Origin of the sequence: uncultured Methanospirillum sp., assembly GCF_963668415.2 — an archaeon.
In the GTDB taxonomy this organism is placed as follows: Archaea; Halobacteriota; Methanomicrobia; order Methanomicrobiales; family Methanospirillaceae; genus Methanospirillum.
This window is the reverse complement of sequence record NZ_CAXXDL010000001.1, coordinates 3,343,415-3,458,757: the sequence shown is the minus strand read 5'-3', so window position 1 is coordinate 3,458,757 and position 115,343 is coordinate 3,343,415. Positions and strand designations below refer to the sequence as shown.

The following is a 115,343-nucleotide window of genomic DNA, read 5'->3' as shown; positions in this document are numbered from 1 at the left end:
CGAACAAGAGTTCCCACCAGTTTCTGAAAATCAGATTCAGTTGCCTTGCGTTTGGTAATATTTTCACTCACACCGTAATAACCAGAGATTCTTCCTCTTTTATCGTATGCGGGTGTACTACTGATGTTGAGAACAACAGTGTTTCCATTTTTGTGCTTGAACAGATAGACATGGTCCTTTATAGGACCAAAATTTGAAAACGCGATTATTGAATCGTTACAAGGATCATCCCGGGATGCGGGATCGAGGAGATTATAGAAATGAACTTTTCCCACGAGTTCATCAGGCTTGTACCCCAGTATTTGTTCGACAACAGAGTTTGAATACCGGTATATTCCTTCAGAATCAATCTCCCAGATCCATGAACCAGCATTCTCACAAACCGCTTGAAACCGCATCTCATTTGTCTTGAGAGCTTCATCAGAAAGAAGGCGATCTGTAATATCGCGTACGGTAATGAGCAATGCAGATGTGCTATTATACGTATGAATTCTCCCCATACTCTCAATGAAGGCCTCTTTTCCGGTACGGGTAATTATTTTATGATGGGAATACAGGGGTTTACTTTTCTTTCCTACCTGTACATACCGTAATCGAACTTCTTCACGAGACTCTTCGGAAATAAACTCAAGAACATTCCTTCCAATGACTTCAGAACTATCTTCAAATTCAACCATTCTGACAGTCGCCTTATTCGCAAACAGAATCACACCCTGAAGGTCTGTGAGGAGAATACCTTCATGGCAACAATCGACAAGAAATTTAAATTTCTGTTCACTTGCCAGCACACCCTCATCTCTCATCCGCATTTCAACGGTATCTTCCGTGATTCCTTCTTCTGCAGAAGTCGGTTGCTCATCTGTTGAGTGAATACGATCGGTATGCTGGATAACTTCACTCACATTCTGATTCTGTTGAGTAATTTCTACGAAGGTGGTCAAAAGAAAGGGGGAATGATTGCTGGTAATCGGAGTTGTGGTAATAAGAACCTCAATCTGATCACCCCTCTTCCCAGTCAGGGTTGCCGGTATATCAGTAATACATGACTTCTCCTGACAAATTTCTTTAAACCAATGGATTTGATAATCAGAAAAGAATCCTAGTTCACCAAAGGTTTTCCCGATGACTTCATCCTCGGTGCAACCAGTCATAGAGAGAAATGAAGAGTTGACGGTTTGAATGCGAGCGTTAATGCAGGATATTGTTGTAATCGGAACCGGACTTGATTCGAAGATGGTCCGAAACATCTCTTCACGTTCCATGAGGGCCTGTTCGGCATGAAGGCGATCATATTCGGCCTGTTTCTTTTGTATTGCTTTTACTAATTGATTCGCCAACTCCGCAAATTGTACGGTTGGATCACCCCCTTTTTGTAGATAAAAATCAGCTCCTGCATTGAGGGCTTCAATAACAACCTCTTCACGTCCTCTTCCTGTTAACAAAATAAATGGGAGATCCTGGTATTGGAATCGAATTTCCTGTAACAATTCGATACCATCCATTTCAGGCATTTGAAAATCTGATACGATCGCATCATAAGGATCTAATCTCAAATGTACAAGTGCTTCTTTTGCAGATTGGACAGTAGTAACGGTAAACCCCCATCTTCTCTCCAGGTATAGTTTCCCGATCTCAAGGAGAGATGGCTCATCATCTACATAGAGAATGTGATACGGATTCTCGTTATGATTTATTCGGATTGACATACCTTCAACGTATTATTAGGAGAGGTCAGGCAGAGGAACCAAATCGGCTAATTTCTTACAATTATTCAATCTCATTAAATGCATACTCGATTCACTACAATACCGATACTATCAATGCATGATTCTGATTAAATGCCAATCTTAAAATTCTGATGGGCATATATATTCTAGAAAATTCTGAATACCACCATTATGAATATTCTAACAACCCTGTCACAGGTTATAGATTTTTTAATCTATGGCGGATAAACTGGTGGTTACTGGCGCCGATAACTTTTTCATATCAAATATCCAGATTGTGATCATTTCAGAAGCAATCTTCCTGCAATTATTATATATCAAATAATTTCACAATGAATACCCGATTTCGAAAGATGACGTATTCAGGATCTGAAGTTATCATAAAAGAGTCTGAATACCAAAATTTATCCAAATATGTGGGAAAACATTATCGGGTTATGACATATTTATTGGCGCCAATAAAGTCATCTTCATATTTTCCCGGCTTCATATGTAAGCTAACAGTTTATCTATCTCAAAAAGGTAGAAAATGGGTATGCCACAATTATTCGTGTATCTACTAAGATGAACTGTATTATAGTTTTAATATGATGACAGATGTAAGAATACTCTGGTAGATAAAACTCCCACCCGTAATTCAGGTGACCAACAATATGGATCAAAGAGACAAATTTACATTTACATGGGATCTCATTGGAGATCCAACAGAAGGAAGGCCGAATTTAGGTCCTCTTGTTCCTCTAGAAGTATACAGGCTCATGCAATACTGTTTGCGTGAGGTCATAGAGGATAAACTGGGTGTTAAGCAGGGTGAATCTGTTATTTATGAAGCTGGGAAAAAGGCAGGAGTTAGTTTTTACCATCATGTCCTGCCACCCACTACAGATCATCAGGAGTTCATCCGGGCCCTCCAGGATACATTAAAAGAATTAAAAGTTGGAATATTCCGGATTGAACAAGGTGATCTGGATGGGAATTTAATTACTGCTTCAGTATCTGAAGATCTCGACTGTTCAGGATTGCCTGAACTCGGGTATGGAGTCTGTACGTATGACGAAGGATTTCTTGCAGGTATCTTTGAACAATATACAGGAAAAAAATGTCAGGTGCGGGAGATCGACTGCTGGTGTACAGGCGAGAGAACGTGTCGGTTCAGCATTGAATTACATTCATAGTTAGCAAAAGAATGATAGTACCTAAAAAAAATAATGTCTCAACTATTGCTGAAGACGGGGCATCTGAATCAGATCTAACACAGGCTCTTACACTCATCACGTCATTCATTCAGACAAAAGGAAAAATACCTGATCTCCTCCCGGGAACACAGGAGGAACAGGAATTACTCATATCAATCCTCGTCACATTAAAAAGTTCACAACATCATTTACTCGAAATATCAGAAGGGAAACTTGATTCCAATATTGAATTACGAGGCACTTTTGGTGGAGCATTAAAACATCTCCAATCAAATTTACGACATCTGACCTGGAAAACTCAGGCAATAGCGAAGGGAGACTTTAGTCAGAAAGTCGATTTTCTTCATGATTTCTCGATCGCATTTAACTCTATGGTCAAGGACTTAGAAGATGCAAAGAAGGCACTTCTACAAAAAACTGATGAGATCCAGGCGGTAAATAGGTCGTTATCTATAAGCACAGAACAATACAAATCCCTGATACTTACCTCACCAATCTCAATATGTATTGTTCATAATGGAGTTGTAATCCTTGCAAATCATGCATTTAGTAAAATGCTCCATATTTCCTCTCTTAAAATGATTGAACCCAACACATTTATTCGATATATTCATCCAGATCAAAGAGATCATTTTTCTGAGCAAATATCCCTGTCCTCTGAACCGGGAGTGAACTGGAATCAATTTGAAGAGGAGATGGTCTGTGAAGATGGAACTACAATCAATACAGAATTTGTTGCAACAGATATTATTTTTGAGAATAACCCCTCAACACTCTTTTTTATTTATGATATTACGACAAGAAAAAAGCATGAATTACAGATCCTGAGTTCACTTCAGGAAAAAGAGATTCTGCTCAAAGAGGTGTATCACAGGGTAAAAAATAATCTGCAGATAATATGGTCTCTCCTCTCAATACAATCACGACAGGTAAAAGACGAAACAGTTAAAGAGTATTTTATTGAATGCCAGAATCGCATAAAATCTCTTGCATTGCTCCATGAAACCCTGTATCGGACCGATAATCTCCGGGATATAAATTATGGGGAGTATCTCACTCATATCACAACCAATTTAATAAAAACGTACAATATCAACTCTGAAGAGATCTCATTAGAAATAGAAGCCTTTGAAACGACAATTCCACTCTCTCTTGCTGTTCCCTGCAGTCTCATAGTCAATGAGATGGTAACAAACTCATTAAAGTATGCTTTTAATCAAACAGGAAAAGGAACAATCAAGATACTATTCACATACAACCTAGCAACCAAAACATATCATCTTGATTACCGTGATTCAGGCCCGGGATTTCCTGATGAGATAAACCCACAACAGACAAAATCACTCGGAATGCAGTTAATCTATGGGCTGACCAAACAACTTAAAGGAACTATTTTTCAGCAGAACGATAATGGTGTCCATTTTACTATCGAATTTCCTTTAGGTTCAGATCAGGATGAAATATGAACGATGAACGAAAGAAGATCCTTATTGTAGAGGATGAATTTATCACCGCTATGGATTTGGCTGAAAATCTTGAATTTATGGGATTTTCAGTAGCTGCTACTACCGATACAGCAGAAGAAGTCTTATCTCTGGCTCTGGAACATAGCCCAGACCTCATTCTCATGGATATCAATCTAAAGGGAGAGATGACTGGAATTGAGGCATCAAATCTTATAAAAAATAACCTGGATATTCCAATAATTTTTTTAACAGGACAATCGGATGATGTCACCATCTCAAAGGCCATAGAATCCGAACCTTTTGGATATCTTATAAAACCTTTTGATGATCGAAGTCTTAAAACCTCAATTGCGATGGCCTTGTACAAACATTCGGTTGAACAAAAAATTAAATCGAGTGAATTGAGATATCGCACTATTGCTGAATCTTCAGACAATCTTATTGCCATTCTGGATGCAGATTTTAAGTTTGAATATATCAATAATGCAGGTTTGTCATTGTTACAGACAATACCAGACAGGGTTATCGGATCATCGATATCAGATTACATATCATCTCCTTTTGCGGATGAGATTGTTCAGGAGATACATACTGTCATTCAATTGAATGAAAAAAGACACGTACAAGGACAATTAGTAATCAAAGATCAGGAGATGTGGATAGATTCTACCCTCATACCTCTGAATCCAGATTGTAGTGATCACAGTCAGATTCTCTGGATAGCAAATGATATCACAGATTCCATTCGCCTTCAAAATAAGCTAAACGAAGAGGGCATAATCCAAATCGAAAAAAATATGGAGCAATTCCAGATCTTAAACGATGAAATCAGGAACCCACTGTCCATTATTGCTACCTGTGTCTCACTTGATGAACCTCCATCAGGACCGCAAATACTCAAAGCTGTGAAGAGAATTGATGATATTGTAACACAACTGGACAAAGGATGGATCATCTCAAATAAGGTCAGAACATTTCTACTTCGTCATTATCAACATGGAAAGTTGTTGTAATAACGATTATCCTTCAAATTATATTTTTTACTAAAAAAAGTTTACAATCTGAAAGGGAAAACAAGAGAGAAATTCAGATCAGGGAAAGGCAAAAAGATCTATTCTATTCGTGAGATATAAACCGGACAACTAATTCATGAATTATTCGATAGTATTTACCGGACTTTCCCTATTTACTGGAATGCTCATACTGAGCCTTCTCGTTGGTACACTCAGAGGATCAAGAGACAATTATACAGCGATCTCACTATTTTCATCTTTGGCATTGTATTGTTTCGGATATGCTCTTGAACTGCAATGTTTTTTCCTTCCTGTTACTCTTCAGATCATCGGAATAGAATACATAGGTATCGTCCTTGCCCCTGTTTCTGTATTTATCCTTGTAGTAAAATATATTGGAACATCTACCCGGACAATCAGAAGAATGCTCCCATCTCTTCTCATGATTCCGGTAATTACCCTGGCAATCATCTGGAGCCCATTCATAATCCCCTGGTTTTATGAACAGGCATGGATGAACACCACATCGATTCTTCCAGGTTTTGAGATGAAACCAGGTATCTGGTGGTTTGTAATCTCCTTTTGGAATGTTTCATTACTTACTGCCAGTCTGGGTATCCTGATTAAAAAAATTATTACAAATCAGGATACTAATCAAAAGTTATCGATTCTGATCTGTATTGGAGTAATAGCTCCATTGTTGAGCATTTTTTTAAATTTTTATCTTCGAAATAGTATACCAATAGATACCACTCCCTTTTCTCTTCTAATTACGGGAATCACAATTTATCCAGCCATAAATAAATATAATTTTTTGAATCTTGTTCCGGTAGCATATGCAACAGTATTTAATACTCTCGGTTCAGGGCTTATCGTTCTAGATAGTCAGGGAAGAATTCGTGAGATTAACAGAGAAGCAGAAAAAATCTTTTCTGTTTCCAAAGCAGGAGTGATGGGAACAAAAATACAGACTAGTCTTCCAATGGGCGATTTTCTGTATAAAATGATAGATCATTCATCTGAAAAGAAAGAGGAGATAGCACTATCAATATCAGGAAAAATTGAATTTTATCTCGTCGATGTAATTCCTTTTGATCAAGGCAATGTTAAACAAAGTGGAAGCATTCTTATGGTATCCTGTATTTCGGAATGGAAAGCCAAGGAAGATAAGTTGATTGAATATACAGGGATTATCGAGATCCGAAATTCAGAACTCAATGATGCATATAAAGAACTTAAAATAAAACAGAATGCTCTGAAGGAGAGCGAAAAATCTCTTAAAAAAGCTCATGAAATTGCAGGACTTGGAATATATGAATGGAATATCGCTACAAACCAGATATTTGTTTCAGATGAACTATTACACATATTTGGACTCAATCAAAACAATAGAACGCCATCATTGTCTGATCTCCTCAAATTAGTAAAAGACTCAAATTTTGACCTGGTATCAGCATCTTTTGATTCATTACTCAAATCTGGGACTCCTTTTACCATCGAATTCTGGATAACCCGGATAGATGGAACCCAATGTGCACTTTTAGGGAAAGGAGAAATTAACCATGATGATGTGATCGGAGAGAGAGCCATCACGTTCATTTTTCAGGATATTACTGAAAGAAAACTGATGGAAGAAAAGATTCATGAGGCGTACCTTGAAAAGGAGATCTTACTTACAGAGATTCATCACCGGGTGAAGAATAACATGCAGATCATCTCTTCACTCCTCTCTATGCAGTCACGAACCATTAAAGATCCAGAAATCCAGATGATATTTAAAGAGACCCAGGCCCGAGTTCGATCCCTGGCTCTCGTACATGAGCAACTGTATCAGTCCACAAATCTCAATAAAATTAATTATCGCGAATATATTCAAAAAATATCGAAATATTTTATGCAATCTCATGAAATTACGAAAGGATCAGTTACATGTAATCTTGTTTGCCCGGATGTAGATCTTACGATAGAGAAAGCAGTACCTTGTAGTTTAATACTTTCTGAATTATTTACAAATTCATTTAAACATGCATTTTGCGACGGCCAAAAAGGAGAGATTACGATCCAGTTTTTATTTAATCCTCTATCTAATCGATATACACTTGATTACCGGGATAATGGTAAAGGATTTACTGATATAACCCAATACAATGAAGGATTCGGATCTATTCTGATTAATGGTCTTGTCAGACAGCTATCTGGACGTGTTTCAGTCGATAGTCTGAATCCCGGAGTTCATTACTCTATCACCTTCCCAGGTATTAATCCGAATACCAGACAAAATCCAGTGAGCATGGAGAGAATACAGAATTAATTTTTTCCCCAGGAATAGATCAATGGATAATGAATATGTAAGCCATAAAAAACCTCTTGTGAGATATAAATATGAAAAAATTACTCGTTTATTTGGCACTTGAAATATCTCATACAAAACTTGAATTTCTAAATTACATCGATACGATCTGATAAGGGCTGATGAATTATTAATCACAGGTGATCTGAAATGCCATCCCAAAGTGATAATCAAAAATCAAAAATACTTGAGATTTTATCTGCGGAAAACAGTTCCATGTCGATCTCAATGATAGCACAGAAATCTGGGATAAACCGGCATACTGTTGCTCGTCACCTGGATATCCTTGAGATGTTTGGAAAAGTTAAAAAGGTCGAGAAGGGTGTCGCAAAAAAGTATATGATCATCGAAGATTTTCCAATATCAGGCCTTATTGATCTGAGTGAAGATCTTATCATTATACTTGATTCAAATTTATATATACAATATCTGAATAATGCCGCTCTCAAATTTTTTAAGTCGACATTAAGTGGTTCAGTAGGAAAAAAAATATCAGACTTATCGCTCCCCTATTTTACAAGAAATTCAATATTAGATGAATTAACGAAGTTCACATTCAAAAAGCCGATTATTCTTGAGATCAAAAATGACGATCAAAGATGGTTTCAGATAACAATTCTTGGATATTCTCTTTTACATGCACCAAACCAAATCGCAATTATCTTTACAGACATTACATTAAAGAAAAAGATTGAGAACGATCTTAAAATTGCTCAGGAAAAGTATTCGATTGCTTTTCAGTCATCGCCTGATGCTATTATTATTAGTGATTTCAAAACAGGGGAGCTTATTGAAGCAAATGAGGCAACCTGCACGATAACGGGTTATACACGTGAAGATCTGATAGGACATACCACCCATGAACTTGGAATCTTTAAAGATCCATCCATTAGAGACAGGATAATACAGAATCATAAAACCTCTGGTTTAAATAGTCGATTCGAAACAGAAATAGTTAAAAAAAGCGGTGAAACAGCATATATCTCGATAGTAGTCAACAAAATTAATATCGGAGAGCAGATGTGCCTCCTTTCCTCAGCTCGTGATATAACCGAAAAGAAAGAAGCCGAATTAAAGATTCAGAAAAGCGAAGAACTGTATCGGCTCCTTGCTGATAATACCCAGGATGTAATCTGGATTCTGGATATAACGACACAACGCTTTACCTATGTCAGTCCATCAGTGTACCGGTTGCGGGGGTATACACCTGAAGAGGTACTAACACAGCCCATGCAGGAGGTTATGACAAAGGAATCATATGAAAAAATTACTAATAAAGTCCCTCAAATTATTCAGGATTTAAAAAACGGGATAATTAGTCCATATAATACTTCCAGAGTTGATCAGATACGAAAAGATGGAACGATAGTTCCAACTGAAGTAGTAACCAGTTTTCTTCGTGATTCTACTGGAAAATATTCTCACGTATTAGGAGTATCACGGGACATATCGGTTCGATTAACAATAGAAGAAAAATTAAAACAGAGCGAGAGCCAGTACAAATTTTTAGCTGAATCAATAAAAGATGTGGTCTGGATTGTAGACCCTGTTAGTCTGATATTAAAATATGTGAGTCCATCAGTTTTAGGATTACTTGGATATTCACCAGAAGAACTCATATCAGGTGGGTTTGAAATAATCATTCCATCAGTTATTCTTGATAATGTAACCCAGACAATCAGGGAAAGATATCATCATTTTGTTCATCAAACTCAAGAAAGATCATTTTTTACTGAAGAAATTCAGACACTGACCAAATCAGGAGATAAAATATGGGTGGAAATTTCATCTCAATTTTCTCTCAATCCAACTTCAAGTGAAGTTCAGTTAGTCGGAATTATCAGAGATATTTCTGAGAAAAAGATGTTTCATGAGGAACTTCTTGAGAGCGAAGCAAAATACCGGCTTGTATCTGAAAATGTACATGATCTCATCTGGATGATTTCTGCAGAGACACAAAAAATTTTGTTTGTCAGTCCTTCAATTCAGAATTTCTATGGATTTCTTCCGAATGAAGTCATTGGAAAACCTTTTTCCACAATAATTCCGAAGCCACAATTTGATGCGATAATGAAACGGTTCCACAGAAAAATAACTCTTTTAGAATCTGGCGATGAATCCAAACGATATTCACGATTTGAAATAGAGCATCCTCATCGTGATGGTCATCGGATGATCATTGAGATATCGGCTACACTTATTACGGATTCAACCCGAAAGGTAATTAACATTCTTGGATTGTCTCGTGATATTACTGAAGAAAAAAATAATAAACATGCTCTTCAGAAAAGCGAGGCAATGTTCAAGAGTATTTTTAATGAATCACCAATAAGTCATATTCTCTGTGATCATTATGGGAAGATTATTCAAATTAACCAGGTATTAATGGATGAATTTGGTATACAGGACAATTCAGCACTGGTTGGACAGTGTATTTGGAATATTATTCCATTAACAAATGAAGAACATATTGCGATTCTTTCTGGAAATAAAATCAGTCATGAAATTACTATTTCCTTTGACTATTTGTGGGAAAATGGTTTGATACCCACAAATAAAAGTAGATCTGTAATTTTTGATATGAAAATAACTCCACTTCTGACAATGACTCCTGATGAAGTTGGATATTTAATCCATCTATTAAATATCACAGAAAAGAGAAAGATGGAATTAGAACTTAAAAATACGTATCTTTCACTTCAAAATGCAAATGACACGCATTTGAAAGAAAAACCAGAATAACTCCACTGAATATAATTTCTGAATGGAATCTTTTGCATGAAAAAGTCCTTTTCACCGGTCCTACCTGGGGCCCCCAACGGGGAACCGTTGGGGTTTTTATGGTATTTCTGGAACGGGTACCAATGGAAGAGTAAGGGTAAATGTTGTTCCCTTCTCTTTTCCTTCACTTGAAGCGATGATATATCCCCGGTGTAAGGCCACTATTCTCTTAACCATAGAAAGGCCAAGACCCTTGTGAACAGGATCACTTCTTGAAGGATCACCGATGGCGAACTCTTCCCAAATATGGTTAATCATATTCGCAGGAATTCCAGACCCTGTATCAATTATCTGAAAAGAACACCACTCCCCTTTTACAACTCCGGTAACTGTAATGGATCCGGAAATCGAGTTAAACTGGATTGCATTGAGTATAAGATTATTAAACAGAGCAGGAGCTTGAGAACGTGATAGTCTGAGTTCAAGATCCCGGGGAATCTGATTTTTCACCTGAATTTGTTTCGCTTCCAATAAGGATGTATGCTGTATAAAAATATCCTCAATAAACTCAAACAAATTACATTTCATATAATCATCAATGTACACCTGACTATTCAGATGTGCATATGAAATTATATCTTCAACCATCTCCCGAAGATATCCTATTCGTATCTCAAAGAGCCGGATTATTTCAAGAAGATGTGCATCTGTAATATACTCTTTTAATAGAGGAATTAATGCAATAACGGGGGTTAATGGTGTACGGAGATCATGGGCCAGATTATTAATAAACAAGTCTTTCTGTTTAAGTAACTGTTCTACCATTCGATTCCGATCCATCACTTCATCATATAATGATCTGACCTCCTGTTTCTGTTTAATCAGATTCCATTCAAGGGTTGTGGTAAAATGAGCCATGTCGTCCCGTGAACTTGTAAGTAATTCATTCGATTCTTCAAGTTTTTTCGCATATCCTTCAAGATCGGTGTGCTTATGTATCAGGTCACTTACATCATGAGCAATACAAACAGTGCCTTTCTTGTGTCCAATTTTCTCATGAAAGGGGATCGTGATTATCTTAAAATATTCCTCAATTTCATCAGATCTCCTATATACAAGTATTGGGTCATGCATATGTGGTTTCTCAATAGAGGTATGTAAATATCCAGATAGTCCTGGAATAATACTATCAACATCCTTTCCTTTGGACTTGTGAAAGGAGACAGAAAATTTCTTTTCCATAGTTTTATTGATATCAATGATGTTGCTTTTGCTATCTACAACTGCAATAAGTTCTGGAACAGAATCAAAAATAGTGCGATACAAATCAACCTGATACATGCAGGATTCAATCGATTTATCCAGTTCGTCAATTTTCCTGATGAAACCGGTTATCTCATATATCCCTGATGAATTTTTACTAACCTGGCCTAACTCATTGACCCATAGATATTTTCCATTAGCATGTCGAAGCCTGTAATCTACATTATATATTTGAAGATTTGACAAGGCAGTTTCAATACTTTTTTTTCTTCGATAGTAATCAGAACGGTGTATCAGAGTATCAAACAGGATCTGATTTTGTGTAAACAACTCAGGAGTATACCCAAGATTATCATGAATTTTGTGATTGATATGTGTAATTATGGTAGATTCAAGATATTGACCCTGGAAACAGATTCCAGGAAGAGAATTAAATAATTTTTCATATTCTGCCCGGTAATTAAGATTTGATGAACAATTGAATTCATTATTCGTATCCAAAATTTGGTTATTGGATAAAGTATTCCCGGAATTTGAATATGAGCACTCAGAAGGTTTCATCAATCATACCATTACTGTAATGTTGATAGAGGACACAACACCAGGGTCTCACTACGGTTCAAAGGTAAGGCGATGGTAAAAGTTGCTCCCGTACCAATTCCATTACTTGTTGCAGTAATCGTTCCCCCATGCATGACCACGATCTGTCTGACTATTGAGAGACCAAGTCCTTTAGAATGGGGATTTTTTCTGGCTGTATCTCCAATTACGAACTCATCCCACATCGTCTCAAGTAAATGATGAGGAATCCCGATTCCGGAATCCGAAATTAAAATTCTGATCACTCCCTTATGAATTTCTCCCTGAATTACAATTGAACCTCGAAAAATGTTATAGGAAACGGCATTTGATACAAGATTTCTAAATATCATAGGTGCCAGGTTTTTCGAAAGAGAAACCGATACTTCAGGAGGGAGAGAGATATCAATATTCAGTTCTTTCTCCTTTATCAGGAAGGAGTTAATTTTTAGGGCATCATCAATTAGGTAATCCACATTAAATAATGAATAATCTTCAATACTGTTTACCTGATTCAGGGTTGCATATTGAATAATTGTATTAACCATATTCTGAAGATTTTCAATACAATTATAGAATAATTGCAGTAATTCTTTTGAATCAGGATCCTGTATACTATCTATAATCAGAGGTAGCATTGCAATAATCGGAGTTAATGGAGTCCTCAGATCATGTGCCAGTTGTGTGATGAATAACTCCTTCTGATTTACCAGTTGTTCAACGAGAAGGTTTTTGTCTTCTATTATTTTTGATAACCGGGTGACATCTTCAACCTGTTTCAATGTTTCCTGTTCAAGAAGGGAATTTGATTCTTCCAGATTCTTTAAAACTCTACCTAATTCATGTAATTTCTGTGTTACCTTCTCAATCGTTTGCAAAAGAGATTCTTCACGGTATTTTTCTATTGATACATCCCGGGATATCAGAATGTATCCTACATGACCTTTATCTGATTGAATAGATGACCTTGATATTGAATAGACCTTCTTTGCAAAATCATCGTAAACCTCTTCCATCTGCCCTGATTTTTGTGTTTTATTGTTATACCCAGGTGAACTACTGAATTTTGCGATATAATGATCAGGTGATTGGTTAATCCTGCCTGTCAGTGACTTATTAACGAATAATATCTGGCTATCAGGAGATACTATTGAGACATAGTCGTCGATCGAATCCAATGCCTGTTTTAATAGGTCTCGTTCTTTTACGACCTCGTGATATGATTTTTCCTGTTCGGTGATATCAATAAGCATGACATCCAGCCACATATCACAAGCATTAGTACACACATTTCCACGTTCAAAAAATGTGTGTACGGTCCCATCCGCATGAAAAAATCCGTATTCAAGTGAGTATGTCTTTTTTGTCCATATAGCATGACGTATTGCCAACTCTCGTTTGGAGAGATCATTTTTTACAATATATTGTTCAAATCCTCCGATCTTTTCTAAATCTTCAGGAGAATGTCCGGAAATGTCTGAAACCTCTGATGAAGATAAAAGAATTCGTGAGGGGAATGTAGTCATAAACCTACAGGATGCTACCGAAAAATAACTCATAGATAACATCTCCACATCAAAATGGACAGGAAGGAAGACGGATTATGTAATGATAGATTAAAAACCCCAACGGTGCCCCGTTGGGGGCCCCAGGTAGGACCGGTGAAAAGGCCTTTTTCATGCAAAATAATATCCGGAGTCATATGTAAACCGTTCAGCAGATCACTCATATTGTTTTTGGAAAATCATTCAGAGAGATTAAAGTTGGTATTAGATAGATAATCATATCAGAATCAGATCCAGATATTTGGCAGAATCATTCCAGGTAACTGATAACTTTGAATGGTAATTATTCATGAATATAGAAATGAATCAAGGGAGATAAAAAATGATTTTAACTGGCGCCTATAGAATTACACAGATTATGAAATCATGATAGATAATAGAGAAAAATGAAGAAACAATCCTGATTTTCAGGAAAGATGGTATCAGATATTTATTAATAATAAGATGAATTATATGGTTGTTACATTATCAAGAAGAGCTTTAATATCAAGCCAGATCACTAACTCCCGTCTTGAATCATTGGTATTATCCAAAGATTTTTTTATAATTCCTAAAATATGTGCATCTTCATCATCCGTATGAGACTGATCAATATCTTTCATTGAAACGGTCATAACCGAAGATACATCATCAACAAGAATACCGGTTTTTATCGCTGTTAAACTGCTATCAAGGACTATCAGCCTAGAATCGGTTTGACTTTCGGTACTGGATTTTTGAATATTTAACAGAGTTTTCAGATCGATTACCGTGGTGATCTCTCCCCTGAGATCAATGATCCCTCTGATATGGGAAGGGGTATGAGGAAGAGGAGTGATTCGCATCGACTCAACGATCTCCCTGACATCGAAAAGGTTAATTGCAAACTTGTTATCTCCAAGTATGAACTCAACAACCTGAATCTCATCATCAGTCGAGTTTTTATCTGGATTTGCCTTTTCAATGGTGTTCATCCGATCTCACACCGTAAACCTTGAAATCTCTGTAGATACTGCCTCAACACTCTGTGACACATCCTGTATTGCCTGTACAATCTGGGCAAGGGCAGCAGATGCTTCTTCAGTCGCTGCAGAAGAATCAACAGCCTGCTGGACGGTATTGCTCAGCAGAGTGGCAACTTCAGTCACGCTGGCAGTAATCTCCTCAACCGATGCTGCCTGTTCTTCGGTAACCGATGCCATATTAGTTACCTTTTGTGAAATATCCTCTATGGATTGTGCAATACTTGTAAACGCGGTGATGGTTTCAGTCAGGGATGCATTTCCTTCCTGAACATTTGTAACAGAACTCTTCACTGCCTCTGCTGCTTTCTGTGATTTTGTCTGAAGATTACTGATCATTTCGGTAATACTTTCAGCAGACTGACGTGACTCCTGTGCCAGTGATTTGACTTCAGCTGCGACAACGGCAAATCCCCGCCCAGCCTCTCCGGCGCGGGCAGCCTCAATCGCAGCATTTAGTGCAAGAAGATTAGTCTGGTTTGCGATATCAGAGATCAGTTTGACAATCTTTCCGATCTGATCCATCTGATTTCTGATATCATTCACGATAGTATCAACCTCTTCTGAGGTCTTGGTGATACCGTCCATAGCCTGTTCAGTATTTTTAGCGAGTTGAATACCAAGTTTGCTTCTATCATCGGCTACACTAGCAAGTTTTGCAACCGATTCGCTATCAATCGCCATATTAGAGACCGTTGTGGACAGATCTTCCATCGCACGAAGGATCTGTCTGACACCTTCTTCACCATGTTCTGTGGTCTCACTCAGTGAATTCGAGGATTGAGCAAGCAAATTAGTTCCGGCAGACACTTCCTCAACACTGGCATTGACCTCTTCAGCACCGGACGCAATATCTACGATCTTTTCCTGGAAAACCCTGAACGGGGTGGTAATAATTGCTAATATCTGATTAATCCCTTTGGATATCTCTAAGAAATCTCCGGAGTACCGTTTCTCATCTGTTCGGGCTGTCAGATCGCCACCCTGTGCCATCTGAATCACCTGTAATATATCGGTTATTGCCTGTTTCTGATCAGTGAGGTCATAATACACTGATAACACATGGGTGACTTTGCCTGTTGTGTCAGTGAGAGGAATATTGTGACGTTCTAATGTCTTGATACCGGTTGAGAACTGAAAAACCGCTTCGCCCTGACTTGGTTTGCCAGTTTTAAATGTATCCGCAACACTTGTGCCGGTCTCTTTCAGATATTTAAAATCTCTGATAGAAATGCGGCCGATATCTTGAGCATTGAATCCCATGAGGTTCTGTGCCACAGCGTTCATTATTGTGACCTTGAGATCAGGATCCCAGACCACCATTGGATATGGATTTTCATCCACAATCGTGTTAGACCTGTTTTTCAGGATCTCGATCTCGTTAAGTTCGGTTTTCAGTTCAGTTACATCATTGTATACTGAAATAATTACCTTGACATCCCCTTTTTCATCGAGAACAGGAATTGTATATCGTATCCAGGTATAAACACCGCTAGGAAACTGAAATGTGGCCTCACCTGTTTTTATTGTCCGATCTCGAATTGTTTCCTGGATTCCATCACCCTTACGGTCGAGATACACGAAGTCAGATATTCTGAGTGAAAGAGTCTTTTCTTTTGAATAGCCAGTAGATTTTATAAATGCATCATTAACGTCGATAACCTTGAGATCAGTATTCCAGATAAGGATGGGATTGGGATTATATCGAAGTATTGATTCATATTTGTTTTTCTCTCTTTTCAGGTCAGTTATCTCATTATTGAGTGATTCCATTTTCTCCTTGAGAACCGCAATATCAGAATTTGAATCAAAGGCCTCGGGTATCTGTGGAGAGTCAGAATTCATATCTACTATAACGGCATGAGTATATAAAAAAGGATTTCTATTGGCGCCAGTGAGAAGCCGCTCATAGGGTCAACTTTAAACTTGTAATATTACAGATTGTCATATATTAGAAGTTGACACATACCTGTAAAAGGATAATTATCGATTCATAATTCTACGTAATAGAACAAGCTAAAAAAAGACATAACGTATTCCATTGAACCAGAAACAAGACCAGTTCTATCAATTAAAACGAGTCAAACATTTGCTTCCCTGTATAACCGGAGAAAACACTGATAATATAATTATTGAGAAGAGTTGGAAGTCAGTATACATTCATTCTTCATGTACCACATAGAAAATGAGAATTATGAATCAAATATGATTCACAATGGTTTTTTCATTATCAGATATGTGTTCCCAAACTCATCAGGGTATTTCTCAAAGATTTTGGTCTGCCTTTTGAGCCCCCCTATTATCATCAGAGCGGTCTCATCATCTGCAAATTCTTCTTCGAGTTCTTTAAACTTCCCCCTCAATGTTCCGTAGAAACTTTCTTCCCATACAGAGGAAGGGAGCCTGAAGGATCCAACCTTCTCAAGCCCGGCTTTTTGGATGATCTCAAATCCTTTCTCCTCGGTCATCATTGTCGGATGGAACTCGGCAAAGAATTTCCGTACCTCATCAGACGGGCTCTCAGTAAACCAGAAAATATCCGAGATCATTATGTATCCGCCCTGTTTCAGGAATTTTTTCCAGTATAAGACGGCTTTTTCAATACCTATGATAGATGAGCACCCTTCAGCCCATATAATATCGAAAGACTCCTCTCCAAAAGGAAGATCGTCCATTGATGCACAGACGGTTTTGATTCTCCCGGAAAAACCTCCGGCTACAATTTTTTCATCTACCGCATCAAGGAAAGGCTGGTAAATATCTGTCGCAACTATTCTGCAGGACGGGCACAAGCGGGCAAGAGCCATCGTCTGTACACCCTTCCCGCACCCGACATCAAGGATCTCACCACCTCCTTTCCGTTGTTCTGCGATAAGAGAGAATGCCTTTCCCGTGTGCTCATCATCCCCTGCCCCCTGTCTGGGAACTGAATCAAAAATCTTAAAAATTGGATGGGTTTCCATAAGTCATTTGATTGTAATGGCCTTATTAAGTTCTCGTCTATTTCGGCTCATCAACACCTGTTCACCCAGGATCGTCTGGTTGTGTTATCAGGAAGTAATTGAGTACTTCTGAAAAAAGGAGAGTCGTATTGGTATAGAAACACCAAGGGCATCGGTGTGGTTTTTATTTTCGAACAAGGCCAGTGAGATAGTACAACAGACCGGATACAAATTCATTTCCGGCAGGGAAGAGTTGAATCCGGGACAGGGTATCATCATGTACCGAACAAAGACCGTCGTTCACCATTTTTTCTCTTGACTGGCTAAGAAACGCTCTGATTGTCGTGCTATCCATCTCGGGGTGAAATTGAAGACCAATCACCCGGGAATCATAGATAAATGCCTGGTTCTGGCATGTATCAGTGGCATACAGATGCACTGCACCAGGTGGGATACTGAACGTATCGTTGTGCCATTGAAAGACAGTAACCTCATCAGGAAAAATATCCAGGCCTGACACTGTAATTTCTTCAGGCAACTGGGTTACATGTTCACGAAGCCGTCTGATAGTATGCCACCCGTATTCGGGAAGATCCGCCCGTGTAACTACTCCACCAAGGACTGATGAGATGAGTTGACCTCCAAGACATACACCGAGAACCGATACTCCGGAATCAATCACAGCCCGGATGAAGATCTTTTCTCGAATAAGCCACGGGTACATTGATTCCTCGTAAATATTCATTGCACCGCCCATGATGATGAGCAGGTCTACCTGATCCGGATCCGGAAGTGGCTCCCCATTATAGAGTCGAATCCGAGTGAGAGGTAAATCATGCTCTGCAAGCCATCTGGCAATGAATACCGGTTCATCGTCATGATCATGTTCGAGTGAATAGATGTGCATGGCACCAAATCCCCAATTTCAGGGTATCAATTTTTTATGAATTTCTGATCATTCATCGTGGTAGACAGAATCAGAACAGGTTCATATGATACCTGTCCAGGAATATAATTCAGAGGAAACGGGAGAGCGTTCCTCTCCCGAAAATATGTGGTGTGGTATGGTATATCCTTGAGTAATCGAGTGGTATAGAACTTTTTTCAGCTACACCCGCAGCTGTCAGCGGGGTTCCTTGTTAATACTAATTTCACCTCACTAGGTCCAAGACGCTCACTCTGCAGTGTAAACCCACAACATGTAGACTCCAGTGGAATCCAGGGGGGTACATGATCGCAGATCACTTCTAATGACTCATACGATCCAGCCCTGATAAACTTCTGAAGCACTTGTTTGCTGCTTACATCAGGTCTCTGCCCTTGGATATCCTTGATGGAAAGGTAATACTTTCCCGGAGAGATCTCCACTGGCACCGGAATATCGGTTGATGCGACTTCCTGTACAGAATCCTGATCCTCTTCTTCCCTCCATACCTGGTTGAGAAACTCATCAGGTCTCTCATGAATCTCCCAGACTCCGCACCGGGCCTTTTCCAGCTCAAAGAAGATGGCTCCGGTTGCTGCTCTCGCAACAAATATCCTGCAGTCGCCAAGAAACGTTACCAGTTCAGCCATCTTTGTTCTGAGCTGGGCAAGTCCCTGGCTGGTATCGAGGGAAAAAGGCATTCGCCTGACCGGTTCCCAGGAGGATAACACTTTTGAGTATACGACAACCTCACCGGGTCCTGTCAGGGTAGTTGTACACCCCTCCTGATCCAGCATTGCTGCAATCTCGGGGATCATAATGTCTCCTCAGATAACCAGTCGCTCCACGACTGTACCGCCCTCGATGTGTGACTCCATGATCTCTTCCACATCATCAGGACCTACCGAGCCATACCAGACATTGTCGGGATAGACAACGACTATCGGACCTTTCTCGCATATCCCGAAACATCCGGTATTGGTGATGAAGACATCACCGCCCAGGTCGCGTTCTTCGATCTCTTCCATGAACTTTGCCATAACATCGACGCCTTCCTTTGTATGACAAAATCCTTTCTGCTGGCCGGTTGGTCGTGAACTGGTGCAGATAAAAATATGGTGTGATGGTTTTTGCATAATAATCTCCTGTGTTTTTTACGAATTCCTGCGGTTTCAGATATGATTGAACATCTCTTCTTTGGTCTTCTCCCGGTATGAGCCGTACTTCTGCTCAAGCAGGGTATTTGTGAACCGGTCCAGAAATGCAAGAGTTCCTGCATATCCGGCAGAGAAGATCCTCTGCCCGCCGATCCGGTCGTGAATCGGATATCCGATCCTGGTCACCGGGATCCCATGTCGTTCGGTCAGGAATTTTCCTCCAGTATGCCCAACTCCGATCGTTGCTCCTGCTGAAACAGCAGCATGCTCAATAGAAGCGAAGTCAGCCTCTTCAATGATCACCGGCTGTTCAAGCAGTTCGGTAAGCATCGGACCGATGAGATTCCCGAGTTTGCTGTGTGGCGATCCGCTTGCAATCACCACCGGCTCGGCACCATTCTCAATGCATGTGCAGGTCAGGGCATAGACCATTTCAGGTTCGCCGTAGATGACCGGTCTGCCCTCAGCATTATATTTGTGTGAATCAGCCATTCCATCCAGGAGCCAGCCACGCTCTAGCGCAAGCTGCCCGGGAACCGGAAGACCGGTATGCGATGATAATGCTGCAATGAACTGGTCCACATTATCGAGCCCAATCGGAATCGGGAGGTTGACAAGTCTGACACTGAACTGCTGCTCCAGGAATAACCCTGGTGATAGTGCATCCGGACAGGTCATACCGAACTGGATCGTAAGCGGAGCTCCGGGCATCCTTGAGATATCAGCAGGACTCGTCCCGCCGGTTGGGATCTTCTGGTAGCTGCCACCGTATGGCCGGTCCAGTGTCATCGAGAAGTCCGGAATCAGGGTATACTCCAGGTTGAAGAATCCAAGGATCCGTTTTATCTCCCTGATATCAGCAGGACTGATGTTGGGAATTATCACGTTTATCCGGCTATGGGATTCGCAGGGACGGGCATAATGGGCTATGACAGCCCGGGTTGCAGCCCAGAATCCTTCCGAATGGGTACCGCCATAACTTGGTGTTGCAACCGACACGATCTCAACATTGAGATCTGGCCGTTCCTGTCTATAGGAACGGATGATCCGGTCCATATCCTCACCCATCGTCTCGGCAAGACAGGTCGTCAGGATCCCGAGCATCGTCGGCTGGTAGACCCGGAGCACGTTGTCCAGTGCCTTCTTCAGATTTTTCTCTCCACCGAGAATGGTCTGTTTCTCGTTCAGTGACGAGGATGCGATATCAACCGGCTCGTGAAAGTGCTCGACATTTGCAAGCCGCATGTACGTGCTGCAACCCTGGGATCCATGCACGAGCACCATTGCTCCCTCGATACCCTTGAAGGCGATGACACCTCCAAGTGGCATACACATGTGGCACTGGTTCTCGTTGACCTCTTTTACCCGGTGGGTACTGACAGTCTGCATGATTATCCCTCCTGTATGCTCTCTTTCAGATGTTTCCAGACAGGTGAACAGGTTGTGATGTACACTTCCTTGGCAAAGGTCACTGCCCCGTCAAACCCGGCAAGACATTTCTTTCGGTCATGATTATGATCCACGAATCCGATGCCGAGTTTGTATGCAAGCACCCGCTCCTTTACGCCACCGGCCATCACATCAACCTTCATATCGAGAAGGAACCTCTCGATCTCTGCCGGGTTGGCATCGTCGACCACGATTGTTCCTTCGCTGAGCAGGCCGCTGATGGTATCATACTCTTCCTGTTTCCCGGTCTGTGTCCCGGTAACGACGACCTCCATCCCGAGATCTTTCATCTGCCTGATCAGGGCGACGGCCTTAAAGGCTCCGCCAACGTATATGGCGGCTCGCTTTCCTGTCAGCTTCGTACGGTACTTCGCAATGAGTGGTTCGATCCTGGCATTTTCCCGTGCAATCAGTGCTTCAGCTTTTCTGCTGATCTCCGGATCACCATAGAATTCTGCAATTCTCCGCAGACTGTCAGCTGTATTCTCTGCCCCGAAGAAGTTCACATCAAGGTAGGGAATTCCGTACTCCTGTTGTAGCCGTTGGGCAACCCAGTGCATCGACCCTGTACACTGAACGATGTTCAGGCATGACCCGGGTGCTTTCTTGAGTGCTGCAACGGTTGAATCGCCGGTGAATGCTACGTTGACTTCGATGCCGATCTCTTTGAGATATTTCTCAATCAGCCACTTCTCTCCTCCCAGGTTATATTCACCCAGGAAGTTGAGTTTACGTGTCTTTTCTACGACCTCACCGAGTTTTGGCCTGATGAGTCGCATGATCGCTTCTGCAGCTGCCCGGTACCCGACGATCTTGTTTCCTGACAGGAATCCGGATGATTCTACAGGAATGATATCGATTCCATACCGCTCGGAAGCATCCTTGCAGACAGCAATGATATCATCGCCGATCATCCCGACCACACAGGTTGAATACACAAACACTGCAGGAGGATGATATTTTGTCACCACTTCATCGATACAGGCAGCCAGTTTTGGTTCGCCACCAAAAACCACGTCCTTTTCTTTCAGGTCTGTGGAAAAACTATGCCTGTACATCTCTGAACTGCTGGAGAGACTTCCCCTGATGTCCCAGGTGTACGTGGCACAGCCGATTGGACCGTGGACCAGGTGAACTGCATCCGTAATCGGATTCAGAACAACCCGTGCTCCGCAGAATACGCAGGCTCTCTGGCTGACCGCTCCGGCCAGGCTGTCGTCTGCGCAATGAATGCGGCTTTTGTTCTTCCCTGTGGTTATGATGGAGTTCTGGCGTTCGCTAATACATCCGGCTCCTGTGGCCGGCAGCGAACAAACATGCTCCATAATATTTCACCGTTTTTAATTGTGGCACTGGAAAGGGATGATCCCTTTCGACCCTGTAGTCTACAGTACCAGTTCGTAATCTTCGTCCAGACAATCACGGTCACGCCGGTCGAGGAGGGCATTACTGATCATCTCTATGAGCCGCAGACATCCTTTGTACCCGGTTATGGGCATCAGCGGATGAACAGCCCGGTCAAGAATCGGGAATCCAACTCTGACGAGTGGAATATCCTCGGCTCTTGCGATATATTTCCCGTATGTGTTTCCGATCAGGAGATCGACCGACTCTTCCTTGATCCACTGGTGCAGTTCGAAGAGATCTCCTTCAGCCTTGACGATGTAGTCTTCGATACCGACTGCTTCAATCATGGCTCCAATCTGTTCTTCAAATGCTTTTCCAGGGGTACCGATTATGACATATTTCGGAATCATTCCCATAGTCAGCACGAACTCAACCATAGGAACCACGATGTCAGGATCCCCGTAGATTGCAACCTTCTTGCCCTGATAGTGGAAGTGAGTATCGATGAGGGTGTCAACAACCTGACCACGTTCAAGAGTCAGGTCATCGGGAACCACTGCATCGAACTTCTCCTTGAGGGTCATGATCAGGTCATCGGTGGCCTTGAGTCCGATCGGAACCTTGAGCGGAACACATGGCACTCCGCATTTCTCCTGAAGTGCAGCTCCTGCTGCATTGGATGACCATGCTCCTATCGCCAGGGTCAGGCGTGAGTTTCCACTGTCCCTGATCTGCTCGATGGTTGCTCCACCTTCCGGGTACATGTCAAATTTCGCGGTGAGCGGGGAGTCGAGCACATTGGTGGTATCAGGGAACATGGTCATATCGACACCGAGACTTGCGGTGATCCGCTTGATCTCCCTCATATCAGAGGGGTTAATAAATCCCGGAATGATATTCACACGTTTCTTTCGGATGGTCTCCTCATCCCGCTCGGCCAGGTAGGTGACCATGGCCTTGACCATATTAGAGAACCCGGTGATATGGGAACCCACGTATGATGGTGTGTTGGCGTGGATTACGACCTTTCCTTCGGGAACTTCTGACTGCTTGATGATCGTCGGAATGTCATCACCGATGGTCTCACTGAGACAGGTGGTATGCACTGCGATAATATCAGGCTTATAGATCTCAAACACGTTCTTTATTGCAGTCTTCAGATTCGCTGCTCCGCCGAACACCGAGGCTCCTTCGGTAAAGGAACTTGTGGATGCAAGTACCGGGTCACGGAAGTGACGTGAGAGATGCATCCGGTGGTAGGCACAGCAGCCCTGGGATCCATGACTGTGGGGAAGGCACCGGTGAATTCCGAGTGCCGCATACATTGCGCCGATAGGCTGGCAGGTTTTGACCGGGTTTATCTTCCCGATCGTATGAGCTACCTCGCCCTCAGGCATACATTCGAGCATTTATATCACTCCTTTATTGGGTCTGTTTCTCCCAGGGGGCAGTAACCAGTTTCCATGCCGGAGTAGTCATGGCGTTGGTAATGTCGCGTGCAAAGTTCATTGCACCATTGAATCCGGCATATGGTCCACTGTAGTCGTATGAGTGCATCTGTTTTGCAGGCACTCCGAGTTTTTGTACGAAATACTTGTCCCTGACACCTGCAAAGACGAGGTCCGGACGAAGGGTACGAACCATCTTCTCAAGTTCATGATGATTGCAGTCATCTATCATGACCTCGCCGTCTTTCATGTCTGGTTGCATGCCTTCATAGAAACTGAGGGGAACTTTTTTGTTCAACTCATCAAATTTCTCTTTTGACATGTTCAGGTGAATGTGAGCTTCCTGGAATTTTTCTTCGTCAGGGCTTAAATGCAGTTCAGGAATATTCTTTGAGTCTGCATCCGTTTTGATTGACGGAATAACCTGGCGTCCTTCGTAATCATCCCGGTGGGCAAACTCATACCCTGCTACAACCACTTCCATACCAAGATCCCTGAGGAGATGCATGTAGTGGTGACTTCGTGAGCCTCCGACAAAGGCGAACGCAGTCTTGCCCTGGCATATCTTACGGTAGTGTTCGATGACCGGCATGATTCTTGCTTCCTCACGGGCGATTACCTCTTCAGTCTTTTTGATCAGTACTTCATCGCCAAAGCAGAGGGCCATCTCACGAAGGCTCTTTTTGGTTGCTTCAACTCCTATAAAGTTCACTTTGAGCCATGGAGTTCCGTACTTGGTCTCCATCATTTCAGCGATGTAGTTGATCGACCGGTGACACTGGACAAGGTTCAGATGAGCCTGATGAAGATTCTTGATCTCAAGAATACTGGTGTCTCCTGTAAGGACACAGTTGACTTTGTACCCAATATCTCCAAGGATCCTCTCTATCTCCCATCCGTCTCCACCAATATTGTACTCACCAAGGATGTTGATCACGTACTTGTCACTTGGATCCCGATCCGGACCGGTACCGATAACATGCTCCATCAGGTTATTGTTGGCAATATGGTGACCTGCAGACTGGCTGACACCCTTGTAGCCTTCACAATTGAAGGACAGCACCTGAATGCCATGCCGTTCCTGGGCAGCTTTTGCCACTGCACCAATATCATCACCGATAAGACCGACCGGGCAGGTTGCACAGATCGAGACTGCACGTGGATGAAATGCCTCAACAACCTCGTCGATCATCTTGGCCAGTTTTTTCTCACCACCAAAGACGATATCGCTCTCCTGCATGTCAGTTGTGAAACACAGGGTCGAGAAGATCTGATCTGCCGGTGTATTGTCATCGGCACGGGCCTTGTTTCGACGTGTTCCCCATGCGTAATAGGAGCAGCCGACCGGACCGTGCACGATATGAACCATATCCTTGATTGGTCCGACAACCACACCTTTGCATCCGGCATAGGCACAACCACGCTGGGAGATGATACCCGGAATAGTCCGGGTATTAGCCTCAATCTGCTGACAGGCCTGATTTGTATCGACGATGGTGATATGCTTCTTCCGGTTTTTGAGAACCTTCTCCGGATATTTTTCCAGCATATCCCCCATCATATCTTCGCTCATTGACATCTACATCAAATCCTGTATTACCAGATTGCTGCTTCTCCGGCTTCTCCGGTTCTCACACGTACTGCATCGGCAATAGGCATCACGAAGATTGCTCCGTCACCAACCGCGTTATCGGTCTTATTCGCCTTCGTGATGGCCTCGATGATACGGGGAACGTCATCATCGTGAGCAAGGATGGTAAAGAGCCTTCGGGGGAATAACCTGGATCCGTCAAGGAAACTGGTTACCTGCCGCTCGGCTTCTTCTACATCGATACTCTCGTGCACTGCCATCTCAAGTAACTTGTTCTTCCGCTCCTGGATGATCGCCAGATCTTCTACAGGTTTTCCCCTGCCAAGAACCTTAATCGCAGTAAATCCTGCGACTCCGGCTTCAATTAATGCCGTTTTTGTAGCATTCGTCTTATTCATCCTGACGACTGCCATGATCTCTTTCATGAGATGCCTCGCCTTCAGAGACCTCGGCCGCCCCGGGAGATCGTGTAAACCTCTTCGAGTGGCGTGATGAAGATCTTACCATCACCAAATGTTCCGTCTTCGCCGGTCCGGGCCGTCTTGAGGATCACATCGATGATATTTTCCCGTTCTTCATCGTGTATTGCAACCATGATGAGGATTTTTGGAATCTCATCGTAGAGCATTCCACCCATTTTGATACCTTTCTGTTTTCCTCTTCCGACTACATCTACTACCGTTGCTGCTGGAAATCCAGCTTTTGACAGGGATGCAAGTACTTCGTCTTTCTTTTCAGGTCTGACTATAGCTCTGATAAGTAACATGGTTGTCTCCTCCTGCCACCTTACAGTAATGCATCCAGGAATCCATGCTGCATCATCAATTCTTCCAGTCTGTCCTGGGTCATTGGTTTTGGTTTGACGAACATCTTGTTCGAGTCAATGGCCTGGGCGAGATTCTTATACTCCTGTGCCTGACCTGATTCTGGATCGAAATCTATGACCGTTTTCTTGTTAATTTCTGCCCGTTGAACAAGGTTATCACGGGGGACAAAGTAGATCAACTGGGATCCAAGTTCTTCTGCAAATGCCTTGAGCAGAGGTAACTCGTTGTCGACCTTTCTGCTGTTACAGATGATGCCCCCTAGCCGGACTTTTCCGTTTTCTGCGTATTTCTGAATACCTTTGGCAATGTTGTTAGCTGCATACAGAGCCATCAGTTCTCCGGATGCGACGATGTAAATCTCCTCTGCCTTTCCTTCACGGATAGGCATTGCGAATCCTCCGCAAACCACATCGCCGAGCACATCATAGAAGACATAATCGAGATCCGGCGTGTATGCTCCGAGTGATTCCAGCAGGTTGATAGACGTAATAATTCCACGACCTGCACATCCTACTCCTGGCTCCGGGCCCCCTGACTCGACACAAAGAACATCTTTATATCCTGGTTTCAGGATTGCATCAAGCTCGATATCATCGCCCTCATCACGAAGGGTATCAAGCACAGTCTTCTGACAAAGACCGTGAAGAAGCAGACGGGTAGAGTCTGCTTTCGGGTCACAGCCGACGACCATGATCTTTTTTCCCGCTGCAGCGAGTGCTCCGACGGTGTTCTGTGTAGTTGTGGATTTTCCGATTCCACCCTTTCCGTAAATTGCTACTTGTCTCATCTTATTCCCTCGATTTTTTATTTTTACGTTACTATCCGCTATTCAATACAAAAGAGAGGCTTACGACAGATTTTGTGCCTCTCTTCCTTCACCCAACTCCCGGTTCAGGACCGCTGGCTCTGATAAAACCTTCAGATTTTATCAGGCGTGATGGTATCCGGTTATTCAGAATTCCTGAATTACCGGACAGATGCCGTGGTCTTTCCGCCCGGAAGTAGGCAGGAAACATGCCTGTAATGGGTGACACAATTCTGTCCTGACAACCTGTCAGACCGGACCCCGGTTTGAGCAGGCACAGAGGACCTGATTGAGACACCCAGTTTTTCACTCGTCATTCCATACTTCATCGATCTACCTCCAAGGTAGTTGATCATACGTATGTTTGATCAATATAAATACATTTTGGAAAACTGCTTCTTTCCACCATATTTAAAATTAACTTATTTGATCGCAATGAACAATTTTTTTGTAGGTTATACCAACGACTCTCAACAGTCCCTTTAAATATATGAGATGACATAATCCTGACACAATCACGTTACATTCTTTAAACGTGCTGTCTGTAACGGAGTGATTTGTGATGGGGCCACAAGATACATCTCCAGAAGGAGAAAGTCAGAATTCTAATCGTATTTATGAAGAGATTTCTAAGTTGCTTGAGTTTCAAAGATCCGGACTTTCTGATGCCCGAATCGATGTTACCCGTTTTTCAGGTAATGAGTTAAGCATAGTAAACCTGGTTAATCAGCTTGCTGATCTGTTTGTACAGGAAGAGAAGGGAATATCAGATGCAGTGGGCTCAATTCTTGATGGTTCGTTTCATTCTGATATCCCCCGTCTCCCTGGAAGCAGAGGTATAGTTACAGACAAACTTACAAAAATATGTGAAAACCTCTCTCTGATGCAGACCGACATCACAAGATTTTCTGATGGCTGTATTGCAGGTGATCTGTCAGCACGAATAGATCCTACACGTTACCAGGGTGGATTTAAAGAGATGATAGAATCCCTGGACTCAGGATTTAATAATATCAGTGTGCCGATCCGGATTGCAGCAGCTGCTTTTTCTGATTTTGCTGACGGGAAAGTTCCGGATCTCATTTCTGCTGACAAATATTCTGGAGACATCGGAAGTATTCTCAAGGATATAAACCGGGTTATTGATGTTTCAAAGATGCGTGGTGCTGATATCACCATGCTCATCAGTGCTGCCGTAGAAGGGAAACTCGATGCACGTGCCGATGCCACAAAATATCCCGGTTATCACGGAAAGATCCTGGAAGGGATAAACAAAATTCTTGATGCCTATATCGGACCCATCAATGTTTCAGCAGAATACATAGACAGGATCAGCAAGGGAGATCTCCCACCACGGATCACTGAAGCATACCGGGGAGACTTCAATGAGATCAAGAATAATCTCAATGCTCTCATCGATATCGTTCATATGCGTAATGAAGACATCAAGATGCTCATCAATTCAGGAATTGACGGGCGTCTGGATGTTCGTGCCGAATCAAAGAAGTATCCTGGTGAGAACGGAAAGATGATCGAAGGCATCAATCACATGCTCGATGCCTATATCGGACCCATCAACGTCTCAGCAGAGTATATAGACAGGATCAGCAAGGGGGACATTCCGCCAAAGATCACCGAGTCGTACCGTGGAGACTTTAACGAGATCAAGAATAACCTCAATAATCTCATTGATGTAACCAACCTGCGAAACGATGATATTAAAACCCTCATCGATGCTGCAACTGCAGGTAAACTGGACTTCAGAGCAGATGCCAGGAAGTACTCAGGCGAAAACGGGAAGATGATTGAGGGCATCAACGAGATGCTTGATGCCTATATCGGACCGATTAACGTCTCCGCAGAATATATAGACAGGATCAGTAAAGGTGATCTTCCGCCGAAGATCACCGAAGATTACCGGGGAGACTTCAATGAGATCAAGAACAATCTCAACACCCTCATTGATGTCATCCATCTGCGAAATGACGACATATCGCTCCTTGCCACAGCAGCCCAGGAAGGACGTCTTGACTTCAGGGCAGACATCTCTAAGTACACCGGATATCACGGCGGACTCATCGAGAGGATAAACAAGATACTTGATTCCTACCTCGGGCCTATCAACGTCTCAGCAGAGTATATTGACCGTGTCAGCAAGGGAGACATTCCACCAAAGATCGCTGATGACTACCGGGGAGACTTCAATGAGATCAAGAACAATCTCAATGCTCTCATCGATATTATTCACATGAGAAATACCGACATCAAGATGCTCATTGATGCAGCGATCGACGGGAAACTTGATGTCAGGGCAGACTCGGCAAAGTATCCGGGAGAGAACGGGAAGATGATAGATGGCATCAATCACATGCTTGATGCATACATCGGACCGATTAATGTCTCGGCTGAATACATTGACAGAATTAGCAAAGGAGACATTCCGCCACGGATAACCGAGGACTACCATGGGGACTTCAACGAGATCAAGAACAATCTAAACGCCCTCATGGATGTTATCCATATGAGAAATGCAGACATCAAGGCACTCATTGATGCTGCAATCGATGGGAAGCTCGATGTAAGGGCAGACTCATCAAAATACCCGGGAGAGAACGGGAAGATGATAGATGGCATCAATCACATGCTTGATGCATACATCGGACCGATTAACGTCTCGGCTGAATACATTGACAGAATTAGCAAAGGAGACATTCCGCCACGGATAACCGAGGACTACCATGGGGACTTCAACGAGATCAAGAACAATCTAAACGCCCTCATGGATGTTATCCATATGAGAAATGCAGACATCAAGGCACTCATTGATGCTGCGATCGATGGCAAACTCGATGTAAGAGCAGACTCATCAAAATATCCGGGAGAGAACGGGAAGATGATAGATGGCATCAATCACATGCTTGATGCATACATCGGACCGATTAACGTATCAGCTGAATATATTGACAGAATCAGCAAGGGTGACATTCCGCCACGGATAACCGAGGACTACCATGGGGACTTCAACGAGATTAAGAACAATCTAAACGCCCTCATGGATGTTATCCATATGAGAAATGCAGACATCACGGCACTCATTGATGCAGCAATAGATGGGAAACTCGATGTAAGGGCAGACTCATTAAAATATCCGGGCGAGAACGGGAAGATGATAGATGGCATCAATCACATGCTTGATGCATACATCGGACCCATCAATGTCTCAGCTGAATACATTGACAGAATTAGCAAAGGAGACATCCCGCCACGGATAACCGAGGACTACCATGGGGACTTCAACGAGATCAAGAACAATCTAAACGCCCTCATGGATGTTATCCATATGAGAAATGCAGACATCAAGGCACTCATTGATGCTGCAATTGATGGCAAACTCGATGTAAGAGCAGACTCATCAAAATACCCGGGAGAGAACGGGAAGATGATAGATGGTATCAATCACATGCTTGATGCATACATCGGACCCATCAATGTCTCAGCTGAATACATAGACAGAATAAGCAAAGGAGACATCCCGCCACGGATAACCGAGGACTACCACGGCGACTTCAACGAGATCAAGAACAACCTCAATGCCCTCATGGACGTTGTCCATATGAGAAACAAGGACATCGAGATGCTCATTGATGCTGCACTCGACGGGAAGCTTGATGTCAGGGCAGACTCGGCAAAATACCCGGGAGAGAACGGGAAGATGATAGATGGTATCAATCACATGCTTGATGCATACATCGGACCCATCAATGTCTCAGCTGAATACATAGACAGAATCAGCAAGGGAGACATTCCACCAAAGATCACCGAGGATTACCGGGGAGACTTCAACGAGATCAAGAACAATCTCAATGCACTCATCGACGTCATCCATATGCGTAATGCTGACATCAAGATGCTCATTCAGGCAGCCATCGATGGGAAACTCGATGTAAGAGCAGACGCATCAAAGTATCCGGGCGAGAACGGAAAGATGCTGCTCGGCATCAATCAGATGCTCGATGCCTACATCACCCCGTTAAACCTTGCTGCCGAGTACATCGACCGGATCAGCAAGGGAGATCTGCCACCTGTCATCACTGATGAGTACAGGGGAGACTTCAACGAGATCAAGAACAATCTCAACCAGTGTATCAATGCCATCAACCTGCTCATCGATGATGCAAACCTCCTCTCTGGTGCTGCAGTGAAAGGAGATCTCGAAGTCCGAGCTGATCCGCTCAGACACCAGGGAGACTTTGCCAGGGTCGTCACCGGTATGAACCAGACCTTTGAGGAGGTCGTCAATCCACTCAGAGAAGGAATGCGGGTATCAGACCAGTATTCAAGATGCAATTTTGCTGAGATCTTTGATACAAAAGTTCGTGCTGAAGGCGACTTCTCCTTATTCAAAGAATCACTGGATCACATAGGAGTTGAGATCTCCAGCACCGTTGCAACCCTCAAGAAAGAGGTGGACAACCTCTCCCATCATGCAGCAACAGCCCAGTTCGGTGTCGAGGATGTCAGCAGGGGAGCAAAGGAGATCTCACAGAACGCAGAAGAGACATCCGCAAACGCTGCAAAATCAGAGGATGGAATTGATCAGGTACTTCGGGCCATGTCAGACCTCACCGTGATGGTCAGCGAGATATCAGGAAATGCAGATTCGGTTGCACGCCTCAGCGAGGACGCAAACAACCTTGCAAAGAAAGGTACTGAGCATGCAGAGAATGCTGACAAGGGAATGGAGAGTATCACCCGTTCATCCTCTGAAGTCGAATCTATCATCACCGAGATCAGAAGCGAGATGAACCAGATCAGAAAGATCGTCAACATCATCACTGATCTTGCAAATCAGACAAATCTCCTTGCCCTCAATGCAGCCATTGAGGCTGCACGTGCAGGTGATGCAGGAAGAGGCTTTGCAGTGGTTGCATCAGAGGTCAAGTCGCTTGCACAGGAGTCACGGACCTCGGCAGAGTCGATCGCAGACATGATCCAGGGCCTTGAACGAAAATCTGACAATGCCGCAATAGCAATTGAGGCAGCTGGAAAAGCGGTTCTGGATGGCAACCGGGCACTGAACGATACCCTCAATGTCTTCACCCAGTTGACCGATTCAGTTGATACCATCAACCAGAAAATGGTGACAATCGCACGGGCAACCGAGCAGCAGGCAGCATCGTTTGAAGAGATCACCGCAAGTGCCAACGAGATGAGTATCCTGGTAAAGAAGACGGCTGATGACGCAACTCATTCATCGGCAACAAGTGAGGAGGCCCTTGCAGTTGTATCCCAGATCACAGAGATCATCGACCTGATCAACGAGGCAGTCGCCAATATGCACAAAGAGATGGAAGTGTTTACCCTACGGAATGCCTGATTTTGAGAACTCAATCATCAGGTTTTTGAGTTCTTCCGGTGGCAGAGTATAATCCACCTTTTCTGTTTTTAACGCTGCTTCAGGCATACTCCTGATGGTACAGCTTGCTGGATCCTGAACAGCGGTCATTCCACCGATCTTTTTGATATGAGCAAGGCCTTCTGCCCCGTCGGACCCCATGCCTGAAAGGATTATTCCGAGAATCGAGTGCCTGAGATCCCGTTTCAGGCCGAGCATGGTAACATCGACAGACGGCCGGACAAAGTTCACCTTTTCGTCACTGGTCAGGCGGACCTGCTCATAATTGTCAAGAACAAGATGCTGATCTCCTGGTGCAATAAAGACCGAACCGGTCGAGATCGGCTGATGATCTTCTGCAATATAAACAGTATTGGCTGTCAGCTGACTGAGCCGTTTTGCCAGCCTGTTCGCAGTAGATACCGGCATGTGCTGAATAAGAATGATTGCTGCAGATACCTGCGGGAGATCTGCAAAGAGATCAAACAATATCCTCGGTCCACCGGTAGAAGACCCGATTATTATGAATTTCATGTATGTCGAGGCAGATGGATTTAGAGAAGGTCGAGGTACTCATTCACAGTCTCAATGAGATCCTGTGGTTCGAACGGTTTTGTGATATAATCTATCACATACTCTTTCAGATATTCCATCTTCGTATCTGGTACATCTTTGGCAGTGAACATCGAGATGATGAGATCATCTGCATATCCCCGGTCAACGATCTCCCTGATGGTATCCCAGCCGTCCATTCCGGGCATCATGATATCCATCAAAACGACACCTTTGAATCCTTTGTCAAGAATCTCAAGGCATTCCTTGCCGCTCTTGGCAATTAATATCGGTACCGAATGCCGTTTGAAGATCGAGCGGACAGTAAACAGAATATCCTCATCATCATCAACAACCAGTATACCTTTCTCAACACTTTCACTCATTGATCCCTCTCTCCATACAGATTCCTAGTACTTCCATGCGGGTAGCAAAATAATAAAGGTGGTCCCTCTGCCAGGCCCGGGACTCTCTGCCCTGATGCTCCCCCTATGGTTTTCGACGATCCGTCTGCAGATTGCAAGCCCAAGACCAGTCGATGTTTTATCGTGTCTTGAGCGGTCTGACTTGTAAAATACGTCAAATATCTTTTCAGTCTCACCTGCGCGTAAACCCTGGCCATTATCAGCAACACGGATCTCGATCATCTCTCCTGCCGTGCTACCTGAAATGAGTAACTCTCCGTCTTTACGCTGGATATACTTTATTCCGTTTGATACAAGATTGTCTAAAAGTTCATGAAACAGGATTGGATCTGCTCCTGCGACAAGGTCTGATGGCACGGCATTGCGGGCTGTTATCCCGGCAGCCTGAAGCTCTACAGCATGGGAATTCAGAAGAGAGGTGACTACATCCCTGATCTCAACCGGTTCGATATCAGGCTTGATATCAAATGAACTCATCTTTGCAAGCTTGAGTGACTTGTCACAGATCTCCTGGATAAACCTGACATTGGTATGGATGATGAGCAGGGTTTTCTTCGTCAGTTCATCCTCTTCCTCGCTGATGAGATCTGGCAGAAGACCGAGTACCGGAGTCAGAGGAGTCCGGAGATCGTGACCGAGCTGCATGATGAACTCATCCTTCTGGGTGAGCAGTTTCATCACCTGATCAGTACGCCCTTTTACGATTCTGTCCAGATCCTTGTTCATCGCAAACAGTTGATCACGCAGGACCTCAAGTTCCACAGTCTTCTGTTCGAGATCGTGGGTGTACTTCTCGAGCTTCTTTTCTGCTTTTTTTCTTCTGGTAACATCGGTAACCACGGCAATAGAACCGGTGATTGTTCCATCAGGACTCATTGAAGGGGATGCAGAGATCTCGGTGAATATCTGCTTATTATGTCTGGTCAGAAGAGTCAGGGAGTACCGTTCAGATATTCCTTTGTTCCGGTTCGCTATCCTCTCCCTCAAATAGGGAATCTCTTCAGGTAAGACAAAGGAAGAAAATTCTTTTCCGATCAACTCTTCACCCGTGTATCCGAGAATCTCCTGCATCCTGCTGTTGGTAAAGATGGTGGCCTCCAGGGTATCGGTGATCAGGATTCCTTCATTCAGCTGCTCTACGAGTCTTCGGTACTTCCTCTCTCCCTCAATGACAAGCTCTTCTGCCTTTTTTCGTTCGGTGATATCGGTAAGGACTGTTAAAAATGTGGGTATCCCCGTGGATGAGATGATTGATGCACGAACTATGACCTGCCTGAGCGATCCATCAGCACCTCTGACTGCGATCTCATAATGAGGAACTTCTTCTCCCTGAATTCGTTGTTTCATTCCTGATATGACAACATCGTGATATTCAGGCAGTACATAGTCCAGAACATGTGTGTTGATCAGATCTTCCTGCTTATACCCGAGAACGGTTGCAGTCGCATCATTGGTCAGAAGAACCTTACCATTCTGATGCACGATGATGAAATCTGGAAGATTTGAAACAAGCAACCTGTATTTCTCCTCACTCTCCCTGAGCGCTGTTTCAGTACTCTTCCGCTTGGTGATATCTCTCCCGACAGACTGATACTCGGTTATCACACGATCCTGATCAGTGATGACCTGGTTGACCCACTGAACCCATATCGTGGTCCCGTCCCTCTTTTCAATACGGGTCTCAAGGGTACTGGCTGAAGGGCTGGCAGCCATATTTTCGAAGAATTTCCTGGTGACAGAGAGAAGATCTCCTGATACCAGATCAAATACAGGCTTACCAATGACCTCGTCAGGGGTCAGCTGGAATGCCTGATAAAAAGCCTGATTCGTGTACCTGATAATCCCTGACTGATCAAACCTTATGATGAGATCAGTCTGGCTCTCAACAAGTGAGCGGTACCGTTGTTCACTTGTAACAAGCCGGTCCTCTTTCTCCCTGAGAGTTTCGATAAGAGTTTTGAGTGACCGGACCATCAGGGTAATACTCCCCTCAAGTCTCGTGAACTCGGGACTCCCGGTGTGATGGACCGGGTGATCGAGATCACCCTTCGCGATGGAGTCGATATCATCGATGATCTGCCTGATAGGCCGGGTCAGATGACGGGTGAGATAATACCCCAACAGTATTGCAAGAAAGACGGATATTGCGGCGATGAGCAGGTGGTATTGAAATGTTGCCCGCAGGCGTGAGAGGTATGATGAAGGGTCATACCTGATATGAGCCACCGTATTAAGCATATTATCAGAGACGGTCTCATTGCCTCCTGCCTGGATGTAGATGAACCGCTCTGAAACCACACCATCTGAATCAGAAACCTCTATGTCTTTCTTTTGAGCAAATGCCCATCTGACCTTCTCTACTGTCTCATTATCCTGAACTGACTGAACGACACCTTCGGCAGAGAGTGAGCGGAACATGGAATCAAAAAGTGTTATCGATACAACTTCGGGATTCTGATCAGCTACGGATTCGGCTGCGTGAAGCAGAGAGAAGTCCTTTCTCTCATGCATGTACTCATCAACAACGATAGAGAGTTCAAGCAGATACCGGTGATCAGGTGTCGGGAGGTATGCATATTTTCGGACCACCTGGTCAGATTTAAACCCGATAACTGCTCGATCTGACCGGAACATATCCCCTTCCCTGATCCGGGTGATATCGCGATACACATCAGGCCAGGTTTTAAAGTCAAGTCCCAGGTCAGAACTGAGGGTGGAGTTTATGATGATCCCCTGATCATCGATGATGTAGAGATCAGTTTTAGGGCCAAGAGGCGAGGGCAACTCTTCTTTCAGTCTTATCAGATCGATGACCATCGGGTTCCGATCAGATGTGTTGTATGCCTCAAGAAATGGAACAAAATCCTGTTTTAGAACAGGATCATAGGTGAGTTCAAACAATCGGAGCCCGTCTGAAACCAGATGAATCGAATCGGTAAGATGCTGCTCGGTGTTATTCATCGTCAGCATCCAGTTGTTCTCAAGGTTCTGACGGGTTTCAGAGTAGGATATGACTGATATGATAGTCGTAAAGATGATGAGTGCAGCGATCATCGTGAGCATGATGAGGAACGAGAATGGAATGATCCCTGGTAACCTTCCTATTCTTCTCATCTGATTACCTCTCCTTTATCACACCGGTTACAAATAGAATTCAAACCCCATACATATCCAGCGATATCGTACAATCCCTCACGTTCTGGTATATGGATAATAATAACTCATATGGTACAAGAATATAAGGTTCACTTCAGGATTACGCAAGGATTCAGATCACACATTTCAGGCTTTTCATGAAACAAGGCAGAAGACCAGATAATACCAGGAAAGAGAAGGGAGAGCCCAATAAGAGCAGACTCTCCGGTTCTGATCCCAGGAGAAGAGAGAGAGAGACGTCCGGCTCCAGGCCGGATACTATACAAAAGAAACGCTCTGGATCTCACAAGAAAAGCCCAGCCAAATCGGATGGCCCGATACTTCCACCTCTCCTCGAAGACCTGATCTCCCGGTATATCACCGAAAAGACAGAAAAATCGTATGATGATCCGGTTTTTCTGGAACGTCTTCGTCAGGCAATCATTGCCCAGAAGGCATCGTACTGGCGGGATAAACCCGGGAAATCGGTAAAGTACGGAAGAGGATATGACATCCTCTCCTACCTCGCCTACCAGGTTCCGGTTTACTTTTCCCAGTTCAGATCCCTCCTACAGGACCTTGAGAATCAATCGGTCCTTCCAAATGATCTCGTGGCACTTGATATCGGAACCGGCCCGGGTGTTGTTCCTCTGGCCATCATCGATCTCTGGAAAGATCAGAAGAAAGGGACCCTTGATATGTATTCAATCGAGCGGTCGGCAGAACATATCGAAGCATTCAGGTACCTGACCGACGGGTATGCACAAGAGAAGCCTGGAATCAATATCCATCAGGTACTACAGGAAGACCTGACAAAGATATCAGATCTTAATCTTCCAGATCTACCGGAAAAAGCAGGGCTCATCACGTTTCAGAATGTCCTTGCAGAACTTGAACATCTGAGTATTCCTGCCAGGGCTACTATCGTCAATTCATATGCCAGGCTTCTCAGCGATGATGGATTTCTCATCATTGTTGAGCCTGCAGAACTACGACATGCAACTAGCCTGCGATTACTCCAGAAGGAACTCATCAAGAGTGGACTCCATGTCTATGCCCCATGTTCATATCTCTGGGGAAGCGGGTGTGACCCGGCCTCATGCTGGACATTCAGGGAAGACTCACCGATACAACCTACATCTCTGATGACCCTCCTTGCCGGAGAAGAGGAAGGGTACCGGTTTATTAATACAGACAGAAAGTATGCCTATGTCATTCTGACAAAGCAGCAGAAAACCAGATGCACATACCGTGTTCCGAGAAAAACCCGGATGGTCCGCCTCTCTCACCTTGAAAAGTTCGCAGGTCGTCTCATCTCTGTAGCCGGTGTCAGGATGTCAGGGGATATCGGGAACAGGGGAATGCACATATTCAAGTTCTGCGACGGAACCTGCAAAGAGCCGACATATCTGGTTCTCTCTGCCAGAAACCGGAGACCCGGTCATGCACCCCTCTTTGCATCCGGATATGGTGATCCTTTGACGATCACCGGTGTGCAGGTCCGCCGCCATCAGCAACATAAGGCATGGAACCTGGTTATCAGCCAGGACTCCCGCATCGAACCGGCTTTGTCAGCCAGGGAACACCGTCCAGGAGATCCTGCACAAAGCGATGAAGTAGAGCAGGATGATTTGTCTACTTCAATCCCAGATACAGACAAACAAGAAAGACCTTCACCGTCATCAAAGCCAGTCAAAGATAAGAAACGCAGGCCTGCTGATCAGGACGGCAGAAAAGTGAGTCGTCCATTCAACTCAAGGCGTGAAAAGCAAAAAAGGATCAGAAGAGGGTAGTAAAAATAGTTTTAAAGTGTAGCGCACCTAATTTTCTGTATACGCGAGGTTGGGGATGTCTGACGAGGATCCGATAAAGATACTAAAGGTCCGGTTTGCCAAAGGGGAGATCAGTACCTCGCAATATGAGGAGATGCTCTCATATCTCCTCGACGATGTATCAGCAATACAAAAAAATCCCGTCACTGAGACAACTGAGTTAACCCAGGACCCGGACATCAGTGAGACACTGACAACCTCATCTGAACCGTGTGTTCCTGAATCTGAAGAGGACGCAGAGATACAGACGTCAGGTGAGGTTCAGGCTGATCTGGATTACGACTCTGACGAGCCGATCGGTGACGATCCCATCACTGACGAGGGCTTTCACCCCCACCTCGCAGCAGACAGTGTAGCACAACCTGATGGCTCGGCACAAGGTGCTGGTCAGCTCCCTGAAAGCCAGTACCTTGCCGATGCCACGCTCTCAGCAGGAATTGTTGATGAGAACCGGATCCTGGAAGAGCAGATAGAGGAACTTGAGATCATTGAGGAGACCGAGGAGGGGGTCCAGGGTGAGAGACCAGCAATCCCGGGCGTATTCCTTTCAGGTCAGGATCTCGGGAATGTCTGTTATGTTACGGCAGTGAATCTGATCCATGCAGGAGAATATGACAAGGCCCTGCCATTTCTTGAAAAGAGTATCGAGATAGATCCAAACCAGTCTCAGGCCTGGCTTTATCGCGGAAGCATCCTACACAACAAGAAATCCTACGAAGAGGCACTGGTCTGTTTTGACAAAGCACTCTCTCTTGACAAAACTCAGATCAAGGCGGCTCTCTTCAAAGGCTACTGCCTCTTCAACCTTCACCGGGATCAAGATGCACTTTCAGCATTCGATCTCGTTATCTCGCAGGACAGGAGGCATGCCCGTGCATGGCTCTTCAAAGGGTACTGTCTTCAGAATCTGAAGCAGTTCCGCGAAGCCGCATCTGCTTTTACTGCAGCTACTGAACATAACCCGAAGGATATGGCAGGATATCTCCACAAAGGGATCTGCCTCTTTGAACTGGACCAGCATCAGGATGCTCTCTCTGCATTTGACAAGGTCCTTGAGCTTGACAAGAGGAACCTCTCTGCCTGGCTCTTTAAGATCCGTTCATTTATCAAGATGAACAGGTACCAGGAGGCTCTGCAGAGTTCTTCCAAGCTTATAGAGATAACACCCCGCGAGATCAGTGCCTGGCTCTCCCGTGCAGACCTCCTTCTGAAACTGAACAAGATAGAAGAAGCACTTGACGCCACAAAAAAAGCACTCGTGGTTGACAAGTGGAATGCTGATGCCTGGAACCTTCGCGGGCTCTGCTTTCATAAACTGAAGCGGTACGAACAGGCCCTTCCCTGTTATGAAAATGCCCTGAAACTCAACCCCCGTCATGCTGAGGCGATGAGAAACCGTGCCTCGTGCTTCCATAAATTAAAGCGACATGTGGATGCCTTACAGTACTACGAAGTTGCCATTGAAGAGAACCCGGACAATGTCGAGGCCTGGTTTAACCGTGGACTGATCCTCCACAAGTCCAAACAGTACGATGATGCACTGGTCTCATACGATAAAGTGATCAACCTCGACAGGTTCAACGTAAAGGCCTACTTCAACAAGGGAAAGATACACCGGGCTCTTGAACAGTATTATGAGGCTCTCCAATCCTTCACCCAGGCAACAAATGTAGACCCGCAGTTTGCAGCAGCCTGGTTTCATATGGGTCTCATCTACTCAGATCTTGTGAGGCATAAAGAGGCGATCCAGTGTTATGACCGTACGCTCAGGCTTGACCCGAAACATGTAGGAGCCCTGCTCAACAAAGGAATCATCCTTGATGACCTCGGTGCAAAACGTGAAGCGTTTGCCTGTTTCCAGAGAGCAACTTCTCTTGACCCGAGGGTTGCAACAAGTATGAAAGCAAAGGGTAAGTTCGCCCACTGATTTTAAAAAAAGACGGGATTTACGTCCCGACGTCCCAGCTGCACATGTACTGCTGCTGATCTGCACTCAGGGTATCGATCCCAAGCCCGAGTGATGCAAGCTTAATAGATGCAACCTCGCGGTCGATGCTGTCAGGCACTTCATGAACTCCGGGTCCGAGCTCGGCATGATGGTCAGCGATAAATCTTGTACCTAGAGCCTGCAAGGCGAAGGAGAGATCCATCACCTCAATCGGGTGACCCATACCTTTCGGCACTGCCAGGTTCACAAGTCTGCCTTCTGCAAGCAGGTGAATGGTACGGCCGTTGAGGAGGTAACTATGGATTCCATCACGTTCGGTTATCTTCTCGGCATGTGCATTCAGCCAGGCACCATCAATCTCAACATTGAAGTGGCCGGCATTGGAGAGAATTGCACCATCTTTCAGCAGACTGAAGTGCTCTTCCCTGATGATATCTTTGTTACCGGTTGTTGTGATAAAGATATCACCGACCTCTGCTGCCTTGGTCATCGGCATGACATGGTAACCTTCCATGTATGCTTCAAGAGCACGGCGTGGATCGACCTCGGTAACGATAACCTTTGCACCAAGCCCGGAAGCCTTACGGGCGATACCCCGCCCACAGTATCCAAACCCTGCAACTACCAGCCACTTTCCTGCAATCAGGTTGTTGGTTGTGGCCATGATGGCGGTGAGGGCACTTTCTCCGGTTCCATGCACATTATCAAAGAACCTCTTCATCGGGGTATCGTTGACTGCGATGACAGGGAACTCGAGCTTGCCCTCGTCTGCCATGGCTCGCAGGCGGTGGATACCGGTGGTCGTCTCTTCACATCCGCCGATGATCTTCTTGAGCACATCACGCCGTGTTGTGTGCATCCGGTGGATCAGATCCATACCGTCATCGATGGTGATGTCCGGCTTTGCATCCAGGACCGCATCCATGGCCTTGTAATACTCATCAACAGAGCATCCGCGTTTTGCATAACAGGTAACCCCATCAACTCTGTCTAATGCCTGGGCAACATCATCCTGGGTTGAGAGCGGGTTGCACCCGGTGATGAAGACCTTTGCACCACCAGCTGCAAGGGTTTTTACCAGGTTTGCAGTCTTTGCCTCGACATGAAGTGCCATGCCGATAGTCATCCCGTCAAACGGCTTATCTTTTTTAAACCGCTCTGCAATAGTGCCTAGCACCGGCATATACTGCCGTGCCCATTCTATCTTGAGATCCCCTGAGTCCATGATATCTTCCGTAAAACCCTCTGATCCGCCGCCCAGATAGCCGCGTCAAAGAGGAGTTTCCAATCTTCGGTATAATAAGGACGCCTGCATTATTAAAAGAATCAGATACGGAAGCATAACCCTCATCAGGTACGACAGAGGAGATCTCAGGCATGGTACTTACCCGCCGCATCATCCCGTGCCTGGATATCAAAGACGGCCGAGTCGTAAAAGGGACGAACTTTCTCGGGCTGCGCGATGCCGGCGATCCAGTGGAGCTTGCCGAGCGGTACAATGAACAGGGTGCAGATGAGGTGGTGTTCCTCGATATCACGGCATCAAAAGAAAAGAGAGGGATGATCATCGATGTGATCAGCCGTGCCGCAGACCGGCTCTTTCTTCCCCTTACCGTGGGCGGCGGAATCAGATCGCTTGAGGACATCAAACGGACACTGCGTGCAGGAGCAGATAAGGTCAGCATGAACACGAGTGCTGTGGAAGACCCCTCGCTCATAGAGCAGGGAGCACGAGCCTTTGGAACCCAGTGTATCGTGGTTGCCATAGATGTCAGGCGGAATATGAATGAGAATCCTGACGCCTCGCCTGTTACTCTCAAAGACGGTACCACCTGCTGGTATGAGGTTGTCACCTACGGGGGATCACGGCCAACCGGGATCGATGCGGTACAGTGGGCAAAGGAGGCAGAAGAGCGGGGTGCAGGGGAGATCCTGCTCACCTCAATGGAGACGGACGGAACCAAGGACGGGTTTGATATTTCGATCACCTCCCGGATATCTGATGCGGTTGGAATACCGGTCATCGCGTCAGGAGGAGTCGGAACTCTTGAACATTTTTACGACGGGTTTGTGTACGGTAAGGCAGATGCAGCACTTGCTGCAAGTGTCTTTCACTACGGGGAATTGACAGTTTCAGAGGTGAAGGAGTACCTCATAAAGAGAGATCTTCCGATCAGGCCCCCACTGAAACGATAGATCACTCTTTTCTTCTTCCCACCGTCGCCATGTAGATGCAGAACTGTTCCTTGCCATCGATGCCAAGTGCACAGTTTATCTCATCGTCCCGGTACGAACCGATGGCACAGGTACCGCACCCGAGGGCGGCCCCGATAAGATAGAGATTCTGGCATACATGCCCTGCTTCAATAAACAGGTACCGCCATCCCCTTGATCCAAATTTCCAGAGGATCCGGTCAGGTACAGCAATCCAGAGAAATGCGACCGCTGACTTCTGCACAAGCTCCGGCCTTCTGCAGGCTGCAGCGATCGCTTCTCCTCCCCCGACATGGCAGGTCTCCCTGACCAGGGCATGATCAAGCGGAAGGTAGCGGTAGATTCCGGGCTCTATTCCCTCAACCCGGTTTACAACGATATATGACTCGAACGGATGCAGTGCACCAGCAGACGGAGCATTACGAAGATGAGGCGCTCCTCCTGCTTCACTAACTCCCTGTGTATAGTGGAGCATCAGCGAGAGTTCCCATTTCATGAGGGGTTCATCTGAGTAGTCGCGTACCGTGCGACGCATCTCCATGGTATCGCATAAAAGCACGGGATCCATCGGAATATCAGATGGCTTAGGAAGGACGATCAGGTTCTGTGATGGTTCACATGTACCACAGACCTTCGGACTCCCGGCTGCGGTCCCCGATGTTGGTACGGACTCCTGCAGACGGGTCTGATCAAGAAAAGAGCATCCAGTATACCAGGCCGGTGTCTCCATATATAGCAATAGCCGCACCAGCTACTTGAATCGTTCTCAGAAGAAGTATTGAGTGGGAGGAGTAAGCCCCCTTCTGTTCATTGCGGCATTCAGCTTAGCGCCGAACCCGGGCAGACACCGGGCTGTCTGTATGCCCTGTTCCGGCTTGCACCCGCAGGGATTCACCGTTCCATCGACTCCTGCTCTTCGACGCTCTGCAGTTTGGTTCTGCATCATAACTCTGAGCAGGCCGTGTCGTTTCTGTGCCATAGCCATGACTCTCGCCATCCCCGAGTGAACGAGGCTGCGTACCCGATTGGTGGGGGGACTTTCCTCAGCTGCCCGTCTGAAACAGACAGGCTACCGTCAGCCGCACACTCCCTCTCACCTTATGGGTTATCTGTACTTGCTGAAGAAGCTCACCAAAAAAAGATGAAGAGTGAGGGTTATTCGATGGTGAGATAGATAGCAGCTTTTGCAGATGATGCAGTCTGATCCGGCTTTCCATAGAAAAATGTGACTTTATCGCCTGATTTGATCTTCCTGATATTGAGTCCATCAGTTCCCGGATTTGTATAATGCTGGAGTGTGACATCGTTCACCTGTACAAACCAGGCCTCGTCTCCATACTGATAATCACCGATACTGTCGATAGCAAGGATATTTCCTTTTCTCATTCCCTTGTCATTAATGCTCATGGATGGGATCTTCCCGTCGGTCTTGAGGAACTGGAGCAGCCCGAGCGGAGTGTCGGCTCCGACATCATAATCCACGTCTGAACTTGCAGTAACATTCAGATTGCCAGACGGAAGATTTATTGAACCGTCATAGAGAACGTGCTGCCCTGACTTGCTGATGTTAGCCGAGGATGCCGGTTGTTCTGTTGAGGATGTCTCCGGCTCTTTGGTAGATGAGGGAGAGATAGTATCTGTTGAAGTGCTCGTTTCTGTTTCTTCAGGAGTTATCTCTGATGACTCTTCCGAATCACCATAAACCGGCTGATTTGGATCTTTTGTATGCGAAGCAGGTGTCACGTGAGCAGTTGCATTGGTGTCTTTTTCTGAACCTTCATGCACAGGCTGGTTCGGATCCTTCGATGGGGAGGACGTAGATTCAGAGGTGACACCGGATTTCTCTTCACCATCGTCATACACAGGCTGGTTCGGATCCTTAGATGGGGGGGACGTGGATTCAGAGGTGACAACAGACTTCTCTTCACCATCGTCATACACAGGCTGGTTCGGATCCTTAGATGGGGAGGACGTGGATTCAGAGGTGACAACGGACTTCTCCTCACCATCGTCATATACGGGCTGATTAGGGTCTTTATCGGAGGCCACAGGTTTTTGTGTCTGCTCTGGTGTTGCCGTCTGCGTCGTAGATATCGGTGTTTGAGTTTTCGTTGGTGTTATCTCTACCGTCGGAGTTACGGTTGGTGTTATAGTACTGGAGACAACGGGTGTGGATACCGGTGTTACTGGTACCTGGGTTGCTGTCACATTTCCTGTCTTCACCTGACTCACTGAATCAGACTGGGCGCCGATGGTAATTCTGATAGAAGATGAAGCATCACGGGATGACTTGGTCGGATTTCCGAATGCAAAGATGATCTTGTCTCCGGTCTTTAATGGAAACGTATTGAGACCCTCCTCTGTAGGGAGCAGGTAATCCTGAAGCTGTTTCTCATTTACCAGAACAAACCAGCTGTCTTCTCCGGAATTGACATAATTATTAATCCCGTCAAGGGTCAGGATGCCCCGTTTGGTGATCAGTTCATCCCCGACCTTATATGTATCAATGATGTCGGTTCCTGCCAGGGCCTGAATAACTCCAAGAGGGGTCATTGCGGGAATCTGGTAGAGTTTTCCTGACACCGCTTTTATCGAGACTACTCCATCCCCGGAAGGGATTGAACCACTGAAAATCTCAGTCTGACTGCCTGTTGCAGGTGTCGACTGGTTGCCATCTGCAGATGCAATGAAAGGTATCATCGCACATATGCAGAAAAGAGCAAGAATGCCCGGTATGTTTAAATAGAGCCGCATGATCGTCCATCACTCCAGAATACTGCTGGCAGATCTGAATAGAGTGTAGTGCTTCATTTCCTATAAAGTATCAACAAAATTCCAGCCTCTGTCCGAGAACAAAGGCACCAATCACTCAGAAGAGGTTCCAGGTCTCTGTGATCATGACATCCAGAACTCCGGCGTTCACGCCGGTATTTATATCCTCACAAGAGCCGCATTACTCGGCATGGAACTGCTCACTGCTGATGAGGGCAGACTCGCTCTCACATATGCACGGAGTGTATTGCATGAGCATATCGCCGGGACACTGTTTACAGAACCATCCTGGCCGGCAGTCTTCTCTGAGCAACGGGGGGTATTTGTGACACTCACGATCCACGGAGACCTTCGGGGTTGTATCGGGTTTCCCTACCCGGTTCTTCCACTTAAGGAAGCGATTCATGATGCAGCATGCAGTGCTTCAACAGGAGATCCACGTTTCCCCCCGGTGAAACCCGAAGAACTGTCACGAATTGCAGTGGAGGTCACCATCCTTACCGAACCCAGGCTGCTTGAGGCTGCACCTGACCAACGTGATAAGACAATCGAGGTGGGAAGACACGGCCTTATCGTGAAAGGATACGGGAGATCAGGACTCCTCCTCCCGCAGGTCCCAATCGAATGGGGATGGACCACGCGGGAGTTTCTTGATCATACCTGTAATAAAGCCGGACTTCCTGCCAAGTCATGGCTTGAAGCCTCTGTGCAGGTATTTACCTTTGAAGGACAGATATTTAGCGAGAAACACGATTAATGGCGCTTTCATTTGAGATTCTTGAGAAGGATATCGCCGGCAGGATAGGCCGGCTCTCCGACGGAAAAAAGACGTTGAAGACACCTGCTCTTCTGCCGGTGATAAACCCCCACCTGCCGATCATCACTCCCAGGGAGATGCAGGATATGGGAGTGCAGGCCCTGATAACAAACGCATACATCATCTCACGCAGCAGTGAATTCAGAGAGCGTGCTCTTGCAGAGGGTCTTCACGCCATGCTTGACTTTGACGGTCTTATCATGACCGATTCTGGATCATTCCAGCTCTCGGTATACGGGGAAGTGGAGATCTCCAACCAGCAGACCATCGAGTTTCAACAGGCGATAGGTTCTGATATCATCGTCCCTCTGGACATTCCGACCCACCCGGATACAGAGCGTGAACAGGTGGAACAGGAACTGGCAATAACCCTCGACCGTCTGAGAGAGGCCAGCGGCTTTGCTGATCATGCACATCACACGCTTGCCGGTCCGGTCCAGGGAGGACTCTTCGAGGATCTCAGGGAGAAAGCAGGACGGGAGATATCAGAGATGGGCCTCAGGTTCTGCCCTCTTGGTGCCGTCGTACCACTAATGGAGACATACCGGTACAAAGATCTTGTAAGGGTGGTCATGGCAGCAAAACGGGGACTCAAACCCGGGATCTGTGTTCACCTGTTCGGTGCAGGCCATCCGTCCATGTTTGCTCTTGCGGTTGCCATGGGATGCGATCTCTTTGACTCAGCAGCGTATGCCCTGTACGCCAAGGCTGGTCGTTACATGACCACACACGGGAGTTACCACCTGCATGAACTCACATATCTTCCCTGTGCCTGTCAGGTCTGTAGTACTCACACAGCAGAAACGCTTCAGAAATCTTCGGATAAAGAACGGCTGCTCGCCCTTCACAACCTGCATGTTACTCTTGCCGAGATCAACAGGATTCGTCAGGCTATCAAAGACGGTGTGCTATGGGAACTTGTCGATGAGCGGTGCCGTGGTCACCCGCAACTGCTTCGCGGATACCGTGAACTGCTCACCTTCGGAGAAGAACTGAAGCATCAGGACAGAGTCTCAAAGCGGCGGTTCTTCTACAAGGGAACTGAAAGTTGCCTTCGCACAGAAGTACTCAGGTACCACGACATGGTCGAGAGGTTCGAGGTCGGGAAGAAAGCTCTGATCACCTTCGACCAGAAGGTCCACGCCGGGTATGATGCAGTCTTCTTCTTTAAACCGCCATTCGGCCCGTACCCGCCTGAACTCTCAGAGACATTCCCGATAGGTCAGAGCGAGATCCCTGACTGGGACAGAGAGATGGTCAGGAGCGGGTGCATCGGGATCGACCGGCTTGCAAAAGCAAATCCTGACACGAAAATAGTTGTCCGGTGCCGGTCGTACTGGAAGGATATCATTGAAAGCACTGCCCCGGGTGTGGAGGTGGATCTTGAGGACCTGTGAGTTTACAGCACGTGACGGGACCGGCAGGGCTGGAAGACTCCGCATCGATGAGACCGAATACCTCCTTCCCTGGGCTGGAGATATCAGTTCATTATTCCCTGCCCTTGCAGAGCGAAGGCTGGATGCCCTGTTCCCATCTGATAATCTTGAGTTTGTAGAGAAATATTTCATAACCGACGGCAAGCAGCCGATTCCGGTTCATATCCATCATCCAGATGAACTGAAGAGTGGAGACGCGGTCATAACCCCGAACTGGCACACGCTCAATAACCAGCCACGGGATTTTATCAGACACCTGCAGATCCTGAAAGAACGTATCCCCCCTGACACCTGCTGGTATTACCCGGGCGGTGCTCTTCCAGAGAATGTCGCAATCCTGGTTCATGCAGGATTTGATCTCTTCGATTTCACAGGGGTTGATCTCAAGGCGGTTCAGGGAAGATTCTGCCTTCCTGATGGTGATTACCCGGAATCTGTCATGGAAGAAGGGCTCTGCCCGTGCCCCGGATGTCAGGCAGGCGATCTCAGGGAGCATAACAGGTATGCACTCAGACAGGAACTTGCACTGATTCGAACCCGGATCCGTTCAGGGACATTCAGGGAGTTTCTTGAAGGACGGGTGAGAACGCGTCCGTCATATGTCTCGATCATGCGTCACCTTGATCGAAGTCCTCTAATGGAGCAGCACACACCAGTGACCCGTCCGACTCCGTTCATTGCATCATCAGGCGACAGCATTCACCGTCCGGAAGTAAAACGGTTCGCAGAACGGCTGCTCACCAGGTATATTCCTCCCCTCACAGATGTGGCAGTTCTTCTGCCTTGTTCGGCGAGAAAACCCTACTCACTCTCACAGAGTCACCACAAGTTCACGCAGGCGATCAGCAGACGGGCCCACGAGCTTATTCTCACCTCCCCGCTCGGACTTGTTCCCAGGGATATTGAACTTGTATATCCTGCTGCACACTACGATGTGCCGGTGACCGGGTACTGGGATCACGAAGAGCGGTTCCAGATCGCTGATACGCTTGCAAAGTACCTGATGAAGCACCAGTACCGCAGGGTTATCGCACATCTCGATGGTGATGCACTTCTTATTGCCAAAGATGCTGCAGATCAGGCAGGAGTATCCCTGGAGTCTACCTGTTCATCTCATCCGACCGACGCAGATGCACTCAGACAACTGAGCGAGGCACTTACCGGTGAGAAGAAGGTGAAGAACCATCTGCTCAGGGGAATGGTCTCGATGCAGTTCGGATATGATCTCCGCATTCCCGGCCTTGAGGTGAAGGGATCATATCCTGAACTCATCGTGAAGAAAGGAAGACAGCAGATATTCTCTCTCGAACCTACAACAGGTATGTTACGACCAACCTTTGACGGATGGGGCATGATAGAGACCGGATACCGTGTGTATATCGACGACTTTGTTCCCCAGGGAGACATTCTTGCACCAGGTGTTGTTGAGGCAGATCCTGCAATCAGGGAAGGCGATGAGATCCTTGTCGTTGGTGAGAATGCAATGGCAACCGGCAGGGCAGTGATGTCAGCTGATGAGATGATCAGGTCACATCGTGGAGTAGCAGTTCGCGTGCGTAAAGTAAAGAAGTTGAACGGGTAATAAATAAGGCACACGAGCAGCTTTCCGGATGTGACATATCTTTGTATACAATAGAGAAGACGCACGAGATAGCAGATAAGATTTTTGAAATCTGGGTCAAGGCACCGCATGTTGCACGAAACGCACAAGCGGGCCAGTTTGTGATCATCCGCACCGACGAGACCGGAGAGCGGATACCCCTCACCATCTCCCGCGCCTCCGGGGACCTGGTCAGGATCGTTTTTATGGCAGTGGGAAAGACCACCCACGCCCTCGCAGCAATACCAGCAGGCGATTCCATCGCTGATATCGTCGGCCCGCTCGGACACCCGAGCGAGATAAAGTCATGGGGAACCTGTGTCATCGTCGGTGGTGGTGCAGGTATATCCTCAACCCCGTGCATTACAGAGGCTCTTAAGAATGCAGGAAATCAAGTCATCGGGATCATCGGAGCCAGAAATGCAGGAATGCTCATCTTCGAGGATGAGATGAGAGAGATCTGTGACGAACTGTTTGTCACAACCGATGATGGATCAAAGGGTCGTCACGGATTTGCAGCAGATGTCCTAAAAGAGATCATCGCAGACCGGAAGATCGATGCAGTCTGGATCATCGGACCTGCGATCATGATGAAGATCACCTCGATGGCAACAAAGGACAAAGGTATCAAGACCTTCGTATCCCTGAACCCTATCATGGTAGATGGCACCGGGATGTGTGGATCGTGTCGGTGCCAGGTCGCAGGCAAGACCGTCTTTGCCTGTGTTGACGGTCCGGAGTTTGATGCCCACGAGGTTGACTTTGATCTGCTGATGCAGAGGCAGCGCTACTATATGGATCAGGAGAAAGAGGCACTGGCACTATGGAATCAGCAGGGATGTGCATGCAAGGGGGGTAACTAAATGGGAGACCGTCAGGCAGATGTCAGGGTTCACGACTTTCTTGAGGTTGACACCGGTCTCTCCGCAGAGGAGGCAGTTGCAGAGGCCAACCGGTGCCTTCAGTGCAAAAAGCCTGCATGCGTGGATGGCTGTCCGGTCAACATTGATATTCCTGAATTCATAGCAGAGATTGCAGAGGGAAAGTTCGCAGAGGCGGCAGCATCAATAAAGACCCAGAACATGCTCCCGGCCATCTGTGGAAGGGTCTGTCCCCAGGAGACCCAATGCGAGATTCTCTGTATTCTTGGCAAGAAAGACAAACCTGTCAGGATCGGCCAGCTCGAACGGTTCGCAGCCGATGAAGAGAGACGCACCGGCATAAAGCCCCAGGTTAAAAAACCATCAACAGGGAAGAGGGTTGCAGTAGTCGGTTCAGGTCCGGCAGGAATCACGGCAGCCGGAGAACTGGCACGCGAAGGCCATGTAGTTGTCATGTATGAGTCACTGCACCTTCCGGGCGGGGTTCTGACATATGGAATTCCTGCATTCAGACTTCCCAAGGATGTTGTGAAGGCAGAGCTCGATCAGGTACTCTCACTCGGTGTTGAGGTAAAACTCAACCATTTTGTCGGGAAGAGTGTCCCACTCGCCGAACTTCTTGAGTATGATGCAGTCATGCTCGGAACCGGTGCAGGCCTCCCGTACTTCATGAATATTCCTGGTGAACATCTCAACGGTGTCTACTCTGCCAACGAGTTCCTCACCAGGGTGAACCTGATGCATGCAGACCGCTTCCCAGAATTTGACACCCCGATCGCAAAAGCCAGCCGGGTTGTTGTTGTCGGAGGAGGAAACGTGGCTATGGATGCGGCACGGACTGCACGACGGATGGGGGCAAAGGTAACACTCGTATACCGTCGCCGAGCCGAGGATCTTCCCGCACGGCTTGCAGAGATCCACCATGCAGAAGAAGAAGGGATCGAGTTTGTGACCTGTGCCAACCCGACACGGATTCTTGGCGAACAGGTGGTGACCGGTGTTGAATGTATCAGGATGCAGATGTGCGACCTTGATGCCAGCGGCAGACCGGCAGCAAAACCGATCGACGGAGATACTTTTACGCTCGACTGTGACGTGGTCATCCAGGCAATCGGCCAGGGCCCGAACCCGGTGCTTGTCCGCGAGATAGATGGCATTGAACGTGGACGTGCAGGAAACGTTGTTGCAGACGGGGACGGAAGAACCGCTCATCCAAAGATCTTTGCAGCAGGCGATGTTACAACCGGGGCTGCAACGGTTATTCTGGCGATGGGTGGGGCAAAGAAAGCTGCACAGAGCATCTGTGATTATCTGGCTTCCAGGTAATCCATGTTCAATCATGCTGACCGGCCTGATCTGGAAGAGGTGATCGGGCACACCTTCGCTGCACCCGGGATCCTGAACCGGGCGCTCAGCAGAAAAGCATACTGCCAGGAGCAGGGCCACCCGGACACCGGACACATGGATGCTCTGGCAACTCTTGGTGACGCGGTGATCGAACTCCTGATCCTCACCAGGCTCGTTGAGCAGGGAGGAAGTAATAAAGGCGAGATATCAGTACAAAAAATGGATCTCGTCAACATGTCCATCCTTCGAAGAGCAGGAGAAACAATTCATCTTCATGAGTATATTCACTGGGGAAACGGTGAGAACAGAATGCATATCTGGTCGTCAGGGCGTGTTCTGGCAGAATGTATCGAGGCTCTGGTCGGGGCAGTGTACCTGGATGGCGGTCTTTCTGCTGCCGGACATGTTATGGATAATATCGGCCTTTTTCCCACCGAAACGGAAGGGAAACCGGAATAAGATTCATAAAAGAGATATACCAGCCGGGTACAACTAATTCAGTTTTATATCAATACCAGGAGACGCAATGGATAAGAGCCAGAAGAAATGGGTGTATATCTCAATCGGGATCAGCGTAGTTATCCTGGCTGTGATGGTGGGTTCCACATTCAACGAAGAGACGCTGACCTACCTGCTCCACATGAACGTCTTCTTCCTGATGCTTGCACTTGCACTCAGGTTTGTCTCATTTGCCCTCTGGGCTCTCCGTATCCAGAAGATGTCACTCTCGCTAGGATACAAGGTGCCATTCTCCCACTGCTATAACATGGTGGTTGCCAATCTCCTTGCCGGTGCTCTCACGCCCGGTCAGGCAGGAGGAGAACCAGTCAGGATCCACGAACTCTACAAGGCGAAGATGTCTGTAGGCGATGCAACTGCCGTGGTGATCATGGAGCGTGTTCTTGATGCGGTCATGCTCGTAGCGCTCAGCATCTGTAGTCTCTTCATCATGGGCAGCGTCATCTGGACGCTCTCAAGCGGGATCATCTTTGTGATCTTCTTCTCCTTGTTCCTGTTGATCTTCTTTATCCTTCTGCTTCTGTATGCTGTCAGGTACCCGGATCCGGCAAAACGGATGGTCATGCGTTTTCTTCACTGGATAGAGATAAAGATGAAGAAACCGTCATTTCAGAAGATCATCACCCGGACCGATGTGGAGTTTGACAACTTCTGCTCAGGGATCAACGCTTTTGCAAAACACGGGAAGTCAGGGTTCATATGGGGATCGGTCTGCACCATCCTCTTCTGGTTCTCTGAGTTCGTGGTAGCTTCAGTGATCCTGATGGGACTCGGTCTCCCTCCTGCAGTCTGGGAGTCTATGCTCGCCCAGATCATCATCGCCCTTGTGAGCATGATCCCGATCACTCCGGGAGCATCAGGAGTAGCCGAACTCTCGGCTGCCTCACTCTATGCCCTCTTCGTCCCGACAGCAGCCCTTGGTATCTTCATATTGCTCTGGCGGCTGATCATGTTCTATCTCAACATCGTCTTCGGGTTCATCTCAACGATGTTCATCTTCAAGCGTGAGATAACAGAGTAAGAGTCTGGTAAGCGGGTCGTTTAAGACCTGGACCTGCTCTGCGTATCGCGACGAATCCGGAAAAAATAGATCCTATTTTTTCAGGCCAGAAGCCTGAGCAGAAGTGCCTTCTGTACATGCAGCCGGTTCTCTGCCTGATCCCATACAACACTCCGGCTGCTGTCCATCACCTCATCGGTGATCTCGTATCCCCGGTGTGCAGGGAGACAGTGCATAACAATTGCCCCGGGTTTTGCATGGTTCAGAAGGTCCATGTTCACCTGGTACTTACCAAAGATCTTCTCACGCTCCTGGGTCTCCTCCTCGTGACCCATCGAGACCCAGGTATCGGTCATCACAACATCGGCATTTCTGACCGCTTCAATCGGATCGGTACCAAGTTCTATGACAGCACCTTCACTGCGTGCCATCTGAATAAACTCACGTGATGGTTCGTAGCCGGCCGGGCATGCAATCCGAACCTCCATCCCGGTGAGAATTGTGCTCAGGATCAATGAGTTACAGACGTTGTTCCCGTCTCCAACCCAGGCAATGGTGACTTTCTCTATCCGGTGAAGGTGCTCTACGATCGTCATGATGTCTGCCAGGATCTGGCAGGGGTGCTCACAATCAGAGAGACCGTTGATGACCGGGATATCGGCGTGGACCGCAAGCTCGGTCACACTCTGGTGCGAGTTTGCCCTGATCATGATGGCTGAGACAAATCTGGACATCACCCGGGCGGTATCGCGGACAGCTTCACCTCTTCCGAGTTGCATATCCTTGGGGTTGAGGAAGAGGGCATGACCTCCGAGTTCATACATGCCAACTTCAAACGAGATTCGTGTCCTTGTGGATGACTTCTCAAAGATCATCCCGAGCGTCTTCTGTGAGAGATGCGGAGGAAACACCCCGACCCTCCGCTCTTCCTTGAGCCTGCGGGCGGTTGCTATCAGTTCGCCAAGTTCATCCCGGGAGACATCAAGAATCGAGACAAAATCTTTTTTCATCTGATCTCCTGCATGTGGCTGATCCTCTTCTTCAGGACATCCATGGTCCCGACGTCCCGGCGGTGTCTGACCGGGCCCTGAACCGCTGATGCTGCATCCTCTGCGATCTTCTCAGCCTCTTCCAGCGTATCACCGATACCAACATATGCCATTGTCCGTGAAGACTGGGTGATCAAATGTCCGTCTTCCCTGACAACAGATGCGTAATAGAGGAGAGCAGATCCGGCATCTCCGGTGGTAATCCTGTCACCTGCATGCGGATTGTCAGGGTATCCCTCTGGAACAATGTACTTACAGACGGTCGCCTTTCGTGCAAACGATACCCGGGTAGCATCAAGAGTCCCGGATGTAACTCCTCTGACAACATCACCAATGTCTGATTCGAGCAGACTGAGCACATTCATCGCTTCAGGATCTCCGAACCTCGCGTTGAACTCGATAACCATCGGACCTTTTGCAGTATTCATGAACTGGCCGTAGAGTATACCGGTGTAGGGTGTTCCCTCAGCTGCTAGGGCAGCGATCACGTCATTCATGATCCCAAGAGCCAGATTATATTCATTATCGGTGATAAAAGGCATCAGGTGATCAGGAAGCGTGTACGATCCCATACCACCGGTATTCGGACCGGTGTCGCCATCAAAAGCACGTTTATGATCCTGAACTAGTGGCATTGGGATAAGATGATTTCCATCTACAAATGCCTGGAGGGTGAACTCCTCACCGATGAGCCGTTCTTCGATAACAACCCCACCGTTGATCTCACGGATGTACTCACAGGCTCCTTCAAGATCAACATGCTCACCCATGATCCTGACACCTTTCCCTCCGGTGAGTCCTATCGGTTTGATGGCATAGTCAGAGGAGGTTGTCTTCAAAAATGCAATCGCCTCATCAGGACCCGGGAAGATATGGTACCCTGGCAGACCCGGGATATTGTACTGCTTCATCAGGTTCCGACAGAAGGCCTTGTCGGTCTCTATTCGTGCAGCCATCTTCTTCGGCCCGACACAGAGCACACCAGCTGCGTTCAGGGAGTCCACAATTCCTGCTTCAAGGGGAACTTCAGGACCGATAAATGCGTACCCGATCTGGTGTTTAGTACAGAAGGCTGTGATCTCCCGGGATGCTGTCTCCCTGGTGATCAGATATTCTTTTGAAAGAGCAGCAATACCGGGATTGATACGTGACATCGCTGCGTACACGACGATGTCACGGCCTTTTGAGAGAGCCTGTGCTATTGCATGCTCTCTGCCTCCGCTCCCGACGACGAGGACCTTCATCTGCTGTCCGCTTTCCTGATGAGTAGTAGTATTCATGCGCTATCTTCTGGATTTTTTGATATCAACCGGGAACAGCAATAACCCGGAAATACAGAGCATCATTGTGTATAAGAGTAACACGTGGACGACAGCTGCCAGATCAGATATATGATGCAGTTGCCTGCCTGATTTTCTGTCTGTGACTATTTGTCGGCCATGCGTAATTACCCTGACGATCTTTCGTTTACCCTGCCTTCTGAATTTCATCAGAAGAGGTAACGAAGATTATTGAGATCATAAAGGTGGAAACGGGTCAGAACATACACTGATAGCAGTTCTGTTATTAGTTCTGTACCAGTTCACTCTTGGAGACAAGGGGTGTCAGCCGTATTCCAGCCTTTGATAGCGTCTCTTCTGCTCCTTCACCCCGATCCACAACAGAGATTATATCGGTGATAACACCGCCTGCCTGTCTGATCTGGTCGACACCAAAGAGGGCAGATCCCCCGGACGTGGTCACATCTTCTATCATGAGGACTCGTTTTCCTTTCACGTCACCGATGATCAGTGAGGAGAGCCCGTGTGTCTTCTGTTCTTTCCTGATGATCACATACGGCTTCCCACTCTCAAGTGATGACGCGACAGCCAGGGGAACACCACCGACAGCAACCCCCGCGACAACATCCCAGTCAATGTCCTGATTCATGACAGATGCTGCGATCGCTTTCAGGATGTCAGGATGTGTCATTGCCATCTTGATATCAATATAGACAGAACTCTTCTTTCCTGAAGCAAGCGTAAAATCACCAAAACGAATGGCATCAACCTGGATCAACAGATCTTTAAGACTTTTTTCTACCATGGAACGTCTTTCACTCCCATTTTGTATCCGATAATATTTACCACCCGGTGCAGCACCGGGGTGATAATAAGAATCGTAATGATCACCGGTAGCGTGAGGAAGGAGAACGCAAAGGCTGGATCGCCGATGAAGAGGAAGAGGAATGCACCAGCAACGAAATCATACTGGTCAACAAATGGCCAGCTCCCTCCACGTTCAATGCCGGCTCTTCGCTTGAAGAAACTCTTCACCATGTCACCTGCAAGTGCTCCGGTTGCAAGAAGAAAGACCGGAAGGATACTCATCCGTGGAAGTGCAGAGAAAGCAGGATACCCCTGCGCCATAATCTGAAGCAGACCAACGATACAGCCACATGCCACTCCCCCGCAAAACCCTCTGATGGTTTTTCCGTCTCCGAGAATTCTTTTTCCATCACGCCAGCTACGTCCGCAGTCAATAGGGATTCCCCCGCCAACAGCGGCTGCTGCCGAATTCGGAACATATGCAGGGAGCATCACCCAGAAGGCTGATGCTATGATAAGAAGGAGATCGAAGATTATAGATGCCCACTCCTGAATAAATATAAGCGTCTAATCTGCATAAATAACAGATACAAGCGTTCGAACCTGTTATCCTCAAACCTGTGGTGGGTGATATGATACTTCTGAAAAAGACAAAGAGTCTCTGCCCTGAATGCAAAAAAGTTCTTGATGCTGAAATCAATGAGCGGGAGGGGCAGATATATATTGATCGCACATGCCCTGAGCACGGTTCGTTCTCGTTTCTGTACTGGGATGATGCTGATCTGTACAAGCGTTTTGATGAATACAATATTACCGGTAATGGTCTGGATAATCCTCAGATAACCACTGATATCAGCAACTGTCCAAATGACTGTGGAATCTGTAATCACCACCACTCAACAACACTGCTTGCCAATATCGACCTGACAAACCGGTGTAATCTGAACTGTGAGTTCTGTTTTGCGAACGCCAGGGCCTGCGGGTATGTATATGAACCAACCTTCGAGCAGATCAGAGGAATGCTCCAGGTACTTCGTTCAGAAAAACCGAACCCGGCTCCGGCAGTCCAGTTCGCTGGCGGGGAGCCGACCATGCGGGAGGATCTTCTTGAGATCCTCCGTATGGCAAAAGAGCTTGGATTTCTCCAGGTCCAGCTCGCTACCAACGGCATAAAACTCGCATCTGATCCGGATTATGCACGACAACTCAAGGAAGCCGGGCTCCAGACTGTGTATCTGCACTTTGACGGAGTTACAAAGGAGACCAACTTCAAACTTGTGCATGATCTGAAGGCCGTTGAGAACTGTAAAAAGGTCGGACTCGGGATCGTCCTGGTGCCCACGATCATCAAGACAAAGAACGATCACGAGGTCGGCGGGATCGTCCGGTTTGCAACAGAGAATATCTCGGTGATCAGGGGTGTCAACTTCCAGCCGGTCTCATTTACCGGTGCAGCCAGCCAGGAGGATATCGCCAGAGAACGGATCACCATCCCTGAACTTCTTGACCGGATCGAATCACAGACAGACGGAGCCATCCTGAAGGAGGATTTCTATCCTGTGCCATGTGTTGTTCCGGTCTCTGACTTTGTCGAGGCATACACAGGAAAATCGCAGATAAAATTCACAGCACACCAGCACTGCGGCGCTGCAACCTATATCTTTGTCAGGGAAGAGGGTATGGTTCCAATTAACCGGATCGTTGATGTGGATGCGTTCTTCAACTCGATTGAACAACTGACACGAAAACTTGAGAAGAGCGGTACACTCTCCAAGAAGATGGTTGCAATCAACGGGCTGCGTGAGTTTTACAACCAGTTTAAGGGTGACGAGAAGAATAAAGGACTTGATGTCTGGAAGATCCTGGGAAAAACCCTGATCACCCATAACTTCGACTCCCTCAGATCGTTCCACTGGAATGCACTCTTCATCGGCACGATGCATTTCATGGATAACTACAACTATGACCTGGACCGGGTGAACCGGTGCTGCATCCATTACGCCACACCTGACGGGAAACTGATACCCTTCTGCACCTACAACAGCGGCCCGGTATACCGCGAGCAGGTATGGAAGAAGTTCAGCCAGCCGGCAGAATAACCCCTCTTTTATTATGATCACGATAATTCCAAAACCAACCGATATTCCATCTGATAACTCTACCCGCATGGTGTTGGATGAACTTGACCGGATGGGAGAACCATACCGGGCAGTCTTCCTTGAAGCAATGGATCCGTTCTCATGCGGGATGGAAGGAGAGACCATCTGGGCCTGCGGTATCAGACAGAACGGACACAACTTCGAGGCACTCTCTGCCATCGCCCTCCATAACAGGGTTATCAATCCACCAGAAGGAATCGTCACCTGCGCAAGCAAAGTGAAGACTTCGGCCCTTCTGATGAGAGACAGGGTTCCAACACCTGAAACATTCTTTACCGAGTCACGTCACCTCGCTGGAGAATTTATCAGAAAGCATGGGAAGGCGGTCTCAAAGCCGGTGTACGGATTTGACGGAGTGGGGATTGTCCTTGTAGAATCAGAAGAGCAACTCGGCGCTCCACCATACTACCTGCAGGAGTACATCCCGAACGACCGGGACTTCAGGGTCTTTGTGATTGACGGGGAAGCAGTCGGGGCAATTATGCGTGTATCAGACAGCCTGACCCACAATATTCATCAGGGAGGATGCGGGAGTGCAGTCTCCATCACTCCTGAGATCAATGACATCGCATCCCGGGCTACCAGAAGTGCAGGAGTGGACTATGGAGGAGTTGATCTTCTGATTCATGACGATTCGTACACTGTTCTGGAAGTGAACGGGACACCAAACTGGCATTGTATGGAGGCTCCAATCCCAAGGCTTCTGGCCGAGTATTTGGTCGGACAGAGAAAACAAGAAAAGCAGTAAACCAGTGCTAATAACATGTGGACCCAATCAGGGGTCAGGATCCACACTCGATCTCCTTCAGAGCTTTTTCAGCCATCTCCTGCATACGGGATGACATATGGGCAGTTGAAGGATTCTCAATATCTTTCATCGCTTTTGCGATAGCATTTCCCAACACAAATATCGCGTATTTGTGCTCCACTTTGCTCCGGTGAATCTGTGTAGGAGTTATCTTCAGCGACTCGTACTCACTAAAGTCAGAATCAGGGTTATTCTCCTGAAGATAATCCTTCACGTCGATGAGCATCTGATGGAGTGAGATCAGTTCCTCTTTATGCACACTATCACTCCTCATTTATACATTGACCTGAAAAATATAAAATATTAGGTTCGTTCGCTTATCTGAAGGGAATAAGACGGACAGATGCAGGTCGACGGACTATACCGGTAAAAGAGGGGGCAGCCAGGAATTTGATGCCAAGGAGGGAGAGCTGGTCAAGAAGCTGCTGATTGACATCCTGGTCGATGACAACTCCCTGAAATGTCTGATCGTCAGGAATTGCGGACTCCTCAATCTGTGAAACCGGCATCTCAAGTGCCACATCTCCTTCTCCCGAGAGCATTCTGATAACTCCCCTTTCTCGAACCTCACTGATATGGGTAAAGACCGATCTTGGTTGATACGGAGGTTCTGACACCTCTTCAACAGGAGATTCAGATGGTGCCGGTGTAGACTCTGATACTGGTTCAGAGGATTCTGATTCTTCTATCGAACCTTCAGATGTTTCAGATGGAATTGCCTGTTCTTCAGGTACTTCACTCTTATGAACTCGTTTCTCCTCTTTGCCCCGGTTTGAAAGGTACTCGGCTACACGATCTTCAAGCACGTACTCGATCGGTACCTTGTTACGCAGAGACTTGATGATCTCCTTGCGTGAGAGATCCTCGACCGACTCTCCCCTGGGAGGAAATGCAACAAAGTCGATGTCAGTGACTTCAAGGAGCTCACGGAGAATAAGATCGCCCCCGCGGTCACCATCCAGGAATGCCGTTGCAGTCTTTTTGTGGCACATGTTGATGATCGTACCCGGAACGCTGGTTCCTTCAACTGCAATGGCATTCTTTATCCCGGCCCGAAGGAGGTTTATCACATCTGCTCTGCCTTCAACCACAATAATGGCATCTGACTGCAGGACATTCGGGCCGGCAGGAACATTATCCGGGCCGATGGTCTCTATCTTCTCCACACGCTGACTCTCCCTGACTGCATCGATGAGGGAGTCAGGATCTATTCCAGGTTCCTCAAACTCCAGAAGCAGAGATTTTGCCCGTTCGATGATCTGGTTCCGTTTGGTGACCCTGATGTCCTCAATGTTCTGAACCTGTACCTGTGCAGTACAGGGGCCGACCCGGCTGATCGTCTCCATGGATGCAGCCAGGATGGCGGTTTCAGCACGATCAAGTGAGGTGGAGACCAGGATCTCACCTGATGATCTGCCCTGCCTGCTCACAACCCTGACATCGATACGGCCGAGCCTGCCCTGACGCTGCAGCTCTCGCAGTTCCAGTTCAGAGCCGAGCAGGCCCTCGATCTGCCCAAAGATAGCACCGACTACGTCTGACCGGTCAACCACCCCGTCTGCCTGAACGGTAAGGTGAATCCGGTATTTCGTAGTCTCCTGCTCATACAATCCCACAACCTCCGCGAGCAATAATAAGTATCATAATATGGCAAGACAGTCTCTCACAAAGTATTTAAACAATACGATGATGAGCTGCAGAACCAGTCAAAAAAACTACGAAAACGTTGACATCAGCTCAGCAAGACTCTGCCCAAGGGTCACATCAGTGATCCCATCTACCCTGATCCGTTTGATCGAGGATGTCTGCCCGCTGATTATCTGCACAGCACTCTTCGGTACTGCAAGGGTTTCAGCAATAAGACTGATGATCGCTTTGTTGGCTTTTCCTTCAACTGCCTGGGCTTTTACCTGGATACCAATCGCCTGACGCCAGGGGTTATACCCGGTGGGGAACCGTTCCATACGGCTGCCGGTTGATACTTCGATCGTAAAAATAGTCCCGCCGTCAACAGCGAGAAGTGCAGACCTGATCTCATCAGGAGTGGTCATAAGAGTTGTCACCCGGCATTAACAAATGGTGTTCATCAGTGGCTTTTGCCGTCCTTCACCCATTAAACGCCCTCTGCCGGGCGGTGCCGTAATATGTACCATTTCCGGGTTGTCCCATGGATCATATCTTGAGTCTTCATTAGATCTCCCGGGGACCTATGGAAATGAGGAAGGCACACCACACTATTCACTTCTCCGGAATATAGCCTCTTCCCTTCAGCCACATGGGATCTGTTCTGATACAGTTCTCATTTTCACACGCAATCTGCCCTGACATGATAACCTGACTGGGAAATACACCGACCATGCCCTCATACGGAGTCCATCCAGCTTTGGATGAGAGATCGTCTGCACGAATCTTTCTACAGGTCTTTGGATAGAGCGCAAAATCGGCACGCATTCCCGGCTGATACCCGGCTGGTTCAATCCCGAGTATCTGTGCAGGTCTTGTTGAGGTCTTTTGTATTACGTCGGTAAGAGGTATCCGCCCCTCTAGCACTTCTGCCATCAGAAGAGGAATCATGGTCTCAACTCCCGGTATCCCGGATGGTGCATCATGGAAACCTGCTGACTTTTCCTGCTGAGTATGGGGGGCATGATCAGAAGCAATGACATCGATCGAGTCCCAGCATTCCCAGAGCCTCTTCCGTTCTGCCTCTGTCCGGATTGGAGGATTCACCTTGGCATGTGTATCTTCAGGTTCGCAGGTTTCATGAGAGAGGAAGAGATGATGAGGAGTAACTTCGATAGTTCCACTACCCTGTTCCCTGATATCTGCAATCGTATCAGCAGCTGATACATGGCAGAAATGAATCCGTGATCCGGGCGGGGTGAGATCCCGGATCATCCTCACTGCCTCCCGCTCACCAGCAATGGATCGCAGGGTATCATGAGCAGCAAGAGTGGTATCCTGACCCTCCTGCACAACCTCTGCATGGAGGGTTATCAGCCCGTCAAGACTCCTGATTTTATGAATGGCTGATTTGAGATCGTCACGTGATAATGCCTCACCATAACTTGAGGGGCCTGCAAAGGTCTCGCCAAATGCCATCGCACCTGCACGGGACATACCATCAAGGTCTGCATCTGTAGTTACTCCTGCGTTGATGGCAAAGTGACAGTAGGTCTGTTTTTCTGCCAGGTGAGCACGGTCCTGTAGGATCTTCCCGGTTGTAACAGGAGGTATTGTGTTCGGCTGGTCGATAACAACCGTGACACCGCCTGCAAGAGCGCTTTTTGTACCTGACTCCCAGTCCTCTTTGTGTGCCTGGGACCCGTCCCGCATATGCACGTGCATATCGATACCTGCAGGAAGCACGAGCAGATCACTGCACCTGCAGACTGTATCTGCTCTTTCTGATGCACCGATATGAGTGACCTTTCCCCCGGAGAGTGTGATGTCACATACCCTGCCTCCCGGTATCAGGACATCCCGCAGCACCATCACTTCCTGCATCTGATCCATACAACAGGTTTGACCTTGCAGGTCATAGATTCGTGTACCCTAAAGCTAAAAATGGATAGGATAGATCAGAAAGATCAGCCTGAACGCCGGATCTTCCATCTGGAATAGATGAAGTATCCGGCAGCAGCAAGGATGATGACGGGGAGCAGTGTCATGATCAGAACTACCAGCCAGACAACAGTTTCAGTAAATCCTGATATGGCTTCACTTATTACTGATGAAATTGAATACCCTGTTGAAGGGACCGCAGACTCTGGTTCTGAGAGCCGGATGGTCAGAGTAGAGAAGGCAACCCTGTTGTCCAGGTACTTCATCTTCCCGGTGATCCGGTCGAGTTCAACCTGGATCCGTTCGATCTCACGTTGAACTTCAAGAATCTCAGAGACATTGACTGCCTGACCGAGGATCCTGTTATACTGGGCGAGCTGGTTTGTCAGAGCAGTCTTCTGGGCATCAAGATCGACATACTCTTCGGTGACATCCTGGGCTGTGACACTGCTGGTGATAACTTTACCAAGACTCTGTATAGCTTTCAGGGTCTCCTCAAACTTTGCTGAAGGAACACGAACGGTCACAACACCGGTGTACCGATCCTCGCGTCCTGCTGAAACTGATGAAGACTGAATAGCACCATCGACAGAAGCGGCGATCTCTCTGACAGACTCCGCGGCCTTCCTGACATCAGGAACCTGTAGGGAGAGATCTGCCGTATTGATGATCTTCTGTTCTGATGGTGAGAGCGATCCTGATGGTGTTGCAACCGGATTTGTTCCACCAGTCATCCGTTTTTCTGCCATAGCCGGAGCAGGAGCGGCTGCCTCCTGAGCTGAGCCGTAGGTATCCATGGTATTGGATCCTGAAAAAACAGAATCAGATGACTTTTCTAGTGCTGTGCATCCGGAGACCAGAATCAACAAACAGAGCAGCAGTGAGAGAAGAGTCTGGGGCAGCATGGGCAATACTCTGCACAGGAGTATAAAAGGTAGGTAGGTGGATATTGGGAACGCTTTGGTGCTCGCGTTACCTGATCACAATCGTGGAGATCCTGGCATGGGTAACGATGTAGGTACTGACACTGCCAAGCAGAATCCGCTGGCCCAGACCTTTCCCGGTTGAACCTACTGCAATAAGGTCTGCCCCTATCTCATCTGCAGCTTTCAGGATCTCACTCCGCGGGTCTCCGAGCCTTACCAGCAGATTGATCGTGATGCCGTGATCGTGGGCGATATTCTTCACCCTCTCGGTCACCATCTCTTTCTCATCTGCGATGATCCGATCCCGGATCTCATGAAGCGTTGAGATCCCTTCATACCCGGCCGCTCCCTCAATTGTTGCATATTTAGATGGGGAGATGACATAAATCGCGTGTAATTCAATATCCTGGGGATTGAGATATTCAATCACCTTCAGAAGTGCGGTGTCTGCTTCAGGTGAACCGTCAACTGCAGTAAGTACTTTCCTGATCATGGATGATCTGCATATGTCTTCTCCTGATATTAGCCTGTCTGATTATTACAAGAAAAACCGTCTTCACATCTGCGTTGAGTCTTCGCATTCTGTATGATTCTCCTATCGACAGTCGTATGAAACAATGAATCAGGCAGACTATTATCATTGAATTTTTCCTGACAAGCGGGAAGCCTCATGAGGAGGTACAGACAATCTCCTATGAGCATGTCCGTCAATCCTCTCGATCTCTTTCTCAATCTCGATCACTCGCTCTCCCAGATGGCAGGTGAACTTGGACCGCTCATCTACCTTGTCCTGTTCATAATAATCTTCTGCGAAACCGGGTTTGTGATAACTCCATTCCTTCCTGGCGATTCACTCCTGTTTATTGCAGGAGCCCTTGCAGGATCCGGGGTGCTTGATCTCCCGACGCTGCTTGTCATCGTTGCAGTAGCTGCCATCCTTGGGGATACTGTAAACTTCTGGATCGGGCGATATGCCGGTGAGAGGATGATGACCGGGAGACTCTCAGGATTCGTAAAAGGCGAATGGATTGAGTTCACCAGGGAGTTCTATGCACGATGGGGAGGAGCGACCATCGTGGTGGCACGGTTTGTACCTTACATCAGGACCTTTGCCCCGTTCCTCGCTGGAATCGGAAACATGCATTACCGCTGGTTCCTGATCTACAACATAGCAGGAGGAGTTCTCTGGGCAGGAGGACTTGTGCTCGGAGGGTATATCCTGGGAAACGTTCCGGTTGTTCAGGATAATGTCGGGGTGCTGATGTGGTTTGTCCTGCTGCTCTGCCTCTTCGCCGTAGGTATGGTTATCAAGATGCTTCTTCAGGGGATCATGCACAGGCGTGATCCATAACCATCATTTGTTACTCATGTCGAGGAAAATTCTATCTTTTGGAACGCCAACTCTACTCTGGAATCAGGAACAGAGTGAAAATTCAGGTATTCATGATATGGGTGTGATTCAGAACGGCATCTGAAGAAGGTCTCAAGGCAGTATGTATCATTGCACGAAACAAGTCAGGGGTCTTGAAAGATATTGCCACAGTGTTTGCCGAACACCAGGCAAACATCATCATGATACATCTTGATGCCTGTGAAGGACAGTGTGATGAAACGAATGAAGAACTCTATGTTGAGTTCGAAGGAGAGATCATCGAGGATCATCTCATCACCAGTCTTCAGAACCTTCCCGGGGTAAGTGAGGTCATCATTCACCGGTCGTTCGGAGACATATTCGGAAAGCGGGTGATCATCATCGGCGGGGGGGCACAGGTGGCCCAGGTCGCCTTGGGAGCGGTAAACGAGGCTGACCGGCATAATATCAGGGGTGAGAAGATATCTGTTGATACCATCCCGCTCGTCGGTGAGAAGACACTTGCCCAGGCAGTTGATGCGGTTTCACGGTTGCCCAGAGCTTCCATGCTTGTCCTTGCCGGTTCCCTGATGGGGGGAGAGGTCTCAAAAGCAGTTGACAGGGTGAGGGCATCAGGAATTCCAGTGATTGCTCTCAACATGGCAGGAACGGTTGTTGATCATGCAGACCTGGTTGTGACAGATCCAATACAGGCCGGTGTCTTTGCAGTTATGCATGTCTCGTCAATAGCAGTCTTCAATATATACCGGGTTCAGGGGAGAAAATTTTGAAAGAACAGATCAAAAAAGCAGTTGAAGTCCTCAATAAGGATGGACTGATTGTATATCCGACCGACACACTCTATGGTCTCGGGGCTGACGCCCTTTCAGAAGAGGCGATTCATAAGGTGTTCGAAGCAAAAGGTCGCGAATACCATAAGCCACTCTCGATAGCGGTCTGTGACCGTGATATGATCGCAGCCGTCGCCTATGTGGATGAGATTGCAGAAGCGTTTCTTGATGAGTTCATGCCAGGGCCGGTAACGCTGGTTCTGAAAGCCCGGTCTGTGCTTCCATCACTCCTGACCGCGGGAACCAATCTCATCGGGATCAGATACCCGGCACAGGATGTGGCACTTGAGATCATCAACAGGTTTGACAGCCCGATAACAGCAACGAGTGCAAACCTTTCGGGGGCACCATCACCGATAACGGTGAACGATGCCCTGGTTCCGCATGATCTTGCCATTGATGTCGGGGCACTCAGGGGTACCCCCTCAACAGTGGTGGACCTCGTGAACATGGAGATCATTCGTCCTGGTGCAGACATTGAGCGGATAGCCGCATTACTTGCAGAGTGGCTTAAATGAACTCACGGCCACTTCGAATCCGCGATTTTGTTCGTGATGCAGATAACTGGCTGTATGCAGTTGCAGCTTATGATACAGCCGGTGGCGCCGGATGCGTTCTCAGGTATATCCCTGATCAGGCAGGCGAACGGGTTGACCCAACCGGAACACGATACAGGAAGGTCGCGTTTGAAGAGGCGTATGATCTTATAGAAAAGAAGAAACCTGAGTACTCGGGCCTTGTCCACCAGATCCCTCTTTCAGATATCACCGAGATCCTCAAACCTGAAGAACAATTGGCAGCAGTTGCGGCAAGGGACGGACAGGTACAGCGGTTCAGGGAGATCTTCGCACTGCCTGATGGCACCTTTGGTGTCACCGGATCAAGACTGTGCGGAATCGCAGATTCCGGTTCAGACATTGATGGTGTTGTGTACGGCAAGTGGTTTTCTCATGCACAGGAACGGCTGAGACAAGGGATCGAATCAGGTGAGATCGAAGACCTTGATGATGCACTCTGGAAGACGGTGTATAAAAAACGCAATCCGGATCTCGGGTATGACGAATTCATTCTTCATGAACAGCGGAAATGGAACCGCGGGCAGATAGATGGTACATATTTCGACCTGCTATATTCCCGGGGGTATGATGATCTGCCAGGTTTTGTCATGCGTAAAGGGGAGGTTCTTGGTACCACAACCATTGAGGCAACAGTCACCGATGATACATTTGTGTATGACAGCCCGTCAATCTTTGAAGTATCTCACCCGGAGATCACTCGTGTGCTATCTTTTACCCATACCTACACCGGTCAGGCGAAAAAAGGGGAGAGGATAGAGGCCCAGGGTATCGTGGAGAAGCACGGCGATCAAAAATGGCTTATCGTTGGAACCACCCGGGAAGCAAAGGGAGAATTCATCAGGTCACTCTCACTTCTTGAAGAGAATACTTGACAGGGTCCGGGGCTTGTCCTGGTTGCACTGATCCGTATACAGACAATTTTTACACGGAGCATGAACCGGCTTTTCCGGGAGATCCCCCTTCAACACTTTTTGGGCCATTCGCAATGCCTGCAACATTCTCCGCCGGTCCCGGGGTTGTGGTTCACAGTACCTGACTATCCCGTCAGGAATATACTCGATGTATCCTCCTGCAATGTCAAGGCCTGCCGACTCCTTCAGGCAGAGAAGGTATGCTGCAAGCCTGACCCGGTCATCTGACCAGCACCCAAACTCCGGAGCACCGGAGTTTCGGACGATTGAGATAATCTTTTCTGATGAATCATACTTGTCAACAAGACCATAGATCCCGTACCGGTCAGAGTTCACCGGGATATCACAGTCTGTGTAATTGATCCGGGGTGTGTGAGAGTTCATCTCCAGGCACAGTGAAAGGTATTCTCTCAGGTCGGCCGCGACTCCGGGATCAATCAGAGAGATCTCGTCCCAGAGAGTGTCTTCATCAGGTTTCTGATCTTTACAGAGTGAGACCTGTTTGCAGATTATGTATTTTCCAGATGCCTGGATGGTATCATGTCTTGAAAAATAGAACCTTCGTGGACACCGGTATGCCTGGATGAGAGATGAGATCGGGATCGCATCTCCGGTTTTATTGTTCGATTCGGTCAATTTAATGCAGATCCCATATAAGATGTAGGTATGACCTCAAATGAGATTCAGGTGACTATTCCCCCGAACCTGGAGCCCGTATACAGTAATATGATCCAGATCGCTTATAAAGAGGATGAGTTTACGTTCATGTTCCTTCACCAGATTCCGGGAATTAACCAGGCACGAGGCAAAGCAGTGGTCAGTATCTCTCCGACCCATGCAAAGAACCTGCTTCAGGTACTTCAGCGAACTGTTGGAGAATACGAGCAGAAGTTCCGGCCACTTGAGGCATCACAGGAAAAGGCACAGAACGTAACTTCAATGACCGGGTACTCGTAAAAATAATCTAACGATTTTTTTTTATGTCTGGAGATGGACATATATAGGCACGCCGTTGTGGCTTAGCGGTATAGCGGCTGATTCGTAATCAGCAGGTCGAGGGTTCAAGTCCCTCCAGCGGCTTTAAAAAATAATTTATTAAGCCCAACTAGAAAATGAGAGAAATGGGCTTCATTTTTCATCACTTTGTAATCAGTTATCTTTTCTGTGCTTGTCGACGGCTTTTCACTTCTTCTACAAAAGACATTCTCGTATCAGACTGATATCACACGATAAAAAAAGGAGAAATAGATCTGGCCTGTTCATTCTAATATGTGAATGGTTTTGGTAGGAATTATTCATCAGGGTCTCAAATTTGCCATGAGTATCATTTTCATCTTTCTTTGGTGGATTTCAGAGAACTGACCTTTCACCATACCGATCAGACTTCCGATCTTATCATAACTCATTCCAGTTTTTTGTAGAGCATCCATGCCAGAGCGGCATGCAGACAACAGCGGCCTACCGTTGAACATGCAGGATATCTCTGCATTGCTGCAACTGAAGAAGATGCTGATCTTCTGGTTGGTCAAAATCTGCAGTATGACCGGAATATTATCAGAAGCGAATGCTTGAGAGCAAAAATTAACAGTAATCAACTGTCGAAGCCGCAATTCTGCACCATGGTGAACTCTACCACCTTTTGTCAACTGTCACGAGGTTTCGGTAGAGGCTTTAAGTTCCCGAAACTGGCAGAGGCGTACAAAATTATTCCGAGAGCGGATCTCATCGACTGTAATGATGCGTTGGTCGATACCGAAGCTTGTAAGGAGATCTTCTTTTCCGGGATAGATCAGGGGATCTGGCGGTATGCAGATGAGGCTTCTATCTGTACTATGGAGGTTCTCCGGTAATGGCCACTCGGATCATTATCGTTGAAAAATGTAAAACCTGCCCGTTTGTTATGATTGGGAGGTCCGGGTTTTACTGTGATAAAACACACCATCCGATACCTGATCCGCTGAATATCCCTGATACCTGTGAATTGTCCAAAGAATGAATGAGTGGAGGGAGGGCCGGAGCGGAGCGACGGCCCGACTTGCATAGGTGAATTATGAATCAGATTATTGTCTACACAATGAAAACCTGCCCGAACTGCGACAAACTGAAAGCGACACTGAAAGGGCTTTGTATAGATTTTGAAGAGAAGGACCTGGAGACAAAAGAGTCGATTATTGATCTCCGGGTTCTCGGGTGTTTCCCTCAAGAGGATCCGGTTCTCCGGTTTGGTCGGACCTGTTATGAATCACCGAAATTATTCGGGGATGACGGAACAGTGAACCGACATATTATTCATGCGATCTCCGGGAAGGTGTGATTTTTTCAGATCTATTCTTTCCGATCTCCCTTGGAGAAGATCATGGTCTGGTACTATGAGACGTTAAAAAAAAGTGGGGAGACTGCGGATCATCGGGGATTGTGTTCTGATAGAAATTGATGGTGTGGGCACACATGATATCCCAGTATCAGATGTGGTAATTATCATTTCGAATGTTGTAGAACTTCCCCTCGATCCGGTGAATTTGCAAGAGGGGATCAGTAGCCTTTCTGTACGTCAACTCGCGATTAAATTTTATATCCCGGTTGGAGGACAGATGTATTGTGCTATTGTTCGGCAGGTACTGAACATTATTGCGAGTCCGGGGAAGAAGACGGCGTTATGGGTCCCGGTGGATTGGAGAGGTCCATATGCCATGTCCCGCCCACCTTACCTCGGAACAAAGAATATGTAATAACGCATACTATTAGAATCACATGGATAGTGTCGTTATTTCTAAAGATGGAACTATCAAAATACCTGATAAAATAATGCAGGAGTTCGGCATCCATAGCGGAGATAACTTCCAGATCTTAAATGAGAAGGGAACGATCACACTAAAACCAATCTACCGTCTGAATAATTTAAAAGGGGCGTTTCCTTTAAAAAAATGGAAAGATGAGTTAAAAGATTTGAGAGAAGGATGGAGCAGTAGAACAGATGATCCCTCTTCTGTTTGATACTCACGCTCTGCTCACTTTTTTTAACGATGAAAATAATTCTGATATCATCGGCTCATATCTGGAAGAAGTAGATGATCGAGCACGGAAGGGATATATCTCTACAATTACCATTTCCGAATTGAGTTATCTGTATATTCGCAATGATATGAAACGCGAAGGTGAAGCGTGTATTCATGCATTGCTCAATACTGCCCTGGAGGTTGTCCCGGTGGATGTTAATATTGCAATCTCTGCAGGAAATCTTAAAAAGCGAAAGATATCACTCGCAGATGCAATAATTGCAGCCACTGCCATTCAGGTCCAGGCAACCGTTGTCACAAATGATACCCATTTTGATGAACTTGGAGTGCCCAGGATTGAGTATCTCTGATCATATTATTCACTAAATTATACCTGAAATTTCTTGAGGATTAAAATTGAGTGAATATTCGATAATAATTCATCCCGCTGAAGAAGGTGGGTTTTAGGTTGAAGTTCCGATGCTCCCAGGTTGTTTTTCACAAGGTGAATCCCGTTCAGGCATAGTAACTCAACCAGTTGAATTTTTTTCTTCCCCACACATAGACAGCCTTAAAATACAATTTTCCTCCTGATCCCCCCCCGTTTCACTTCCATTTTTTTCGTTTATTTATGTTAAGGCCAAATCTATTTATACCAGTATAATCCCGGTGGAAAAAAAATGGCAGATTTTGTATCGAAAGGTGCAGTAAAATCAGCGGAGAGGAAACATACCACTCCGATTGAGACCATTGCAAATTTCCTGGCTCTTGTCCAAGATGTGATCGATAATAACCCCTGGGGTTGTGTCGCATATACTTCAGCCGGTAAGGCCGTTGCCGCTGTTGTCCGGGGATCTGAGTATTACTCAGGGAAGATCGTCTATGAAAATGGAGAGGCCAAGACGGTCGGTCAGATCTCAGTGAAGGCTCCAACTTCCGCAGCGTTCAGCACTGATATCACCACAATCGTGGGGACCGCTGCACTTGGTACCGCGATGGGCGGGACTCCTTCACACGACAGTTCAGAGGATTCATTCAGTTGCACCCTGAAATGTCATGCTTCAAACGGTGAAAATTACAATGTCACCTTCAAACGCGACAGCCTGACCGTTTCAAGCTACGAGTCTGATTCGATCCTCACCGGTATCGAGTCCTGGGCTGATACCGTGGCGATTCTCGCATAAACTTCTCTCTTTTTTCGAACCGAGGCGGAAAAATAAATTGGAAGTTTATAATTTCTGGTTGCTTTTTCCTGGTCCTCGCGGCTTTCGTCGGTGCTGATTATGTCAGTACGTCCATTTCAACTGATGGAACGATGATGATCGCGAGCTCCGGGAATAACGAGAATGGATCGTTTGCATCCCGGGTTATGGCAGTGGATACCTCTCAATTGTCCAGGACCATTACCGGAGATGAGGAATTTCAGACTGACCTGATAGTTAGAGGAAGCGGTCCTATCATAGCATCTGATTATACGAATTCCCGAACTCATCCAACGGTGTTGGATGAAGTCGCGTGTACATTTCTGACTGAATCCCGGGTGCAGGCCGCCCAGGTATCTGATCTGTATACCACGGGAATGCTACAGAACGGAAGTTATGAGATCTCGCGGGTTGTTGGATCCGGACTGACCGGGGGAACCGTTGTGAACGGTTCCGGTATGCTTGGGTTCGGATCACAGTCTGAAGGAAACAACACTCAGAAAACCAGAGGGTTTGTATCTGGAAATATCAGTACTTCGCTAATTTTGAAAGGACGAAAAAATGCCCGATTTCTGAATTTGAAAGAAAAATAGCAAGATCTATATACTTTGGAGGAGCCCCCATATGGCATCACCCATCAGGAGGATCCTATGAACAGAAAAGAGTTTAGTGAAATTGAGGAATTGATCAAACAAACTATTGAAAAGCACCCGGGATGTTCACAAGGAGATGTTTGTACATATCTTGCAAAACAATACCGTTCTTACTCACATGTCAGACGAAGTATAAAACGTCTAGTTGAGATCGGTGTTGTCCGTGATGAAGGATCAGGGACAGCTGCTTTGTATATAACTAATGTTATAGCAAGATAACTCAATTTTATCGTAATTTAAGGGTCTTCTCAAAAAATTAAAGTTTAATCATTATTATTATATGAGTAAACGAAGTAAGAATTCTTATGGATCCAAATGAGAGTATGGATTTATCTGGTGCTGAAGATAACGGTACATTTCGATTTGAAGATAAAAGATACCCAGTCAAAATAGGAATCGAAATTGTATCATCAGAACAAGTTTTTTCCGATTATAGTCCGGTTATTGAATCTGTGTATGTAAAATTGGGTGAAAATGGTCGAATAAAATGGCCTTTACAATTTAATCCTGAAAAGTCAAATATTATAAAAAACTTTGATCAAATTCAAAATGGAGATATTATTCATTTTACAATCGAATATTTTAATGAGATAATATGTAATGCAAACTTCATAATATTAAATAAAAATGAAGTTAATAAACAGACTGGTGAAATTAGCCCAATAGTGCAAAGAATGGGGTAATGGCTTGATAAATTATTAATGTTTATGCGGATAGTACATCCGTCTTTAATTGTGATATTATCTTATGTAGTCGTATTATAGTATGTCGCAAAAAGAATTAGAATAATCATTCTGACGGAATCTTTGATGGGGGTCTTTTTCGCCAATAGTCGACAATGAACAAGTTTGCAGAATTGATTATTATACAAACAAATGCTGGAAACTATAAACGACAAATGAGATTTGATACAATATTTTTTTTTCTGAATCTGAATAACCCGGAATAGTATCTGATGAAATTATCAGGTCATTCTGGTTAGATATCCATGAGATACATCATTTTGATGGATAATCCGACATTCCGCAGAGATCTCATAACGAATAATATTTTTCACAATGCGGCCCCAAGAACCTGATAATTTTTATGAGGATGTCATTAAGATTCAAAACTTTCGTGACTATCATTCCCTCGATTCGAAGTGATATTTCTTTTACCCTTCTGAAAAGGAAAAATATCCATCTCATCGTTGGTTTTTATGTTGGCTTTCCCGTCTGATCAGGTATGGTTTCGTTCGCTTCTCTCAGCCCTTTCCTCACTCTGTATTCAGCAACAGCGTAGACATAAAGGCAGAGAACCATTACCATTGCCAACGCCTGAATTCTTCCAATATTCTTCAAAAACACGTCTGAAACCCTGAATGTTTTATCTTTCAGGAACCTGAATCCTTTCTCCACCTGTGACTGTCCCTTATAATAACTCAAAGTTGTATCAGGATCCAAATCCAGATCATTCGTCGCAAGAATAAACCTTCCAAGGATTGATCGTTCTTGTTCGATAAGTACCTGGTTGAGAGATATTTCTGCGTTAATAATGAACTTTGTCACAAGCTGTTCTTCTTTCTTAGGTCTTCCCCGTTTTTTCTCCAATCGCTCTCTGACCTGGTCAATCGTAAATGAACTGAAAATTATTTTAGGATGGTTCTGTATCCATTCTTCTGCAACCATTTTTGCATCTGGTTCACCAGCAAATCTTTGAGAACATAAGTGTTTGAGCGATTTTTTTGTCTTCTCAAATTCAATCAGGATTCTCTTCTCGAAATAAGGTTCTTTCTTCTTTTGTTGTTCATTTGAATGAAATACGGTCCAGTTCTGGGGTATTCCTGCATATTCAGATTTTGCAGTAAACCATGAGTATCGCTCATCCTTACATGGGATGAAGAGTTCCGACGTATTCCTAAGAACTATCGCTTCAGATATCGTCATTGGAACTCTGCTTACCCAGAATGTGTGAAGACCTAATGTCTGGATATTGTCTTCAGAATAAAATGCAGCATCCGCCACGTGAATCACTTTGTCACCGGCATTTAGATTCATACGGACCTTATTGATTATCTCAAGTAATGCTTTCTTGTCAGATTCGTTCCCTGAAAAGGTTTGAAGCATGAGGGGGATGCCATATTGATTTGTTGCCATTCCCAGAGAAAACCGTTTCAGATCCCAACGGCCATCCTTAGGATGACCATGAGTTATTGAGATTTCCTGACTTTGGCTTTCTCCATCATACTCGCCATACACACTGAAATTTGTTGTATCGGCATTAACAAGATGGATTGAGAACTCTTCATTTTCCAGTGAAGGGAGAATGATCTGATTGAAGAGTTCTGTTTCACCGTATGCATGTATTGCGTCAAGAGTTCGACCAATTACATCATCATTGAAGTTGGTTTCACACACATCTTGGTGAAACAATCGTTCAACGGCAATGTCTGTAAAAAAACCTGGAAAAAGATAAAGACGGCGTTCAATATATCCGAGGCCATTGATTACCATTCCTTTAAGGGCATCACCATGAGTGAGTTTATGTTGTCCATTTTTAGGGATGAGATTGTCTACGATCTCACTGATTTTTAAAGAATCATAACATCCAGCAACCAATCCTAAATGACCGATTGTTCTATCTGAACCTGAAACGAAGATATCATCAAAATTCATTGAATATACAGTGATCGACGTACTTAGATAAATAATTTACCTTTTTATATAATTAAAGAAGTTGCGAAGATCTGCGGAATGTCGGATGGATCTCTTCTCCGGTGAGAACCAGCGGGTATCTGGAACGTCAGGTTCTGCGTTCCCGTTGGATCCCGTAGTGGTTCCAGGGTATCACCGGGTAGTGGACAAGATCATTCATACCAGGGAGGTTAAGTTCCAGGCGATGTTAATGACGGAATAAAATAGTTATAGTTGAAGTTTCCAAATATCATTTTTATGTTCTGGTTCATTGTAGATAGGATTTTTACCCTTCGCGTATGTACCACTTAATTCAATAATAGAATTATCTGGCAGATACAAACATTGATAGGAACTTCTAGGATACCATTCTGGTTTTCCGGATATTTGTTTCCAATTCAAGCAATTATCTTTTGATTCATAAACTTCTGCCCTAATCTGATAATATGATCCTTTGTGGTTTGATACAGTTTGATATGAAAACGAATCAGTATCCTTTATTCTATTCCAATTCACTCCATTTTTAGACTCCCAAATATCATTAATTCCAAGATTTGAATTAAAACCTCCAATTAATAAATATTGCCCATCTTGTGTATTGAATAAAACAGGATCAGATCTAGGCGACCATTCAGCAAATGAAGTTAAAAGGGACCAATGTGTCCCTTTATCTTTAGATATCCAAACGTCATTAAGATAATTTTCTCCATCATATCCACCAATCAATATTAAATAATTATCAGGAGTAAGCAAAACACTGGTATCCACTCTTGGAGACCATTCTGAAATATTTGTTGCTTTTTCCCAATTTGCTCCATAATCTGATGATTTCCAAACATCATTCAAATAAGTTTGATTGTTATTAGATACATCTAATCCACCTAATAACAAAATACTATTATCTGCTAAAGAAACTAAAGAAAAACTAACTCGTAAGGACCAAGATGCATTAGGTGTCATAATTGCCCATGTCTTTCCTCTATCATGAGAGCACCAGACATCCTTACTATATGATAAATCTCCAGATTTTCCCCCAACTACGACTATACTTCCGTCAGGTGTAACGACGGATTTAAATTCACTTTTAACTCCCCATCCAGTATCCGATGTTAGCCTAGTCCAAGGGATATTTTGTATTGGTTCTGGTGTATATGGATGAAACGTAACATTAGATGTATTATATTTAGTTTGATCAGATGATTGTAATGGAGCAATATAAGTAAAAATTGCAGATAATGCAGATATTAGCATAATATACTGAAAGACTCTATCTAACCTTTTAGAATCTGTATAAACAATCGATAAAATTAAAAAAATTATACTAATAACTGCAAATACAAAAAAGGGTATATTCTCCACATTATTTACATTTTACATATTCCCTAATTTAATTATTCATTTGTTCTCCGCTTCCTATTTCCCGTTTATTTCTTCTTCCCCTCAATTCGCATCCAACATGACGATGGAGGGAAATATCCTAAAGCTGTATTCTGTTGTCATCTGGCTGTGGAAAAAGGTTTGAAAGCTCTATATATTCATCATTTCAACAATCAACCTCCTCGGACACATAACCTTGATTTTCTCATTCAGGCTATACCCGGTGGAGTCCCGGAGCAATTCGAAGACTTGATGGATCTTCTTAAAGATATAAGTGAAAAGGTCAGATATCCCCCGGTACTCGATCTCCTCCTTCACGAGATCACTGCAGATGTGGCAAAGAGAATAATCGAGGACACAGGAGAATTTCTAACATGGATACGCGAGTTACATCTTTGATAGATGACCTCTTGAGTGAAACTAGAAAACTAGGGATAGAAACAACAACACTGGTGCTATTTGGATCGCAATCTGATGGAACTGCGATTGATGGAAGCGATGTAGACATTGCACTCATATCTCCGTCATTTGAAAACCTTAATTCACTCCAACGACGAAAACGGATTAAACCTGCCTTGTACAAAATCATTGAACGATACCAAATTCCGGTTGATCTGATTCTGCTCACTCCCGAAGAATACACCAATGAGAATTCGATTCGAATGTCTTTCATCCGGAATGGAGTGAGTATTCCTATCCCGGCATAAATTCAGAACCTTGATTTAATATCCAGCACCGAAGGGACCTTTTGTAGAGTAAATTTCCAGATTAACTGCATATTTTAAATCTCAAGCATTTTCTCAAACGAATTATATGAATCAGGTAGAATCATTCTTGGTCTTTCTATTACAAAACGACCCAATTCTCGGAATAATGGAATTAGAATAACGAATTTCAGATATAAATTATTCGATGTTGCCTGAAATAATTGATCCAGAAAAGTATCATTCTCTAGAGCAGTATTTTGTTTTTTTTCTAAAACCTCTTCAGTACCTTTGTATAATTCTTACAGGAGTTAATAAGCCTATCATTATATTTGTTTAGTTCATATAATTTGAAATCCAATTCAGATACGTTTTTTACTGTCCCAAGTGTTTTAAGTATTCGAACATCGCCCCGTTAGATCCCTTGGCTCCCGGTACGGTGACAAGATCCACAGAGATGACATCACCGATCTTCTCGATGATTGTCCCAGCCCCACCGACAGCCTCATCCTGCTTTGCTTTACCAAGAACGTAGTGACTAACTACGATTACTGGGGCAGCCTTCTTCAGTAACACAGCATAGTTCGGTAGGGCTTAGGCTTCCTGGTAAAGTCCCGGCCCGTATGGCCCGTCATCTTTCCAGACAACAGATTCATTGACAAAATAGGATGCAAGTTGGTTTAGATCCAGTTCAGGCCGCTCTTTGATCTCTGACCTGGTTGGGTGATTGATGAACATCTGGGTGACTATCTATAATTCAGAACAGATCGGAGAGGACTATCTTCGAGTAATACCCCGATGAGCCCTAGCCTTCGGCGATGATTTTTACCGGAAAGGTCCCGTCCGGTCGAAACGCCGCTTCTGATTGGGGTATGACATCACCCGTTAGATCCTGATATGATCAGGGATTCTGCCATATCATGCAAGAGCATGAAAAAAATGGAAGAGATAAAGGGCGGGAAGTTTCTTTATCGAAAGTGACAATAGGTCCAGAGACTATTCATTAAATATGGCATTTGATACCATGTCAGATACGACCTTCATTTGTCCTCAATGTAAACTAACCGCACGGATTCGTGTCAGAATTGATGACTGGAATCACGTTGAGATAGATGGTTTAGACGAGAAAACAGTAAGTGTTTGTGGTCATATTAATCCATCTGCGACCTGTAAATTATGCAATGTTGATATGGAGATATTAGAGCATCATGATACACCTGTCTATTATCAAACAACAAATGATCAATAGGATACATACTTTGGATTCCTCTACACAGTGACTTGTCCTCTTTCTGATTATAATATAAACACCGGTTCGTTGATAAACTCATACCACCCATTTTCTCTCTATTCGGGACTGATAATTACCCTAGTAGGCAGGATGCCTGAAATATATCATATACCCATATGGAAGGGAATAATAATTTAGAGTAATGTCCTAATCCAAGAGTATGATAATAAAATGGAAGAGATAAAGGGTGGGAGAATTTAGATCCCTATGCAATCATCCAGATACTTTTTTATTTGTAAGGATTGAATTCATTTTATGAAACGATACATACAACCAAGAGCAATAGATATCCGTTTTACAATGACTCCGATCTGTCATTGTTCTAATGGAGATTCAACATACAATGATTCATCAACATGTAATAATGGATCTGGTCCAACATTTTGTGTTCATGGAACCTACTAACCCCTTTTTTTAATTATCATTGATACTTTGGATTCCTCCTATCCGCAACCGAATTTCCTTTCCGAGTCACAACCCACCGGTCAGCAGGTAACAGGATCTTTCCTTTCTACTTCACATCCTGCTCTGACAATTACACCTACAGGCAGGGTGACCCGGGGGATACTGGTATCCGGATGGAAACACAGCTTTGTTGTCTATCCACGGCTGATGGATTGTTCCGGCATAAGTCAGATACCTTATCATCTTCCATAGTGGGCCATTTCTTTTCAATGTTCCATCCCCGTGATTCAAGATTGTCTCTTACTCCTGTCTTCAAAGTCTCATATCCATCCCAAATCTCCATTACTGCCACAAGATCAACACGATTCCGGATATGGGCCTGTGGTGCTGCAATAGCAAAATCAGAGAACTTATCTTTTATCTCCTTTGCAATCTGCTGATAGGACTTGTATTTCGTTGTTCCATCCGGTTGAAGTTCGCCTTTGAAACCCTCGGCAATGATATCATGTATCTGTGTTCGGCTTGAGTTGGTAAAACCTGATTGTCGTGAACCGTTTGATCGAAATATATAAATATCACATATATTTCGTTGTGTTGATTTTTACAGCAGAAGAGGTAGTCTCACTGCAAAGGAAATTGAATCGTGTATCGCCAATCCAAAATCCTTTTTAGAGAAATTTGGATATGCTCCACTATTCACAAACAGGATTAAGAGTGTATTTCACCATGCGGTAAGTTATATTTCCGGTCTCTTGACTCTGCCACGTGGCTCAAATATGAGTAAGATAGCAGAGAATATTCCCGAAAGCGGAACTTGTCGCGATCTTAGCCATTTTATCTCCTCTTCTCCATGGTCCTCCGAAGATGTGATGAAATTGACACGAACAAATGTCATTCACCATTTAGGTCCAAATGGAGCCGTAATTTTTGATGAGACTGGTCAACAGAAGTATGGACCTGATTCAGTTGGAACATCACATCAATATCTGGGCACTCTTGGACACACATGTACTGCCCAAGTGGGGGTATTTGCGTCTTATTGTGTAGATAATGTCTCAACTTTGATTGATTATCGGTTATTTTTGCCCGACTCATGGGTTCAAAATCACCAAAAAAGCCTGAAAGTAGAAATTCCTCTTGACCGAATTGAACACAAAACAAAGCCTGAACTAGCTTTAGAGATGTTAGACTCTTTCATCTCTGAAGAAATTCCATTTTTTTACGTACAGGCGGATGGTTTGTATGGCAATGATTCAAAGTTCATTTCAGGCTTATATCAGAGAAAAGTCTCATTTATCTGTGATATTCCAAGCGATACACTTGTTTACATCACCGAACCCGTACTAATAATTCCTGAACGACAAGGAAACAGAGGTCGCTTTCCTTCAAAGCCAAAGGTACTGAATACTTTTCTAGTTCAAGTGAGGTGGTTAGCTGAAATTCAACAATATTGGGACTCGGTACCTATCAGATTTACCGATCGAGGAATTAAAACAGTATATTGTGCAGTAATTACCGTTTGGAGACGCCAGGATGGATTACCCTATGATATCCCTGTCAAATTAGTCATGATTCGTGATCCTGAAGAGAATATGGTCCGGTTTGCATTCACAAATATGCTCAATGCAGTTACATCAGACTTGGCAAAATGCCAGGCGAACCGCTACTGGATTGAACGAAATTTTGAAGATGCAAAGGGTTTGTGTGATTTAGATAGTTTTCGAGGAAGAAGTTGGATTGCATGGCATCACCACATTGTGCTATCAGCCATATCCTTATTCATGCTTTTGAAGATTCAACATGATTTTTTAAAAAAATCAATTTTCCTCTCTTTAAACCAAGTAGTGGCAATAATTAGGCATAAAAATCCATTGAGAAAATTATCAGATCAGGAATTGGCGGATTCGATCAATTATGTCAACGATATTAGAGCGAAAATGTGGGTCGGAAATTTGAAACGGTTCATGAAACAGATATTTCATAATTCTGTGGAGTGGGTGCAAAAATTAATTGATACACGTTCAAATTTGATAATTTAGTCAATATTTAAGGGGATTTTGCATGAGGATACCGTAAGGTATCGCTCGAAGGTTAAATTTTTTCATAATAATGTTCGAACCCAAGTAAAAAATGGCAGATTCAGACAAGAATTTTGGGAACCAAATTTGTTGGTACCGAACTTTAGGAAATGTTGCAGAAGAAGTTGATCTATTTCATATGGAAATTTACGCGCTAGTTTTTGATTTTACCAACTCAAGTTCGGGTGTCTCTTTGATTTGAGAGATCCTCTCCCCGGCATGAGCTTCAATCTGGTTGTATGTATCCTGGTCAAACTCATCAAATGAGATATTGAATGGGTTTGTTACTCGTGGCCTTTTAGCCTCCTGGATATTTGAAATGGACAATTATCTTTCAAGTGTCCGGATGCCGAAATATGTCGCCCGGCTTTTGTGCTTGATGATGAGATAACGGAATATCAAATAGGTTTCAAGCTGGGTTGTATCCCAGGCATGTGAGAAAGAGGAAAGATTAAATGTTTCAGGGAGATGCTTGAGCAGGACATTACCCTGATGTTTGAAAAATTTGGAGACATCCTTCCCCATTGCCTTTTCTAGATAGATGACCTGTTTCTCTCCTTCCTTGATTGCTTTCAACCGGAGGTATTCAGCAGTGGCTTCAAGAAATGGAATCAGAAGCATTCATGGCCACCTGCATCTGATTCAGGGTTGCTGCGATAGCCCGATCTAGAGATTCGAATTGATTGTCGTCCTTGTTTTTTTAGTCATTATTCGAATCACTGTCTTGTGCCTTATCATCCTGTTGCCAGGGCACACCTGTAGGTGTACCGGCACATTGCATGATCAACTCATCGTTTGGAAATAACTTCTGTAGAAGGTCGTCTGCATCATCTGCTTTCAGGATCCGGAGCAGCAGCCGGGTTATGGTCTTCAGGTCAAGAGTTCCAGCGAGGGATTGACCATTCAGGGTTGCGGTATCGATCACAGCCTGGATCTGTTCAAGGATATCATGCTCAACGATGTCCGGGAATGAGATTGTGACCTTTTTGGAGAGTTCTGTAGTGTTCCCGTTTTCGTCCTCTCCTTTAAGAACGACACCTTCCTCTCCGTATTCATCTTCTTCTTTGGTTCCATCGATGAGATCTTTTTTAACAAGAGCGGATTGACTGATTACATATTGACAGATTTTTTGGAATATATCGGCCCAAAGTCCCTGCCTATCCTTTTATTGAAGTTCCGATGGATGTTCCAGGGTCTTTGATGTTGCGAGGTTTGATGTAGATGGATCCACAGCCAGGAGATGTTCTGGAGTCCCGGTGGAAGAACCAACCATGAGCATATAACGACATGAATCATCGATATTTGTAGTCGCTCCGGAGAACTTGTACGGCTGCATAGTTGTGTTCTGGTTACCCACAAAGACACCCGGAGCTTATCCTTCAACGTTAGGGTCTGGGTTCAGCATCTGTTCCAGGCTGGCAGAGAACTGGTTGACTGTGGCCTGCCCTTGATTGTGGCGTTCCATGCAAACCGGGAGTAGGCCTTTACGAGTCTCATCCAGTCTTCCAGGAATTCTTTGTAACCTTTCGACCAGTCGATAGCCGTGTATACTTCAGAAACTCCCCAGAGCATATCATTGAGGCAGTTGACCTTAACATGCATGACCGAGATATCCCAATTAATTGGGTAGTTCTTATATCGAACCGGTTTGATTGAAGGGTTATATCTTCAGTCCGAGTACAATTCTGTTTTGATGACCGGCCCCTCTTCCCATTGTTCAGTATATCTCCGAAGATAGAACCAAGGCTCCTGTTTGTCCTGTGGATTTGTGATGATCTCCCGGATCTCTGAGAAGGAAAAGGTTCTGATGATCACTCGTCCGGTTATGGTGTTTGTAAAAAAGGAAAAGAACAAGTTCCCATTTAACCGGAGTTCTCTTTCCAGGTTTTCTAATCCCTGGTGATCCAGAACCGGGGAATTCTTTGGATCCTGATAAGCTGAAGAAATTGGTCATCGGTCAAAGTCACCCCCAGGTTGTGATCGACTGCACCGGGAGATGAGAGCGATGAGAAGGGCTGATCAAAGTCTTCAGCCTCTCCCGGATCTCCTTAGCCAGGGCGGCTATCTCCTTTCCGTCCTGGTATGGTTGCTTAAGTTTCGTTTCCAGCAGGGCCATGAGTGAGGAAGTCAGCCGGATCCGGAAGGCATTGACATCCAGGGTTTGAGCCATGGAGGTAACGACCAGGGTTTCATTCCGGTCGATGATGTTCTGAACGATTTCTTCCCGGACGTTCTCGTCTGATTCAAAATAGCGGAAGACCATCGACTTGGATATTTTTGCTCCGGCCGTCTCAGAAAGTGTCTCAGCTATCTCAGCATACGATTTGCCGGAGTTTTTGAGATCGTATGCTAATGATTCTAAATTATGTTTCTCGATTGCATTAATGGCCATTAGTGCGTTCTGGATCGTCTCAGATTTTATGGTATTGTATCGACGATGGTATGGTATCGCTATTGTTAGGGGTGAAACCCCTGTGATCAGTGAGTAAGAAAAGCGAGAGATTTAAATGGCGGGGAAACTCACCCTCTGTGATCGTAATGATCCCAATATCTGATATGAAGAAGGTATCTAATTCACGATTTGAAGAATCGAAAATCCTTAATAAATGTCATAGATATGATGGAGCAGTGTATCTATGTGGATATTCGATTGAAATTGCATTAAAAGTAAAAATTTGTGAAAACTATTCGACAGATTTTCCTGAATCCAAAAGGGAATTTTGTTCTTTTTGTTCGCAATCAGGCTTTGAATTAAAAACACACAAATTAGATACTTTACTGAAAAATTCAAATTGTGCTGAATTAATAAAACTGGATTATACTGCTGAATGGTCTGTGATTGCTTCTTGGGATCCTGAAGTTAGATATAGAAAAATTGGATCTGCAAAAAAGAATGATGCGCAAAATATGATAGATTCTGTTCAAAAAATTCGAGGAATATTATGACCGAATTAGAGGAGAAATTTAAAAAGATAATAAATACAATTTCTCAAGAAAAAGGAAATATTAAATTTTTTGCAATAGCTCGGAGAAGTGATTCTGAAGGGTTTTTTGATATCTTAATTAGTGCGGACTGGATAAGACAAGATGATTTTGAAATCTTAAAATATATTGTAAAAATTATAAAATCATTACTCAATAAAGAAGAGATTATAGATATTTCTCGAGTAATCTTATTGAATTCCGATGATCCAATATTAAAGCAATTGAGGCCCGCAATAACTGTTGAACTCGGTGGAATTGTACATTTGGATAATTGTGTTGTGAATAATTTGGCAATAGAAGAATTGACAATATTTGTTAGTTAAAATTTCACCAATTAATATTAGCATTTTTTTCCAAAGATATCTCAATAAAATCAGAAAGGGTATACTTTGAGGACTTTTTATTAATGAATCTTATAGTTATTGAGTAATAATAGTGAGAGAGGTTTAAATGGTAGGTAGTACATCATCAATCTGGATAATCTCCACTTCCCCATGTTTACATGACTTGCATAGAAAGGCATTGCCTGCCTTAATATATCCAGCATCTTCCTCACCACATCTTTTACATTTTGTCTTAATTTTTCCAAATCCATGACAAAAGTGGCATCTTTTCGTAAATTCGTTTCCAGGTATAGGATTTATTTTCCCAGACCCTTTACATGTAGGACAAGTAATATCCACAAATTGAAATCAGGTACGCACTATAAGAAAGTATGTATTTCATTCCTGCAGTTTCCTCTGACTCCCGGAACTTGGATCAGTTGATGCCAGGGCAACAGTCTTCCGATCCTCTCCCGGACCGAAGACACACAAGGCCGGAATATTCCTCCCATCATAAATCCGGACAACTGACAGAATGACCTGATCACCTTCTATCTCATCCAATGCTTCCCGGAGCAGGGCTTTATCGAATCGGCCGATCAGTTGCACTCCCAGGAGATCTTTGAACTGCACCACTGCCATTACTTTACGTTGGATCCAACTCTGGATCATCATAGTTCCACTCATTTGAAAAACACCTCATAAATCCCGAACAATACCCCGGCAAGACCTACCAGATATGCTATTGCTTCTTTCCATCCGATCCCCCGATCTCGTGCCTTCTCCAGTGAATTGATGGATGCGTATATCCCTTCCAATTGAGCCTGCATCTTCTCGATCTCTTTCATTCATGGAGAATCCTTTTCAACATCCCGGAGACGCAATTCATGGTTATCGATACACTTCCGGATCTCTTTGTTTGAGAGTTCGAGGATAGTTGTTAGAGTGGTTGTTTGTATTGTAAGTGAGTGTACCTGTTTGACCAGATCCTCCATAGCCCTGGTGATCTGTTCGATGTTATCCATGCCGTTTTCTCTTCTAAATTGGCCATATTAATGTAGGGGAATCCCCCACTGCTGCAGGCATGATTGGGGATCGTATGTCCTCTCTGGGTGAATAGTTTGGAACTTGACGCATTCCCTTCAGCCGTGAATACTCATCTGGTGCTGGAGACGTCTGCAATAAACTTCTTCGAAAAGAAGGCCGTCACGTGAGATATGAGCACAGGTCTGACGGAATTTGATGGAAACAAGGTTCTCAATCACTGCCGGTTCGAATACCCAGACATTTGCTGCTGTGCCCCCCTTCCCTTGTGTTTTTCCTCTGTTGATAATGAATCCAATACTTGAGGATAGCGATTAACCCTAGATCGTGATAATTTTTTGAGATCTTTTTCATAAGGCTGATTTTTTTTGGAGAATGATATTATCAAAACCCAAAGTAGTAAAACTCTTTAATTTCATTTCCGTATCATCGGATCTATCCCTCACCTAAAGTAATAAAAAACCGTGAATCACTCTTTTCAAAAACCTTTGAAAACCAACTTTCAGAATAAATAACTTCGACATCGACAATTGGAGCATATCCTATGGCAAATTCTTCCGGGCCCAATGAGTATGCCAGAGGATGGAACGGAGAAGTTACTATGAGTAGTGTAAAAAATTCAGAGCCTCATACCTGTGCTCCACCCGTCGGACTACCACCGATGGAGATTCATGCAACCTGGGATAAGGAAGCAGGAACACTTGTTGCAACAACACGTGCAAACTGCAATATTGCCATGGCAGCAACCGATGAACTCATGAGTACAGGAAAAATTCCTGGACCCATGGATACATTCATTTCTGCACTTGCTGGTTGCCTGGTTCATGAGATCATCGACGTCATGATCAACACCGACAAAATTGATGTAAAGGACATTAATGTATCAGTACATGGAGTTCGCAGACCAACACCTCCTACCCTGTTTGATACGCTTCATGTAACCCTGACATTAACCGGAAAAATCGACAATGATTATGCTGAAAAGGTCATCCGTGACATAATGACCCGAAAATGTCCAGTCGCAGCGACATTTGGGAGAGCATCATACCTTACCTGGGAGCATATCATACTCACTTCAAGAATATGATCAACCCAGACCATCTCCCCCTCATTATCGCTTAGAGAGAACAGAGATAATCGAACCCACTTCAGACAAACCTGTGGATTAGTATCTATCCTCCATGAGGACGAAGGATTAATCAGATACTCCATAATGTTTGATAATTAAACCATTTACAAACGAGAGATCATGACAGGAAGTACTTGGACATTTGTCAAGGCATCATGGAAAGGGGGGTCAGAATTTGTTGTTGAGAACCGTAATGGAAACCGTCTTACCCTTGTTGCCAAAATCCCGGAAGGAGAAACTCCGCGTCATTTCACAATGGTAGATGCCTTTATTTCCTCTCTTGCCTGCTGCACCGGAACCAACGTTCTCTTTCTGTTAGATGCCCAGGGGATAGTGCCCCGTTCATTTACCATGAAAGCAGAATGTGTCTTTCGACATGATGAACCCCGGGCATTTGAAACAATTCATCTCATCTTCCTAGTTAGTGCAGACACAGATTATGAGGTGCTGCACAATGCAATCCTCCGGTCGGTGACTGCAATCTGCCCAATAGCAGTGACTCTTGGAAGATCTGTTGAGATCACCTGGGAACTTCAGATGACAAAAAAGTAATTCAGGGAATGAGTACTTGCCGCAGACACCGGATGAGTGGGGCACTGCGTTCACCGGTTAAACGATACGTTTTATGCCGCGAACGGTAGTAAGATTCCAGAAAACCCGCTTTTTTTAGAACCCCTAAATTATATGAGAGAAGATTCTGGGGTTCCTTAAGGACATACATCAGTTCATACACAGAATGATCCTTCTTTTCCAAAAGAAACAGGATCTTGACCCGAAGTGGGTTTGCAACGATCTTCATAAGCTCGGCTGCGTCATCGAAAACCGGAGAGTTGATCTCATGCACTTCCCGTTCGAGATCATTTCGCCATGCATTCTCAAGATCACTATCGGCAGGACAACAACCGGAAAAACCCATGATAGGAGTATCAATTAATGTTGTAATAACTTTTGTGTCAGTTGTTATACAGAACTCACGTCTGGGATCTCTATGCTCATAAACACTGAGATGAGGCATTTTAAATCGCACAGGTCTCATTTTCAAACAATGTTGAAAACCAACCCGGAGTATATACCGTGTATTTTCAGAGATTTATAGTGTAATCTTTGCCAGTAAAACTACAACCACGGTGAAATTGCCAGAGATAACTGGAGAAGTGATAGTATGATCATTTTGTGCAATAATTGCAAAATACCTTCAATCAGGTGAGAAAATGCCTGAACAGCATCAGGATTGCAGCAACTGTCACATACAAGCATGTTATAGTCAGACACCAGACAATGGCCCGCAGTTCTGTCCAACAAAGACAAAGCAGTCGTCCATCAGAGCCGCCCTCGACCTTTACAAATCTGATCCTGACATTAAAAAGATGGCAATTACTGCAGCTAGGACAGAAGGTAGGAGTTACATGAAATGGACCCGGGTTGAAGACACCATTGACTTTGCCCGTGAGATGGGTTATAGAAAAATAGGTATCGCAACATGCCTTGGATTGATGGAAGAAGATCGAATTCTTCAAAAAATCCTTATGGTCCATGGATTTAACGTGGTTTCTGTATGCTGCAAATGCGGAGCAATACCCAAAGAAGAGATAGGTCTTTTGGATAACGAAAAAGCAAAACCTGGGACATTCGAGCCTATCTGTAATCCGGTTGCCCAGGCAAAAATACTCGAGGAGGCAGGAACTGATCTGAATATCCTGCTCGGACTCTGTGTCGGGCATGATACTCTCTTCACCAAGTATTCAAGGGCACCGGTAACAACACTTGTAGCAAAAGATCGAATAACGTGTCATAATCCAAATGCCGTCCTTCATGGAACGGGTTTTTATTATATGAGATTGCTTCAGCCATGAAAAAGAAAAGGATAACCTGACCCTAAAAAATGATGTTATTATGAACGATAAGAAGAGAGACTTTGATTCAGAAGCCATGACCTGGGATAAAGAACCTGGTCGGGTGAAATTGGCAAACGATGGTGCAATAGTTATCAGGGAGATGATTTCGCTGCTACCTGATATGGATGTTATGGACTTTGGATGTGGAACTGGTCTGTTAACACTACAAATCCAACCACTAGTTAGAAGCATTACGGGGATTGACAGTTCACAGGGAATGCTCAATGTCCTTGATATGAAAATACAAAACCAGAGTATCACAAATGTCAAGTCATATCTCACAGATATTTCCCGAGGGGTTCTGCCATCAGGCGAGTATGATCTTGTTGTAAGTAGTATGACATTTCACCATATCAAAGACATACCATTACTCCTTAACGCAATGGCGGGAGTTACCCGATCATCTGGTCAGATTGTAATAATTGAGCTTGATCCTGATGATGGCAAATTCCATGATTCAAATGAGGGTGTATTTCACTTCGGGTTTGAACGATCTATCATGAAAAAACTCCTGGAAGATGCTGGATATGATTCTATAAGAGAGAAGACCGCTGCAACAATGAAACGAGTATCTCAAACAGGAGAAACACGTGACTTTTCGATTTTTATTATGGCCGGAAGAAAGCCATAGTAAAAAATCCCCCATTATATACACAATATTGAAGATAAACGGTTTATTTGGAAATACTCTATAATTTGTATATAGTTGGGATCCACTTTAGTTTCTGGCGCTTCGCTTCCTCATCCTTCTTTTCAAATCCTCACTTTTCAGATCCATGTTCAACTAATTCTAAATCCCCCCCTTAATTCTCTATTCAGTCGAATACAATAACGGCAGGAGATTCGCATTCGGCAAATTTCACACAAATTTTTAGCAATAAAGACAGATATTCAGAATCCTGTAATTCTGATCGACAATCTCACCTCCTTCACTCCCCCAATCCGGGATAGCCTAAACAACAAACCATGTTTATGTATATTCTTGAGAAATCTGGAGTCACCCCCTGGTATTCTCAAAATCTTTTAAGTATTACTCTGGCCAGGTTATCTACGAGAACACGAGGCTAAAACCATCAGCTCCTTTAAGTAGTTCATCTGATCTCACCATACAATTTCCGGGCTTACATCCCATATAGAATAAGCCATGACGGCTCAAGGACAAACTCTCACCCTAGCCTCATAACAAAAAAAGGGGTAACAAGGAACTCACAAACCTGATCAACGAGTGTAGATAACCCTATTTTCCCAACACTGGAATCGGCAATTCGCTACCCGATTTCCGAGTTTATTCTCACAGATCCCTATTTATCCCCTTAAGATCTTCATACACCGTACAGGGTGACAGGATGCTTTACAGGAAGTTCCCCCGGTGCAGTCACGATCTCTCAATCCTCGGTTTCGGATGTATGCGACTGCCTTTATCAGGTGATAAACAGGCTCAGGGAAACGTCGATGAGCAAAAGGCAATTGATATGATCCGGACCGCTATTGACAGCGGAGTCAATTATATTGATACAGCCTACCCATATCACGATGGTCAAAGTGAGCCGATTGTCGGCAAAGCACTCGCCGAAGGATATCGAGACACGGTTTTCCTGGCAACAAAACTCCCGAGTTGGCTTATCACCACACGGGAGGACATGGACCGGTACCTGAACGAACAGCTTGCCCGACTTGCTACGGATCACATCGATTTTTATCTCCTCCACGGTCTTGGAAGCGAAACATGGGAGAATCTATCCCGACTTGGCGTACTCGAATTCCTTGACACTGCCAGAGCAGATGGCCGGATTCGATACCCTGCATTCTCTTTCCATGACCAGTTCCCGGTCTTCAAGGAGATTGTCGATGCGTATGAGTGGGTGTTTGCCCAGATCCAGTACAACTACATGGACGAAGAGAACCAGGCAGGAACAAAGGGACTCAAACATGCTTCAGAACGGGGACTTGGTATCGTTGTCATGGAACCCCTCCGGGGTGGTCTCCTCTCGGGTGATACCTCCGTGATCCACCCGCATATTCTCGACGCCCCGGTCAGGCGAACTCCATCAGAATGGGGACTCCGCTGGGTCTGGAATCATCCGGAAGTCACGGTTGTGCTCTCCGGCATGTCTTCAATGGAACAGGTAAAAGAAAACATCACCAGTGCAGAACAGGGTCTGCCAGATTCTCTCTCACCAGGTGAACTTGAGGTTGTCGAGAAGATGCGGGCTACATTTGCATCCCGGATAAAAATCCCGTGCACCGGTTGCCGGTATTGCATGCCATGCCCAAATGGCGTCGATATCCCCGAGTGTTTCAATTATTACAATCAGGCGTACACCTACGAAGCAGAGGAGAAAGCAAAAAAGGTGTACCTCTGGGCACTCAACGGTACGTTTTCAGGAGGGATACCGGGGTACGCCTCGTGTTGCATCCAGTGCGGAGAATGCGAGGACAAATGTCCGCAGGGGCTCACCATCCGGGATTATTTACAGGAAGTTGCAGATTACTTCGGGAAATAACCGGAAACCATTTCCCGGTATTTCTAAGATAAATCCTGACGGTTAAAACAGAACTCAAGAATGTACCACATCAACAAAAGGCATACCCGGACCAGATGGACCGGGGTTCATAGTACATAAAAAAGAATTCTCGATAAATTTCAAATCTTTTTTGTCAGATTCAGACAGTATCCATTGACACTGATCTTTTCGTCTGAACAATCTCCCTCAATCATATTCATTCCATCATCAGAAAGCGTAAATGTATCATTCACTGGTGAGGTCCATTTCATCGAGAGGATCTGTCCATCTGTTGAGATAGTCCCATTTACCTGGCCTCCGAACATTGTTGAGGTCAGAGCATGATAATCACCGGTAACAGAAGTGCCATTCTGGTTAAAGGCCATCACGTTTCTTTTACTCTCCCAGGTCCCGGTCCATTCCTGATCGGATACAATTGTTGTTCCGTTTCTGGTTGCGTTGAACGTGTAGGAATAGGGTTCGCTCACATTATCAACAGCATCCACGGTTCCGGCACCATAAAACATCATCTTGTCTTCTGAAAGATTCAGGGTAAGTGTCCCGGTCTCCGTCAAAACACTCTGAAGTGTTCTGCTGTCTTCTGATAGAGTGCCTGTTAACCAGAAGGGATCAGCCAGATCAGGATCACTAACAATGGCTATTCCATTGATGGTAGACCCGTCCTGAGTTAGAGTAACCGTATAATTAGCATCAGTCCACGTTCCTGCCCATGGAGAGGCCTGAAGAGAAGAGGTTACCGTATCATCAGCATATACACAACAACAAAACAAACAGATTATAGCCAATACCATCGTAACCACGAGAAAAATACCCGGATTCATGTTCATAATAGATACAATGGTAGACATAAAGGAATAAATATTCTGATGAATTTCAGAGTGTGAGAGACCATAAATATCGGTTTATCCAGATGAGCAAGGGATACGAGGTAATTCGCTGAAATAAGTAGAATTGGACAGTATGAGAATCTCACCTAACTATTACCACAGGAGTATGGCTCCCAATGATCAAAGATCAGAACCACCATTCATTATTCTGTTTTATATAGAGTAACGGTCTGATCAAGTATTGCAGAGATATATCTCGCCTGAATCACCATCCCGACGATATACTCTGAATTTTCATTGTTTTACGAGCTGACCGGAAACCAGACTAAGAGGGGGTAGTATTCACTCATCATAGACCATACAAATGGTGTATAAAATACCCCCGATATGCCTTTATTTTCAGGAATAAACGAATACTTACTCTACCCAACATCACATCCAAAAATAAGTCTCAAACTATCCGGCATTATGCAAATGGGTCATGTATATCATTTTCTCAAGGGGTCACTATCACCAGGGAGATTGCATATGATAGGAGACTATGGTTCATCATAGATCCCCTTTTATAAATACCCCTATGGAAACAAAATGATCCGCTTAAATTATGGGATTTGAATATGAAAAATTTGATGCCCATTATCTAAACAGGGCAGGAGACACACCCCAGCCCATTCTGGTTTAAGATAAATAGGTGCTTGAAACGGTAAAGACCTGATATCGGGCTTACGTATCACTATTCACAAAATGTGGATTTTATCGATTATCGCCGGATTTCAAACTCTTTACACCTGCCATCCTCTCCGATAGCAACCGACCTGAACCTACAAATATTCTGTTCATTCCACCTGCATGACACAGCACTGCATGTTGTAATTGCAGTATCCATTTTCGTGTCAGATTCCATTCCGTCACCTACCTTCTCAAGCCGCACAATCTTTTCGCATGACGCATCTGATTCTGTCTCCTGGGAACATCGGGAGATATCAATCACACCCTTTCCGAATTCAAAGTGAAGCACCGGATTCTCATTGCTTGAAGAAAACCCGTTAACTGCCTCCTTCAACTTCTTATTGTAACAATCTGGACAATATAACCGGTCAGAGACAGAGATCATCGGTGAATTACCAAAAAGAACACCGCATTTGTCACATTTTCTTTCAGGCTGGCTCTCGCTACCGGTCATTCATATGCACCCCGGACCGTAACACTGAACAAATGATTGGATAATTTTCCAAAGATCGTAGCCCTGAATCCTGGAAACATACATTCTCTCTGCCTTCATCCTTCTTATGTCTCACGATTTGTGTGTCCCGGATTGTAAGAAATAAGAGTCCAGGAGGACATTTACAGATTCCCACACATCCATTGAAGGATAAGACTGCTGGTTGCTACCAGGAACCAGAGGATTCCCCCCAGTGCCACCGGTTTCCATCCCGCCTCCCGGATTGCTGAAAGAGAACTGCTCATCCCAACTGCTGCCATGGCAACAGTTGTTCCAAAGTGTGCCAGAAAGTGAATCGGATCGTTCCAGCCACTGGGAATAACTCCGAGTGACTGAACTGCTGCAGCAACGATGAAGAGGATCAAAAATGGGGGAATCAGTTTGTACCACACAGTAGTGTGACGTTTCTCTAAAGGTATTTGTGAATTCAACGACCATGACCTGAACAGGGCAAGTGGTATGATGGCAAGTGTCCGGGTGAGTTTCACGACAACCGCATATGTTGCAGCAACGGCCCCATACACAGTTGCAGCAGCCACTACGGAAGAGGTATCATTGATTGCAGTTCCGGCCCACATCCCAAATGCTTCCTGTGACAAACCGAGAATATGGCCAATTGCTGGAAAAAGGACTGCCCCAAGAACATTGTACAGAACGATCACAGTTATTGAAACAGCGATAGCAGGGCCAGATGCCCCAATTACCACACTCATGGTAGCAATTGCTGATGCCCCGCATATGGCTGTGCCATACGTGACGAGCGAACGGATCTGTTCCTCAATATTCATGGCACGGCCGATGACAAGACCACCGATCAAACAGATAGCCAGTGTCCCTATCATAATGGGAAGGCCTGATCCACCAATCTGTGCTACCTGAGTTAGTGACATCCCGGCGCCAAGAAGTACTATTGATCCCTGCAAGATCTTTTTCGAAGCAAAGGCGACCCCGTCTGTCCATTCCTGCCGGAGCCCGAATATTTGACCTACAATCAGTCCGATCAGGATCGCAACTACAGGCCCGCCAAGAATTGGAATGATCTGACCCACCCCCCAGGCAATAATACCGATTCCAAGGGGAGGAATGAGACCTATGAGAATTTTTGAATATGACGTATGGAAGATAGAAAATTGCATTCAGTATGTATTGAATCTGAAATGCAACAAACATTCCTGAAACAGCCTGATAATGATTGGACTATAAGCAGGCTGTTTTTTTCACGATTAGGAGACTGATGTCATCAAACTGAGGGGCATCTCCGGCAAATCGGGAGATCTCTGCAAGGATCATATCATTGATATCATGTACTGGTTCTTCACGTGACGATTTCACTACCTGAATCAACCTCTTCTTTCCAAACATCTCTCCATCAGATCGTTTTGCTTCGGTCACTCCGTCAGTATAGCAGACCAGAAGATCCCCATCCTGAAGAGTGATCTCTTTCTCGAAAAAATCCTCCCCATCCATGAAGCCGATGATCGGACCTGTCCGGGATAGTTCAAGAATCTGAGAATCTCTGATAAGAACCGGTGACGGGTGACCGGCATTGACATATGAAATACAACCGCTGCCGGATTTTAGCAGGGCGAAGAAGATCGAGAAGAACATCCCGCTCTCTGCATACCTGACAATAAGGGAGTTGACCTGGCCTAACAGACTGGATGGACTAAAGACCCATCGTGAACATACGCGGACCGCTGTACAGGAAAGACCCATGAATAATGCTGCCGGAACACTCTTCCCTGAAACATCTGCAATAACAAGACCGAGATCTCCATTATCAAACGAGATAAAATCAAAAAAGTCTCCACCAACTTCCCGGGCCGGAGTAGAACTTGCATAGATCTCATAACCCGGCAATGTCGGCATCTCTTTGGGAAGAAATCCTCTCTGGATCTCTGTCGCTGAATTGAGTTCTATCTGCTGACGCTGGAGTTCCTCATGTTCTTTCAATTCGGCAACATACTGTTCATAAATAATCGAAAAGACCGAGATCCCGATCACATAGAGCGGAACCATAAGGATCCACATGGTGGTTACGATGGCAAGAACATCTATACTAGTTCCGGATAACAGAATGATAAGCGTGAGATGAATAATTTCAAGTAATAAGATGAACAGTATGGCCCTGAATGTCCCGATATACTTTTTTTTATTCACCCACCACACAAGGCCTGCCAAAATTCCGGCGATCAATGTCGTGAGAGTGCAGGGGATAACCGTAACACCGCCGAGAGAGAACCTGAATACAGCACCAATTATAGCCGAACTGATCCCGATACCGGGTCCGAACAATAATCCGGCGATAACCGGACCGAGATCACGGACATTTGCTTCAGATCCATAGAGCCAGATGCCACTGATATTTCCATAAATAGAGAATGCACCAAAAACAAGAACCAGGATGACCTTGTCCCTAAAAGATCCATGTCCCGAACTACTCCGCTGAAATACATTTGTCCGAATAAAAAAATATGAAGCCAGAATGATTACGCAGACCAGTTGCACTAATTCAAAAATTATGGAAAAAGGGAGGTCATACATTTTTAATCAGAAAGAGCACGGAGTGCACTATCATCATCAGGGAATATCTGAAATTTTGAAGCCAGTCCGGCAATATCGAAAATTTCATGGACAAAAGGTTGAAGAGAACTGAATGCCATTGAACCGTTATCAGAAGACAGTGCCCGGAATGTTTTGATAAACACTCTCACTCCTGCACTGCTCAAGTATTCCAGTTTGTGCAGATTAAAAATAAAAGATCTGACTCCTGCACCATACTGCTCCTGAACAAAAGTATCAAGTTCAAGATAGTTTGATGCATCAAGCATTCCGGACACTGTCACAATGAGGATTCCATCTCGTTTTTCTTCTCTAATCTCCATGCTCTCTCCTATTATCCGATTAGATGAATCAACACATTAGTGATCAAAATCTATAAGCAGATGGGCTCTGTCTCCTTTCTGTTTTGTACTCACCGAATCTGCGTACCTGTTCAGCATGTAACTTGAGAGGGAGGCCATTGCATGTTCATCATCAAGAAGTGAACTGTCAGAGGGCCGGGTCTTTGATATCTCAAGAATTGTCCCGGGATAACTGATATCGGTATCAAGGCTTAGTTCATCAAACGATACCTTCACGTCCATTGAAGGTATCTCTGGATTCAGGATTGAAACGGCCTCAATCCCTTCATTGAGTGCTGATGTAGCACGGGTGATAACCTCCGGACGGGCACCCCATACTCCTCCCTGTTGTCTCATGATATCAAATATCTTCTGGGCTGTGTTCTCTCTGGGATGTATCTCAAATGAAATGCTTGATCTGATTCCAATCCGGAGAACAAGGTTCAGGAGAATGACAGTAATGGTTGCCAGAGATAATGTGGATGAAAAAACCGGTTTCAAAAGTTCTGGTACATGATCGTAGGTACCGGGAATCAGGGCTGAAAGTCCGATCAGGAACGACAAACCAACGACAAAGGTCTTGCGGACATCCATCATCCGTGAGTTCAGGATCTGCAGCCCTGCTACAACCATGAAACTGACCGAATACATCAGTGCCGCTCCCATCACCGGTGAGGGCATGATAACAAAGATCATCGCCAGCTTCGGAAAGCATGAGAGAACGATCATGATGAGCCCGATCGAATATCCGATATATCGTGATGTGGCTCCGGTTCCGATCGAGAGACCTACATTACTTGATGAAGTGGACTGGCTGAATGTTCCAAGAGCCCCGCTGATCATATCAGCCACCCCGTCTGCGAGAATACCATTCCTGATGTTAGTCATATCAGGCCGTTTCCAGTCCAGATCATTGATTCGCTGACAGGTTGTGATATCACCAATCGACTTCAGGGTCGAACAGATCATTGCGATCATAAAGGGAAGAATCAGGGTAGCATCAAATGCCATCCCGAAATGAGATATATTTGGGAACCCAAAGACCGGAGCATTGAGGATCTGTGAGACCTGTGTGGATGTCAGAACACCCATGATAGCTGAGAGAATATATCCACAGATCATCCCGATAAGGACACAATAGAGCTTGATCTTCCCTTTTGTATACAGATTCAGACCCACCATAATTGCAAGAGTGATCACGGCTATCGTGAGATCTGTCTGGTTCATCATACCGGTTTCTGTGTTATATCCGACAAATCTGGGAAACGCAATAGGAAGTACGGCTATGCCGACAAAGGTTACCACAACACCGGTTACTTCTACCGGAAAGAGTGAGCGAAGTCGTGTGATCACCCGGGACAACAGGGCTTCTGCGACACCTGAAAAGAAAATCATTCCAAATAATAAATGAAGACCTCCAGTCTGGGCGGCCGTAATCGCCGACGAAAGGTATGAAGGTCCACAGAGTGAAGGGCACAGATACCCGGATCCGATTCCATGCTTTCCGTATGACTGCAGCATGGTGACCAGCCCGGCAGCAAGAATCCCCATGCTTACCATGAACAGGGCATCCTGATCCCCTCCTCCGGCAGCCCTTATTATAACAACAGGAAAGATCAGGCTTATCGTGATCAGGAAAATGTGTTGAAGTCCTAGTAAAAAGAGGGGAACCAGCGGTGGTTTCTCATCAACACTGTAAATCAGTTCCGGAGGCCTGCGGACCATAGTTGTTAGTCATCAGGACAACTATAAAAATCCCAACGGTGCCCCGTTGGGGGCCCCTGGCAGGACCGATGAAAAGGACTTTTTCACGCAAAAACTACACGCAGGACCCACTTGAATCTGACAAATCACGGATAATTAGCCACATCCCTTCAGGTTTTCCGAATTCATCATGTACAATACGGGCTCTGATTGAAACCAGAATTCTATCCCCAGTACACCTGATGAATTCTCTCCTGAACTCTTCTGATGCGGCGTTGGATTCATCAAGTCTCTTGAGAGAAAGGGAAGTCCCATCCTTCCATTCATCAGGGATCAGATCAAGAACCGGAACCTCTTTTACCGTATCTTCCTGGCATCCGGTGATCTCAAGGAATGATGCGTTTACATTCTGTATTGTTCCTTCTGCATCGATAAAGAGCAGTCCGTCACGGCTGACATCACAGATCTCCTGAAGAGCATGAGCCATCAGATAGAATTTTGTCTCCAATCTATGTCGTGATACAAGGAGATTGATGATCTGGGTGAATGCGAGGTACTGGAGAGGACCTTCTGACCCCTTTTCCAGGAAAAAATCTGCACCAGACTGCAGGGCTTCAAGTGCCGTGATCTCATCACCATGCCCGGTCTGGATCACAAATGGGATCGACAGATTCATCGACCTGACTTGTTTTAAAAATTCAAGCCCGTTCACTTCAGGCATGTAATAATCGGAGATGATAATGTCATACTCATGCTCCTCAAGAAAACCTAGCGCCTGGTCTACAGACGTAGCAGTATCTACGGAAAAATCCGGATTTGACTCCAGAATATACTTTACAACATCAAGAAGTGCTTCCAAATCATCGACTACAAGAATCCTGATCATACCTGCCCCACCTCACCAATTCACAGAGTTTTGAGCTGCTCTGTAGCATGATGGTAGTCGGGATCGATGATTAAGGTTTTCAGGTACCACTCACGTGCTGCATCAGGATTTCCCATCTCTTCATACGTGTGAGCAATGTTATAGGCAGCATCGGGATAGTCAGGCCTGATATCAAGAACTTCAAGATAGCAGGCTATAGCATCATCAAACCGTTTCAGTGATGCCAGGGCATTCCCTTTGTTAAGAAGAGCAAGGAGATGATCAGGCCTGATATCAAGTGCCTGATCGTAGAGCACGAGTGAATCAGCAAACCTGCCAAGGGACTGGAGCGTGTTTGCAAGATTATAACTTGCTTCAAGTGATTCGGGTTCTCTGACCAGTGCCTCGCGATAGGATTCTTCAGCTTCAGCCCACCGACCCAGGTTCTGTAGAGCAAGACCTTTGTTATTCCAGTAGATTGCAGGTGTCGGATCTGCAGAGAGAGCTTCTTCATAACAGGAGAGTGACTCCTCATGTCTCCCAAGCATGTCAAGGGAGACCCCTTTCAGATTAAGGAGTGCAGGCTCGCCTGGCCTCCTCAACAGAAACCGCTCGATGGATTCAAGTGCTCTTTCAGGATTTCCCTTCTGTATCTCGCGGATGATTGTAGCCGCAAGAACAGCATCAGACCGCTTACCCATTCTGTTTCCGCTTCTGCCACCAGTACCGGTATACAGCATAGGCAGTTGCATTGATCACAATAAACAGGCCAACGATGCCAATTACTGCAAGAACTGGTCCGGTAAGTCTGCTCTTTATGGAAGCGAGCAGAGCGTTGACTGGCCCGGGAGATTTCACTGACCCGGAGCCTGATACTACAGATGTCTGAACTGGTTGAGTCACAACCGGCAGAGGGGTGATGACAGGTGTTTCAGGGTTGTTAACCTGTACTCCCTGAGTAGGTACAGGTATCATCTCCTGGGAGGTGAGGACCGGCACAGGAGTTATGGGAACTGCCGGGGGCACTACTGGAGATGAAGACTGCGATCCATTACCGGCTCCAGATAGTAAGGATGTCTGGTTCTGATACGTTACAGAGTTCTGGAGACTCTGGCTCGTGGATGAATTATTTACAGGAATAAACAGCCCATAGATTGCAGCTTCGTAGACATCTCCGGTTATCTCACTTGTAAAGACGCTTGAATAGGTATGTACCGGCTCCCATGATGCCGTCTGTGAGATGTACTCATAGAGTATCGGGCCTGCTCCGATGACATCATATGCACGGTCAGGAGGGAGCCTGAGCACAAGTGTTCCTTTCGGATTAAAATACGTCTCTGACGGTATGATCTCGTATGCATATCCGGTAAACTTCAGACTCTTATTTGTCGAAAGAGGGGGAAGATCAGAGACACTTCTCGGGCGAATCCCAACTGCACTTAAAAACTGTCCTTCTGGTGAGAAGAGCATGGTCGACTTCCCAAACTGCAGTTCTGCGAGACCGTCCTCAGCTCTGAAGGTGCGATCCTGATCCAGACCATAACTGATGGTTGTTCCTGAACCTGATGACGAACCTCCGGATGAAGAGGGCTGATATGAACCGGAGTCTGAATTCACAGTTGGATTTGGTAAAGAGGAGGATGTTACATTATCAACTGGATTCGTTGAGAAAGACGTTGTAACATTATCAACCGGAGTCATATACGTGGCAGGAGATGCCATGGCCGGTGCACCTGCTCCTGATGCAAGATCAAACTGTTTGGATACACCAGGTTCAAAATCAACAGTCTGGGCAGCCTGCTGGTCGCCAATCATAAAGGTGATCTTGAGCATCCCTGGCTTGTACTCCTCTTCAGGAACAGACACTTTCAGCCGGTCATCAAAGATTCCAGGCCCACCATAAAATCCATCAACCACAGTCCTGATACTGCCTTTTTCAACTCCGTTGATTAAAGCAGTGATATTCGTGCCAGCAGGAGCCGGTTTGCCATCGATGACCGCACTTCCATAAAACTCAGTGGGCATCGGAGGGATAGCTGATACATGAACTGCAAGCAACAGAATGATAACGCAAGGAACAATCCGGGCCATTAAACTCCAGTTCCTCATAGAATCTGTACTTGTTCGGTGCCGGATAAACTATATCTATCGTTTTGTATGAAGAAGTCCTTTTCATCGGTCCTGTCTGGGGCCCCCAACGGGGCACCGTTGGGGTTTTCAACTGCCCATCTGAAACTGAAAAGACATCGAAGTTTACTATCTGACAAAACAGGAGCCCGAAGGCAAAAAAGAGGAGTGATCAGGTACTCATCGGGATTATCGGAACCGGACCTGCTCCGGTGATAATGATCGTCATGGCAACCGGGCTGCTCTCGTACCTGCCCTTCTGATCGTCATCGATCATAACAGGGGTGGCACTGATCGTGGCATAGCCGGGAGCCTTGGCATGAACCTTCACATGAGCCAGATCAATCTTCTGTGCCCCCTGCTGTTGGCGGTCATCTGAATCAACACCCTGAATGAGATATGATGATTCAGACTGCTTCTGAGTATCCTGAAGTCCGGTCCATTTGGGAAGGTCAATTCCGGTGATGTCTGCAATGTCGGGAGTATCGAGTGAGATGATCAGGTCATACCCGGAAAGACCACGGGGAGCACTGTCCATCAAGAGGTGAACCTGGACATCCTCACCGGTGTTGCTCTCTACCACATCAGGAGAGAAGAAGAGGACCGGCTGTGAGAAGGCGAGAACCGGAGAGGAGATAATTCCCACCAGGATCAATACCGAGAGCAGTCCTAAAACATGAGCTAACTTCGCCATGATCACACCATCTTTTTCAGCATCGCAATATCTCCGTACCCAATGAATCCGCTTCCATCAAAGTCAAACTGGGTGACTGGTTCATTCTTTAATGCAAACTGAAGATTTTTCAGGAGTACAACAGGATCTTCATTCTCAAGCCACCCGTTGCCATTGACATCCTCATATCGTCCATCACCATCAGGATCTGTCGGGACAGAATAATTGCCTCCTTCAGGTTTTGGGAACGGGCTTACCGTTACATATGGGAACTTCACAGTCACTGCGTCCTTCTTCACGGTGCCTGCAGAATATCCTGCCTTTCCGATAGAGAGTGATATGGAGTAATGTCCCGGCTGGGTAAAGGTGTGGTTCGGACTTGAGATGATCGAGCCTCCCCCATCTCCGAAGTTCCACTTCCATGAGTCAGGTCCTCCAAGGGAGGTATCTGAGAAGTGGACTGTGAGCGGTGGATATCCACTTTCAGGAGATATATCAAAATCGGCAGTCAGATTTGGATTCTCGATCGGGGTAGCATTCTGTGAAGTGGTATTATACACGGTGTCAAGGGTCTCCCACTGGGTGACCGGAAGACTCTCCCCGTAATCCGAGTATCCTGCAGAGTAGTCCATGTACTCATTGATATAGAATGTCCCATTCGGTCTGAAGGCTGAGGTGCCCCAGCTGTTCAGACACTGCCAGTATCCGGCGGTTCCATTGTCGGTATGCCCGGTTACCAGAACCATCTGACTTCCTCCGGTTGAGGTATAGGTACTTCCTGCATACGAATCGATGTCAAAGTAGGAGGCTTCCTGTAATCCGTAATTCCAGAACTGATCAAACTCACTCCATGCATTCTGATCAGGAAGATAGAAGGTAAGCAGGACAGGTTTTCCGTTCTCCAGCATCTTCTTGATATTTCTGATCGCCGAATCCTGTGGAATGTTTAGTGTATCAACCCGTGAGACATCCAGGCTTTCAAGTTTGTATGAGGGGGTCAGGTTTATGATGCTCAGATCAATATTCGAATGGCCGCCTGATGTCACGTTACCATCGTAGAAAGCTGCATTCGTGTTGTTCCAGGGGATCACGGTTTTGTTTCCACCGTACTTCCCGCTCATCATATAGAAGTCAGCTAAGTCTGCTGCATTGCCCCCGTTGCATGCACAGTCAGCAGACGAGTATGGGGATTTTCCTCCGTTATGATACTTTGAGTTGAGGTACTGGACAGACAGGCGGTCATTCACCCCATTCTGCGTTGAATGCGCAACCTCAAGTGCACTTGTCCCGGCCCAGACCCATCCGTTTCCACAATCCTGCTGATCCCGTTCTGTTGCATTATATGTGAGATAACTCAGAAGACTCATCGAAGATGAATCGTCCAGGTCTTTCTTAATGTCGGTATTTTTCACAGTCGCTAACGGAGCACTCAGGTACTCTGAGTTCCATTGCTTTCTCTGGTCTCTTGACGGGTGAACAACCATTGCTGAATGAGTAAATGATGAACCCACCGCGTTATCTGACTGGAATAGTGTTTTAGGAGTATCCATCTGGGAAGAGATACCTCTGTCTGCAACCCCTGTGAGTGGAATGAGGCAGAGCAATATTAAAACTGCCAGAACCTCTACTCGTCTCTGTGTACGTATCAAAATCAGTCCCCCGATATATTCATTGATTATAATAATGGTAAACGAATAAAGGTTCCGGTAGGAAACTGGCGGCAACAGAGGGGAGGAAGGGTTTCAGTTAACTGTTCTATCGATCATTTCGGCAATTTCCCGATCAGGTATCAGGATCAACCTTCCACTGATCAGCAGGCACACGGATCTCAAACCGTACTCCTGAACCATATGTGCCTGTCTCCGTGATACTCATCCCGGTGATTGCGAGAATCTCTCTTATCAGGAAGAGACCGAGCCCGCTCCCTGATCCATACCCACGCTCAAAGATCAGTTCCTTTTCAGAGTCGGGAATTCCTCTTCCCTTATCTTCATAGACGATCACACCATCAGCATCGGTCTTTTCAAACGAGATCAGGATCTTTTCTCCTCCGGGACCGGCATGTGTCAGGGAGTTGTGAGCAAGATTGTAGAAGACCTTCTGCAGAAGCGGATCTGCAAGAATTGAGACATTCGTGCCAGAAGTCTGCAGTGAGATCCGATCAGAGAAGGGACCAGAGATTGCATCACAGATACCCTTATCCAGGTTCTGCCATGAGGAACTGGAGATTCCGATCGTCTGGTAGTCACGGGAAAACGCGATCATCTCTTCAATCAGGCGTGATATCCGCTGAATGTTCTGTGCATGGAGGACATTATCTGCCTGGCATGTGCTGTTTTCAGCAAGGAAGGCATACCCCCTGATGCAGGTAACCTGGTTAAGGATATCATGCCTCGTTATACTGGAGAGATTGTTCAGTTTATTATTAGCAATTATTAGGGCCTCTTCGGCCGCCTTTCTCCGCTCAAGTTCAGCTGCGATCTCTTCATGACCGCTTTGAATTATCTCGATATCATACAGGATCTTCTGTACCATTATTCCGACACTGTGACCGAGGCGATCGATATCACTTCCACCGGTCTTTCTGACACTGTGATGATAGTCACCCCTGGCAATCTGTTCGATGTCCTCGATGATCTGTTCCAACGGACGGGATATGTACCGTGATATGTACATCGCAAACAAGACAGCAAGGATCACCGCAAAAAAAGTACTACATACATGAATCAGAAGATAGTTCGAGAGTGAGCGATCAAGGTTGGCACGCGAGTACACCAGCACAGCTCCCACATTCATCTCTGAAGAAGATGGAGTGATATCATGGCGAATCGTGAAAAACTGGTAGTCTACCAGGTACAAACCTGTATCTTGCACAGTCCCTTTTTTCTTTGCAAAAACAGATCGGATTGTTGAGTTCAGATCTTCAACCATGACATATTGGGACACTGACGAATTTTCTATGGTGTGATCTGGAGAACCCGATTCACTGATTGGATCAACATTTTTGTTGAAGAATGAAATGGCAACAAGGTCAGGATTAATCTCAAGAATCTGCCGGCCCAGTTTTTCATAGGAGAAGATCTCGCGTCGTGCCTGCCAGAACTCATCAGAATGGACACCGATCTCCAGGATATACCGGTGATCAGGTGTGGGATAGTAGGCGTACTTCCGGTAATACCCGGGTGTGTTTATTGAGTCAACCCATTGATCAGCAACAAACCTAGGATTACTAGGATTATTCCGGATATGTGAAAGAGATTTTGCAAATTCAGGGAACTGGTTAAAATTGAGGTTGATATCTGGATCATATGTTGTATGTTCTACGATGTTACTTGAGTTGATGATATAGAGATCAACATCTCCCGGGAAGATAGGAGCGATCTCTTCTTTGAACCCGGTCAGATTGATCTGCGAGATATCATTACCTGAACTGACATAGGTATCAGATAAGCGGCTCAGTACCATCTCCATCTCGTAATCATATCGTGAATCATAGAGGTTAAGAGCTTCAAAAAGCACAGATACCGAGTGATTAAGAATCAGATCAGTCTTTGAGATCTCATCTGAAAACTGTCCTTGTTGATCTGCTGCCACCGCACCATACTGGAAGAATGAGAGCATTCCGATAATGCCGATGAAGATCAGGGAGAAGATGATCATCAGCGCATTGTTCAGTGAGTACGAACGGATGGGGCGGATCATCTTATATGACTACTTACAGCAACTCCCATTAACAGTTATTGGTTTGGATCTTCGCAGGGTCTGTCAGACTAACCCGAATCATTTGAAATTTTTCTACTATACTCAATAAAACCGGCAAAAACCGGTGCATGATGATCAGAGTGCTATCCGGTCCAGGATACCAGGCTTCAGATCTTCAAGTCACTTATATTACGTTCAGACGATATGCGAAAAGTGATCTAAAAAAGACCGATCACAAACCTCATGCATTTGGCTGATCAACCCATACCAGATGAACAGGGTTCTCATACCAGCAATACTGATTGTGCTTGTACTCGTGTTACCAGTAAATGCAGAGTCGCTTAACACAGGAGGGCCATATTCTGTCGGTGAGCTGATCGTCATCAGTGGTGAGACCAACTTTAACACAGATAACAACGTCCTCGTGGAAGTGTATCCCGCATCCTTCGGGCCGACCAATAAATTTGAGCCTACGATGACTGGTGGGAATTCAACAGTGGTACCGGTGATAAAAGCCAATGACGGATTATATTCGTGGTCTGCAAACATGAGTTCAGTCGCCTGGAGTCCGGACCAGTACATGGTCAGGGCAGAAGTAATAGGAAAAGACTTCATTGAGACATCAGTCATAACCCTGACAGAGAAAAATAGCATAAATACAACTCTGAACCAGACCGGTGCAAAAGAGAACGCAACTCCCCTGACTTAAAACAAACGCATATCCACAAGAGGTTGCAAACCGGTCACCTGAAACGAATCAGACATCGTCTTGAAGATCTGAAAGAGCCACTCTTGCCAGGAGGCATTATCCACCTGCAGAATGAGATGCGCCGTAAAATTGAGTTTGATTATTCTTCAACAAACTCTTTCATCTTTTCTTTATAAAATGCCTCAACCAGGATCATGACCTCTTTTTTACCTCTGGCTGCGATCAGGTTTCGTACATCCCCCTCCATGTTGGCAAACTGGAGCTTTTCAGGAGATTCGATCAGTTCCACATCAAACTGATTGATTATATCACGAATTATTGACCTGGGGGTGCCGGGAGGAAAGATGAGATCATATAGTTGCGGTGAGTCCTGCTCTACCATGGGGTACTGTATTCTGCCAGAACTCATGAGCATTGTTATTTGGTTTCAGCAGGTATGCCGTGTGAGGGAGTATTGGTTTTATTCACTGGAGGGAAAGCAACCGTAAGAAAACCCCAACGGTGCCCCGTTGGGGGCCCCAGGTCAGACCAGTGAAAAGGACTTTTCATGCAAAAAAGTGGAGAGAATTAACCGGAAGTGACTAAACTCTCATCTTCCGATAGCAATCCGGCGTGACATGATACATCTGCCCCCCCTGACTCCACCAATCGGATTGTTGGTCTTTCCAAGTGAGTTCATACATCTGCCCATCAAAGCCGCCCCACGGGCAAGGCCATCATCGACAAATACTAGGTGGTTCACCGGGTCAGAGAAGAGTTTCCTGGCGATAACACCTTCAAGAATATAATCAGGTTTCTTTCCCGAGATTGCAGCCCTGCCGGTGAACCCGATCGACGTATTCGGGAAGATAAGTCCCATTGACTTTGAGACATCGATCATACGCAGCGCCATCTCTGCGCAGACCCGGTCGATCACCTCATGGAGAACCGGAAGGCTGTGGTCGGTGATGATCTCTTTTCCAATCAGGGCAAGATCAGGAAGAGTACTACCATTCACTCCGGCGTCAACCCCGATCAGGGCTACACCAGACTCGCTCGCGACCTTCGCATAGACAGGCACCATTCCGTACCGGGTCCGGTCATCAGGCACTACTTCCACAGATATCAGGGAATTACACCGGTTCACGTACTCTTTCACAACATCAGATTCTTTGCGGAGAGCAAATGCCCCGGTCAGACTGGTCTTGTCACCAAAGATATCCAGCGCAGTTCCGGTCCGCTCCTTTACAAGGCCAGTCCCCCTGACAATCGAGTCAGGGATAGCACCGGCAAGTCCACAGAAGTTTCCAATCGTCCGGGAGAAGGGATTCGTGCTCGTGGGATCGACATCGCTCGTGACCCGCCCGTCAAGCGTGGTCCCAAAGTCGATTGAGATACATGGATTTCTGAAATCAACAGGAGTCCACTTGGCTCCCTCTTTGATCCCTGCCATCGCAAGTTCCCCTTCCATCTCATTTGCCACCATCTCCACACCGGTTGTTCCCTGGGGAGGGACAACTCCTGCCACTGCACCAGAAAAATTCACACGGTCTGCAAAAGAGAACGGCTGAAGTTTTGCAGACTGGTTGGCCTTTGACATCGGTGGAGTCATCTTCTTGGGCGGAACTCCAGCCTCAAGACAACCGTTCGCAAGCGCGATGATGAAATCCCCTACCTGGTCAGGTGAGTCCATGGCAGCAACCACGCCGGTACTCCGTACCACAAAGTCAAGATCCTTCTTGATATCCAGTTTCGCATCCTTATGACATTTAATGAGGGTATCACGAACCAGTTCAGTGACTGACTCCCTGGTGAGTTCTGTACCGTCAAGGGTTTTCCCAAATACCTCTTCACCAGGCTTTGGCGGTCTGACATCACGACTCATGCTGACAGTCTTATTGATGACATAACTCATCCCGGTCTCAAGACTCACGCCGGTCAGGATACACTTGGTGGTTGTGTTGCCCATCTCAACCGAAGCGACAATAAAGTAGGGCTTTTCATCAAATTCCCGGCATTCCATACCAGGTCCGCGGACGATTCGCGGCGGCGGCGGGCTCTCGACGATATGTGGTTTTGGTGAGGAATGAAACAGTCTGCCCAGGATACCGGGATTCATAAGAACTTGTCATCTGATATGAGCGATATAAGTTTCGATATCGGTCTGCCAGGCCTTTGATCATAAGAATTGGAAGACTTAATAGAACTCCCGGTAAACTCTGAGTACATGCCAGCAGATCCACATTTCTGTCAGAATTGTCAGTTCTGTCTCCCGATATTAGGGAAGAATAAAGAGATTCTGAGACTCGAATGCTGGAGATATCCCCCGGTTCCCCTCTATGCCGGTTCCGACTCTGAAGGGAAACCACGTACTTCTGTTACCCGCCCACGGGTGGAAGGGAGCTGGAAGTGCGGTGAATGGAAAGAGAAGAAGATCGGGTACTGGTGATCAGGGCCCGGGGAATCGATTCACCTGGGTCTGGAAGAGCCTGAGAAGAATATCCCGGTGATATCTTCAGTCTGCATCATAACACCTCTTTTCACAAGTTCAAAATAGCAGTCAGCACAGGTCCTCGCGTCATCGAGGGCACGGTGAGCAGACTCTGGTTGCCGTTCGTACAACTTCAGATGCAGACCTGACAGTGAAGGCCACTTAAAACCTTTGCCAAATCTTCCGGGAATGCCACAGAACCGTGCTGAAGACTTCATTGTGCAGGTTCCTTCACGTGAAGGAAGAAGATCACGTTTATCCAGCCTGATCAGTTCAGTCAGGAGGATTCTGATATCATACGAGAGATTATGGGCCACAAACAGGTCAGCCTTCCGCGCAGAACTGCAGAACCGATCAAGTACTTCGGTAACCTGCATTCCTGTCAGGAGGGCATCTTCAGTCGATATCCCATGAATGTCTGTAGCAGCAGAAGGGATCTCAAACCCAACAGGCTTTACAATAAGGCTCTGTTCTTCAAGACAGACTGCGTCATCACTCATGAGGATCCATCCCAGCTCGATCAGCCTTGGCCACGAGAGTGGATCCGATCTGACCTTTCGGTCGCGTGAAGGAAGCCCGGTCGTTTCGGTATCAAAAAAAAGCAGCACTAGGGGCTTTTTCCCCTGCTTCTGTGAACTCTCCCGGGCAGTGTTCTTCATCATGATGCAATCATATCAGCAATCAGACTCACTGAAAACCCCAACGGGTAAATATATCGTGCCCTGATACTGCTATGAGGGAAGCCGATGGTCATAACGCCGGTACACATAGATGGAAAGGATAAAGGGAAGATCATGCTGTATGCTCTCAGCACCTGTGGTCATTGCAGAAGAACACGGGAACTTCTGAATCAGTTAGGGGTTGCATACGATTATCTCTATGTTGATCAGCTCTCCCGTGCCGAGATGGATGAAGTACTGAAAGAGGTTGAACAGTACAATCCACGTGGTTCATTCCCGACCATGGTTATAAACGGATCACGCACAATCATCGGATCAAGAGAAGACGAGATCAAAGAGGCGCTGGCATAATGACCGGATCAGAGGTAATCCCTGATGTCGAACGCAGGTACCAGGAACTCGTAAGGGACGCCGAGCGGGGAGGGTATCACCTGAACCCCGATCTCTCAATGACCAAAGGTCTCATTGAGGGGTTGCTGGTAAACAAGGGAAGGTACGGGTATGAGGCATGTCCGTGTCGCCTGTCATTCGGCATGATCGATGATGACCGGGATATCATCTGCCCTTGTGATTATCGCGACTCTGATCTATCAGAGTCTGGTGCATGTTATTGCGGACTGTACCTGACCGGTGAGATGATAGCAGCAGGGACAGGTGCCCCTGCCATTCCCGAACGCAGACCTTCACGCAGCGAACGGAAAACGAAAGAAGTGTCAGCAACCCTGAAACCAGGAAACCTCCCATATCCGGTATGGAGGTGCAAAGTCTGCGGATACCTGGCAGCACGAGATGCCCCGCCTGAGGTCTGTCCGATCTGTAAGGCAAAGAAAGACCGTTTTGAGATATTCCTATCATAGCCGATCCGGATCGGCATGACTTATCTTCCTTTTTGATCCATATGATCCTGTGAAATCTGTAACTGTAGAGGTTGTGGGATACCGTGACTCTGAATGCTCACCCTTTCCCTGTGATGATGACAGAAGCTGCGGACTTTCTGCCTGCAAACCATCCAACGGGCTCATACCTGCTACCGAAGCATTACGTGCAAAATTAAAAGAAGAGTTTCCTGACGATGAGATCACGGTGCAACTCACCCTCATTGATGATGATGTTCCTGATTATATCAGGGAACTCTACGAGGCAGAACATCCTGCAATCCCGATGATACTACTCAATCGGAAACTCTTCCCAATCGGCCGGATATCACTGCCCCAGATCAGGGATGCAGTCAGGCAGGTTCTTTCTACATAATAACCAAGTGACCGGAACTCAATCAGGAACATAGATAGGATGAGTCAACCATACCACTATGATATGACGCGGGGTGCGCATGATAACAATTGACGAACTCTATCAAAAAGGGCCAGTCATAGCGTTGCTCCGCAATCCGACAGATATCTGGAGGATAACTTCTGCTTCTGAGAATGCAGAAAAGATGGGTATTTCTTCAAAAGGCGGATCTGATCTCGTCGCTGCAATCCTGGAAGAGGACAGGGATCTCGTCACACGCAAACTCGGCGCAGCCATTATGCAGAAAAGGTCAGAAGTGACCATGAGATACCGGCTCCGCCACCCGTCAGGTATTCAATGGGTCGAAGACCTGTGCAGACTTACGTACAATCCCGACGGATCGGTTGAGTCAGCAGGCAGTCTGCTATGGTCTTCAACGCTCCCTCTCGAATGGCACCTCCTCGGAAAGGGAGTAGATGCATGGAATACTCTCAACTCCAAGGTCCGCCACGATATACTCAACCAGTTGACAGCCATCCTTGGTTACCTCGAACTCTCACAGGATCTCATCACAGATCCTATGCTGGAGGATTTCTTCGGAAAGGAGCAGAATGCAGCAGAGCGGATCAGGGAGAAACTCATCTTCACCCGTGAATACCAGAAGATAGGATTACTTGAGTTCGAATGGACAAGACTTGCATCGCTCTTCACCGAGGCAGTAGGTGAAGCAGGTTGTAGCAGGCTCCCGGTTCATATCGACATACCACCGGACCTGCAGATCTTCAGTGATAAGACATTCAAACAGGCTTTGGTAAAGATCCTTGAGAACATTCCAGACCACGCTTCTAATGTAACCGGGATAGAGATCTCGTTTCAGAAGAATGAAGGTGGCGGGATTATTGTGATCGAGGATGACGGACCAGGAATTCCGGCAGAACAGAAGAAAAGAATTTTCGACCTGGGCTTCGGATCAGGTGACGGGTTTGGTCTGTTTCTCGCAGAGCGGGAACTGGCTGTCTTCGGAGTGAGCATTACAGAGACAGGTATCCCTGGAAAGTCAACACGATTTGAACTTACCATACCGGCAGAGATTCTCGCAGCACAGTAAACACTCCCTCTTTTTACCAGTAAAATCTCAATCAAAGGTACCTGTCTTATTCAGATCATTAGGAGATCAGACAATTTTTCGCTGCAGACCTTCGCGCTGTAGGGAATTCATATCCGAATCGGAGTTTAGTTTCTTTTGCCTGGGGTGAACCTATTATTTCCCAGAACACGAATGAGTACTCTATTCTGTACTGGTAAGCGGTCATATCGTTTACAAAATCAGAGGTTTGAGATGAAACGAAACATTGCAATAGATATACTGAATCAGACCCCTCTTGAACAACAACAGATCGAGCTTGTAGAGCGGAAATGTCTCGGCCACCCGGACAGCATTGCTGACGGCATCGCTGAGTCGATCAGCCAGGCCCTCTGCAAAAATTACATCGAGCAGGTAGGGGGCGTTCTCCACCACAATACAGACCAGGGCGAGATCGTTGCCGGTGAATCACAGCCCGCATTCGGTGGGGGCAAAATATTAAAGCCAATCTTTATCCTCCTCGATGGCCGTGCCACAAAAGAGTTCAACGGTGAGAAGATCCCTGCCGAACCAATTGCACTCAAGGCCGCAAAGGATTACCTGCGTTCAATCATTCCCGAACTTGACTTTGATCGCGACGTGACCATGGACTGTCGTCTCGGAACCGGTTCCACCGATCTTCGTGACGTCTTCAAGCCCGAAGATGGAATGATTCCACGAGCAAATGACACATCTTTTGGTGTATCGTTCGCACCATTCTCAGAGATCGAGACCTGTGTCCGCGAGATCTCCTCATACATCGACAACACCCTCAGGCCAAAATACCCGGCATATGGTCAGGATATCAAGATCATGGGTCTGCGCCAGGGCAACTCAATTAAACTCACGATCTGCTGCGCCATGGTGGACCGGTATGTATCTTCACTCTCAGAGTACGTCGACTACCGGTCACGGCTTCAGGAAGAGGCTACCAGAATTGCGAAGCAGTGTACCAAGCGATCAGTTGAGGTATCAATCAACACCGCAGACTGCGACGAGGAATGCAGCCTGTTCCTGACAGTAACCGGGACCTCGGCAGAGATGGGTGATGACGGATCTGTTGGCCGTGGAAACAGGGCTAACGGTCTTATTACCCCACACCGGCCGATGAGCATGGAGGCAACATCAGGGAAGAACCCAATCAACCATATCGGGAAGATTTACAACCTCCTCTCTAGTGATCTCGCCCACGAATGTGTGAAGAAGGTAGATGGCCTTTCAGAGATACAGGTCAGGCTTCTCTCCCAGATCGGGATGCCGATAGACCAGCCACTCATCGCCAGCGTGCAGATCATTCCGGAGTCCGGAGTGACCCTCAAGGATATCGAGAAAGATGTCTACGAGATCATCGATTATGGTCTTGAGAATATCACCTCGATCACCGAGCGTGTGATCAAGGGCGAATTAAAGACGTTCTGATGGTTGCTTCTTCAGAGCCTGCAGGACAGGAAGGTACGACGGGTACTCAGACGATCCGCCTGGCCATTCCAAACAAGGGGCGTATAGCTGAGCCTATCAGGGATCTTATCGAGCGATCAGGGCTCGGCATCATTGAGAACGGTGATCGATCCCTGGTTGCCAGAACCAGGGATCCCCATATTGAGATCCTGTACGCACGGCCGATCGATATCCCGGAGTATGTTGCAACCGGTGTTGCGGATCTCGGAATCACAGGACATGACATGGTTGTCGAACGTGGTTCTGATGTATCTGAACTGCTCAACCTGGGCTTTGGAAGAGCAACAGTTGTACTTGCAGTGCCAGAGAAGTCACAATACCAAACGGTTCAAGATCTGGATGGAAAGCGAGTATCCACCGAGTTTCCGGCAATAACCAGGAAGTTCTTTAAAAAGAACGGAATTAAACCGATCATTGTGCCTGTCGGGGGTGCCTGTGAGGCTACACCCCATCTCGGGATCTCTGATGCTATCGTTGATCTCTCCAGTTCCGGGACCACGCTTCGGCAGAACCGCCTTGAAGTGATCGGAACAGTCCTCGAGACCAGTACCTTTCTGATCGCGAACAAGCAGTCGTGTGTATCAAAAAAAGAGAAGATTGAAGAGGTGCACCTCGCCCTTGAGAGCGTCATCAATGCCAGGGGAAAATGCTACCTGATGATGAACGTGGAGAGATCCGGTCTCGATCAGATCCGTGATATCATTCCGGGTCTTAGCGGGCCGACCGTTATGGAGGTTGCATCACGGCCGGATATGGTTGCTGTCCATGTGGTCGTTGATGCAGAGAAGGTGTACCAACTGATCAACAGGGTCAAGCAGGCCGGGGCCAGAGATATCCTTGTCATGTCGATCGAACGACTGATCCATTAACCATGAAGGTCTTTCCTGCAGTAGATATCCTTGGAGGCAGTTGTGTGCAGCTTGTCCAGGGAAAGCGTGAGTCAGCAACTACATACGGGGATCCACTCACATGTGCCAGGACCTGGCTCTCTAAAGGAGCAGAGGCTCTTCACATCGTCAATCTGGACGGGGCATTCGGATCGTCCGCGGCAAATGCAGAACAGATCAGAAGAGTCATTGATGACACCGGTGTTGAGACCCAGCTCGGTGGCGGGATCCGTTCGCTTGAAGATGCACGTTCATGGCTCGACACCGGCATAGATCGTGTTATCTTAAGCACCTTTGCGGTGAACAGTCCGGACTGCCTTGTCACTCTGTCAGAAGAGTTTGGTTCAGATCGCATTATGGCTGGAGCAGATGCAAGACAGGGGCAGATCGTCGTTGACGGGTGGGAACGCCAGGCAGGGGATTATCTTGACTGGGCTGAACTCTTCATTTCAAAAGGGGCAGGTTCACTTCTTTATACCAACGTGAACGTGGAGGGGCTCTGCAAGGGAATAGAAGCAGAGCCTGTGAGGCTTCTCACCAGCAGGGTTACGGCCCCGGTCATCGTTGCAGGAGGGATCACAAGTATTGCAGATGTTTCCACATTGAAGGATTGTGGCGCTGCAGGAATTGTTTTAGGATCCGGACTGTATACCGGAAAGATAACGCTTGAAGAGGCATTAGAGGCATCATGAGGACAGGATCAGTTTCACGCGAGACCAAAGAGACAAAGATCAGGATCGATCTCAATCTGGACGGAACCGGGATATGCCAGATCAGTACCGGAGTGCCGTTCTTCGATCATATGCTCGACTCATTTGGAAGGCATGGAAGGTTTGATCTTTCAGTCCAGGCAGACGGAGACCTGGCTGTAGGGCCACATCATACCGTTGAAGATATTGCCATCGTCCTTGGTGCCGCATTCAGGGATGCAGTCGGAGAGGGCAGAGGCATCAGGAGGTTTGCCCATGCAATCATCCCGATGGATGAGGCCAGGGTAATGGTCACTACCGATATAAGCGGCAGACCATACTGTGTCTTTTCAGGGTCATTCAGTGGTTCTGTAGAAGGGGTTCTGGAGCCGTATCTGATTGAGCATTTCTTTACATCCTTTGCCTCATCAGCACGCATCACGCTCCATCTCGAAGGTACAGGGCGATCAGATCATCACCTGTGCGAGGCCTTCTTCAAAGCATGTGGTGTCACTCTGTATGAGGCAACCCGTATTACTGATCCAAACGGAAGTATCCCAAGTACAAAAGGGGTACTCTGATAATCCTGTATTCTACAGAAAAGCATCACTTCTGCGGGGAATATCTCCGAAAGATAACAGACAAAAACACGGAAGATCCGTGAAATCCCCATCCATACCTGACTGTCAAAGCAGAAGCCAGGCCAGATATTAAAACGCTATTACAAAAGAGAGGATGTGTCAGGCATTCTCTGCTGCCATCTTGACGTCTTCATCCTTGATCGTCTTTCTGCCTGCGTGCTGTGCAAGGCGATTTGCTTCCTTTGTTAGGGTTGCAATGTATTCTTCAGCCTTATCAACGAGTGCTGTTGCTGCATCGCTTCCCACACGTTCAGCCCCGTTCTTCTTTGCGATTCTTACAACTGCTGCAATAGGTAAGTCTGCCATAGTCCTCTACCTCAAAAAAAGGTATATTGATATCTATATAAACATTTCGAGATTTTATCGAAATTTAAGGATTTCAACGATGCAATCAAACGATTTTTAATTTTCCTCATCACCACTCCTGATGATCAGGAATCAGACGCATAAAATTAAATTGCCATAAATCACGGCAAATTTCGGAGTTTTACACTGATTATCTGAAGCTCATCGATGCTGCCAGATTTAGGGCATTTGAATAATCTGGGTTAACGCGCGAAGTATCTACGAAGATTCCGGGGATATTTACAACAGGTGCCCCATGCGAAGCCCCTTTCCCGGCAAA

Annotated in this window: 116 protein-coding genes, 1 tRNA gene, 1 other RNA gene and 1 pseudogene (2 of these 119 running past the window's edge); 53 read left to right on the top strand and 66 right to left on the bottom strand. The window is 45.8% G+C overall.

What is annotated here, in order from left to right; genetic code table 11:
- Window positions 1-1,706 carry the 5' portion of a PAS domain S-box protein gene (locus ACHZA2_RS16320; RefSeq protein WP_319580576.1) on the bottom strand. Its footprint begins 1,453 nt before the window's first position, so 1,706 of the gene's 3,159 nt are visible here — the first part of the coding sequence; the start codon lies at window positions 1,704-1,706; the stop codon falls past the left edge of the window.
- Between the two features lie 674 nt (window positions 1,707-2,380).
- On the opposite strand from ACHZA2_RS16320, the gene ACHZA2_RS16315 reads away from it, so the two are divergent.
- The 5 genes from ACHZA2_RS16315 to ACHZA2_RS16295 all read left to right on the top strand — a co-directional run bounded on the left by ACHZA2_RS16315 (window position 2,381) and on the right by ACHZA2_RS16295 (window position 10,494).
- Complete coding sequence (locus tag ACHZA2_RS16315; RefSeq protein WP_319580575.1) at window positions 2,381-2,902, top strand: V4R domain-containing protein; 522 nt, start codon at window positions 2,381-2,383, stop codon at window positions 2,900-2,902.
- Between the two features lie 11 nt (window positions 2,903-2,913).
- A complete protein-coding gene (locus ACHZA2_RS16310) occupies window positions 2,914-4,389 on the top strand; it encodes a histidine kinase dimerization/phosphoacceptor domain -containing protein (protein ID WP_319580574.1) in 1,476 nt (491 codons plus the stop codon).
- Window positions 4,386-5,402, top strand: a complete 1,017-nt coding sequence (locus ACHZA2_RS16305) for a response regulator (protein WP_319580573.1) — start codon at window positions 4,386-4,388, stop codon at window positions 5,400-5,402. Before ACHZA2_RS16310 ends, ACHZA2_RS16305 begins: the two co-directional genes overlap by 4 nt.
- Before the next feature lie 136 nt (window positions 5,403-5,538).
- Window positions 5,539-7,713, top strand: a complete 2,175-nt coding sequence (locus ACHZA2_RS16300; RefSeq protein ID WP_319580572.1) for a histidine kinase N-terminal 7TM domain-containing protein — start codon at window positions 5,539-5,541, stop codon at window positions 7,711-7,713.
- A gap of 189 nt (window positions 7,714-7,902) precedes the next feature.
- Window positions 7,903-10,494: a PAS domain S-box protein gene (locus tag ACHZA2_RS16295; protein WP_319580571.1), complete on the top strand. Its 2,592-nt coding sequence runs from the start codon at window positions 7,903-7,905 to the stop codon at window positions 10,492-10,494.
- A 96-nt stretch (window positions 10,495-10,590) separates the two neighbouring features.
- Here ACHZA2_RS16295 and ACHZA2_RS16290 read toward each other — a convergent pair whose 3' ends face one another.
- The 16 genes from ACHZA2_RS16290 to ACHZA2_RS16215 form a co-directional block, all read right to left on the bottom strand.
- On the bottom strand, window positions 10,591-12,297 hold the full coding sequence (locus ACHZA2_RS16290) for an ATP-binding protein (RefSeq protein WP_319580570.1): 1,707 nt from the start codon (window positions 12,295-12,297) through the stop codon (window positions 10,591-10,593).
- A gap of 11 nt (window positions 12,298-12,308) precedes the next feature.
- Window positions 12,309-13,841 carry a PAS domain-containing sensor histidine kinase gene (locus ACHZA2_RS16285; RefSeq protein ID WP_319580569.1) on the bottom strand — a complete coding sequence of 511 codons (1,533 nt, stop codon included), beginning with the start codon at window positions 13,839-13,841 and terminating at the stop codon, window positions 12,309-12,311.
- Between the two features lie 488 nt (window positions 13,842-14,329).
- A complete protein-coding gene (locus ACHZA2_RS16280) occupies window positions 14,330-14,833 on the bottom strand; it encodes a chemotaxis protein CheW (protein WP_319580568.1) in 504 nt (167 codons plus the stop codon).
- Window positions 14,834-14,839: 6 nt separating this feature from the next.
- Window positions 14,840-16,726, bottom strand: a complete 1,887-nt coding sequence (locus ACHZA2_RS16275; RefSeq protein ID WP_319580567.1) for a PAS domain-containing methyl-accepting chemotaxis protein — start codon at window positions 16,724-16,726, stop codon at window positions 14,840-14,842.
- 365 nt (window positions 16,727-17,091) lie between these two features.
- Window positions 17,092-17,844 carry a class I SAM-dependent methyltransferase gene (locus tag ACHZA2_RS16270; RefSeq protein ID WP_319580566.1) on the bottom strand — a complete coding sequence of 251 codons (753 nt, stop codon included), beginning with the start codon at window positions 17,842-17,844 and terminating at the stop codon, window positions 17,092-17,094.
- Between the two features lie 163 nt (window positions 17,845-18,007).
- A complete protein-coding gene (locus ACHZA2_RS16265; protein WP_319580565.1) occupies window positions 18,008-18,730 on the bottom strand; it encodes a type 1 glutamine amidotransferase in 723 nt (240 codons plus the stop codon).
- A 197-nt stretch (window positions 18,731-18,927) separates the two neighbouring features.
- Complete coding sequence (locus ACHZA2_RS16260) at window positions 18,928-19,566, bottom strand: Fe-only nitrogenase accessory AnfO family protein (protein ID WP_319580564.1); 639 nt, start codon at window positions 19,564-19,566, stop codon at window positions 18,928-18,930.
- A 9-nt stretch (window positions 19,567-19,575) separates the two neighbouring features.
- Entirely contained in the window at window positions 19,576-19,884 is a 309-nt protein-coding gene (locus ACHZA2_RS16255) for a 2Fe-2S ferredoxin (protein WP_319537857.1), read from the bottom strand.
- Between the two features lie 36 nt (window positions 19,885-19,920).
- A complete protein-coding gene (locus tag ACHZA2_RS16250; RefSeq protein WP_319580563.1) occupies window positions 19,921-21,294 on the bottom strand; it encodes a nitrogenase component 1 in 1,374 nt (457 codons plus the stop codon).
- 2 nt (window positions 21,295-21,296) lie between these two features.
- The gene (gene nifE, locus ACHZA2_RS16245) at window positions 21,297-22,679 is read right to left on the bottom strand and encodes a nitrogenase iron-molybdenum cofactor biosynthesis protein NifE (RefSeq protein ID WP_319580562.1); all 1,383 of its coding nucleotides are present in this window, start codon (window positions 22,677-22,679) and stop codon (window positions 21,297-21,299) included.
- Between the two features lie 60 nt (window positions 22,680-22,739).
- Window positions 22,740-24,110: a nitrogenase component 1 gene (locus tag ACHZA2_RS16240; protein WP_319580561.1), complete on the bottom strand. Its 1,371-nt coding sequence runs from the start codon at window positions 24,108-24,110 to the stop codon at window positions 22,740-22,742.
- A gap of 13 nt (window positions 24,111-24,123) precedes the next feature.
- Window positions 24,124-25,728, bottom strand: a complete 1,605-nt coding sequence (gene nifD / locus ACHZA2_RS16235; RefSeq protein WP_319580560.1) for a nitrogenase molybdenum-iron protein alpha chain — start codon at window positions 25,726-25,728, stop codon at window positions 24,124-24,126.
- Window positions 25,729-25,745: 17 nt separating this feature from the next.
- Window positions 25,746-26,165 (bottom strand): P-II family nitrogen regulator, encoded by a 420-nt coding sequence (locus ACHZA2_RS16230; protein WP_319580559.1) that lies wholly within the window; start codon window positions 26,163-26,165, stop codon window positions 25,746-25,748.
- 14 nt (window positions 26,166-26,179) lie between these two features.
- Window positions 26,180-26,506 (bottom strand): P-II family nitrogen regulator, encoded by a 327-nt coding sequence (locus tag ACHZA2_RS16225; RefSeq protein ID WP_300035598.1) that lies wholly within the window; start codon window positions 26,504-26,506, stop codon window positions 26,180-26,182.
- Between the two features lie 20 nt (window positions 26,507-26,526).
- A complete protein-coding gene (gene nifH / locus ACHZA2_RS16220; RefSeq protein ID WP_319580558.1) occupies window positions 26,527-27,354 on the bottom strand; it encodes a nitrogenase iron protein in 828 nt (275 codons plus the stop codon).
- 179 nt (window positions 27,355-27,533) lie between these two features.
- Entirely contained in the window at window positions 27,534-27,701 is a 168-nt protein-coding gene (locus ACHZA2_RS16215; protein ID WP_319580557.1) for a hypothetical protein, read from the bottom strand.
- 305 nt (window positions 27,702-28,006) lie between these two features.
- Between ACHZA2_RS16215 and ACHZA2_RS16210 the strand changes: the two genes are divergently transcribed.
- Window positions 28,007-32,749 (top strand): methyl-accepting chemotaxis protein, encoded by a 4,743-nt coding sequence (locus ACHZA2_RS16210; RefSeq protein WP_394698608.1) that lies wholly within the window; start codon window positions 28,007-28,009, stop codon window positions 32,747-32,749.
- Here ACHZA2_RS16210 and ACHZA2_RS16205 read toward each other — a convergent pair.
- Genes ACHZA2_RS16205 through ACHZA2_RS16195 form a run of 3 tightly spaced genes read right to left on the bottom strand, consistent with a single transcriptional unit; the run spans window position 32,735 to window position 36,858 of the window.
- The gene (locus ACHZA2_RS16205) at window positions 32,735-33,301 is read right to left on the bottom strand and encodes a CheB methylesterase domain-containing protein (protein WP_319537866.1); all 567 of its coding nucleotides are present in this window, start codon (window positions 33,299-33,301) and stop codon (window positions 32,735-32,737) included. The genes ACHZA2_RS16210 and ACHZA2_RS16205 overlap by 15 nt on opposite strands.
- A gap of 20 nt (window positions 33,302-33,321) precedes the next feature.
- Entirely contained in the window at window positions 33,322-33,705 is a 384-nt protein-coding gene (locus ACHZA2_RS16200) for a response regulator (RefSeq protein WP_319580555.1), read from the bottom strand.
- A gap of 24 nt (window positions 33,706-33,729) precedes the next feature.
- Complete coding sequence (locus ACHZA2_RS16195; RefSeq protein ID WP_319580554.1) at window positions 33,730-36,858, bottom strand: PAS domain-containing sensor histidine kinase; 3,129 nt, start codon at window positions 36,856-36,858, stop codon at window positions 33,730-33,732.
- A gap of 179 nt (window positions 36,859-37,037) precedes the next feature.
- Between ACHZA2_RS16195 and ACHZA2_RS16190 the strand changes: the two genes are divergently transcribed.
- On the top strand, window positions 37,038-38,672 hold the full coding sequence (locus ACHZA2_RS16190) for a small ribosomal subunit Rsm22 family protein (protein ID WP_319580553.1): 1,635 nt from the start codon (window positions 37,038-37,040) through the stop codon (window positions 38,670-38,672).
- A 55-nt stretch (window positions 38,673-38,727) separates the two neighbouring features.
- Window positions 38,728-40,638 carry a tetratricopeptide repeat protein gene (locus ACHZA2_RS16185; RefSeq protein ID WP_319580552.1) on the top strand — a complete coding sequence of 637 codons (1,911 nt, stop codon included), beginning with the start codon at window positions 38,728-38,730 and terminating at the stop codon, window positions 40,636-40,638.
- 19 nt (window positions 40,639-40,657) lie between these two features.
- Here the strand turns inward: ACHZA2_RS16185 and ACHZA2_RS16180 are convergent, their stop codons facing one another.
- Complete coding sequence (locus ACHZA2_RS16180) at window positions 40,658-41,884, bottom strand: adenosylhomocysteinase (protein ID WP_319537871.1); 1,227 nt, start codon at window positions 41,882-41,884, stop codon at window positions 40,658-40,660.
- A 152-nt stretch (window positions 41,885-42,036) separates the two neighbouring features.
- Between ACHZA2_RS16180 and hisF the strand changes: the two genes are divergently transcribed.
- Complete coding sequence (hisF, locus tag ACHZA2_RS16175; RefSeq protein WP_319537872.1) at window positions 42,037-42,855, top strand: imidazole glycerol phosphate synthase subunit HisF; 819 nt, start codon at window positions 42,037-42,039, stop codon at window positions 42,853-42,855.
- A gap of 1 nt (window position 42,856) precedes the next feature.
- Here hisF and ACHZA2_RS16170 read toward each other — a convergent pair whose 3' ends face one another.
- From ACHZA2_RS16170 to ACHZA2_RS16160, 3 genes are all read right to left on the bottom strand, one after another.
- Window positions 42,857-43,603, bottom strand: coding sequence for a SagB/ThcOx family dehydrogenase (locus tag ACHZA2_RS16170; RefSeq protein ID WP_319537873.1), 747 nt, complete (start codon window positions 43,601-43,603; stop codon window positions 42,857-42,859).
- Window positions 43,604-43,653: 50 nt separating this feature from the next.
- An RNA gene (gene rnpB, locus ACHZA2_RS16165) (RNase P RNA component) lies at window positions 43,654-43,968 on the bottom strand.
- Between the two features lie 60 nt (window positions 43,969-44,028).
- Window positions 44,029-45,573 (bottom strand): hypothetical protein, encoded by a 1,545-nt coding sequence (locus ACHZA2_RS16160; RefSeq protein ID WP_319580551.1) that lies wholly within the window; start codon window positions 45,571-45,573, stop codon window positions 44,029-44,031.
- 262 nt (window positions 45,574-45,835) lie between these two features.
- Here ACHZA2_RS16160 and ACHZA2_RS16155 point away from each other — a divergent pair, with 262 nt between their 5' ends.
- The 7 genes from ACHZA2_RS16155 to ACHZA2_RS16125 all read left to right on the top strand — a co-directional run bounded on the left by ACHZA2_RS16155 (window position 45,836) and on the right by ACHZA2_RS16125 (window position 53,266).
- Window positions 45,836-46,402, top strand: a complete 567-nt coding sequence (locus ACHZA2_RS16155; protein ID WP_319580550.1) for a TIGR00296 family protein — start codon at window positions 45,836-45,838, stop codon at window positions 46,400-46,402.
- Window positions 46,402-47,859 carry a tRNA guanosine(15) transglycosylase TgtA gene (tgtA, locus tag ACHZA2_RS16150; RefSeq protein WP_319580549.1) on the top strand — a complete coding sequence of 486 codons (1,458 nt, stop codon included), beginning with the start codon at window positions 46,402-46,404 and terminating at the stop codon, window positions 47,857-47,859. The genes ACHZA2_RS16155 and tgtA overlap by 1 nt, the downstream gene beginning before the upstream one ends.
- A complete protein-coding gene (arcS, locus tag ACHZA2_RS16145; RefSeq protein ID WP_319580548.1) occupies window positions 47,846-49,480 on the top strand; it encodes an archaeosine synthase subunit alpha in 1,635 nt (544 codons plus the stop codon). Before tgtA ends, arcS begins: the two co-directional genes overlap by 14 nt.
- Before the next feature lie 41 nt (window positions 49,481-49,521).
- Window positions 49,522-50,361, top strand: coding sequence for a sulfide/dihydroorotate dehydrogenase-like FAD/NAD-binding protein (locus tag ACHZA2_RS16140; protein ID WP_319580547.1), 840 nt, complete (start codon window positions 49,522-49,524; stop codon window positions 50,359-50,361).
- Entirely contained in the window at window positions 50,362-51,705 is a 1,344-nt protein-coding gene (gene gltA / locus ACHZA2_RS16135; protein ID WP_319580546.1) for an NADPH-dependent glutamate synthase, read from the top strand.
- A 3-nt stretch (window positions 51,706-51,708) separates the two neighbouring features.
- On the top strand, window positions 51,709-52,185 hold the full coding sequence (locus tag ACHZA2_RS16130) for a ribonuclease III domain-containing protein (protein WP_319580545.1): 477 nt from the start codon (window positions 51,709-51,711) through the stop codon (window positions 52,183-52,185).
- 67 nt (window positions 52,186-52,252) lie between these two features.
- Complete coding sequence (locus tag ACHZA2_RS16125) at window positions 52,253-53,266, top strand: flippase-like domain-containing protein (protein WP_319580544.1); 1,014 nt, start codon at window positions 52,253-52,255, stop codon at window positions 53,264-53,266.
- Between the two features lie 80 nt (window positions 53,267-53,346).
- Here ACHZA2_RS16125 and argF read toward each other — a convergent pair whose 3' ends face one another.
- From argF to ACHZA2_RS16105, 4 genes are all read right to left on the bottom strand, one after another.
- Complete coding sequence (gene argF / locus ACHZA2_RS16120; RefSeq protein ID WP_319580543.1) at window positions 53,347-54,255, bottom strand: ornithine carbamoyltransferase; 909 nt, start codon at window positions 54,253-54,255, stop codon at window positions 53,347-53,349.
- The gene (gene purD / locus ACHZA2_RS16115) at window positions 54,252-55,574 is read right to left on the bottom strand and encodes a phosphoribosylamine--glycine ligase (RefSeq protein WP_319580542.1); all 1,323 of its coding nucleotides are present in this window, start codon (window positions 55,572-55,574) and stop codon (window positions 54,252-54,254) included. The genes argF and purD overlap by 4 nt, the downstream gene beginning before the upstream one ends.
- 286 nt (window positions 55,575-55,860) lie before the next feature.
- Window positions 55,861-56,379, bottom strand: coding sequence for an orotate phosphoribosyltransferase (pyrE, locus tag ACHZA2_RS16110; protein ID WP_319580541.1), 519 nt, complete (start codon window positions 56,377-56,379; stop codon window positions 55,861-55,863).
- The gene (locus ACHZA2_RS16105; protein WP_319580540.1) at window positions 56,373-56,873 is read right to left on the bottom strand and encodes a CDP-2,3-bis-(O-geranylgeranyl)-sn-glycerol synthase; all 501 of its coding nucleotides are present in this window, start codon (window positions 56,871-56,873) and stop codon (window positions 56,373-56,375) included. The genes pyrE and ACHZA2_RS16105 overlap by 7 nt, the downstream gene beginning before the upstream one ends.
- Before the next feature lie 143 nt (window positions 56,874-57,016).
- Between ACHZA2_RS16105 and tes the strand changes: the two genes are divergently transcribed.
- Window positions 57,017-58,480: a tetraether lipid synthase Tes gene (gene tes / locus ACHZA2_RS16100; protein WP_319580978.1), complete on the top strand. Its 1,464-nt coding sequence runs from the start codon at window positions 57,017-57,019 to the stop codon at window positions 58,478-58,480.
- Between the two features lie 13 nt (window positions 58,481-58,493).
- Window positions 58,494-59,288, top strand: a complete 795-nt coding sequence (locus ACHZA2_RS16095) for an ATP-grasp domain-containing protein (RefSeq protein ID WP_319580539.1) — start codon at window positions 58,494-58,496, stop codon at window positions 59,286-59,288.
- Between the two features lie 34 nt (window positions 59,289-59,322).
- On the opposite strand, the gene ACHZA2_RS16090 is transcribed toward ACHZA2_RS16095, so the two are convergent.
- From ACHZA2_RS16090 to ACHZA2_RS16065, 6 genes are all read right to left on the bottom strand, one after another.
- The gene (locus tag ACHZA2_RS16090) at window positions 59,323-59,607 is read right to left on the bottom strand and encodes a UPF0058 family protein (RefSeq protein WP_319537887.1); all 285 of its coding nucleotides are present in this window, start codon (window positions 59,605-59,607) and stop codon (window positions 59,323-59,325) included.
- Between the two features lie 58 nt (window positions 59,608-59,665).
- Window positions 59,666-60,958: a DNA primase DnaG gene (dnaG, locus tag ACHZA2_RS16085; protein WP_319540883.1), complete on the bottom strand. Its 1,293-nt coding sequence runs from the start codon at window positions 60,956-60,958 to the stop codon at window positions 59,666-59,668.
- 105 nt (window positions 60,959-61,063) lie between these two features.
- Window positions 61,064-61,399, bottom strand: coding sequence for a DUF167 domain-containing protein (locus ACHZA2_RS16080; RefSeq protein ID WP_319580538.1), 336 nt, complete (start codon window positions 61,397-61,399; stop codon window positions 61,064-61,066).
- A 187-nt stretch (window positions 61,400-61,586) separates the two neighbouring features.
- Window positions 61,587-62,864: a dihydroorotase gene (gene pyrC, locus ACHZA2_RS16075; protein ID WP_319580537.1), complete on the bottom strand. Its 1,278-nt coding sequence runs from the start codon at window positions 62,862-62,864 to the stop codon at window positions 61,587-61,589.
- Window positions 62,865-62,938: 74 nt separating this feature from the next.
- Window positions 62,939-63,817, bottom strand: a complete 879-nt coding sequence (locus ACHZA2_RS16070; protein ID WP_319580536.1) for a DUF4349 domain-containing protein — start codon at window positions 63,815-63,817, stop codon at window positions 62,939-62,941.
- A 67-nt stretch (window positions 63,818-63,884) separates the two neighbouring features.
- Entirely contained in the window at window positions 63,885-64,331 is a 447-nt protein-coding gene (locus ACHZA2_RS16065; RefSeq protein WP_319580535.1) for a universal stress protein, read from the bottom strand.
- A 207-nt stretch (window positions 64,332-64,538) separates the two neighbouring features.
- Between ACHZA2_RS16065 and ACHZA2_RS16060 the strand changes: the two genes are divergently transcribed.
- From ACHZA2_RS16060 to ACHZA2_RS16045, 4 genes are all read left to right on the top strand, one after another.
- Complete coding sequence (locus tag ACHZA2_RS16060) at window positions 64,539-65,189, top strand: VTT domain-containing protein (protein ID WP_319580534.1); 651 nt, start codon at window positions 64,539-64,541, stop codon at window positions 65,187-65,189.
- Between the two features lie 173 nt (window positions 65,190-65,362).
- Entirely contained in the window at window positions 65,363-65,980 is a 618-nt protein-coding gene (locus ACHZA2_RS16055; RefSeq protein WP_394698607.1) for a DUF5612 domain-containing protein, read from the top strand.
- Window positions 65,977-66,558 (top strand): L-threonylcarbamoyladenylate synthase, encoded by a 582-nt coding sequence (locus ACHZA2_RS16050; protein WP_319580533.1) that lies wholly within the window; start codon window positions 65,977-65,979, stop codon window positions 66,556-66,558. The genes ACHZA2_RS16055 and ACHZA2_RS16050 overlap by 4 nt, the downstream gene beginning before the upstream one ends.
- Window positions 66,555-67,490, top strand: coding sequence for a DNA polymerase subunit beta (locus tag ACHZA2_RS16045; RefSeq protein WP_319580532.1), 936 nt, complete (start codon window positions 66,555-66,557; stop codon window positions 67,488-67,490). The genes ACHZA2_RS16050 and ACHZA2_RS16045 overlap by 4 nt, the downstream gene beginning before the upstream one ends.
- On the opposite strand, the gene ACHZA2_RS16040 is transcribed toward ACHZA2_RS16045, so the two are convergent.
- On the bottom strand, window positions 67,467-68,165 hold the full coding sequence (locus ACHZA2_RS16040) for a Dna2/Cas4 domain-containing protein (protein WP_319580531.1): 699 nt from the start codon (window positions 68,163-68,165) through the stop codon (window positions 67,467-67,469). The genes ACHZA2_RS16045 and ACHZA2_RS16040 overlap by 24 nt on opposite strands.
- Window positions 68,166-68,195: 30 nt before the next feature.
- Here ACHZA2_RS16040 and ACHZA2_RS16035 point away from each other — a divergent pair, with 30 nt between their 5' ends.
- The 4 genes from ACHZA2_RS16035 to ACHZA2_RS16020 all read left to right on the top strand — a co-directional run bounded on the left by ACHZA2_RS16035 (window position 68,196) and on the right by ACHZA2_RS16020 (window position 69,843).
- Window positions 68,196-68,486 carry a DUF3467 domain-containing protein gene (locus tag ACHZA2_RS16035; RefSeq protein ID WP_319537896.1) on the top strand — a complete coding sequence of 97 codons (291 nt, stop codon included), beginning with the start codon at window positions 68,196-68,198 and terminating at the stop codon, window positions 68,484-68,486.
- Between the two features lie 51 nt (window positions 68,487-68,537).
- Window positions 68,538-68,609, top strand: a tRNA-Thr gene (locus tag ACHZA2_RS16030).
- A gap of 348 nt (window positions 68,610-68,957) precedes the next feature.
- Window positions 68,958-69,101 (top strand): hypothetical protein, encoded by a 144-nt coding sequence (locus tag ACHZA2_RS16025; RefSeq protein ID WP_319580530.1) that lies wholly within the window; start codon window positions 68,958-68,960, stop codon window positions 69,099-69,101.
- Window positions 69,102-69,579: 478 nt separating this feature from the next.
- A complete protein-coding gene (locus tag ACHZA2_RS16020; RefSeq protein WP_319580529.1) occupies window positions 69,580-69,843 on the top strand; it encodes a glutaredoxin domain-containing protein in 264 nt (87 codons plus the stop codon).
- Window positions 69,844-70,098: 255 nt separating this feature from the next.
- On the opposite strand, the gene ACHZA2_RS16015 is transcribed toward ACHZA2_RS16020, so the two are convergent.
- Window positions 70,099-70,221, bottom strand: a complete 123-nt coding sequence (locus ACHZA2_RS16015; protein ID WP_319580528.1) for a hypothetical protein — start codon at window positions 70,219-70,221, stop codon at window positions 70,099-70,101.
- A 59-nt stretch (window positions 70,222-70,280) separates the two neighbouring features.
- On the opposite strand from ACHZA2_RS16015, the gene ACHZA2_RS16010 reads away from it, so the two are divergent.
- The 6 genes from ACHZA2_RS16010 (at window position 70,281) to ACHZA2_RS15985 (ending at window position 73,063) form a co-directional block, all read left to right on the top strand.
- Window positions 70,281-70,523: a hypothetical protein gene (locus ACHZA2_RS16010; RefSeq protein ID WP_319580527.1), complete on the top strand. Its 243-nt coding sequence runs from the start codon at window positions 70,281-70,283 to the stop codon at window positions 70,521-70,523.
- On the top strand, window positions 70,504-70,896 hold the full coding sequence (locus ACHZA2_RS16005) for a PIN domain-containing protein (RefSeq protein ID WP_319580526.1): 393 nt from the start codon (window positions 70,504-70,506) through the stop codon (window positions 70,894-70,896). Before ACHZA2_RS16010 ends, ACHZA2_RS16005 begins: the two co-directional genes overlap by 20 nt.
- A gap of 309 nt (window positions 70,897-71,205) precedes the next feature.
- Window positions 71,206-71,709 carry a hypothetical protein gene (locus ACHZA2_RS16000; protein ID WP_319580525.1) on the top strand — a complete coding sequence of 168 codons (504 nt, stop codon included), beginning with the start codon at window positions 71,206-71,208 and terminating at the stop codon, window positions 71,707-71,709.
- A gap of 131 nt (window positions 71,710-71,840) precedes the next feature.
- Window positions 71,841-72,320 (top strand): hypothetical protein, encoded by a 480-nt coding sequence (locus ACHZA2_RS15995; RefSeq protein WP_319580524.1) that lies wholly within the window; start codon window positions 71,841-71,843, stop codon window positions 72,318-72,320.
- Window positions 72,321-72,377: 57 nt separating this feature from the next.
- Window positions 72,378-72,599 (top strand): hypothetical protein, encoded by a 222-nt coding sequence (locus ACHZA2_RS15990; protein WP_319580523.1) that lies wholly within the window; start codon window positions 72,378-72,380, stop codon window positions 72,597-72,599.
- Between the two features lie 86 nt (window positions 72,600-72,685).
- Window positions 72,686-73,063, top strand: a complete 378-nt coding sequence (locus ACHZA2_RS15985) for a hypothetical protein (protein WP_319580522.1) — start codon at window positions 72,686-72,688, stop codon at window positions 73,061-73,063.
- A 351-nt stretch (window positions 73,064-73,414) separates the two neighbouring features.
- On the opposite strand, the pseudogene ACHZA2_RS15980 reads toward ACHZA2_RS15985, so the two are convergent.
- Window positions 73,415-75,034: pseudogene (locus ACHZA2_RS15980) on the bottom strand (IS1634 family transposase).
- Between the two features lie 85 nt (window positions 75,035-75,119).
- Here ACHZA2_RS15980 and ACHZA2_RS15975 point away from each other — a divergent pair.
- Complete coding sequence (locus ACHZA2_RS15975; protein ID WP_319580521.1) at window positions 75,120-75,275, top strand: hypothetical protein; 156 nt, start codon at window positions 75,120-75,122, stop codon at window positions 75,273-75,275.
- 5 nt (window positions 75,276-75,280) lie between these two features.
- Here ACHZA2_RS15975 and ACHZA2_RS15970 read toward each other — a convergent pair whose 3' ends face one another.
- On the bottom strand, window positions 75,281-76,411 hold the full coding sequence (locus ACHZA2_RS15970) for a sialidase family protein (protein WP_319580520.1): 1,131 nt from the start codon (window positions 76,409-76,411) through the stop codon (window positions 75,281-75,283).
- A gap of 147 nt (window positions 76,412-76,558) precedes the next feature.
- On the opposite strand from ACHZA2_RS15970, the gene ACHZA2_RS15965 reads away from it, so the two are divergent.
- Entirely contained in the window at window positions 76,559-76,828 is a 270-nt protein-coding gene (locus tag ACHZA2_RS15965) for a HEPN domain-containing protein (protein WP_394698606.1), read from the top strand.
- Window positions 76,804-77,136, top strand: a complete 333-nt coding sequence (locus tag ACHZA2_RS15960) for a nucleotidyltransferase domain-containing protein (RefSeq protein WP_319580519.1) — start codon at window positions 76,804-76,806, stop codon at window positions 77,134-77,136. The genes ACHZA2_RS15965 and ACHZA2_RS15960 overlap by 25 nt, the downstream gene beginning before the upstream one ends.
- Before the next feature lie 591 nt (window positions 77,137-77,727).
- Here the strand turns inward: ACHZA2_RS15960 and ACHZA2_RS15955 are convergent.
- Window positions 77,728-77,871, bottom strand: coding sequence for a hypothetical protein (locus ACHZA2_RS15955; protein WP_319580518.1), 144 nt, complete (start codon window positions 77,869-77,871; stop codon window positions 77,728-77,730).
- 1,530 nt (window positions 77,872-79,401) lie between these two features.
- On the opposite strand from ACHZA2_RS15955, the gene ACHZA2_RS15950 reads away from it, so the two are divergent.
- Complete coding sequence (locus ACHZA2_RS15950) at window positions 79,402-80,868, top strand: IS701 family transposase (protein ID WP_319580977.1); 1,467 nt, start codon at window positions 79,402-79,404, stop codon at window positions 80,866-80,868.
- 366 nt (window positions 80,869-81,234) lie between these two features.
- Here the strand turns inward: ACHZA2_RS15950 and ACHZA2_RS15945 are convergent, their stop codons facing one another.
- The 5 genes from ACHZA2_RS15945 to ACHZA2_RS15925 all read right to left on the bottom strand — a co-directional run bounded on the left by ACHZA2_RS15945 (window position 81,235) and on the right by ACHZA2_RS15925 (window position 83,299).
- Window positions 81,235-81,528 carry a hypothetical protein gene (locus ACHZA2_RS15945; protein ID WP_319580517.1) on the bottom strand — a complete coding sequence of 98 codons (294 nt, stop codon included), beginning with the start codon at window positions 81,526-81,528 and terminating at the stop codon, window positions 81,235-81,237.
- A 79-nt stretch (window positions 81,529-81,607) separates the two neighbouring features.
- The gene (locus ACHZA2_RS15940) at window positions 81,608-81,832 is read right to left on the bottom strand and encodes a hypothetical protein (protein ID WP_319580516.1); all 225 of its coding nucleotides are present in this window, start codon (window positions 81,830-81,832) and stop codon (window positions 81,608-81,610) included.
- Between the two features lie 240 nt (window positions 81,833-82,072).
- Window positions 82,073-82,264: a hypothetical protein gene (locus tag ACHZA2_RS15935; RefSeq protein ID WP_319580515.1), complete on the bottom strand. Its 192-nt coding sequence runs from the start codon at window positions 82,262-82,264 to the stop codon at window positions 82,073-82,075.
- Window positions 82,265-82,305: 41 nt separating this feature from the next.
- Complete coding sequence (locus ACHZA2_RS15930; protein ID WP_319580514.1) at window positions 82,306-82,509, bottom strand: hypothetical protein; 204 nt, start codon at window positions 82,507-82,509, stop codon at window positions 82,306-82,308.
- A gap of 361 nt (window positions 82,510-82,870) precedes the next feature.
- Entirely contained in the window at window positions 82,871-83,299 is a 429-nt protein-coding gene (locus tag ACHZA2_RS15925; RefSeq protein WP_319580513.1) for a hypothetical protein, read from the bottom strand.
- 164 nt (window positions 83,300-83,463) lie between these two features.
- Here ACHZA2_RS15925 and ACHZA2_RS15920 point away from each other — a divergent pair, with 164 nt between their 5' ends.
- Both ACHZA2_RS15920 and ACHZA2_RS15915 read left to right on the top strand, forming a co-directional pair.
- On the top strand, window positions 83,464-83,853 hold the full coding sequence (locus ACHZA2_RS15920; RefSeq protein ID WP_319580512.1) for a hypothetical protein: 390 nt from the start codon (window positions 83,464-83,466) through the stop codon (window positions 83,851-83,853).
- A complete protein-coding gene (locus ACHZA2_RS15915; protein WP_319580511.1) occupies window positions 83,850-84,215 on the top strand; it encodes a hypothetical protein in 366 nt (121 codons plus the stop codon). Before ACHZA2_RS15920 ends, ACHZA2_RS15915 begins: the two co-directional genes overlap by 4 nt.
- Before the next feature lie 80 nt (window positions 84,216-84,295).
- Here ACHZA2_RS15915 and ACHZA2_RS15910 read toward each other — a convergent pair whose 3' ends face one another.
- From ACHZA2_RS15910 to ACHZA2_RS15895, 4 genes are all read right to left on the bottom strand, one after another.
- On the bottom strand, window positions 84,296-84,487 hold the full coding sequence (locus ACHZA2_RS15910) for a hypothetical protein (protein ID WP_319580510.1): 192 nt from the start codon (window positions 84,485-84,487) through the stop codon (window positions 84,296-84,298).
- Between the two features lie 127 nt (window positions 84,488-84,614).
- On the bottom strand, window positions 84,615-84,902 hold the full coding sequence (locus ACHZA2_RS15905) for a hypothetical protein (RefSeq protein WP_319580509.1): 288 nt from the start codon (window positions 84,900-84,902) through the stop codon (window positions 84,615-84,617).
- Window positions 84,899-85,063, bottom strand: coding sequence for a hypothetical protein (locus ACHZA2_RS15900; protein WP_319580508.1), 165 nt, complete (start codon window positions 85,061-85,063; stop codon window positions 84,899-84,901). The genes ACHZA2_RS15905 and ACHZA2_RS15900 overlap by 4 nt, the downstream gene beginning before the upstream one ends.
- On the bottom strand, window positions 85,064-85,240 hold the full coding sequence (locus ACHZA2_RS15895) for a hypothetical protein (protein WP_319580507.1): 177 nt from the start codon (window positions 85,238-85,240) through the stop codon (window positions 85,064-85,066).
- 563 nt (window positions 85,241-85,803) lie between these two features.
- Here ACHZA2_RS15895 and ACHZA2_RS15890 point away from each other — a divergent pair.
- Both ACHZA2_RS15890 and ACHZA2_RS15885 read left to right on the top strand, forming a co-directional pair.
- Window positions 85,804-86,346, top strand: a complete 543-nt coding sequence (locus ACHZA2_RS15890) for an OsmC family protein (protein ID WP_319580506.1) — start codon at window positions 85,804-85,806, stop codon at window positions 86,344-86,346.
- A 162-nt stretch (window positions 86,347-86,508) separates the two neighbouring features.
- Window positions 86,509-86,940 (top strand): OsmC family protein, encoded by a 432-nt coding sequence (locus tag ACHZA2_RS15885; RefSeq protein ID WP_319580505.1) that lies wholly within the window; start codon window positions 86,509-86,511, stop codon window positions 86,938-86,940.
- A gap of 1 nt (window position 86,941) precedes the next feature.
- Here the strand turns inward: ACHZA2_RS15885 and ACHZA2_RS15880 are convergent, their stop codons facing one another.
- Window positions 86,942-87,403 carry a winged helix-turn-helix domain-containing protein gene (locus ACHZA2_RS15880; RefSeq protein ID WP_319537914.1) on the bottom strand — a complete coding sequence of 154 codons (462 nt, stop codon included), beginning with the start codon at window positions 87,401-87,403 and terminating at the stop codon, window positions 86,942-86,944.
- 196 nt (window positions 87,404-87,599) lie between these two features.
- Between ACHZA2_RS15880 and ACHZA2_RS15875 the strand changes: the two genes are divergently transcribed.
- The 3 genes from ACHZA2_RS15875 (at window position 87,600) to ACHZA2_RS15865 (ending at window position 90,787) form a co-directional block, all read left to right on the top strand.
- Complete coding sequence (locus tag ACHZA2_RS15875; protein WP_319537915.1) at window positions 87,600-88,241, top strand: DUF1847 domain-containing protein; 642 nt, start codon at window positions 87,600-87,602, stop codon at window positions 88,239-88,241.
- A 40-nt stretch (window positions 88,242-88,281) separates the two neighbouring features.
- Window positions 88,282-88,914 (top strand): class I SAM-dependent methyltransferase, encoded by a 633-nt coding sequence (locus ACHZA2_RS15870; protein WP_319537916.1) that lies wholly within the window; start codon window positions 88,282-88,284, stop codon window positions 88,912-88,914.
- Between the two features lie 715 nt (window positions 88,915-89,629).
- A complete protein-coding gene (locus ACHZA2_RS15865; RefSeq protein ID WP_319580504.1) occupies window positions 89,630-90,787 on the top strand; it encodes an aldo/keto reductase in 1,158 nt (385 codons plus the stop codon).
- 140 nt (window positions 90,788-90,927) lie between these two features.
- Here the strand turns inward: ACHZA2_RS15865 and ACHZA2_RS15860 are convergent, their stop codons facing one another.
- The 12 genes from ACHZA2_RS15860 to ACHZA2_RS15805 all read right to left on the bottom strand — a co-directional run bounded on the left by ACHZA2_RS15860 (window position 90,928) and on the right by ACHZA2_RS15805 (window position 104,831).
- Window positions 90,928-91,635 carry a hypothetical protein gene (locus ACHZA2_RS15860; protein ID WP_319580503.1) on the bottom strand — a complete coding sequence of 236 codons (708 nt, stop codon included), beginning with the start codon at window positions 91,633-91,635 and terminating at the stop codon, window positions 90,928-90,930.
- 760 nt (window positions 91,636-92,395) lie between these two features.
- A complete protein-coding gene (locus ACHZA2_RS15855) occupies window positions 92,396-92,818 on the bottom strand; it encodes a hypothetical protein (protein WP_319580502.1) in 423 nt (140 codons plus the stop codon).
- A 161-nt stretch (window positions 92,819-92,979) separates the two neighbouring features.
- Window positions 92,980-93,993 carry a putative sulfate exporter family transporter gene (locus tag ACHZA2_RS15850; protein WP_319580501.1) on the bottom strand — a complete coding sequence of 338 codons (1,014 nt, stop codon included), beginning with the start codon at window positions 93,991-93,993 and terminating at the stop codon, window positions 92,980-92,982.
- Between the two features lie 61 nt (window positions 93,994-94,054).
- On the bottom strand, window positions 94,055-95,365 hold the full coding sequence (locus ACHZA2_RS15845) for a SpoIIE family protein phosphatase (protein WP_319580500.1): 1,311 nt from the start codon (window positions 95,363-95,365) through the stop codon (window positions 94,055-94,057).
- A 38-nt stretch (window positions 95,366-95,403) separates the two neighbouring features.
- Window positions 95,404-95,742, bottom strand: coding sequence for an STAS domain-containing protein (locus ACHZA2_RS15840; protein ID WP_319537922.1), 339 nt, complete (start codon window positions 95,740-95,742; stop codon window positions 95,404-95,406).
- A gap of 36 nt (window positions 95,743-95,778) precedes the next feature.
- Window positions 95,779-97,485: a solute carrier family 23 protein gene (locus ACHZA2_RS15835; RefSeq protein ID WP_319580499.1), complete on the bottom strand. Its 1,707-nt coding sequence runs from the start codon at window positions 97,483-97,485 to the stop codon at window positions 95,779-95,781.
- A 94-nt stretch (window positions 97,486-97,579) separates the two neighbouring features.
- Window positions 97,580-98,350: a response regulator gene (locus ACHZA2_RS15830; protein ID WP_319580498.1), complete on the bottom strand. Its 771-nt coding sequence runs from the start codon at window positions 98,348-98,350 to the stop codon at window positions 97,580-97,582.
- 20 nt (window positions 98,351-98,370) lie between these two features.
- Entirely contained in the window at window positions 98,371-99,030 is a 660-nt protein-coding gene (locus tag ACHZA2_RS15825; protein WP_319580497.1) for a tetratricopeptide repeat protein, read from the bottom strand.
- Entirely contained in the window at window positions 99,023-100,438 is a 1,416-nt protein-coding gene (locus ACHZA2_RS15820; protein WP_319580496.1) for a hypothetical protein, read from the bottom strand. The genes ACHZA2_RS15825 and ACHZA2_RS15820 overlap by 8 nt, the downstream gene beginning before the upstream one ends.
- A gap of 190 nt (window positions 100,439-100,628) precedes the next feature.
- Window positions 100,629-101,150, bottom strand: coding sequence for a hypothetical protein (locus ACHZA2_RS15815; protein ID WP_319580495.1), 522 nt, complete (start codon window positions 101,148-101,150; stop codon window positions 100,629-100,631).
- Between the two features lie 2 nt (window positions 101,151-101,152).
- On the bottom strand, window positions 101,153-102,778 hold the full coding sequence (locus tag ACHZA2_RS15810; protein ID WP_319580494.1) for a PKD domain-containing protein: 1,626 nt from the start codon (window positions 102,776-102,778) through the stop codon (window positions 101,153-101,155).
- A gap of 133 nt (window positions 102,779-102,911) precedes the next feature.
- Window positions 102,912-104,831, bottom strand: coding sequence for a HAMP domain-containing sensor histidine kinase (locus tag ACHZA2_RS15805; RefSeq protein ID WP_319580493.1), 1,920 nt, complete (start codon window positions 104,829-104,831; stop codon window positions 102,912-102,914).
- 271 nt (window positions 104,832-105,102) lie between these two features.
- On the opposite strand from ACHZA2_RS15805, the gene ACHZA2_RS15800 reads away from it, so the two are divergent.
- Window positions 105,103-105,540 carry a hypothetical protein gene (locus tag ACHZA2_RS15800; protein WP_319580492.1) on the top strand — a complete coding sequence of 146 codons (438 nt, stop codon included), beginning with the start codon at window positions 105,103-105,105 and terminating at the stop codon, window positions 105,538-105,540.
- A gap of 139 nt (window positions 105,541-105,679) precedes the next feature.
- Here the strand turns inward: ACHZA2_RS15800 and ACHZA2_RS15795 are convergent, their stop codons facing one another.
- Together ACHZA2_RS15795 and ACHZA2_RS15790 are read right to left on the bottom strand one after the other, a co-directional pair.
- Complete coding sequence (locus ACHZA2_RS15795) at window positions 105,680-105,922, bottom strand: hypothetical protein (RefSeq protein WP_319580491.1); 243 nt, start codon at window positions 105,920-105,922, stop codon at window positions 105,680-105,682.
- Window positions 105,923-106,129: 207 nt separating this feature from the next.
- Window positions 106,130-107,638, bottom strand: a complete 1,509-nt coding sequence (locus ACHZA2_RS15790) for a methanogenesis marker 14 protein (RefSeq protein ID WP_319580490.1) — start codon at window positions 107,636-107,638, stop codon at window positions 106,130-106,132.
- A gap of 69 nt (window positions 107,639-107,707) precedes the next feature.
- Between ACHZA2_RS15790 and ACHZA2_RS15785 the strand changes: the two genes are divergently transcribed.
- Window positions 107,708-107,968 (top strand): hypothetical protein, encoded by a 261-nt coding sequence (locus ACHZA2_RS15785; protein ID WP_394698605.1) that lies wholly within the window; start codon window positions 107,708-107,710, stop codon window positions 107,966-107,968.
- A 20-nt stretch (window positions 107,969-107,988) separates the two neighbouring features.
- Here ACHZA2_RS15785 and ACHZA2_RS15780 read toward each other — a convergent pair whose 3' ends face one another.
- On the bottom strand, window positions 107,989-108,672 hold the full coding sequence (locus tag ACHZA2_RS15780; protein WP_319580489.1) for a 3'-5' exonuclease: 684 nt from the start codon (window positions 108,670-108,672) through the stop codon (window positions 107,989-107,991).
- Window positions 108,673-108,756: 84 nt separating this feature from the next.
- Here ACHZA2_RS15780 and ACHZA2_RS15775 point away from each other — a divergent pair, with 84 nt between their 5' ends.
- From ACHZA2_RS15775 to hisB, 8 genes are all read left to right on the top strand, one after another.
- Window positions 108,757-109,041 (top strand): glutaredoxin family protein, encoded by a 285-nt coding sequence (locus ACHZA2_RS15775; protein WP_319537935.1) that lies wholly within the window; start codon window positions 108,757-108,759, stop codon window positions 109,039-109,041.
- Complete coding sequence (locus ACHZA2_RS15770; RefSeq protein ID WP_319580488.1) at window positions 109,041-109,547, top strand: ferredoxin-thioredoxin reductase catalytic domain-containing protein; 507 nt, start codon at window positions 109,041-109,043, stop codon at window positions 109,545-109,547. Before ACHZA2_RS15775 ends, ACHZA2_RS15770 begins: the two co-directional genes overlap by 1 nt.
- Window positions 109,548-109,596: 49 nt before the next feature.
- Complete coding sequence (locus ACHZA2_RS15765; RefSeq protein WP_319537937.1) at window positions 109,597-109,941, top strand: hypothetical protein; 345 nt, start codon at window positions 109,597-109,599, stop codon at window positions 109,939-109,941.
- 79 nt (window positions 109,942-110,020) lie between these two features.
- Complete coding sequence (locus ACHZA2_RS15760; RefSeq protein ID WP_319580487.1) at window positions 110,021-111,028, top strand: PAS domain-containing sensor histidine kinase; 1,008 nt, start codon at window positions 110,021-110,023, stop codon at window positions 111,026-111,028.
- A 231-nt stretch (window positions 111,029-111,259) separates the two neighbouring features.
- Window positions 111,260-112,462 carry a methionine adenosyltransferase gene (locus ACHZA2_RS15755; RefSeq protein ID WP_319537939.1) on the top strand — a complete coding sequence of 401 codons (1,203 nt, stop codon included), beginning with the start codon at window positions 111,260-111,262 and terminating at the stop codon, window positions 112,460-112,462.
- Entirely contained in the window at window positions 112,462-113,370 is a 909-nt protein-coding gene (gene hisG, locus ACHZA2_RS15750; protein WP_319537940.1) for an ATP phosphoribosyltransferase, read from the top strand. The genes ACHZA2_RS15755 and hisG overlap by 1 nt, the downstream gene beginning before the upstream one ends.
- A gap of 2 nt (window positions 113,371-113,372) precedes the next feature.
- On the top strand, window positions 113,373-114,080 hold the full coding sequence (gene hisA / locus ACHZA2_RS15745) for a 1-(5-phosphoribosyl)-5-[(5-phosphoribosylamino)methylideneamino]imidazole-4-carboxamide isomerase (protein ID WP_319580486.1): 708 nt from the start codon (window positions 113,373-113,375) through the stop codon (window positions 114,078-114,080).
- On the top strand, window positions 114,077-114,658 hold the full coding sequence (hisB, locus tag ACHZA2_RS15740) for an imidazoleglycerol-phosphate dehydratase HisB (protein WP_319580485.1): 582 nt from the start codon (window positions 114,077-114,079) through the stop codon (window positions 114,656-114,658). Before hisA ends, hisB begins: the two co-directional genes overlap by 4 nt.
- A gap of 159 nt (window positions 114,659-114,817) precedes the next feature.
- Here the strand turns inward: hisB and ACHZA2_RS15735 are convergent, their stop codons facing one another.
- Window positions 114,818-115,024 carry a histone family protein gene (locus ACHZA2_RS15735; RefSeq protein ID WP_319537943.1) on the bottom strand — a complete coding sequence of 69 codons (207 nt, stop codon included), beginning with the start codon at window positions 115,022-115,024 and terminating at the stop codon, window positions 114,818-114,820.
- Window positions 115,025-115,214: 190 nt separating this feature from the next.
- Window positions 115,215-115,343, bottom strand: the end of a protein-coding gene (mtxX, locus tag ACHZA2_RS15730; protein WP_319580484.1) for a methanogenesis marker protein Mmp4/MtxX. It continues 627 nt past the right edge of the window; the window shows 129 of its 756 coding nt (coding positions 628-756); the start codon falls outside the window, past its right edge — the gene reads right to left on this strand; its stop codon occupies window positions 115,215-115,217.

Bases quoted from the DNA above. Each gene is read 5' to 3' on its own strand.
- ACHZA2_RS16315 (WP_319580575.1), top strand. From the start codon at position 2,381: ATGGATCAAAGAGACAAATTTACATTTACATGGGATCTCATTGGAGAT.
- ACHZA2_RS16310 (WP_319580574.1), top strand. From the start codon at position 2,914: ATGATAGTACCTAAAAAAAATAATGTCTCAACTATTGCTGAAGACGGG.
- ACHZA2_RS16305 (WP_319580573.1), top strand. From the start codon at position 4,386: ATGAACGATGAACGAAAGAAGATCCTTATTGTAGAGGATGAATTTATC.
- ACHZA2_RS16300 (WP_319580572.1), top strand. From the start codon at position 5,539: ATGAATTATTCGATAGTATTTACCGGACTTTCCCTATTTACTGGAATG.
- ACHZA2_RS16295 (WP_319580571.1), top strand. From the start codon at position 7,903: ATGCCATCCCAAAGTGATAATCAAAAATCAAAAATACTTGAGATTTTA.
- ACHZA2_RS16290 (WP_319580570.1), bottom strand. From the start codon at position 12,297: ATGAAACCTTCTGAGTGCTCATATTCAAATTCCGGGAATACTTTATCC.
- ACHZA2_RS16285 (WP_319580569.1), bottom strand. From the start codon at position 13,841: ATGACTACATTCCCCTCACGAATTCTTTTATCTTCATCAGAGGTTTCA.
- ACHZA2_RS16280 (WP_319580568.1), bottom strand. From the start codon at position 14,833: ATGAACACCATTGAAAAGGCAAATCCAGATAAAAACTCGACTGATGAT.
- ACHZA2_RS16275 (WP_319580567.1), bottom strand. From the start codon at position 16,726: ATGAATTCTGACTCTCCACAGATACCCGAGGCCTTTGATTCAAATTCT.
- ACHZA2_RS16270 (WP_319580566.1), bottom strand. From the start codon at position 17,844: ATGGAAACCCATCCAATTTTTAAGATTTTTGATTCAGTTCCCAGACAG.
- ACHZA2_RS16265 (WP_319580565.1), bottom strand. From the start codon at position 18,730: ATGCACATCTATTCACTCGAACATGATCATGACGATGAACCGGTATTC.
- ACHZA2_RS16260 (WP_319580564.1), bottom strand. From the start codon at position 19,566: ATGATCCCCGAGATTGCAGCAATGCTGGATCAGGAGGGGTGTACAACT.
- ACHZA2_RS16255 (WP_319537857.1), bottom strand. From the start codon at position 19,884: ATGCAAAAACCATCACACCATATTTTTATCTGCACCAGTTCACGACCA.
- ACHZA2_RS16250 (WP_319580563.1), bottom strand. From the start codon at position 21,294: ATGCAGACTGTCAGTACCCACCGGGTAAAAGAGGTCAACGAGAACCAG.
- nifE (WP_319580562.1), bottom strand. From the start codon at position 22,679: ATGGAGCATGTTTGTTCGCTGCCGGCCACAGGAGCCGGATGTATTAGC.
- ACHZA2_RS16240 (WP_319580561.1), bottom strand. From the start codon at position 24,110: ATGCTCGAATGTATGCCTGAGGGCGAGGTAGCTCATACGATCGGGAAG.
- nifD (WP_319580560.1), bottom strand. From the start codon at position 25,728: ATGTCAATGAGCGAAGATATGATGGGGGATATGCTGGAAAAATATCCG.
- ACHZA2_RS16230 (WP_319580559.1), bottom strand. From the start codon at position 26,165: ATGAAAGAGATCATGGCAGTCGTCAGGATGAATAAGACGAATGCTACA.
- ACHZA2_RS16225 (WP_300035598.1), bottom strand. From the start codon at position 26,506: ATGTTACTTATCAGAGCTATAGTCAGACCTGAAAAGAAAGACGAAGTA.
- nifH (WP_319580558.1), bottom strand. From the start codon at position 27,354: ATGAGACAAGTAGCAATTTACGGAAAGGGTGGAATCGGAAAATCCACA.
- ACHZA2_RS16215 (WP_319580557.1), bottom strand. From the start codon at position 27,701: ATGAAGTATGGAATGACGAGTGAAAAACTGGGTGTCTCAATCAGGTCC.
- ACHZA2_RS16205 (WP_319537866.1), bottom strand. From the start codon at position 33,301: ATGAAATTCATAATAATCGGGTCTTCTACCGGTGGACCGAGGATATTG.
- ACHZA2_RS16200 (WP_319580555.1), bottom strand. From the start codon at position 33,705: ATGAGTGAAAGTGTTGAGAAAGGTATACTGGTTGTTGATGATGATGAG.
- ACHZA2_RS16195 (WP_319580554.1), bottom strand. From the start codon at position 36,858: ATGAGAAGAATAGGAAGGTTACCAGGGATCATTCCATTCTCGTTCCTC.
- ACHZA2_RS16190 (WP_319580553.1), top strand. From the start codon at position 37,038: ATGAAACAAGGCAGAAGACCAGATAATACCAGGAAAGAGAAGGGAGAG.
- ACHZA2_RS16185 (WP_319580552.1), top strand. From the start codon at position 38,728: ATGTCTGACGAGGATCCGATAAAGATACTAAAGGTCCGGTTTGCCAAA.
- ACHZA2_RS16180 (WP_319537871.1), bottom strand. From the start codon at position 41,884: ATGGACTCAGGGGATCTCAAGATAGAATGGGCACGGCAGTATATGCCG.
- hisF (WP_319537872.1), top strand. From the start codon at position 42,037: ATGGTACTTACCCGCCGCATCATCCCGTGCCTGGATATCAAAGACGGC.
- ACHZA2_RS16170 (WP_319537873.1), bottom strand. From the start codon at position 43,603: ATGGAGACACCGGCCTGGTATACTGGATGCTCTTTTCTTGATCAGACC.
- ACHZA2_RS16160 (WP_319580551.1), bottom strand. From the start codon at position 45,573: ATGATACCTTTCATTGCATCTGCAGATGGCAACCAGTCGACACCTGCA.
- ACHZA2_RS16155 (WP_319580550.1), top strand. From the start codon at position 45,836: ATGGAACTGCTCACTGCTGATGAGGGCAGACTCGCTCTCACATATGCA.
- tgtA (WP_319580549.1), top strand. From the start codon at position 46,402: ATGGCGCTTTCATTTGAGATTCTTGAGAAGGATATCGCCGGCAGGATA.
- gltA (WP_319580546.1), top strand. From the start codon at position 50,362: ATGGGAGACCGTCAGGCAGATGTCAGGGTTCACGACTTTCTTGAGGTT.
- ACHZA2_RS16130 (WP_319580545.1), top strand. From the start codon at position 51,709: ATGTTCAATCATGCTGACCGGCCTGATCTGGAAGAGGTGATCGGGCAC.
- ACHZA2_RS16125 (WP_319580544.1), top strand. From the start codon at position 52,253: ATGGATAAGAGCCAGAAGAAATGGGTGTATATCTCAATCGGGATCAGC.
- argF (WP_319580543.1), bottom strand. From the start codon at position 54,255: ATGAAAAAAGATTTTGTCTCGATTCTTGATGTCTCCCGGGATGAACTT.
- purD (WP_319580542.1), bottom strand. From the start codon at position 55,574: ATGAATACTACTACTCATCAGGAAAGCGGACAGCAGATGAAGGTCCTC.
- pyrE (WP_319580541.1), bottom strand. From the start codon at position 56,379: ATGGTAGAAAAAAGTCTTAAAGATCTGTTGATCCAGGTTGATGCCATT.
- ACHZA2_RS16105 (WP_319580540.1), bottom strand. From the start codon at position 56,873: ATGCTCCCTGCATATGTTCCGAATTCGGCAGCAGCCGCTGTTGGCGGG.
- ACHZA2_RS16095 (WP_319580539.1), top strand. From the start codon at position 58,494: ATGATCACGATAATTCCAAAACCAACCGATATTCCATCTGATAACTCT.
- ACHZA2_RS16080 (WP_319580538.1), bottom strand. From the start codon at position 61,399: ATGACCACTCCTGATGAGATCAGGTCTGCACTTCTCGCTGTTGACGGC.
- pyrC (WP_319580537.1), bottom strand. From the start codon at position 62,864: ATGGATCAGATGCAGGAAGTGATGGTGCTGCGGGATGTCCTGATACCG.
- ACHZA2_RS16070 (WP_319580536.1), bottom strand. From the start codon at position 63,817: ATGCTGCCCCAGACTCTTCTCTCACTGCTGCTCTGTTTGTTGATTCTG.
- ACHZA2_RS16065 (WP_319580535.1), bottom strand. From the start codon at position 64,331: ATGATCAGGAAAGTACTTACTGCAGTTGACGGTTCACCTGAAGCAGAC.
- ACHZA2_RS16060 (WP_319580534.1), top strand. From the start codon at position 64,539: ATGTCCGTCAATCCTCTCGATCTCTTTCTCAATCTCGATCACTCGCTC.
- ACHZA2_RS16045 (WP_319580532.1), top strand. From the start codon at position 66,555: ATGAACTCACGGCCACTTCGAATCCGCGATTTTGTTCGTGATGCAGAT.
- ACHZA2_RS16035 (WP_319537896.1), top strand. From the start codon at position 68,196: ATGACCTCAAATGAGATTCAGGTGACTATTCCCCCGAACCTGGAGCCC.
- ACHZA2_RS16025 (WP_319580530.1), top strand. From the start codon at position 68,958: ATGCCAGAGCGGCATGCAGACAACAGCGGCCTACCGTTGAACATGCAG.
- ACHZA2_RS16020 (WP_319580529.1), top strand. From the start codon at position 69,580: ATGAATCAGATTATTGTCTACACAATGAAAACCTGCCCGAACTGCGAC.
- ACHZA2_RS16015 (WP_319580528.1), bottom strand. From the start codon at position 70,221: ATGGCATATGGACCTCTCCAATCCACCGGGACCCATAACGCCGTCTTC.
- ACHZA2_RS16010 (WP_319580527.1), top strand. From the start codon at position 70,281: ATGGATAGTGTCGTTATTTCTAAAGATGGAACTATCAAAATACCTGAT.
- ACHZA2_RS16005 (WP_319580526.1), top strand. From the start codon at position 70,504: ATGATCCCTCTTCTGTTTGATACTCACGCTCTGCTCACTTTTTTTAAC.
- ACHZA2_RS16000 (WP_319580525.1), top strand. From the start codon at position 71,206: ATGGCAGATTTTGTATCGAAAGGTGCAGTAAAATCAGCGGAGAGGAAA.
- ACHZA2_RS15995 (WP_319580524.1), top strand. From the start codon at position 71,841: ATGATGATCGCGAGCTCCGGGAATAACGAGAATGGATCGTTTGCATCC.
- ACHZA2_RS15990 (WP_319580523.1), top strand. From the start codon at position 72,378: ATGAACAGAAAAGAGTTTAGTGAAATTGAGGAATTGATCAAACAAACT.
- ACHZA2_RS15985 (WP_319580522.1), top strand. From the start codon at position 72,686: ATGGATCCAAATGAGAGTATGGATTTATCTGGTGCTGAAGATAACGGT.
- ACHZA2_RS15975 (WP_319580521.1), top strand. From the start codon at position 75,120: ATGGATCTCTTCTCCGGTGAGAACCAGCGGGTATCTGGAACGTCAGGT.
- ACHZA2_RS15960 (WP_319580519.1), top strand. From the start codon at position 76,804: ATGGATACGCGAGTTACATCTTTGATAGATGACCTCTTGAGTGAAACT.
- ACHZA2_RS15955 (WP_319580518.1), bottom strand. From the start codon at position 77,871: ATGTTCATCAATCACCCAACCAGGTCAGAGATCAAAGAGCGGCCTGAA.
- ACHZA2_RS15945 (WP_319580517.1), bottom strand. From the start codon at position 81,528: ATGCTTCTGATTCCATTTCTTGAAGCCACTGCTGAATACCTCCGGTTG.
- ACHZA2_RS15930 (WP_319580514.1), bottom strand. From the start codon at position 82,509: ATGCATGTTAAGGTCAACTGCCTCAATGATATGCTCTGGGGAGTTTCT.
- ACHZA2_RS15925 (WP_319580513.1), bottom strand. From the start codon at position 83,299: ATGGCCATTAATGCAATCGAGAAACATAATTTAGAATCATTAGCATAC.
- ACHZA2_RS15920 (WP_319580512.1), top strand. From the start codon at position 83,464: ATGAAGAAGGTATCTAATTCACGATTTGAAGAATCGAAAATCCTTAAT.
- ACHZA2_RS15915 (WP_319580511.1), top strand. From the start codon at position 83,850: ATGACCGAATTAGAGGAGAAATTTAAAAAGATAATAAATACAATTTCT.
- ACHZA2_RS15910 (WP_319580510.1), bottom strand. From the start codon at position 84,487: ATGGATTTGGAAAAATTAAGACAAAATGTAAAAGATGTGGTGAGGAAG.
- ACHZA2_RS15905 (WP_319580509.1), bottom strand. From the start codon at position 84,902: ATGAGTGGAACTATGATGATCCAGAGTTGGATCCAACGTAAAGTAATG.
- ACHZA2_RS15900 (WP_319580508.1), bottom strand. From the start codon at position 85,063: ATGAAAGAGATCGAGAAGATGCAGGCTCAATTGGAAGGGATATACGCA.
- ACHZA2_RS15895 (WP_319580507.1), bottom strand. From the start codon at position 85,240: ATGGATAACATCGAACAGATCACCAGGGCTATGGAGGATCTGGTCAAA.
- ACHZA2_RS15890 (WP_319580506.1), top strand. From the start codon at position 85,804: ATGGCAAATTCTTCCGGGCCCAATGAGTATGCCAGAGGATGGAACGGA.
- ACHZA2_RS15885 (WP_319580505.1), top strand. From the start codon at position 86,509: ATGACAGGAAGTACTTGGACATTTGTCAAGGCATCATGGAAAGGGGGG.
- ACHZA2_RS15880 (WP_319537914.1), bottom strand. From the start codon at position 87,403: ATGCCTCATCTCAGTGTTTATGAGCATAGAGATCCCAGACGTGAGTTC.
- ACHZA2_RS15875 (WP_319537915.1), top strand. From the start codon at position 87,600: ATGCCTGAACAGCATCAGGATTGCAGCAACTGTCACATACAAGCATGT.
- ACHZA2_RS15870 (WP_319537916.1), top strand. From the start codon at position 88,282: ATGAACGATAAGAAGAGAGACTTTGATTCAGAAGCCATGACCTGGGAT.
- ACHZA2_RS15865 (WP_319580504.1), top strand. From the start codon at position 89,630: ATGCTTTACAGGAAGTTCCCCCGGTGCAGTCACGATCTCTCAATCCTC.
- ACHZA2_RS15860 (WP_319580503.1), bottom strand. From the start codon at position 91,635: ATGAACATGAATCCGGGTATTTTTCTCGTGGTTACGATGGTATTGGCT.
- ACHZA2_RS15855 (WP_319580502.1), bottom strand. From the start codon at position 92,818: ATGACCGGTAGCGAGAGCCAGCCTGAAAGAAAATGTGACAAATGCGGT.
- ACHZA2_RS15850 (WP_319580501.1), bottom strand. From the start codon at position 93,993: ATGCAATTTTCTATCTTCCATACGTCATATTCAAAAATTCTCATAGGT.
- ACHZA2_RS15840 (WP_319537922.1), bottom strand. From the start codon at position 95,742: ATGGAGATTAGAGAAGAAAAACGAGATGGAATCCTCATTGTGACAGTG.
- ACHZA2_RS15835 (WP_319580499.1), bottom strand. From the start codon at position 97,485: ATGGTCCGCAGGCCTCCGGAACTGATTTACAGTGTTGATGAGAAACCA.
- ACHZA2_RS15830 (WP_319580498.1), bottom strand. From the start codon at position 98,350: ATGATCAGGATTCTTGTAGTCGATGATTTGGAAGCACTTCTTGATGTT.
- ACHZA2_RS15825 (WP_319580497.1), bottom strand. From the start codon at position 99,030: ATGGGTAAGCGGTCTGATGCTGTTCTTGCGGCTACAATCATCCGCGAG.
- ACHZA2_RS15820 (WP_319580496.1), bottom strand. From the start codon at position 100,438: ATGAGGAACTGGAGTTTAATGGCCCGGATTGTTCCTTGCGTTATCATT.
- ACHZA2_RS15815 (WP_319580495.1), bottom strand. From the start codon at position 101,150: ATGGCGAAGTTAGCTCATGTTTTAGGACTGCTCTCGGTATTGATCCTG.
- ACHZA2_RS15805 (WP_319580493.1), bottom strand. From the start codon at position 104,831: ATGATCCGCCCCATCCGTTCGTACTCACTGAACAATGCGCTGATGATC.
- ACHZA2_RS15800 (WP_319580492.1), top strand. From the start codon at position 105,103: ATGAACAGGGTTCTCATACCAGCAATACTGATTGTGCTTGTACTCGTG.
- ACHZA2_RS15795 (WP_319580491.1), bottom strand. From the start codon at position 105,922: ATGGTAGAGCAGGACTCACCGCAACTATATGATCTCATCTTTCCTCCC.
- ACHZA2_RS15790 (WP_319580490.1), bottom strand. From the start codon at position 107,638: ATGAATCCCGGTATCCTGGGCAGACTGTTTCATTCCTCACCAAAACCA.
- ACHZA2_RS15780 (WP_319580489.1), bottom strand. From the start codon at position 108,672: ATGATGAAGAACACTGCCCGGGAGAGTTCACAGAAGCAGGGGAAAAAG.
- ACHZA2_RS15775 (WP_319537935.1), top strand. From the start codon at position 108,757: ATGGTCATAACGCCGGTACACATAGATGGAAAGGATAAAGGGAAGATC.
- ACHZA2_RS15770 (WP_319580488.1), top strand. From the start codon at position 109,041: ATGACCGGATCAGAGGTAATCCCTGATGTCGAACGCAGGTACCAGGAA.
- ACHZA2_RS15760 (WP_319580487.1), top strand. From the start codon at position 110,021: ATGATAACAATTGACGAACTCTATCAAAAAGGGCCAGTCATAGCGTTG.
- ACHZA2_RS15755 (WP_319537939.1), top strand. From the start codon at position 111,260: ATGAAACGAAACATTGCAATAGATATACTGAATCAGACCCCTCTTGAA.
- hisG (WP_319537940.1), top strand. From the start codon at position 112,462: ATGGTTGCTTCTTCAGAGCCTGCAGGACAGGAAGGTACGACGGGTACT.
- hisA (WP_319580486.1), top strand. From the start codon at position 113,373: ATGAAGGTCTTTCCTGCAGTAGATATCCTTGGAGGCAGTTGTGTGCAG.
- hisB (WP_319580485.1), top strand. From the start codon at position 114,077: ATGAGGACAGGATCAGTTTCACGCGAGACCAAAGAGACAAAGATCAGG.
- ACHZA2_RS15735 (WP_319537943.1), bottom strand. From the start codon at position 115,024: ATGGCAGACTTACCTATTGCAGCAGTTGTAAGAATCGCAAAGAAGAAC.